We start from the raw sequence: 115,343 nt of genomic DNA on the forward strand, positions 1-115,343 counted from the left end.
TGCGTACAGACCTTGTTCAGGAAGTGACGGTCATGGGATACCACGATAACGGTGCCTTCGTAGTCCATAAGGAAATTCTCCAGCCAGCCGATGGATTCGAGATCCAAATGGTTGGTAGGCTCATCGAGCAGCAGGTTGTTCGGACGTCCGAACAGGGCTTGCGCAAGCAGTACCCGGACCTTCTCGTTGCCGCTGAGTTCGGCCATTTTTTTGTCATGCATTTCACGCATAATACCCAGTCCGATCAGCATGGCTGCTGCGTCCGGCTCGGCGTCCCAGCCGTTCAGCTCAGCGAATTCGCCTTCCAGCTCACCGGCACGAAGTCCGTCGGCTTCGGTGAAGTCGCTTTTTGCGTACAGGGCGTCCTTTTCCTTCATAATTTCATACAGGCGGGTATGGCCCATGATTACCGTTTCCAGTACCTGGAATTCATCATACTCGAAATGGTTCTGTTTGAGTACGGCTAGACGTTCACCGGGTGTGATATGCACATCGCCGATGTTCGCTTCGATCTCTCCGGACAGAATTTTCAAAAAGGTCGATTTGCCGGCGCCGTTCGCGCCAATCAGACCATAGCAGTTGCCGGGTGTGAATTTTATGTTTACATCCTCAAATAGTGCGCGTTTTCCGTAGCGGAGTGTTATACCGCTTGTGCTAATCATTAAGCATTACCATCCTTTTCACTTAGGTTCCGGCTCATTATAGCATAAAATCAAGGCAAATGGCCCGTAATTGTAGCCCTTTAAGGGGCATCTTTGCCCTTTTCCAGGCAAATATCTTATCAAGTGGAAACAACTTTGCCGTCCTTTTAAGGAAGGCACTGTTTCAGCGAGAAATAGAAGGATAAGTTATCGTGTGAAACATATAATTTCTTATATTTTTAAGTAGAAGGGTTATGCGGGACTTCTCCCGGTCAGCCGCCGGCAGTTATTGTCCAGGCGGGCGCTCTTCGGGATGCACCACCAGGGTCTCCCCATAACCTAATGTACGGATACGTTCCTCGCTGATCCCCTGCTGCACCCTCGCCTGCTCCATCCGGTCCAGCGCTTCCCGGGCGGTGTCATCAGCCAGCCTGAACGTTCCGAAATGCATGGGAATCATAAGCTCTGCGCCTACATCTATGAATGCCTGCACCGCTTCCTCGGGATTCACATGCTGCGAGTTCATGAACCATTCCGGTTCATAGGCCCCGATCGGCATCAGTGCGACATGCAGCTTGAAGCGGCTGCCGATCTCCTTGAAGCCCGGGAAGAAGCCGCTGTCCCCGGCAAAATACAGGTTCGGCGGAAGCTTGCGCTGTCCCTTGCCTTCTTCGCCCTCCGGATGCTTCTGCGGATCTGCCGGCTGAAGCACATAACCGCCCCAGTGAGAGGAATTGGTATCAAAGGGCGTCCGCCGGGTCCAGTGCTGGGTCGGGACGAATGTCAGTTTGACGGCACCGAGCGTAAGCTCCTGCCACCACTGCATCTCCAGGCAGTCCGGGAACCCTTTGCGGACCATTTTGCGCTTCAGTCCTTCCGGGACCACAAGGGTCGTCGTTCCTGCCCGGTACAACTGGCGGATGGAAGCGATGTGCAGGTGGTCATAATGGGAATGGGAGATCAGAATCAGATCAATGGGCGGAATCTCGCCAATGGGTATCCCCGGCAGACCGATCCGCTTCTCAAACCCCAGCCTCCGCGCCCAGATCGGATCGGTGATGATATTAAGACCTTCATATTGCAGAAAAAAAGTGGAGTGCCCGATCCACGTGATCGTTGTCTCCAGCCGGTTCCCGGCCAGATATTCCAGCCGCGGCGGATGATTCGGCACTTTATAGGTATAATCCTTCTTCTTCCGGCGGCGTTCCTCACGCCATTGGCGGAATTCCTTAAGCGTTTTATCGGTGCTGACATTGTCGATGTTGTTGTAACGTATTCTTGCCATAGTGGAACCACTCCTTAATTCACTTAACTTAACTATAGAGTTCCGCAATGTCATTTGCAAAAATCCCGAGGGGGTGCAGGCGCGTACCGATGTGTAATGCTACTACTTACAAATGTTACCCATTTCGCTCAGGAGGAAACGTATGCGGGAAACGAAAGCAGATTTATTATTTAGAATCCTGCCCATAATACAACATTCTCTTCCTGATCTTGGATCAAACCTTAGATTGATGCACGAAAAGCAGCATTGTTACACCTTCAATCGGCATAGCAGCGGAAAATGTTGTATTTCGTACAGGAAAGCTCCCGGATACCGAGATATCGGAAAGGTAAAGTTGCCATACGTGCAACAACAGTTCAAGCAGTCACCGGATTTCCACCGCTTAATGTGGTTCAAAATCAAGAAATTTGGGGCTGGGCAGCAGCCGGAGGTCCAAATGTTCACAGCAGTGACGATGAAGGTTCAAGTTTAAAGCTTAAGAGCGTCATATTTAAATATTTTAAATTTTAGCGGCTTCCAGCCCCTGCCCCTTTGTATTCACCTGCTCAAATGATGTAAAATGCGGGTAATGCGAACGGTATCTATGCTATTCATAAAAAGGAGCTGACGTATGAAGATTACATTTATTGAACCGACTCCGAGTCCAAATACAATGAAGCTTCATCTGGACGAGAGCCTTACGCCCGGCATCCGCCGGACTTATACCCCGGAAACCCTGCGCTCCGCCCCTTCCTGGGCGCAGGATATGCTGAACATTCCGGGTGTCACCAGTATTTATCATGCCGCCGACTTCGCCGCACTGGAGCGCAAGGGCAGTGCAGACTGGGCGGCGATTCTGCGCGAGGTGCAGAGCCGCTTCGGCGCGGATGGCCTAAGCGCGGAATACAGTCTCGGCGATGAGAATGACGGCGCCCACTTCGGGGAGGCCCAGGTATTCGTACAGATGTTCCGCGGCATCCCGATCCAGATCCGCGTGAAGACCGGCGCGAAGGAAGAGCGCATCGCCTTGTCCAGCCGCTTCACCCAGGCGGTGACCGATGTGGCCAGCGCCGTGATGATCAAGGAGCGCAAGCTCACCGATTACGGCGTACGCTACGGCGAGCCGCCGGAGATTGCCCGCGAGGTCGAGCAGGAGCTGGAGGCGGCGTATCCGCAGGAACGCCTCGACTCCCTCGTGCAGCAGGCCATCGCGCACGGGGCAGCCGGCGAGTTCGTCGAGCAGCGGCACAAGAAAGAGCAGGCCGAGCTGCTGCGGGACCTGCAGGACGAGGATTGGCGCGTGCGCTACGCCGCGCTGGAGGATCTGGCGCCGGGCGAGGAGCTCCTGCCGGAGCTGCGTACGGCGCTGCACGACCCCAAGCTGCAAATCCGCAGATTGGCTGTCGTGTACCTGGGCGACATCCGCACGCCCGGGGCGATGGAGCTGCTCTATGAGGCGATGCAGGATCGCGCCCCGGCTGTGCGGCGCACGGCCGGGGACACGCTCTCCGACATCGGCGACCCGGCGGCGACGCCGGTGATGACAGCGTCGCTGACGGACGCCAGCAAGCTGGTGCGCTGGCGGGCGGCACGCTTCCTGTATGAGGTCGGGACAGCCGAAGCGCAGGAAGCCCTTGCCCTTGTGGCGGAAGACCCTGAATTCGAGGTGGGGCTGCAGGCCAAGATGGCACTGGAGCGGATTCTGTCCGGCGAGGAAGCGGCGGGCACCGTCTGGCAGCAGATGTCGGAGCGCAGACGGACCTGAGCTAAGCCTGGTGTATTTTGTCATTGCCTGGATAGCCGGATTGCATTATACTGATTCCTGTTGTTCATATCGTTCAAAGATAGCCTCATCATACCTAGGATGAGGTAGAGGTCGCGGATAGGAAGAGTAAGCGCGTGGAGATGCCTAAGAGCCATCGGTGATACGTGCCCAAAGGAATATCCGCCGAAATCGTCACTGCAGCTCTTAGTGTAGCAGTAACGATTGGGGCCGTTAGCCGAAAGGCGCGGAACTGTCACTGTGCGTATTGCCTGTCAGGAGACTGCGGGAAACGCACGGTGTTGCGCTATCTTAACAGGGAGTATGATGCGGAGCCTATATTCAGGAAACCGCAGCTCATTCTGCGGTTTTTTTGCGTGCAGCTTGCCGGTTGGAAGATACTGGCCGATGCAGGCAGCGGCGCTCCCCGCTGTGAACAGAACCATCAATCTAAAGGGAGTGTCCTATTCATGCAGCAACAATCCAATTCTCCAGGCCTGCGTAAATCCTTCAAAGCAAGACATCTGACTATGATCGCCCTCGGCGGCTCGATCGGAACCGGACTGTTCCTGGCCAGCGGCGGCGCGATTGCTTCCTCGGGGCCGGGCGGAGCCCTGCTCGCCTATACCGCAGTCGGCATTATGGTCTATTTCCTGATGACCAGCCTCGGGGAGCTGGCGACCTATTTACCGGATTCCGGTTCCTTCAGCACGTATGGAACGCGGTTCGTCAGCCCCGCCTTCGGCTTCGCCATCGGCTGGAACTTCTGGTACAACTGGGCGGTTACCATTGCCGCCGAGCTGTCGGCAGCCACCGTCATTATTAAGTACTGGTTCCCGGACAGCCCCTCCATGCTCTGGAGTCTGCTGTTCCTGCTGCTCATGTTCGGCCTGAACTTCCTCTCCGCGCGCGGTTACGGCGAATCGGAATACTGGTTTGCCATTATCAAGATTATTACCGTTGTGGTCTTCCTCATCGTCGGAGTCCTTATGATCTTCGGAATTATGGGCGGCAAAGCGGTGGGATTCAGCAACTTCCAGCTGGGAGGCAGCTCGTTCCACGGGGGATTCTTCGCGTTCGTCGGGGTCTTCATGGCCGCAGGCTTCTCCTTCCAGGGCACGGAGCTGGTCGGTGTCGCAGCCGGCGAGAGCGAGAACCCGCGCAAGAATGTGCCGATAGCGATCCGCCAGGTGTTCTGGCGCATCCTGATCTTCTATATCTTCGCTATTCTCGTCATCGGCATGATCATCCCTTATACGAATCCCGATCTGCTCCGCGGCGGAATTGATGATATCGGCGTCAGCCCGTTCACCATCGTCTTCAACAAAGCAGGGCTGGCGATCGCCGCTTCCGTCATGAATGCGGTCATTCTCAGCTCCGTGCTGTCTGCCGGCAACTCCGGAATGTATGCCTCCACCCGCGTCCTGTACGCCATGGCTAAGGATGGAATGGCTCCGCGTGCCCTCGGCAAGCTGAACCGCAGAGGAGTTCCTGTAGGCGCGCTGCTCGTGACTACTGCTGTCGGCATGCTGGCCTTCCTCGCCTCCTTCTTCGGGGATGGCGCGGTATACAATTGGCTGCTGAACGCTTCCGGGATGTGCGGCTTCATCAACTGGCTGGGGATTGCCGTCTGCCATTACCGCTTCCGCCGTGCCTTTGTGAAGCAGGGACATTCGCTCGATGAGCTGCCCTACCGGGCCAGATGGTTCCCTTTCGGTCCGTTGTTTGCCTTCGCGCTGTGTATGGTGGCTGTATTCGGCCAGAACATGGGCGCCTTCACCGGCTCAAGCATCGACTGGTATGGCATTCTGGTCTCCTATATCAGTGTTCCTCTGTTCCTGCTGATCTGGCTCGGCTACGGCTGGTTCCGCAAGAGCAGCATTATCCCGCTGGATAAGTGCGACCTGAGTACACACGCAGACTAGTAGATCATGAGATTTTAACTAGTAAAACCGCTTTTGGAAAAGCGCTGGCTGAAGGGTTGTCGGGCAAGGGTGGGGAGTTGCGTAAGGCTTAATTGTACTTCGTACAACTAAATCGTCTGATTTCAAACCAATTATTCGTTTAGATGTATTTGGTACATTTAAAAATCCATTTTCCTCTGGTTCTCACCCTTCGGGCTGATTTAGTTGTACAGACTACAGGTATACGATGCTCGTATGCCTTTTCGCTGTTTTTAAGTGTACATTCTACAGTTATTGTTGAATTGGACCTTACTCCCAAGGGAGTACGCCCTAATCATCGGTTAGGGAGACCGTAAGGAGCACACTCATCATGCTGCCGGTTGAAGTGGTCTAACGGTTTGCAATAAAAAGACCGGCTGTGCCCCCTTCACGGAGGCTCAACCGGTCTTTTTGCACGCTATGGGATGTATTACAGTTGGGTTGCTTATTACGCCCAGGTGGTGATCGTATCGACCGGGAGGCGGTAGGACGGATAACCCTCTTTGGCGGCTTTGCCGATCGAGATCAGCATGACCGGCTGGAACCGTTCTTTATCCAGGCCAAAAGCTTCGGCAATGTGTTCCTTATCATATCCGGCCATCGGGTTGGTATCGTAACCGTGGGCACGGGCTACAAGCATTAGCTGCATGGAAACAAGCCCCGAATCAATCAGATTCACATCCCTGAGTTCGGATGCGGCAAGGTTCGCATAATAAGGCTTAATCTGCTGGAGCTGCATAGTCATGACGTCACGCGGCATGTACCCAAGCTCCACGGCTTTGCCGAAAATTTCCTCTATATACTCACTGTTGCTGGCATCATAAAACACGGCAATCACTGCCGAGGAGGTAAGCGCCTGGGTCTGGTTGAAGGAAGCCAGCGGTGCGAGCTTTGCTTTGCCTTCCGCGCTGTCAATGACAAGGAAACGCCACGGCTGCATGTTAATGGCAGAGGGGGCACGGGAAGCTTCCTCCAGCATCTCTGTCATTTCCTCCCGGCTGATTTTCACTTCAGGATCATAGACCTTAACGGAACGGCGCTCCAGGACGATTTCATTGAAATCGTTGGATTTATGGAATTTACGGGTGATTGTGCTCATGTGAATTTCTCTCCCTTGTATACTTGCTGGAATAGTGCTGATAATCGTATCATCACTACAAGAATTCTAAACTATGAAGTATACTTTATAGCAATAGGGACAAACGGAGGGATTCACATTGAAGATTAGTGAAGTAGCCAAAATAGTTGACTTACCCATATCCACCATCCGTTACTATGAGAAAATGGGCATTATTACAGATGAATATATCCTGCGGGAAGAGAACAACTACCGCAATTATGATGTAGGGATTATTCACCATCTGGGTGTGATCAAGAACTGTTTAGCTGTAGGCTTTTCGATTAATGATATCAAATCCATGATCACCGCAAACGGGATATCCAAAGAAGAGCAAACCCGCATTTTAAAAGATAAAATATCTGAGATTGAAGCTGCTCAAAAAAATCTGGAGAATTCCAAGCAATACCTTTATGACCTTCTTGAGCTGGAGATAACGTGCGAGGACGGGTTCGGAAAGGCTTCGCATGTCGCATGTCCCCCAGCCCAACGCAGCGAGAGACATCCCTAATTGCTGCTTCCCTAATGTATTTTTTATTTGTGGGGCATCCTATCCTGTATTCACAACCTAAGGAGGCACCTATGAAAAAACATTGGATGATTCCCCTGCTGATGCTAATACTCGTCATAAGCTGGCCGTTAAGCCGTGGCTCGGCCGCTCCTGACTATGCCCGTTGGGGAACCCTTGCCGTGAAAGAGGCGCAGCAGAAATACAACGCCGAGATTGTTGATTATAAGCATATTGGCCGCACCCAAATCAAACCTAAGCTGGCCGAAGAGAAATTCAAACTGCTGGTCCGCAGCAAAGCTGGACGAGAATTCGGAGTCATCGTCATGATCCGCTTCAACCCGTCCACCGACAAGCTTCAGAGTATTCAATTCCTGGAGACCAGGAGCTGAAGACTCCGCTCCGCTTATTTCCAGGCCACATATACCTTGAGATCCCCTGTATTCTCAAACGGCGAACTGTTGAAGGCCAGGTTATCCAGCCCCAGCTCATAGAGCACCTGGAGATCGCGCCTCAGCAGTTTGTCGCTCCCACGGTAGCGGAACAGCACCGATTGCTGTCCGGCTTCCGCCGCCTGCCGGGCAAGCTCCTTGAGCTGTGCCGCCGAAGAGATCACCTGATCCTCCTCATACAGCCGGTAACCCAGAACCTCCTGAAGCTGCTTGTATCCTTCCGTGCCCTGCCCTCCGCTGCTGACCAGCTGGGACAGCGTCTTCGCATAGCTGGTGGCAGCCGCCGGGTAAGACTTGGTCCAGCTGTGGTCAAGACGCATCTGGGCATCTGTCCTCATATAATACACCGTACTGATTCCGCCCTCCGGACTTGGGTCCGGGTCATCCCAGGTGGTATCCAGGTGGTACCATAGCCCGTTCAACTGCACGAGATTCCAGGCGTGCGACTGGGTCACACCGCCTGCAGCCCTTGCCGTCCCCTCCACAATCCTGTTCGGAATTCCCGCCCCCAGCAGCAGCTTGTAAGTCAAAAGGGTATAGCCCTGACATACCGCACTGCCTGTCGTAAGCCCCTCATAAGCGGTATATTTACGATGCGAGGTGTCATATTCCAGATTCAGCACGACCCAGTCGTGGATCGCTTGTATCCGCTGGTGATTGTTCATCCCCGGCGTAATGATCTGCTGCAGAATAACCTTCACCTGCTTGTTGACATACGCCGTCTGCTGCAGCGTCTCCCGGTACTCCACCTGAACCGTCACTTGAACAGACCGCGTGCTTCCGCGGTAAGAGAAGGCATAGCTGTCAATAATATAATAGAGGTACAGCTCGCTCCCCATCGCCTGATTAATCGCCTTCTCTATCTCACTCTTCAGCTTGGCAGTCTTCCCCTGATACGTGAAGGTAATGGTCTCTCTGCGGTTGCTCATCGCTCCGGCCAGCTTCTGCGTCATTCCTTCGTAGGAATGCACCACCGCCGAATCCGGCGCAGCATAGGCATACTCATATCCCCAGTAAGTCGCAGGCGGTATGGCTGCAAAAACGAGCATGATTCCAACCACAGTCTTCATCAGCGATCTATGTCTCTTCCCCATATTGTCCGAGTGCCTCCTGCAATCTATATAATGAATCATATGATTATCCATCCTCATAAATGTACCATAAAGGGCACACGGTAAAATACCCCCACAAAGCGGGGCTTTGGCCTCGAAGGTTACTCAGGTACTTTGCGGGGATCCCTAAATCTTATAAATTCTATAATGGTAAAAAGCCGCCGCTTCCCGGCTGATCTCCAGGAAGCGGCGGCATATGCTGCCTTCAATACAAGTCTGCGCTTACACCTCAGACCGTTACGAGATAAACCCCGCCAGCCGTAACATCAATCGCACCCTTAAGCGCCTGGGCGCTGCCGTCCGCAAGCTGCAGCGTCAGTCCATGCGTATAGCTCAGGTGCAGCCTTCCGTCCACCCCCGCCGTGATCCGTGCGGATACCAGGATTCCATCCTGCCATTCCATGTCAACCTCATAACCGCCGCGTGCCTTCAGGCCGCGGATTCGGCCGTTCCTCCAGGCTCCGGGCAGCGCCGGAAGCAGCGTAAGCCCGCCCAGATGACTCTGAAGCAGCATCTCTGCGATCCCGGCAGTCACACCGAAATTACCGTCAATCTGAAACGGCGGATGCGCGTCGAACAGATTGGGATACACGGAGCGGGTTAACAGCGTGCGGACAAAACCATAGGCCGACTCTCCGTCGGCAAGCCGGGCATAGAGGTTAATCAGCCAGGCACAGCTCCAGCCGGTATGTCCTCCGCCGGAGGCGATCCGCTTCTCCAGCGAGTACCGGCTGGCCTCCAGCAGCTCCGGGGTGTCCCGTCCGTTAATCCGGTTACCCGGATACAGACTGTACAGATGGGAGACATGACGGTGTCCCGGCTCCGATTCGGTGAACTCATAGATCCATTCCTGCAGCCGTCCATCACTGCCAATCTTCAGCGGAGACAGGCGGGTTAGCGTCTGCTCCAGCTCTTCCTGAAACGCAGCGTCCACACCCAGAATATGCGCAGCCTGGAGGCAATGCTGCATTAACTCAGCGATCAGGCTCATATCCATAGCCGACCCCATAGATACACTGCAGGCTCTGCCGTCCCCGGTTACGAACCGGTTCTCCGGCGAAGTGGACGGACTGGTGACAAGCATTCCCTCCGGCCCTTCCACCAGCCAGTCCAGGCTGAAGAGCGCTGCTCCCTTCATTAGCGGGTAAGCGGTCTCTTCCAGATAAGCAATATCCGGGGTGAATTCGTAATGCTCCCACAGATGGCGGGATAACCATACCCCGCCCATGGGCCAGAATGCCCAGCTGGCATCTCCGCCGGACGGGGTGGACGATCTCCACAGATCCACATTGTGATGCGCTACCCAGCCTCGTGCCCCATAGTGAATGGCAGCCGTTCTGGCTCCGGTCACGCTAAGCTCCCTGATCAGCTCAATCAGCGGCTCATGGCATTCACTGAGATTGCAGACCTCCGCCAGCCAATAGTTCATCTGTGTATTAATGTTGGTTGTATAATTGCTGTTCCAGGGCGGCTGAACATGCGGATTCCAGATCCCCTGCAAATTGGCTGCCTGTGTTCCGGGCCGCGAGCTGCCCATCAGCAGATAGCGGCCGTATTGGAACAGCAGCGCTTCCAGCGCCGGGTCCTCCCCTCCGTTCCTGTAAGCGGCCAGGCGTTCATCGGTTGGCTGCTTATCCGCGTCATGTCCGCCCAGATCCAGCTCCATCCGGCGGAATATAGCCCGGTGATCTGCGGCATGGCGTCCATACAGCTCCTCATAAGTCATACCGGCAGCAGAAGTTATTCTGCCTGCACACAGCTCGGCAGGGCTTGCTATAACTGCTGAATCCTGAGCCGCCGCCCCTGCTCTCCTATGGCTTGCTCTGGACCGCACCTCCTCATAGTCTGTGCCGGCTGCAAGCAGCAGCAGCACACGGTCTGCGCCGGTTATCACCAGCTTATCACCCGAATAATCAACGCTCCCTCCGGTCACCTGTGCCTGAAGATGCAGCTCAAATGCCACTCCGAGACCCTCCTCATAGAGGACCGCCAGCGGATGATCCTGGTGATAATTGTCGGCAATATGTGACGGGCAACGCCCCTGCAATACAAGCCCATTCCCTTGGCCTCGGCTGACCCGATGCTTAAGCGGGCTATCCAGAGCAAGCTCAAGATCAATGCCCCCGGATTGATCGCTTACAAGCTGAACGACCCCCACCTGATCTGGAGCGCTGATGAATACTTCACGGGTGAATGACCCCTGTTCCGTCCTATAGGTGACCCGGGTTATTCCGCTGTCCAGATCAAGCTCTCTTTCATAGGCCGTGTAGTTCTCTGCACCCGGCTGTGTAAGAATCAGGTCCCCGAGCGGCATATAAGCCTGGGCATTGACACCAAGCATATGGGCATTCACCATATCCTCCGCTTCGCCGTATTGACCGGCGGACAGCAGCTCCCTTGTCTTCTTCAGATAGCGCAACGCTTCATAGTTATTGGTATCCCGGGGAAATCCGGACCATAAGGTATCTTCATTCAGTTGAATCCGCTCCCTGGCGGTGCCGCCGAAGACCATAGCTCCCATATGCCCGTTCCCGAGCGGCAGCGCCTCTTCCCAGACAGCTGCGGGCTGGCGGTATCTAAGCTTCCACGGGCACGGGTACGCCTGCTCATTCTCCATGTTCTCCTCGCTCCTCATGATCTTAATGGAGTACAGCAAAAGGCCCTGACCAAAGTCGGGCCTTTTGCTGTATGGATCATTTCACATCCAATGATTGCTTACAGACTTTTACCTGTCCACAGGGATACTCTCTTTTTCACGAGCTCTGTGAATTCTTTTTCCATCTCCTGAGCGCCTGCTTTGTCCAGCTCGGCCAGGAAGGCGTCATACACTTTATCGAAGTCAGCCGGCTTGGAAAGGATAGCTTCAGGAATACGTTTGCGGATGATATCCTGCGTCTTGCTGAAGGTTACCTGATATTTGCCGTCAGTTGGAACAGGCATGTTGTATAGAGCGCCCGTTTCTTTGACCGGGAATTCATCTTCTTTCGGGAACAGATCTTTCCAGGTTGTAGCCTTATATCCGGCAAGGGATTCCTTCTCAGCTGCCGAGTAAGAAGCGACAATCTGATCCGGGAAGCTTGTAGTGTAGTAGTTGCCTGTGGGATCCTTCACACCATCACCATAACGTGCACCAAAGATCAGGTACTGGCCGATCCCTGTTTCCTTCTGGGTGTTCGCGGTATCATTGGCTAATCCGTCGCGGACTTCAGGATTCACTTCACGTTTACCGTCAGTTACAGTGTAATGTTTGCCTTCAATCCCCCAGGTTCTCAGAACCTGGCCTTCATCGGAAGACATCCAGTCCAGCCATTTGATAATACGGACCGGATCTTTGGCTGCCGTAGTAATGGCAAGACCATAGCCGTCGATACCAGTCTGCATGAAGGAGTGATCCTTATACTCATCAGACAAAGTCACCGGGAAGTGTGCATAAGTGTATTCATCTTTACCGGCTGCTTTCAGTGCATTCTCACCATCGGAGTATTCCCATTCCTGGGAGATCAGACCGAGTACACGGCCGCTGGCTACTTTAGCTTTGTATTGGTCATCTTTTTGGACAAAAGTATCTTTATCCAGCAGGCCTTGGGCATACATGCCGTTCAACCAGCGGAAGTATTCTTTCTCTTCGGGACGTTTGTAGTGAAGTTTGGCCTCGAAGGTCTCAGGATCAACATAGTATTCACCATCATCCGGCGCACCTGTTGCGATGAAGGCCGGGTTAGTCACTGTGATCATGATCTTCCAGTCATCCGCGTTCAGGGTAAGCGGAATGGTAGGCTGACCGTCAGTTTCCGGATGCAGCGCCACATAATCCTTCAGCACCTTCTCATAATCTGCCAGGGTCTTCACCTCAGGATAGCCAAGCTCCTTCAGCACACGGTGCTGAATCTCAAAGCCGCCTGTAGCGTCGAAGGACTGCTGGCCGACACCCATATTCGTAGGAATCTGATAGATGGCCTGGTCATCGAGGGAGTATTTCAGACGGTTCATGTTCTCGCCGTAGACTTTCTTAAGGTTCGGAGCATGTTTATCAATCAGTTCGGTCATATCGACAATCAGCCCGGCGTCCACCAGTTTACTCAGACTTCCCTTGGCGAAAATCAGATCAGGCACGTCGCCGCTGGCAGCCATCATGGCGATTTTTTGGTCGCCGCCGCCGCTGCCTACGTCAAATTCAGCTTCAAGGGTGACTCCGGTCTTTTCAGTAATGGCTTTACCTACGTCATCCTGCATCTTGTTCCAGTTCGGGCTGGCATCCGCACCGAAGAAGGAAATGGTGAACGGTGAAGTATCTAATGCGGTATCATCAGCAGAATTCGTGGCTTCGGGTGTATTTCCTGTGTTGTTAGGTGTCGTGTTGTTGGCAGCATTATTGCTATTTCCTCCACAACCGGCGATTAGCATCGAGCTGGCCAGCAGGAGTGTAAAAATCGTTTTGGTGCTCTTGCGATTCATTGTGTATCCCCCTTGTATATTAATTAACTTGCATTTATGCATATCAGGTTAGACCTGAATATACCATTGTGAACGCTTGCAAAACCACCATAAATATAAATTACCACATATTAACACTTCGCGTGAGCGGGAGGGCTGCCTGGCCCTGCACAGAACCCGGCAGTTTCTCCTTATCACTCTATGGCTTAGCTGAGGCTTACGCCTTAACGGCTCCCAGCGTCATCCCGCCGACAAAATACTTTTGCAGGAACGGATATACCACCAGAATCGGTACGGTTACAACAATGGTAATGGCCATCTTGATCGACTCCGGCGAGATCTGCGCCATCTGCCGGGCCATATCGTTCGCATTGACCATGCCGCTGCCCTGGTTGGTAGACGACAAGACCTTCATAAGCTCGAACTGCAGGGTCGTCAAATGCGGCTTGTTGCCGTTGTACAGATATGTGGTGAACCATTCATTCCATTGTCCTACCGCCAGGAACAGTGCGATCGTTGCCAGCACCGGCTTACAGAGCGGCAAGATGATTTTATAGAAAATCATAAAGTCATTGGCCCCGTCCAGCTTGGCGGATTCCTGCAGGGCAAAGGGCAGCCCGTCCATAAAGGAGCGGATAATGAAGACGTTGAAGGCGGAAACCATGCCTGGCAGAATATAGATCCAGAATGTTCCAATCAGATTCAAGTCCTTCATCAGAATGTACATCGGCACCATACCGCCGGAGAAATACATCGTCAGGGCCAGGAACACCGAGACAAACTTTCTGGCTCTGAATTCCGGACGGCTGAGCGTAAAGGCCAGCATCGACGCGCTGATCAGACCCAGCAGTGTACCTGAGAGGGTACGCAGAATAGAGATTTTGAAGCCTTGAATCAGGCCGGTATAGCTGAAGATCCGCTGGTAGTTCTCCAGGGTCCATTCCCGCGGGAAGATATAGATGCCGCCCCGGACGGTGTCTGTAGATTCATTGAAGGAAATCGCCAGCACGTTCAGAAAGGGATATAATGTCACAATCATAATCAATCCCAGCGCGATGTAGAGAAAGACATCGAATACACGTTCACCTTTTGACATTTGAAACGCTTTGCCACCCATTGATAATCCCCTCCTTACATAATGCTTTCTTTGGCGAATTTCTTCATTAGACCGTTAGCAGTGAACAACAGGATCACACTGACTACCGAGGTGAACATACTTATTGCCGTACCGTAAGAGAATCGCGAGATTTGAATCCCGTATTTAAGCGCATACAAATCCAGCACTTCCGAATAATCGGTTACGAGGTTGTTCTGAAGCTGGAACTGTTTCTCGAAGCCGATACCGACCAGATGGCCGATGTTCATAATGAGCAGGACCATTACAGTGGTACGGATACCCGGCAGCGTGATATTGAACATCTGCTTGACTCTGCCTGCGCCATCCACTTTTGCCGCTTCATACAGCTCTTTATCAATCCCTGTAATCGCTGCCAAATAGATGATTGCATTCCAGCCCGTTTCCTTCCAGATGTCGGCTGCAGTTAAGACTCCCCAGAAATATTTACCTTTGGACATGAACTGGATCGGCTCATCAATAACATTCATCCAGAGCAGCAGATCGTTCACAATCCCGCCGTCGATCGCGAGTGTCTTGTAGACAATCCCGCCTACCACAACCCAGGAGACAAAGTGAGGCAGGTAAGAGATCGTCTGAACCGTTCTCTTGAAGATGTTCCCGCGCAGCTCATTGAGCATCACCGCGAACAGGATGGGAACCACGAAGCCGAATATCAGTCCAAGCATACTCATGGCCAGTGTATTTCTTAATACAAGATAGAAGCGTTCATCCTGGAACAGCTCTTTGAAGTTATCCAGTCCGACCCATTTCTGTTCACTGAACGACTTGACCGGCTTATAATTCTGGAAGGCCATAAGCCATCCCCATATAGGCACATAGCTGAAAATAAATACCCAGATTACGAATGGAAGGGACATCAGGTATAAGTACTTTTGCTGCACTACGCTTTTCCAAAAGCCACTATTCCGTTTCGCAGGTGGGCGGGGGGTTACGCTTTCATTTGCTGTAACACCGTTTTCAGTGAGCGCTTTCACGATCATTATTCCCCCTTCGCTTTGATAGCTATATCTTATCTCAGCTCCGGGGGGAGAAATACCCAACAGATTTCACGTAAAAACCTATAGAAATTAGACATTCTAACGGCAAGCAGGCTACTTAAGACTTCAATTTGCTGTCCGTAGGGATCGAAAAGGTAATCCGGGTCCCCTCGCCTTCCCGGCTGGAGATTCTCAGCCCATGCTCCGCTCCGTAATACAAGGTCAGTCTCTGCTGCACATTGCGCAGACCAATCCGCCCCTGCTCCTCTTCCTCCGCTTTGGTGATTACCTCCATAATCTCAGACAGCCGTCCTTCCTTCATACCGATGCCGTCATCCATCACTACTACCTGAACCTCCTTGTTCTCGTCCAGGGTAATAGCGATGTTGACATGGACAGTGCCTTCCTTATTCTCCAGACCATGCACCACGGAGTTCTCTACCAGCGGCTGGATGATCAGCGGCGGGATCATAACTTCAGCGGCGGCGGGATCGAACTCAATCTCATACTCCAGCCTGTCCTCATACCGGAACTTCTGAATCTCCAGATAAGAGCGGATCATCTCTATCTCCTCCTTGATTGGCGCTCTTTCCCTGCCGACTTCAAGGTTCTTGCGCATCAGCTTGCCCAGCAGCCTGACAATGTTGGCGATTTCCTTCTCTCCCCGGAGATGGGCATTCATACGGATGGACTCCAGCGCATTGAACAGAAAATGCGGATGAATCTGGCTGGCCATCATCTTAAGCTTGATCTCCCGCTGGGCGATCTCCAGCGTACTGTTCTTCTCATTGCTCTCAATAACCTGATTAATCAGCTGGTTGATGCTGGCTACCATGTAATTGAACTGGCGCGACAGCTGGCCGATCTCATCCGTCCCGTCGATCCGCGAGACGACGTTCAGGTTACCCAGCGCTACCTGGTTGAGCTGCCGGCTCAGCCGCAGCAGACGGTTGGAAGTCAGCAGCGAGATGGTGTATACCAGCACAAGAGCCACAAGCAGCACTCCGCCGACAATGAACAGGCCAAGCTGGCTCACTTTATTGGCATCACTCAGAATGCTTTTCGTCTCAAATACCGAAATAATCTTCAGCTTGCTGATACTCAGCGCAGGGGTCATCTCATCAATAATGACGTAGGAATCCTGGTCCTTCACCTCCGCAGTGAACACACCTTTAGACTTCGACTGCACATCCATTCCCAGGTCAAAAGCATCCACCGTGCTGCCCACAAGCTGCGGATTCTTAGCCGCCACGATATACCCCTGCTCATCAATGATGATCGTGTCAAACGGCTCCTGATAGAGCATCTGATTCAGTTCATCCTGCACCACCTGCACCATTAATACTCCGGATTTGTTGTATTCAGGGTAAGGCACCTGGCGGACAAGGCTAAGCTTGTTGATGGTTCCTTTGGGACTGTTGATATAAGGCTCCTTGTCAGGGATATACATCCAGTAGATCTGACTGCTCTGCGTCGCCTTTTTATACCAGCTTCTCGCTTGGACCTCCGGCGTTAACGGCGCTATGGACATATCATCTACCAGCGTCGGGTTATCAATGAAAAAACGGATATTGGAGATCTCCCGGTACCGCAGCACATATTCCTTGAAATCCGTGTAGTTCAGATAAGCCTTGGTCAGCTCCAGAATACTGGGGTAATTCGTATTCACCAGCTGCTCCAGCTCTTCGTTGAAGTAGAGCAGGTTGGAGATATCCGTAGGGACCCGCAGCTTGCTGGATAACTGGCTTTTGATTTTCTCCACATTGTTGGTGGCCTGGTCAATCGCTCTGGTTAAAGCCCCGTCACGAAAATAATTGGTCAGAGTAAAGCCCACAATCAGCACAGGAATCATAACGACGATAATATAGAAAAAAATCAGCTTGTATTTCAGCTTCATATTGTTGACCATCCGCACCAGACGTTTGATAATAATCTCCCCTTTCCGATACACAAACAGGCTGCCCCCCTAGTCTTCTGCAAGATGGGGAGCAACCTGTATATCATAAGCTTCACGTTTCACCTTCTGCAAGCTTATCGCTTGTCTAATTCTCCTTGCGGAACGCACTTGGAGAGACTCCGACATATTTGCGGAATTTGGCATTGAAGTAATCGGCATTCATATACCCGACCTGCTCTGCCACTTCATAGACCTTCATGCCTTGGGTCAGGAGCTGCTTGGCCTTCTCGATCCGGACTTTATCCAGATACGTATTGAAATGCTCACCCACCTGATTCTTGAACATTTTGCCCAGATAGGCACTGTTGTAATTGAAAATCTCCGAAAGTGTGCCCAGCTTCAGGTTCTCCTTATATCGGCGCTGGATCAGATCGGTAATCCGCTTAATCTCATCTCCGCGCCCGCTCCCACTGCCCGTCAGCCTGGAGATCTGCTCCAAATAGCCTGATACCAGCCGCTCCACATCATGCAGATACCCGCTGCTGTAGACCTCGCTCATAGGCGAGGCCTGCCCGGCAATCAGCGGGCGGATCTCGGGATTCGCCGCCTCCAGGCGGGCCATCGTACTGCTGACAATCCGCAGCAGATTGTCCTTGATATAGGTCTCGTCCCGCCGGGTATGCACCAGCTGGCGGATAATCTGCCGGGTAAGCTCTCTGGCTACCTCACTGCTTCCCGCTTCCACAGCCAGCAGAAGCTGTACCTCGATATCACGCTCAGGGTCCTGCTCTTCCTCCAGGGCTCCCGGCCTGCTTACAGGCTCCTCCCATTGGTCCGGCATTCCGCTGAGCAGCGTATGCTTCTGCCCGAAGAAGGCATCCTCCAGCCGTGCGCTTGCAGCCGCTAAGGACTGGGAGGCCTCTTCCGGCCTGTCTGCAATCCCGCCGGCTGCTGCGATGAACTCCAGCCCCTCCTTGGATACAAGGTGATGCAGCTCCTGCCAGAGCCCGGCCCGGGCGCGTTCATCCCGGAGCGGCTCCTTCAGCAGAAGTCCCATATACGGGGGAAGAGTGAAGAATAAGCCGCGCTCCTCCTGGTCCTGCCAATGGCGCTCCAGCAGTCTTTTCACCTGCTCTTCCCGGAGATCCTCGCCTTTGTTAAGCCCTTTCAATTCCAGCAGAACCACTTCGCAGTTGCGGTCCGCGAGGCCCAGCTCAGCCACCGCTTCAGCCGGCTCCTTCGACTGCAGCAGCTCCCGCACCCGCACCTCGGTCGTCCTTGCCGGCTCCAGCGCCTGCCAGTCATTCATCCGTTCCTCCAGGCTGATCTTCTCCCGCAGCTCCTGCAGATAGCTGATCAATTCCTCCTCATCCACCGGTTTGAGCAAATACCCGTCAATATGGTAGGAGATGGCCTGCTTCGCATATTCGAAATCAGCATAACCGCTGAGAATCAGCACATGGCAGCCCGGACTCTCCTTCCGCAGCTCCGAGATCAGTTCCAGCCCGGTCATCCCGGGCATACGGATATCTGCAATCACAAGTCCAGGGGCCAGCTCATGGAATCTGTCCAGAGCTTCATAGCCGTTAGCGGCTGTCGCTACCACAGTATACCCCTGTTCCTCCCAGGGGATCAGTGTCCGCATTCCTTCTCTTAGCTTGGGCTCATCATCCACAATCAGTACTTTGATCAATTGCGCTCCTCCCTTCAAGGCGTTATTAACATTTGCTTTTATATAAGCGTACTTAATAAGCGTACTTAGTCTTAAACTTGAAGCTCCGTCGTCACTGCGGTGAAATTCGGACTTCCGGCCGCTGCCCGCCCCCAGATTTCTTGATTTGGAACCGCTGTTCGCAGGTGAAATCCGGTGACTGCTGATGCTTCCGAAGCAAGCTTTCCTGCGGAAAGCTTTCAGGCGTTCGCTGCTGCTCCTACAGTTCCAAATTCCCCCTCCGCTTCTTTTGCTTTTCTTTTATTTAGATATTATACCCTATGAAAACAAGCTGCCACCCTATACAGGATGGCAGATATTCCATGCTAATATTTTATTTACGATACTGAGCCAGCTTCTCATTCAGTTCACGGGTCTGGCTGTATACATCCTGGTACACAGCGAAGATACCATCGTAGATTGCAGCCTGCTCTGCATTAGGCGTGTAGGTTTCAGCCGGACGGATGAAGGCTTCCGCACACGCGCCCAGTGACTCAAACCAGCCTGCACCGTAAGCCGCCAGCATAGCCGCGCCCATCGCCGGACCCTGCTCACTCTCCAGCTTGATAATGGAGGCGCCGAAGATATCGGCCTGCATCTGCAGCCAGGCTTCGTTCTTAGCACCGCCGCCAATTGCGACAACCTCGGTAATCTCTTTGCCGGATTCACGAACAATCTCAATGGATTCACGGAGCGAGAACGTAATGCCTTCCAGCACAGCCCGGGTAAAGTGTGACAGGGTATGGCCGGAATCCATGCCGATGAAGCTGCCGCGGATATTCGCATCCGGGTGCGGTGTACGTTCTCCGCTGATGTACGGTGTGAACAGGAGGCCGCTGCTTCCAGCCGGAATAGCGTTAACGCCTTGCAGCAATTCGTCGAAGCTCTTCTCGGCTGCAAAAGTCTCCTTGAACCAGGTCAGGCTGTGCCCTGCCGCCAGGGTGACACCCATGATATAGAAGGCATCCTTCTCACTGTGATTGAAGAAATGGACTTTGCCTTCAAGGTTAAGATCCTTGTTGCTCTCGTAGGACAGCACCACACCGGAGGTTCCAATGCTGCACATCGTCCGGCCTTCACCCAGAATGCCGGCACCCAGCGCGCCGCAGGCATTGTCCGCACCACCGGCGAACACCTTGGTGGAAGCAAGCAGGCCGGAAGCTTCAGCAATCTCCGGCAGCAGGGTTCCGGTCTGCTCGAAGGATTCCACGAGTCTCGGACAGAGGGAGAGCGGCAGATTGAACGCTTCAGCAATCTCTGCGCTCCACTGCTTACCGCCTACGTCGAGCAGCAGGGTTCCGGCGGCGTCAGAGTAGTCCATGGCGTAGTCGCCCGTCAGGTGATACCGCACATAATCCTTCGGCAGCAGGAACAACTCAGCCTTCGCCAATACCTCTGGCTCATTCTCCTGTACCCAGAGAATTTTCGGAAGCGTGAAGCCTTCCAGCGCGCGGTTTCTGGCGATCTCGATTAGCTTGCTGCCAAGCTTCTTCTCAATCTTCCGGCACTCGGCCGTAGTACGCGTATCATTCCACAGAATCGCCGGACGCAGTGCCTTGCCTTCGCCGTCTACGAGTACAAGCCCGTGCATCTGGCCCGAGAAGCTGATGCCATCAATCTGTGAAGGCTCGGCACCCGATACTTCCATCAGACGCTTCAGGCTGGCGATGGTTCCCTTCACCCAATCCTCCGGGTTCTGCTCACTCCAGTTCGGCTGGGGTCTGCTGAGCGGATAGGCCTCCGAATGCTCGAAAGCTACTTTGCCCTGGGGATCTACTAATACAGTCTTTACCGCGCTGGTTCCCAGATCGACACCGATTACATATTTCATAGTTATCCTCCTAAAAGTTATATGAAGCATTACTTCTCTTGAAACATCTCCGCAATATAACTCGCTTCGTAAGCATAATCTTAAGTTTTGCGAGCTTCTGCTTCCTGTATTCACTTCAAGCAAAACTCGCTTCGTAAGCATCTAATTAATTATATGAAGCATTAACCCTATTACCGAAGCCTGTGCATAGCTGGTACGTAAGCCGTCTGAAAGAAGTACCCTCCACCCGGAGATACGGCGGCTGCCATTGTATTTCCTGCAATAGATTCCCCCTAAATCGGCCGAAAATCGCAAACTGTTGCACTTCGTACATTAGAATTCCTTGAAAAGGCTCCAGTGAACGTTATCCGCAAGAATCTGTTGTACCAAATGCAGCAGAATGGCATTTCCCAGCGAGAGCAGAGCATTCTATTGCACAAAATACATTCGCACAGCCATTCTCCGTCATTCTCTGCCATCCACATCTATTCTCCAGCAATAAAAGGGGGCTGCCGAAGAATGCTCTCTTCAGCAACCCCCGTTGCGTTTATCCTGTGATGAATCTGCGGCAGCTGCCGCAAATCCGGTGCAGTCTTACTCTACAGTCAGGATGTACTGGTTAAGTGTTGCTCTCAGCAATTCCTGGCGTCCGGACTTGTTCGGACGCGGGCTCTCATTGTTCAGCGCATAATCAGCAAGCGAAGCAAGTGTCGCTTTGCCGGATACGATGTCAGCGCCAATGCCTTCATTGAAGCTGCTGTAACGCTCAGCAATGAAGTTCTCGAATACGCCGTCTTCCAGCAGCTTCGCAGCTACCTTCAGGCCCTTAGCGTAGATGTCCATACCGGAGATATGTGCCAGGAACAGATCCTCAGGCTCGAAGGAAGGACGGCGTACTTTGGAGTCGAAGTTGATTCCGCCTTTGCCCAGACCATCGTTCTTCAGTACTTCATACAGAGTAAGGGTAGAATCGTAGATGCTTGCAGGGAATTCATCGGTATCCCAGCCGAGCAATGGATCGCCCTGGTTCGCATCAAGCGATCCCAGCATGCCGTTGATACGGGCTACATGCAGCTCATGCTCGAAAGTATGGCCGGCCAGTGTAGCATGGTTAGCTTCAAGGTTCAGCTTGAAGTGCTTATCCAGGTTGTACTTCTGCAGGAATGCGATACAGGTTGCTGCATCGAAGTCATATTGGTGTTTGGTAGGCTCCTTCGGCTTAGGCTCGATCAGGAACTGGCCTTCGAAGCCGATTTCCTTAGCATAATCAACAGCCATGCTGAACAGACGGGCAATGTTGTCTTGCTCAAGGCTCATATTAGTATTGAGCAGGGTTTCGTAGCCTTCACGGCCGCCCCAGAATACATAGTTGTCAGCGCCCAGACGTTTACCCACTTCCAGACCCTTCTTCACCTGTGCAGCAGCATGTGCGTATACGTCAGCGTTGCAAGTGGAGCCTGCACCGTGCATGTAGCGCGGGTTGGTGAACATATTGGCTGTGTTCCACAGCAGTTTTTTGCCGGAAGCCTTCATGCCTTGTTCAAGGATATCTACGATGGTGTCGATGTTGCTGTAGAATTCACGCAGGGACGCGCCTTCTGGAGCGATGTCCACATCGTGGAAGCAGTAGTACTGCAGATCCATCTTCTCCATGAACTCGAATGCTGCTTCTGCACGGGCCTTGGCTTTGTCAAGTGTGCTCAGTCTGTCCCAAGCGCGGACTGCTGTCTCAGCGCCGAACGGATCGGAACCGCCAGCGGTTAATGTATGCCAGTATGCCATTGCAAATTTCAGGTGTTCTTCCATAGTTTTGCCGGCTACGATTTCTTTGGGATTGTAGAATTTGAATGCGTAAGGGTTAGTGGAACGGCTTCCCTCGTAAGAGATCTTGCTCACTGTTTCAAAATAAGCCATTTGTAAAATCCTCCTCGATATTATGCTTCGCCCGCAAGCGTTTACAGCAACATCTTAACACATCTTTTTGACTTTGTATATTGGTTAAACAAAGTTTTTTAAACTTTTATTTTGACCTGTACCGCTGAGCGTAAAATGCCCCCGGACAGTTCCGTCTATACAGAAAACTGTAATTTCCTTACACCGTCCGCAGGTTAATCTAGTTGCATTTTTGCGCTCTTCATTCTAGACTAAGTGGCATACCTGCGCTGCGGATTACGGCTGCAAGACTACATCGATACCCGTATGCGCGTAACCCCGAAACCTCTCGGTTCTATCCTGAAACAACGGCTTTCCCCTTGTTATACGCCGCCGCTCAGCAGACCGGATAATCTTATATTTCAAAAAAGGAAGTGTGCTTCTTGAAAGTTACCGGTGATCAGGCGCTGGTCAAAAAAATAAACAAGTCGATTATTCTACATACCATCCGAATGCAATCCCCTCTCTCCCGGGCCAAGGTGTCCGAGATTACGGGCCTTAATAAAGCTACCGTCTCCAATCTGGTGGCCGAGCTATGCGGACAGGAGCTGGTGACCGAAGCCGGCCCCGGGGAATCCAGCGGCGGACGCAAGCCGCTGATGCTGCATTTCAACGAGATGGCCGGCAGTGTCATCGGAATCGAGCTGCGCGTGAAGCAGCTGAAGGCTGTACTCTGTAACCTTGGAGGCGGCATTCTTCATGAACGGGATTGTGTACTGGAAACCCACGACTTTCCTTATGTACTGGGGCAGATGCAACAGATGATCTCGGAGCTGATCGCCATTGCCCCCTCTTCTGCTTACGGACTTGTCGGCATTGGCGTAGGCGTACCGGGAATGGTCGATGAGCAGGGCGTCGTCCTGTTCGCACCCAACCTGGGCTGGGAAATGGTGGACCTGCGTTCGATCTTGGAAAGCGCCTTCTCCGTGCCCGTCACCATTGATAATGAAGCCAACGCCGGGGCCCAGGGAGAGCTGAACTTCGGCGCGGCGCGCGATGTGCGCCATCTGCTGTATATCAGTGCGGGCTCGGGGATCGGGTCCGGTATCATTATTGGAGGAGAACTGTATAAGGGGGCTCGGGGATACGCAGGGGAGACCGGACATATGACGATCGAGGCGGAAGGCAAGCCCTGCAGCTGCGGCAGCCGGGGCTGCTGGGAGCTATACGCCTCCGAGAAAACCTATGATAACCCCGGACTCTCCCTGCCCGCCCGCACGACGACCGGACTCGTCCGGTATGCGCTGGAGGGACAGCCGGATACCCTGCGCCACTTCGACTCCATCGGCGAGTATCTGGGGATCGGAGTTACCAATCTGATTAACAGCTTCAACCCGGAGCTGATCGTCATCGGGGGCGCCCTGTCCGAAGCGGAGCCGTGGCTTGGCGAACCGCTGCGCCGGGTAGTCGCTGAGCGTACACTGCCCTATCACAAGCAGCAGCTTGAGATCACCTTCTCCAAGCTCGGGAGCCGGGGAACTATGATTGGAGCAGGCTTTGCTGCCGTCATGCACTTTCTGGGCAATATCCGGGTAACCCTCTAGACTCATTCGCAAACGGGTGCCGTCCTTTTTTAGGATGGCACCCGTTTCTGCTAAGCTCTTACATTTCGGATAAGCTCTTATATTTCGTAAAATCGCCGCATTTTCAGCAATATTTTCTGCTCTAAAAGGGATAGCTTTCCTATATAATAAGGATACTTGTGTGACATTTATCACCATCCCCTTTTTCTGAAATGGAGAGAGAATCCATGACCTATGTTGATACGTCCGATATTTCGGCAAAGATGTTCATCGGTGTACTGCTGCTGCTGCTCATCATTGCTCCGCTCATCAGCCTCGGTGTCCTGCGCCTGTTCCAGTCGCGGAAGAAATCGGGACTTCTCCTTATTGCCAGCGGCATTGCCGTGTATGCTGTATTTCAGATTATCATGTCCTTGTCTTAGCGCCAGCATCATTGAAAAGCCGCCTCCCAAGGGAAGCGGCTCATTTACAATATTATTCCCGGCTATTTATTCAGCAGCAGCCAAAGCCTTGTCGAACTTGGTTTTGTTCATGCCAACGATCTTGACGTCGCCGATTACCGTAATAGGAACGGCTCTCATGCCCATATCCCATACCTGCTGGGCATAATCCTCATTCTGCTCGATATTGCGTTCTTCGTAGGCTACCCCTTTATCGCTCAGGAAGCTCTTCACCTGACGGCAATGCGGGCAATTCGTCGATGTATACACAATTACATTCTCCATAGTATGATTTCCTCCTCGTATATAAGTATTAGACTCTGAGAACTATTGTAGCACCGGAAGACTTGCTTTTCCAAATGCCTGCTTACATAATAACCGCGCTGTGCTCCAGACTCTCAATATATTTCTCCGCATCCATAGCTGCCATACAGCCGCTGCCCGCAGCCGTAATTGCTTGTCTGTAACGGGTATCCTGCACATCTCCGCAAGCAAATACGCCGGGAATGTTCGTCTCCGAGGTGCCGGGATTCGATACGATGTAGCCGTTCGCATCCGTAGTAATCTGTCCGCCAAGGAAGGCCGTATTGGGATGATGACCGACAGCCACGAATACCCCGCTGGCTTCAATGAACTCTTCTTCGCCGGTCTCATTGTTGATCACCTTCAGGCCTGTTACACCTTTGTCGCCGGCAATCACTTCCACAGGGGTACGGTTCAGTCCCCAGGTCACTTTGGCATTATCGCGGACACGGTCCTGCATAATCTTGGAGGCCCGCAGCTCTTCACGGCGGTGCACCAGGGTTACCTTGGAGGCAAAACGTGTCAGGAAGCCCGCTTCTTCAAGCGCGGAATCGCCGCCGCCGACCACCACGATCTCTTTGCCGCGGAAGAAAAATCCGTCACAGGTAGCACAAGTGCTGACCCCGCGTCCGATATTATCCTGCTCCCCGGGAATCCCGAGATACTTGGCTGTAGCACCTGTGGAAATAATCAGTGTATCTGTAATCAGCGTCCCCATGCCTTCCACGTTCAGCTTGAACGGACGGTCGCCGAGCTCCACGCTGTTCACCCAGCCGGTAACGAACTGTGCGCCGAAGCGTTCAGCCTGCTTGCGCATATTGTCCATGAGATCCGGGCCCAGAATGCCCTCCGGGAATCCCGGAAAGTTCTCGATCTCTGTTGTAGTCGTAAGCTGTCCGCCTGGCTGCGGACCTTCGATAACGAGCGGGTTCAGGTTCGCCCGGGCCAAATATATAGCAGCTGTCAATCCGGCCGGTCCAGTACCGACAATAATTGATTTGTACATGATGATATCCCCCTTGAGATGGACGGCAAAGTCGGCCATTCCTTATTTAAAATTATTATAATGTAGTATTTATTATGATCACCTCAAGGATAATTGTCAATATGCCAGACACGCTGTAAACGTTCCTATTTTGTGAACAATTCAATTTTAAGCAATTAAATATAGGCTTGGATAGATCATCTGCTGCTTCAGCCTGATTCAGCGCAAAAGACGCAGGCCGTTCAGGATGACAAGAATCGTACTTCCCTCATGCCCCACGACCCCGAACGGCAATGCAATCCCCTGAACAAAGTTGCCGATCATCAAGGCTGCAATCACCGTCACGGCAAAAATCATATTCTGCTTCACAATCCGCTGCGTCCGGCGCGCCAGCGCTATGGTCCCGGCAATCTCTTCAATATTGTCATTCATCAGCACCACATCGGCAATCTCCAGTGCGGCTCCGCTGCCCTTCATCCCCATGCCCATCCCAACGGTTGCTGTAGCCAGCGCAGGTGCATCATTCACCCCGTCGCCTACCATAATGACATGGCCGTATTGTTCACGAAGCGCCTTGATATGCGACACCTTATCTTCAGGTAAAAGTCCGGCGAATACGAGATCAACGCCGCTTTTTCCGGCAATCACCTGTGCTGTGGCCTCGCGGTCACCGGTAAGCATCGCTACCTTGATCCCAAGCTCCTGCAGTTTACGCACGGCATTCTCCGCCTGGGGACGCACGGTGTCCTGCAGCGCAATCATTCCGGCGATGGTGTCACCGTCAAGAATGAGCGATACGGTTTTGCCCTCCTGCTCCAGCCTGCTGCGCAGGGTGCTCCAATCGTCCGGGCCTGCCACAGCAGCCGTATCCTCCGCTTGATCCAGCAGATTCGACTTGCCAATCCGCCAGAGCCGGCCGTCTATGACACCCTCAATTCCCCAGCCGGTGACCGACTTGCTCTCTTCAATATCCCGCAGCTCTATCCGTTCCGCTTCAGCCAGCGCGACAATGGCCTCTGCCAGCGGATGCCCCGACAGCTTCTCGATAGAGGCGCTGACAGACAGCAGCTCTTCCCGCACATAACCTTCTCCGGCAATGAAATCCGTAACCTGCGGGACGCCTTCAGTCAGGGTACCGGTTTTGTCAAAAGCGACTACAGAAGTCCGTGCCATATTCTCCAGATGAACCCCGCCCTTGAAGAGGATACCTTTGCGGGCACTCTTGGAGATGGCCGACAGCATGGCGGGCATAATTGAGGATACAAGCGCACACGGAGAAGCCACGACCAGGAAAACCATTGCTTTGTAGAACGTATTACTCCAGCTCCAGTCCAGCAGAAACGGCGGCAAAGCGATCAGCAGGACGGTTGCAGCCACCACAACGCGGGCATATACAGATTCGAGCCGTTTGATGAAACGCTGTGAATCCGGCACTTCATTCCCGGCTTCCTCAACCATGCGGATGATCTTGGCGAACAGCGTATTCTCAGCAGTCTTCGTCACTTCTATATAGAGGGGGCCTTCCCCGTTGACCGTACCGGCGAACACTTCACTCCCGGCAGTCTTGTCTACGGGCAGCGATTCCCCCGTGATGGATGCCTGATTGACGGAGGATTCCCCGCGGCATACCTTGCCGTCTGCGGGAACGAGCTCACCGGGGCGGACCAGCAGCAGGTCTCCGATGGCGAGCTGATCAATGGTTACCTCACTCATGGCCCCCTGCTCGATGCGAACGGCAGTGGCAGGCTTGAGTGCCAGCAGAGCGGAGATATCCTTCTTGCTGCGCTCCATGGTGTAGCTCTCCAGCGCCCCGCTGAGGGCAAAGATGAAGATCAGCATCGCGCCTTCATTCCAGTACCCGATTGAGGCGGCACCGAGCGCAGCGGCAATCATCAGCAGATTGACATCCAGGTCACGCTCCTTGACCAGGGTCTCTACGCCTTCCTTGGCCTTCATCCAGCCGCCCAGGGTATAAGAGATCACGTAGAGAATGACGGACAAGACCTCCGACCAGCCGCTGGCAGCCCAGGCTGCCAGCATGATCAGCCCGCTTCCGAGTGCGGCCTGCATCTCGGAGTTGCTAATCATGGCCAGCGGATCGAAGCGGCGAGGCTCCGGCGTCCGGGGCTGCTGCGCACCTCCTTGGCGCGCGATGGATTTGGGTATTCGTTTCGAGGTTGCTTGCATCATAAATCACCTTCCTGATTGGTTTGAGTTAAGCGTCACACTTGAGAATGAGAGCCATTATTAGTGCCCCTAAAATGACACATGCTGCCCCGGCTCCGCCGGGACAGCATGTTAACTGAGAATGATAATCATTGTTGCAATAGCGCAACTATATTTCCTCAATGCAACTTATAGCTATACTATACCACGACCGGCGCAAAAGTAAACCCGGGAACAAGCCTGATTTTTGCGGAGGTGAAAAGCTTGTTAAAACTCATACCTCCAGATCCTCCGCATAATCTATGTATAGCTATCATTCCAAATTGCATCTCACAGAAACGGGGGAAACCTATGCAGCGGCCTTTTGACTATAAGGAATATTGGGAGCAAACGTATCAATCAGGCGAGACATCGGGTAGGGGCTCGTATGGCGTACTGGCTGAATTCAAAGCCGAGGTGGTCAACGGCCTGATTCAACGCGAGAATATTGCCAGCATCATTGAGTTTGGTTGCGGGGACGGCAATCAGTTACAGTATATGAACTACAGCAAGTATCTGGGAGTAGATGTGGCAGCGACCGCGGTGCGGCTCTGTGCCTCCAAGTATGCGGAGGATTCCTCCAAAAGCTTCATGCAGTATACGCCGGGCCTGTGGATTAACCGTGGCTTCCTGCAAGCCGATCTCACCGTATGCCTTGATGTGCTGTACCATATTACGGATGAAACTGATTTTCGCTCAACACTCTACGACATCCTGCACTCTTCAAAAGAGTGGGTGATTCTGTATACCCGGTTGAAAGAAGACGCGAATCCCCTGCTGAGTACGATCCAGGACCGTAATCTGTTTCATTATTTGTCCGGTTATCCCCAGTTCAAGGTGCAAGAGATCATTCCGCAGCGGTATCCTGATCAGTCCTCGGCGGACTTTGTTATCCTGAGGCGCACTCCTTCTCTCCGAACCTGATACAGGACATGAGTAAACAACAAATATCCCGTCACAGTTCTGCTCCATGCAGACGGCTGGCGGGATATTTGTCTAAGCTTGCTCTTATCTATTGCGCGGCACTAAAGTATGACCTCCACCTTCACCGAACTTCTGTCCGGATAAGCGGGGATGACTGTTCCTTCCAGCAGCTCACCATCCACACGGATTTCCTTGACGCCTGAGCAGACACGGCTGTCGTTCTTCACGGTAATCTCATACAGGCAGCCGCGGAATCTCCGGGCAACCGAGAAGCCTTCCCACGAGGACGGAATGCACGGGTTAACCGATAATCCGGCCAGCACAGGCTTAATGCCCATAATATACTGTGTAGCAGCTACATACATCCATGCCGCAGTCCCGGTCAGCCAGGATACATTCGCCAGGCCGAATCTGTCGGACTCCGGCCCGAACAGGTTCGAGGCATAGACATACGGTTCTGCTTTATAGCGCTGTATCCCCGCCTGCTCCATCGCTATGTTCGGAATCAGCTGACGGTAATATTTGTAGGCCTGGTCCCCTCTTCCCAGCATACATTCAGCAATGATCGCCCAGGTATTGGCATGGCAGAACACAGCACCGTTCTCTCCGGTTCCCTTATTGTAGTTCGTCAGGGGGTCTGCGGGATCAGGGAAGTTCGTAATGGACGGATGCAGCTTCTTAATGCCCAGCTCCGTATCCAGAATATCGCGCACACTATCCATGGCCTGCAGCCCTTTGTCAGACTCGGCCATCCCCGACAGGGTCGCCCAGGTCTGGGCATTGAGCCAAATCTGGGCTTCATCATGCTCAGCGGTGCCCAGATAACGCCCGTCATCCATGACCGCCCGCCGGAACCATTGCCCGTCCCAGCCCAGCGTGTTCACGAGCCGCTTCTGTTCCTCATACAGCCTTGCGTAGTCTGCTGTATGCTCAGGATGCCCGGCTGCCGCGGCCAGATCCTTCATCCGCAGCAGCACCGTTCCGAACTGCATCGCTGTCCAGATGCTCTCTCCTCTGCCTTCCCGGCATACCCGGAAGAGCTGGTCATTCCAGTCCGAGCGCAGCATCAGCGGGAAGCCGTTCGGCCCCAGCCTGGAGACGGTGAAGTCGATAGCCCGCTTCAAATGATCATACAGCGGGGCTTCACCCCCGTCATAGAAGGGTAGGCTCTCCTGCAGAAATCCGGCGTCCCCGGTCTCTGCGAGAATGTCCCATACAGCCAGCGCCGTCCACAGGTGATCATCCGAATGGATACTGGTGACCGGGTCCCACCCTTCATTCGGGAAAAAGTAATGATTCACATGCCCGTCCTGATATTGCTGTCCCAGGAGCAGCCGGACTTTATCCTTGGCCGCTTCCGGATCATACGGAACAACAGCCAGGATATCCTGGGCGGTATCCCGGTAGCCTACGCCCCGGAAGGTGCCGGTGGCATAGAACGAAATATTGCGCGAGAAAAGAAAGTTCCGCTGCGACTGGTACGGATTCCAGGTATTAAGCATCCGCTGCGCATCCCGGTCCGGAAGCTCACAGTTCCATGCGCCCAGATAGCTGTCCCAGTTCTCCTTAAGCGCCGCGAAGGAACGGGTAACGAAGTCCGCCTCCCGCGAATGGTCGATGGCCTGCTCAATCTCAGCCTCTGTCATTGCCGTTCCGAGGAAAAAGTTCACGGTACGGGTCTCGCCGGGCGCAAGCCTTACCTGGACCTGCAAGGCTCCGCAGGGGTCTCCCCCCAGAATACTTGAGCCAGTACAGCCCCCCTTCTCTATAGCTGCCGGATTGGATTCACTGCGGTAGCTGCCGATGAACTCTTCACGGTCCCCGTCATAGCCGGCCAGCGGCGCATCCGACATCATGTAGACGAGCGGTGTCTCATCCGGCTTGGGCTGATTTTCTACTCCATATTTATAGATAAGGGCTTCTTTGTCATGATACTGCACGGACACCTGATGTTTGTTGTAGCATTGCCATTGCAGCTCGCGCATGAATTCCATCATGCCAAACTCGGCATAGGCATACACGTTCAGCTCTTTGGCCTCTGTACTATGGTTGGTCAGTGTCAGATTCCAGATCAGCGAGTTCTCGTAAGGTCCGACAAAATAGACGGTCTTCGCCGATACTTCATCCTGTGCCGCTTCAAAGCGGGTATAGCCCATACCGTGGCTGCTCCGCCATTCCTGCGGCTTCTGGAAGGCCGGCTCATAAGTCGGACACCAGTAGCTGCCTGTTCCGGCATCCTGGAGGTAAATATAAGGGCCGGAGCGGTCAGTCGGCAGGTGAAAGAACCGGTAGCGTGTAATCCGCCAGATCTGCGGGGACTTATAAAAAGCCAACCCTCCGCCCGCTTGAGACAGCATGGTATGGAAGGTGCCGTTGGATAAATAGTTCAGCCACGGGGTAGGCATATCATGGCGCTTGAATTCTACTTCCTTCGCGTCGTCGCGGAAGGTGAAATACTGGTCCAGCTCTGCAGCGCGGGCAAGCGGACTCCCCACTGGCGCTGACCCGGCAGCCTGGTTACTCTGCACACGGCCGGAATGGCCTGCCGGATTCATGGTTCCCGGTTGCTCTGTCATTGGTCTGGCTCCTCTCTATTTAGCCTTGCTCATTGCTCACTTGGGCTCAACCTCATCCATCGTCAGGCGGAACTCCAGATCATTCATATACGTACCGTCCTTGTTCAGGAAAACCATGCCAAAAGCGATATCCTCCCGGCCTCCCCGGACGATGGCAATCAGGCGGTTGATCCCGCTTGTCAGCGTAATCTCCTGTTCCGGTTCGGCCACGAACCGGCCGTTCATGTAGATCTCATAATCACAGGCCGAGTTCACCCGCAGTCTACCAGTCCTTCCCCCGCCCGGATTCAAGCTGTCTGCGTCTGCCGTCTCCGGCAAGTGCACAAAGCAGCTCAGGAACAGGGGGCGGCCTTCCGGCGCAGGGATCAGCAGGGTTCCGTCTTCGCGCCGTTCTTTTTTCTTCATCCAGCCGTACAGGCCTTCGCCCAGATTGTTCAGAGAGAACGCCGGATCGGTATAGTAGTCCTTCATCGCCTGATAGTCGGTATACGGCGGACAGAACAGCGTCATTGCGGCTTCCACCGCCCACTCTGCATCTCCTTTGTCCTGGAGGAGCAGCTCATCTGTGAAGACGGCTCCGAGGTTGCCAAGGAGGCGGGTGTATAGCCTCAGGCTTTTGTCGCTGCCCGGGTCTGCCAACAGCTGCGAGCAGATAATGGCTCCCTCTCCGGCCGCCTGCCGGATCACAAAGGCTCCGGGGGCGGTGGCCTTGCGGCGGTTCAGCTCAACCAGAGCCAGCCTGCTGTATTCCGCCGTATGCTGCCCGGCGAAGTAATCCTTCCAGGCTGTGCCCTCGACGCTGGTGCACAGCACCTCAGCGCCTTGCACCTCCAGCCTGTGGCTGGCCAGCTCCCGGTTGACCACATCCCGGGGCGAGAGATGCACCTTGTCAAAGCCGAACAGGTCGACAGGGCTGATCCCGCAGACGGCGGCGTGCGTATAGTCCGCCGCCAGATGATAGGTCCCGTGCGGCGCAATATGCACGGGACGGTCCAGCAGCCGGGCCAGTGCCTCCTGCCCGCCGGGCACAGCCGGCAGCACCAGCACTGTGCTGCCGGCCAGGGCTGCCTGGCGCACGGCTTCCGCCGCGCCCGGCCCATGCAGCAGTCCGGCCTCCACGACGAGGAGGCCGGGGTTCAGGCTGGACAAGCCTGCGGCGCTGTCCAGCCTCTGGCCCTTCAGGCGGAGCTTGCCGAGCAAGGCTTCCGCCGCACTGCCGCTGCGGACCCATACCGCAGCGGACCTTGCCGCAGCGGGCGTCAGCGCTGCGGCGGGCGTGGCTGCGGTGGCGGGTCCTGCGGACCGCGGCGCAGCCGGGAGAGGGGCCGCGTGGACCGCGCGGCCCGCATACTGCAGCAGGCTGCGCAGCAGCAGGCAGGCCTGGGGAATCCGGTGGAGATGGTCCATAATCTCCAGCTGATTCGCCAGGAACATGCCCGTACCGCAGCTGCGGTACTCCAGCAGCGGCGACCACAGATCGCCGCCGTCTCCGAAATCACCCGCGCTACATTCCAGCAGCAGGGTGAAATCGCCGGTTACCGGCTTCTCGAATGCTGCCCGGATGATCGGCAGCGGTCCTTCCTCGCGCAGCTCCTCATGCCAATACATCAGGTCCTCCGCTTCCAGACCTTGAAGCACCGGATGCCCATAGTCGCCTGCATGGGCACGGATGAATTCCCTGCGTACCAGCGGAAGCCTGCCGGGGGAGAGGTGAAGCTGTTCCAGCAGCAGCAATCTGCCTCCCCGCTGCACAAATCCTCTCAGCTTCCGGTCCAGCGCCCCGTCCTTATCCTCCATGCGGCTGCCGACAATCAGCAAGGTCCCCCCGGCAAGCTGTTCTACCGCATCTGGTTCTGCCCGGACCAGCTCAGGCACCAGCGCGTGAATCGCCTGGTAATCCCGGTCAGAGCCTATATAAGCAGCGGGAAGTGCTACCTCTACCGGCTTGGTCTTATAACTACCGGACAGCAGACGGTAGCTTAGATTAAGCTCATGCATCAGCTCGCCGCCATGGAACAACCGGGCAGACAGCACGGCTTCTCCTTCACCTGCCAGTGCTTTTACTACTGCTGGTGCTTTTACTCCAGCTCCTACTTCTACTTCCGTCCCTTCTCCTACTCCAGCCCCTGCCTCCTCCCCTACACCTACACCTACTCCTATTCTTTCGCCATTAACCGGGTCCGGCATCCATTCCAGCCGGATCGTCCGGTGGGCAGCAGGCTCGTGGAGGAAACGGAAGGTCTGGCTATGAACCATACGCCCGGCTTGCCGGACTGTGCATTCGATCGTTACTTCCTGTTCCGCCAGCGTGTCGTTATAGACATCGAAGCTGCGCCGGATCAGGGAGTCATCGAAGAAGCAGCGGTTATATTCGGCGGCTATCAGCGTTACCGGCTTGAAGGCTGCGGCCATAATGGCCCAAGAAGGATTAGGCCTGAAGGCCGGATATTCCTCCGGCAGCAGCCCGTTGTTCAGCGAGAGCGAATAAGCCGGAATCACGGTGGGCTTAGGGCCTGGCGTAGTCAGGTCGGCAGGCGGCAGCTTGATCTCCTGCTCCGGCATCGCCCGCATGAAATAATGGGCAAAGTTAAAGGTAGAGATCCCGGAGACACCCTGCCGCCGCGCATATTCTACGAACAGCCGCTCTTTTTCAGCCAAGCCGACAGCACTGGCATCTGAGTCGCGGTATGCGTCCAGTCCGATATACATGCTGCTGTTCTGCGGACAGATATACCACCAGCCGCCATGCTCGCCAAAGGTCAGCGGAACCTCCCGGTCCCACTGCGCAATCGTGCCGTCAATGTTGTAATGGCGGCTCTCCACCTCTGTCTCTTGCTTGGTGACCAGCCGGTTATCCCCTTCCACCATAATCGGGCGGGTGGAATCAAGAGCCCTCATCAGCTCCATCAGACCCGGGATATGCTGTTTGTAGGTATCCCGGCCGTCCACCCAGCGCATCTCGTTCTGCACGCTCCACAGTATGACGGATGGATGGTTTTTGTCCCGCTGAACCAGCCGCTGCACATGCGCCCGGCAATTGCCGATGAAATCGGGATGTGCCGCATCCATAGTTTTGCCGGACCCGTAGATAGCCGTCTCATCGACAATCAGCATTCCTTCCTCATCGGCAATCCGCAGATAATCGGACGGGTACGGCTCAGCGTGCAGCCGGATGCTGTTAATACCCGCCTGTCTGCACAGGCGGTACCAATTGCGGATGTAATCCTCCGTCTGCTGCATCGCCCCCTGAAAATGCCAGGAATCCCCCCGCAGATTAACGGGAATTCCGTTCAGCATGAACTTCGGGCCTTCGCACCAGAACTCCCGGAAGCCGAAGATATCGGTCCGGCGGTCGAGAACCTCCCCCGCTGACTGTAGCGTAAGCTCCAGCTCATATAGGAAGGGGGTATCGGGGCTCCACAGCCGGGCATTCTGCCACGGCAGGGTAAACCTGGCTCCCTTCCATTCCCGGCTGCTGGTGTTCAGGCATAATTGCCGTCCTTCTCCTGCCTGCGCAGGCAAGGCTTCCGCTTCGGCCTCCGCCTCAAGTACCGGCAGCGGCTGAGTCCCCGGCGCAGGCGGGAACCCGGAGTTCCGCTCCCTGACTCTCAGGAACACCTGCAGCGATTCGGCTGGGGGACCGCCTTCTGCACTGCCTATAAGGGCATCCACTTCCAGCATGCCTTGCCGGACAGAGGTACGGATCGTAAGATCCTCCAGAGACACCTGCGGGTAGCCTTCGAGGAAGACATCCTGCCAGATTCCTCTGGCGATTCTGCCGAACCAGGAGCCGGCCAGTCCGGTGATTTTCTCCTCGCCGGAGGGAAGCACCATCTGGTCGAAGCTCCCGCAGACCACATGCAGGTGCTGCTCCCGGCCGGGTTTGATCAGCGGGGTGATATCCAGCCGCAGCGGCAGATACCCGTCCTCCCAGACGGCAATCCGCTCGCGGTCCAGGTACACCGCCGCTTTTTGCATAATTCCGTCCAACCGCAGCACAACCCGCTGTTCCAGCATCGCCTCCGGCACCTGAAACATGCGGTGAAGCACACCGGCCTCCGCCGCGTTCCATTCCTCCGGGTACCCGTATACAGCAAACGGCGTGTAATCATAGTCAGCGACTTCCCCGAACTTGCTCCCGGATGGTGTGGGATAGCTGTACCGCCAGCTCGATGGAACCTGTATTTTGCGGGCCTCGTACTGAAGTCTCTCCGGGAGAGCGCGGCTGCGCGGCTGGTCATAGAGCGGCATGAAATCCCACTCACCGTTCAGGCATATGGATGTACGTAACATGTTCATTCTCCTTTTCCTCTGTGGGGAAGCGGGATGCTTAGGACAAGCGTAAGTTTTTTCCAAATGGCTTGGTCTCGCGGCATATTCCCCCACTTATTGAAATGCGGTTCCATAACCTCGCCCCAATGCTCCGGCCGGAGATTCGTGGTGAGCTTGCCGGCATAGGGTGCAGCTTCAACAGTCGCGGGCAGCTCGGAATAAAAGAACAGCAGGTTCTCGTGAAGGCCGATGATTCCGTATTTGTCACCGTCTCCCGGGCGCTCCTCCTGATATTGATAATGGTAATAGATATAGCTTGAGACCTGCTCCGGCTTCAGCGCCGCCAACCTCCCATAGGGAATCCCCGCCCCCTGGTTGCGCTTCCAATGCTGCGCGGAGACCGGCTGCTGATAATGAAAAATATCCATCATTGGCACCCACAACCTGGGATGTTCTCCTCCCGGCCAGCTCTTGAGAATCTCCCCTGCCTCGGGGAACAACTGCTCCGGCTCCATCCGCTGACCGCTGCATTCATAATACAGAAACGACTGCCTGCCGCCCTGAAAAACACTGAGCCCGGAAACGCCCAGCCCGTCCATCCGTCCATTCAGCAACCCGTCCTGTGCGCTCCAAAAAGCTGACGGATCAACGCCCTCCCTGCACTCGGCCCGATATAAACAGCGCTGCATAATTCCCCTCCAACCTATGTCATCTACCTCTTTAGATTAACGCATCCGGCCGGCCGGTTCCTTGACGATCATGCCCTTCTTTAGCATAATAGCGACATGACGAAAGCTGCCTATTTGTGTAGGGGAAATGGGACGGGAGTTGGACGGTAGCCGGGACGGGGGACGGACAGGAATCGGGGCGGGCACTGGGATGGTATAGTTGGGACGGGGACGGTAGGTGGGGCGGTAATCGGCCTTACAGTTATTGCAACGTAGCAAGCCCGCCGATACTCCAGGAAGAGATTTAAGCTCGTGGAGTAGGAAAATGAAGAGTATAAATACACTTCATTCGGACGCTGACGGGGATTCTCAAGAAATGAAGGGTATAAGTACACCTCATTCGCTCCCTGGCGGGGATTCTCCCGGAATGAAAGGTATAAATACACCTCATTCGGACGCTGACGGGGATTCTCGGGAATTGAAGGGTATAAGTACACTTCATTCGAGCGCTGACGGGGATTCTTAGGGAATGAGAGGTATAAATACACTTCATTCGGGCGCTGGCGAGGATTTTCCTGGAATGAAGGGTATAAGTACACCTCATTCGCTCCCTGGCAGGGATTCTACGGAATTGAAAGGTATAAATACACCTCATTCGACCGTTGGTGGGGATTTTCCGGGAATGAGAGGTATAAGTACACTTCATTCCCTCGTTAGCGTGAATATTCAAGAAATGTGGGGGATTGCGCCTCCTTGAATCTTGAATAAGGACGACGAAGCTTCCGAGAGGAAAAAAAGAACAAGACGGCCAGGGAATCCCGGCCGTCTTGTCTAGGTGACTACTTTATCTCTTTCCTCCGAATGTTACCTCTGTTTCTTCTACCTCGCAAATACCTCTTACCTCGAGTACCTCTATTACCTAAGTTACCTAAGTACCTCTCATACATCCTTACCACCATAATCCTACCTACTTTTCCCTCCTAATTTCCCCTACCTTCCTACCTTCCCCACACCCTTATTTACTTATTTACTCACTCACACACTCATTTACTCAATTGCCCCCGGGCGGGGGGCCGCTCCGCGCTTTGCGGTATTCCCCCGGCGTCATGCCTTCGAGCTTCTTGAAGACGCGGATGAAGGACATCGGGTACAGATAGCCCACCCGTTCGGCGATATTCTGTATGGGCTCAGAGGTCTCGGTCAGCAGGCGTTTGGCTTCGTCCATCCGCAGCCGGGCCAGATAATCGACGAAGTTCTCGCCGATTTCCTCCTTGAAGATCCGGCTGAGTGATTTGGTATTCATCGCGAAGCTGTCGGCGGCATGGGTCAGGGAGAAATCGGGATCGGCGTAATGCCGGGCGATATATTCACGCACTTTGTTGGCCAGCGTATACTGCTCCCGGTTCATCCGCAGGCCATGCAGGGCCTCCTCCATCTCACCCAAGGAAGCCAGCAGCTCCCCGTGCAGCTCCTCGATCCATTCAAAGGATTCCGGGGACTGCGGAATGCCGCGCAGCCGCCCGCTGTTCCAGATTGCCTGCATCTCCGGCGGCAGCTCCTGCATCTCCCGGGAGATGCCCGTCTCCAGCAGCTGCAGCAGGCGGACGATATCCTCCTTGGAGTAATTGCCGCCGGCCAGCAGCCCGAAGATCCGCTCCATCAGCGGCCGCCACTCGGCGTTCCCGAGCCGGTACAGCTGGGGAACGGTACCGATAGCCTGCACCAGCACATCCATTCCCTCCGCCGGAGGCTGCGGTCTGCCTTCCGCCGTTGCAGCGTAGACGCGGTCGGGACCGCCGGTGATTTTGCGCTCCAGTGCGGCCGCAGCCTTGCGGTACGCATCCGATAAGCCGACGAGACCCGGTACTGGTCCGCTGAGGCCGAACGTTGCCGTGAATTTGAGATGCTGCTTCACCCAGGAGCGGGCACTTTCGGCGATGAGCTGCGGCTTCTCTGCATCGTCAGCCGTTGCTCCGGCGGCAGAACGCCGGAACAGCAGCCCAAGACGACCCGGTCCAATCCACTCCGTCCACAGGGCTTCCCCCTCCTTGTCGGCGATCTCCTGAATCACACTGCGGAGCGTGAATTTGAATAAGGCCTGATCACGGGCAGAGTACTCTGCAGCAAAAGCCTCATAGAAATCAATCTCGGCAATGCCCACAACTGCGCCCGCAAATTCACCGGCCATGCCAATCCGCTCCGACTCCCGGTTCCATATTTCCGCAGACACCTGCCCGCTGTTCTCCAGCAGCTCCTTGAATAGCTGATTCCGCCTGTGCAGGATGCCTTCTGCCTGCTGCTTCTCATAGCTGTTGGTCTGCTCAATCAGACTCTCCAGCGCATGGCCGATGAAAGAGAATTCATCCTCCTTGCTCTGCGGCTTCCAGCCGAGCGAACGGTCCTCTCCGAACCTGTAAATCCGGCTCATGACCTGCTCAATCGGCCGGTAATTCCGGTGGCTGATGTACGTCATGGCCGCAATGCCGCCAACGATAGCCGCAAAGCCCAGAATCGCCCAGACATTGGAGAAGGCCGACAGCAGCGAGAAGGCTTCAGCGCGAGCCATCCCCACCTTGATCGTCCAGCCGGTATAAGCGGACACGCGGCTCACCGCTTGGTTCTTAGCACTCTGCGGATCAGAGCAGCTTGCCGCACCTGCAAAAGCCCGCCCCCCGGCATCCTTCAGGCAGATCTCCGTATTGGCCATGTTCATATCCTGAATCAGCGCCTGCAGGGACTGCTTCCGTACGTTAATGACAATCAGTCCCTGCTCACCTGAGAAATAAGGGACCTGCTCCACCAGTGAAATGACCGACTTCGGCTGATCCTCACCGGAGAAAAGCTGCAAATCACGGATTCCGCTCCAGACAGGGCCGCCCGAATTCTTCATGGCAGACTCAATAAAGCTGCGGTCCCCGAAATCCGGCAGACGGGAGGAGAAATGCTGCATTAGCACTTTGCCGTCAGCCGCACGGTATAAATACACCGAGTCGATCATCGGCAGCGGGGACATGAAATCCAGCAGCACCTCCGTCACCCCGTAATCCTGATAGGGGTCAAGCTGCCCGGGGCGGTCGAAATAACTGCTCACCTGATCATCCAGCAGCAGGCTTTTGATCGTCGTCGTCTCCAGATTGCGCAGGGTGGTATCCACGATCTGCAGCACATTCTCTGCGTATACGCCGTTTGCCTTGGCCGTCTGTCTCTCCATCGCTTCATTCAAGGTCAGGAAGAACAGGATAATCAGGCAGAATACTACCGCAAACAGGATGGGCAGATAGGAAAGAATCAGTCGGTACAGCCATTTCTTATGCATCGGTGTCATCCCCTGTAAGTCCAGATGTTGGCTATCGCTTGAGTGATATTGACTACGGGGCCGGATTCATAAGTGTAGTCTGTTCAGTACCCCAGCTCTGTGCTTGCATTGCGCGAGATCAGCCCGAAGTACCCCGCTTCTCCAATCGCCCCTGCGGCGGTGTCCAAATAGTTAAAGATCTGCACCCCGTCAACCTTCAGGATCAGGCGCACACCCCCGGATTCTTGAAAAGCGCCAAGCTGAACGCGGCTCTGCTCCCCGAAGGTGATGGCGGTATTCGGAATGGCCGGCCCGCCCAGGCTGGTCAGGCCGTCAATTGTGCCATAAATCACGGTCCGCACCCCTTCGTTGAAGCGGTGCAGCTCAATACCCGATGTCCCTATAACGACCAGGTACATACTACCTGTACTATAGCTCAGCTCCTTGCTCTGGTTGTTAAGCATCGGGGCATACCAGTTGGACGAGGCCGCGCTGTCATTGATCTTCATATTGAAATCCAGCAGCTCATTCTGGTACTTGCGGTTCTGGTAAATGATATGGCCTCCGGGAGCGCGCAGGGTCAGTGTGTCTGCTCCGGTCTCCTTCAGCCCGTTGGCGGTGGCCGATACATACCAGCCGTCCGGGTCCTGCAATTCCGCCATCAGGGTATGGTCGTAGGTGCTGGTCTCATTCCATACCTTAACCTCATATTGCCCCTGCGTCACCGTGCCCAGATAACCAGCCGAGAGCGTCAGCGTGGCTGTTCCGGTCTGATGCGCCGTTAACAGGCCGTTACTGCTGACACTAACAATGGAAGGGTCACTGCTGGTATAAGTGACCTCCTCCAGCTCCTCGCGGTTGCCGAACAGCGTCTCACCATACGGCTCCAGCTGCATATCCGCACCTTCATGGACATACGCCACATTGCCGTCATGTCCTTCCAGACGGACAGCGGCCAAGGTGTCTCCCACGAATACATCCGCTTGGAGTGTCCGCAGAATGGAGCCGTTAAGGATGCTTACGATAAGCTTCGTCCGCCCCTGGCTGAGTCCGGTCACCTCGCCCCCGCTACTGACCGAAGCCACGGCAGGATCAAGGATACTGTAATAGAAGCTGCTGGTTGCCTGGCCCAGCGGTCTGTCTTTGCCGTCCATGGCCTGAATGGACACCTGCTCACTTCCTCCGGCTGCCAGCTTGACCAGTGCCAGTCTCCAGCGGCTGACCTGTCCTTCCGCTGCCCCGGCATATTCCGGCTGGAGCCCGGCCTGGTCAATGATCGTCATAGCCGCCTGAGGCCACTCTGCATCCGGCTGGACCGTATTGTTCTCGAACAGGACCTTGCGCCCGTTGTTGGTATACCCGTCGGTGGTGGTATAGTTGTTCACGAAATCCACATCATGGATCGTCGGCACATACGCCATCGCCCAGCGGAGTGGTGAATGCCACAGCGGCGTATCCTTCAGGTCGATCACATTATGCTCAAATTTCCAGTAGGCGGAGCCTTCATCCGTATATAAGGCGGAGTTCCCGTCCATCTGGTTGCGGATGTAATTGCCGGTGACCAGATTTTTCTCAGCCGCTGTGGCTCCGGTAGGTCCAAGACTGTAGATGGCTCCCCCGTCACGCAAGCCCATTCCCATGAGATCATAGATCAGGTTATTCTGAATCTTCACGTTCCGGGTAGCGGCATCGAACAGCTTATCCCAGCCATAGCCGATATGCGTTCCGCTGTAGGGCAGATTGTACATTTCATTATGGCTGATGTCCATATCTACCGGATACCCCGCAGATACGGCGGATGCCGATTTGTAGTCGATGCCAATATCATGAATCACATTGTTCAGCACATCATTATTCTTCATCAGCAGCCTGTGGTCTGCCGGATGGTAGATATTCCGGTCCGCAGAATTCGGCTGCCCCACGTTCAGCGCACTGCCTGAGATATCGTAGAAGCGGTTGCCTTCCATTAAGCTGTTCTGAACGCCGTTCTGCATCCGCACCGCTGTAATGCCGAGCTTGGTGAACTCATTATTGCGGAAATTCACGGTATTAGCCAGCTCCAGCATCACTGCGGCATCGGTCAGCTCATCAGGGATGGACGGATAACGCAGATGGTTATTCTGCGAATCAGAATGTCCTGCTGCCGTACCCGGGCGGTTCCAGGTGGTATACATAAACTTCAGGCCTTCAAAATTCAGATTGCGCACCGGCTCATCAGCCGATATCCCGTACACGGTAGCAAGCTGCTCCAGCACCGGAACTACAACTTCAGCCGTGGATAGATCCTCCCAGGCGCGGGGTTTGTAGTACAACATACCTTCTACCCGGTTGTAGTACCATTCTCCAGGCTCATCCAGCAGCTCAAAAGCATTCTCGTAATACACGGGTACCGTTGCCGAAGTTAATCCCCGGTTGAAGACTGCGCTCCGGCCCGGCTCCTGGAGGCCGATCTGCGCTTTGCCGCCGGATGAAGCTATAGACTCCACCTTGATCCGGGAATTCGTCCACAGCTCGTTGAATACCATTTCCATATCGGTAATATTGCCCCACCCGGCCAGCTCTGTATTATCGGAGGTATAGCCGGTTGCCGTCTTCACCGGATTCACGAGCCCTGCGGCGCTCCGCGCCCGGACCGCGCGGATGCCGTCCACGAACAGCTGGCGTGTCATAAGGCCGGTACCGGCATTCGCCCGGTAGATGCCCTTGGCGCTGTCAAACACCATCCAGCCAGTGACGGACCGTCCGCCGCTGATGGAAGCCTGCTCCCCGGGGTAGCTGCGGTAAGTGACAAAATACCCGTTCGTCCCTGAATCCTCCGGTGTGAATTCCAGCGGCTCTGTCAGAGTATAGGTCCCTTCCCGCAGATTGACGATGATATCAGAGTCCATATCCTCATTCAGCAGGCGGACCGCTTCCTGAGCCCGGGCAACCGTCCGGAAGGGTGCAGCCTCCGTGCCGTTATTGCTGTCGTCCCCGCCAGGGGAGACATACAGCTCTTGGCCGGTTGTACGCCCAGTCACCGTAACGGAAGTCTCAGCGCGCACGCTACCGGTCTCATCCGTGACGAACACGGTCGTTGTTCCGGCGCTTACACCCGTCAGCTCTCCGTAGCTGTCAATCACGGCAATGCTCTCATCCTCCGTTCCCCACTGGATACCAGTATCCGTATTGTCCTCTGGCGTTAACGAGGCCTGTAACAGCACACGGGAGCCTGCGGGCACCGTCCGCTCCAGCGGAGCCAGCACGATGGCAGTGATCGGATCTTCATACACGGCTACCGTAGCTGTTACCGCCGGAAGCCCCTCATTCGGCTGTGCCGTCACCGTAGTAGCTCCCTGACTGATGCCTGTCACAAGACCGTTGCCATCCACTGTTGCCACCTCTGCATTGCCTGTAGACCAGACAGCGCTCTGATCCGTAGCATCCGCAGGGGTGAACTGGAGCGGCAAGGGCAGCTTGGCGCCTCTGCGCAGCTCATAAGCCGCCTGGGAGAAGGCTGCACTTACCGCCTGCTTGTATCCGCTTACAACAAAATTGTCAAAGCCTATCTTGCCTATGCTATCCTTGTAAAACCCTGTGTAGAAGGAGGTTAACGCGCCTCCCTCCGCCATCGGCTCCTTCGTCAGCAGACGGCTGCCGTCAATGGACAGATCGAAGGTATGGCTGCTGCTGTCGAGGGCCAGGCGTACCTCGTACCATACGCCTGCCGAGATCGGCAGCACGGAGGTCCAGGAGCCGGCGCCTTTTTTCATATAGCTGATCGCGCCATTGTTAATGGCGAACTTCGCCAGCGGAACAGCGCCGCTCTGCGGGGTGGGCAGGTAGATCACAGCTCCCGTCTGCTCTGCCCGGAACGAATAACTTAACATGCTTCTGTACGTAACATCGGTAACGGATCTGCTTATATTGTAGCTGCTTGCTGTTTTGGCTGCCTGATGAAGCTCCAGCAGCTTGCCGGCATAACCTTCCCAGGCCTGCACAGCCACGCTCACCCCCTGCGGCGGCGTCTTTATCGTCCATCCGGCCGGCTTCGCACCGGGACTATAAGATTCAAAGGTCTCCTCCAGCTTATAATTACTATCCGCCCGGGCCACAGAACCAAGGTCTGCCGGGAGCAGACCCATTAACAGAGCCATAATGATAGCGCATACAAAATATGGTTTCCGACTTGATTTTCTCATAATAGCCACCTTTCCGTATGGAAGCAAGAATGATAGTTGTATTGTGTACATTTAAAAACAGTGAACAGGAAGGTTTGCCGCTCCTAACTGTATTCTGTGCAACTAAATCTGGCCCGAATGGGTGAGAAACCGGGTACAGGCGGCAGTATAATTGCACGAAATACAGCTAAACTGCGATTCGGCGGTATATCGGACAATTTAGTTGTACAGAGTGCAATTAAGCATACCACTTGCCCCATAATCGGGACACGGCAAACCTTCAAGCATGCGATTGGTTATAGCGCCATGCATGTAACAACAGTGAACAGGAATGCTCACCGCTTGAACTGCGTGGTTACGGTGCGTATGGATCAACGGTAAGCTGAACCGGAGGCTGATTGCCTGCCGCCAGCACAATGTTCCGCACCCGGGCCCAAGGCTCCCGCGGCACCTCACGGTCTTCTCTCTCGGAGTCCTCGATCTGCACCGTATCCAGCAGCCTGCGGACATCGCCCGCTTCGGCAGCTTCGTCCAGACAGATCACCGCCCAGCCCGCTTCCAGGCGGGGCAACGCCAGAACGGTGCTGTCCCCGGAATAGAGGACCTGGCGGAGCCTGATCCTCCCTTCCTCCCGCACCACCGTGACAGGCAGTCCGGCGCGCGTCTCCGCCCCGGCGCCAATCCCCCTCAGCGCTGTGACCGCCACTGCACAGCCCGGATAATGCAGCACCAGCCATTCCCGGTCTCCGGCTGTATTCATTACACGCGCTATCTCTCCGTCATAGCGGTGGATAACCCATTCATCTGCAAGCTCCGCTGCCCGGTTATGCAGCCGGGTCATGCTGCGGACCACCAGCAGGGCATTCCCCTGCTGGGCCGAACGTGTCTCCACCTCCGGGTACAGCGGCTCCGCAAACAGTGCAGGCATTAGATAGGCCGTGCGGTAATCCTCCGCCGGATGTGTGCGCACGGCTGCGGAATCATCCACGTACCAGCGGAGATAGGACACCTGCTGGTCCCTTACGCTGAAGCTGACCGGGAAGCTCTGCCAGCCCAGCCCCCAGGCGGGATGCTGGTAGCTTCCGGGCATGACCGGGAAGCGGTTGATGCTGCCCAGGCGGGTATGCCGTCCGATCCAGGTATAAGAACGGGCGGCATCGAAGATCCGCTCCTCAAGAACCCTAGGCACCGGCTGCGCAGACGGAAAGTCTTTTCCTTGAAGGAAATCTTCCTCGAACAGGAGCAGCGTCGCCGCATCATTAAGCGAGAATGTCTGCTCTGCCAGACGGCCCAGCCCTGTCACCCCCGCAATCGGCCACAGCAGACTCAGCCGCTTCGTCTCTCCCCGGAAGTTATAGCTGCGGATAGACGGAACCAGCTCCTCCCCGTCATGGAAGACAAGAATGTTCTTCAGTGTCTCCATCCGTTCTGACAGCCGTCCGGCCAGCTCCCGGTCATGCTGCTGAAGTACAGAACCGGCAATCCTCAGCGCGTTCATCATCACCCCTTGATAGACCAGGCTGATGTTCTCCCCCCAGCCCCAGCCCCGGCGGACCGTATATTCTTCCCATCTGCGGAAGTATCCGGTTGCGGTCTCCAGATACGCAGGCTCCTCCAGGAAGTGGGCGATGGCCAGCAGCATCGCGCCGTCGCTCATCGTCTTGTTCGGGTAGAACAGCTCCGGTGCCCGGCACTCCTTAGAGAACCAGGCCGCCGCATGGCTGAACATCCGCCGGATCACCTCTAGGTGACTTGCCGGCAATACACCGGGAGCACAGAGGCGTACAACGACAAGCGGCATGAGGATGAAGAATGCCGCATTGGAATCCTGAATCACGCTCTCCTCCCGGTACCAGAGGAACCCTCCGTAATCCTGGTGCTCGGGGTCAGTAAACTGCAGCCCGGCAATGGCTTCAAGCATCTCCAGCCCGGCCTGTTCATCCAGCCGGCCCAGCAATGTGCCGTAAGCATAATACCCCGCCGAGAACCGGGCTTCGTGGCAGTACGGCAGCTTGGAGACCTGCCGGGTATGACCCGGCCAGTCGTAGCGGACCAGCCCCTCCTCGACTACAATATCCTCCGAGGCAGCCGCATAGCTCTGCTCCAGAATCTCTCTGACCTGATTATTCAACTCCGCCCGCCCCCTATGCTGGAATTCACCAATTACTCAGCCGCGCTCAGCTGCTTGCCCATCTCATAAATATCCTTCAGCATGATAGCATCCGCTTTATTGTCCTGATACCAGGTTGCATAGAACTCATCGACCTTGGTTCCGCCGGCCTTCTCCCAGACTCTCTTGGCTTCCTCAATGAACTGGTCCACCGAAGCCGGATCGGGGCTGACGATGGCCTGCATGGCCCGGTCAAGGATCGTCTTATTCGCATTGGTGTTGATCTGGGTCAGATCCTGCGGCAGCAGCGGCAGGAAGGCTTTTTGCGTAATGCCGACAATCGGGCGGTCCGGGTTCATGTACAGCTTCTCGGCCATTTCATAGATTGCGATGAAATCCTGTTCAGCCGGTGTAGGGTTCACCTTGTTCTTCAGCCCGTAATTCTTGCCGATCAGCGGAGTGAGCATCCCCATATCACGGTTGTACTCCAGCTCCTTCTTGTTTTTCTCCGGATCAATCACCTCAGCCCGGCCGTCGGCGGTTTTGTTGTAATGCACGCCTTCAATACCGTTCTGAATCGTGGTGGTGTATTTCTCTGTAACCATGAAATCAATCATCTTCATCACGGATTCCGGGTCTTTGGCCGCTGCATTCACCATGCCGGTCATCTGGATCGGAGAGGTCAGCGTCGGGCTGAACTGGCCGAATGCTGTCGTCGGCAAGGCAATCGGAATCACCTCGGCCTCAGGGGAGTTCTTCTTCAGCGTCTCATAAGTACTGACATCGGCACCGTTGCCGCCGTAAATCCCCAGCTTGCCGGAGATCCAGTCCTGCTTCTGCTTCTCGCCGTTCTTATCCGTGACGAAATCCTTATCCACCACACCCGCTGCATACAGCTCCTTCTGGAAGGAGATTGCCGCCTTGATCCGGTCCCAGTCATGTACAACCTTGTCATTCTCCAGTACCCAAGGATATTGGTCTTCGCCGAACAGCGTAAATCCGGTGCCGAACATGTTGTTCAGAATAATTCCGGCTACAAAGCTGAGTCCGGTTCCCTGCGTATCCGCTTTGCCGTTGCCGTCCGGGTCCTGCTCAGTGAACGCTTTTGCCACCTTCAGCAGCTCCTCCGGGGTAGTGGGAACCTCTAAGTTCAACTTTTTGAGCCAGTCATTGCGGATAAACAGGTAATGCTGCGGGCCGAACTGGATCGGACGCCCCACCGTGTACAGCTTGCCGTCCGCCATCGTGCCTGCCTTGCGCAGCGCCGGATACTTCTCCAGCATCGCCTTATATTCCGTACTGCTGCCCGCAATCAGGTCATCCAGCGGAAGGAGCTGCTTCTGGTTGTAGAGCTGCCCCTGGTAAGCGGTATCAAATTCAAAGATCAGGTCAGGGGCAGACTTCGACGCGAACAGCACATTGAACTTTTGCAGGGATTCAAAACGCGGAACCGTAACGTATTTGACGTTCACCGGCCCGTTCTCATTGACCCATTTCGTCCAGCGGTTATCGCTCATCGTCCCCTCTTCAGCCGGTACCGTGCCGCGGTCATACAAAGAGACGGTGATGGACCCGCGTTTCCCGGAGGCTCCTTCCTTGTTCGACTCTCCGCCCGGGGAAGCAGCATGATTGCCGCCGCAGCCTGTGACAGCGATAACGAGCATCAGGGTGGCTGCTCCGGCAGCGGTTTTTTGGCTAAGCCATAGTGGTTTGGACATATGAATGTGACCCTCCTAGAATGATGTTCTTGTAGTTACGGATATGAGCAGCAAGGATCAGCCTTTGATGGCCCCGATGGTTACGCCTTTGACAAAATACCGCTGCAGCAGCGGATACACAACCAGCATCGGAATGACCATCACCATAATCCCGGCGGCCTTGATGCCCTCCGGTGTAATATTGACGGCCTCCTGCGAGTTCATCGTATTCAGCTCCTGCAGGACAGACTGGCTCTTAACCATCTGCTGGATGAGCACCGTCAGATTGATTTTCTCCGGACTGTTCATATAGATCATTACATTGAAGAACGAATTCCAGTAATACACGCCGTAAAAGAGTCCGATCGTCGCCAGCACAGGCAGGGACAACGGCAGAATAATTCCTGCCAGCAGCCGCCATTCGCCGGAGCCGTCAATTCTGGCCGCTTCCACCAGCTCCTCCGGTATGTTCTCGAAAAAAGACCGCATGATCATCATATTATAAGTGCTGACCAGAGCGGGCAGCCATAGTGCCGCGTAGGAATCCACCAGCCCGAGACTGCTGACCACAAGATAGGTCGGGATGAGGCCGCCTGTGAACAGCATCGTGAACACAATCGCCAGGGTCAGCGTGCGTCTTCCGTAGAAGTCACGGCGGGACAAGGGATAGGCGGCGAAGATCGTGAACAGCATGCTGGCCGCCACACCGACCAGAGTAATCAGGAGACTGTTGCCAAAAGCACGCACCACCGGCGTTCCCTCGAACAGCATGGTATACGAGCTGATGGTGAACTCCACCGGCCATAACGTGACAAAACCGGAGAGTACGGCATCCTTGCCGCTGAGGGACAGGGAGGCCAGATGGAGCAGCGGCAGCAGACACAGAATGCCTGCGAGCGTCAGCAGCAGATAATTGAAGCCGTAGAATACCTTTTCACCTTTTGTACTTTGCATAGTGTCCTCCTGTTACCACAAGCCTTTATTGAAGCGCCGGGCAATGGCGTTGGAGATCAGCACCAGAGTCAGCGCTACGAGGGAATCGAACATGCCCAGTGCAGCGGTCAGGCTGAACTGCCCTCCCTGTAGTCCTATCGCGTAGATGTACGTACTTATAACCTCCGAGATCCCCGATACAATCGAGTTCTGCAGCACGTATACATGGTCGAACCCTACCTCCATCACCCGTCCCATGGCGAGAATCAGCATGATGACGATGGTCGGACTGATCCCGGGCAAAGTGATGTTGCGGATCTGCTTCCATTTGCCCGCCCCGTCCATACTCGCCGCTTCATAGAGGCTGGGGTCAATGGACGTCAGTGCAGCCAGATAGATAATCGCATTGAAGCCCGCATCCTTCCAGATGCCCGAGCCGAGGAAGATGGATACCCAGGACCACTCCTCGAAGAGGAACGGAAACGGCTTGCCAAACAGCTTCTCCACCAGCACATTGGCGACCCCGGTCTGGGCAAAGATCGTCACCACCAGCCCTCCGACAATGACCCAGGAGAAGAAATACGGCAGGTACACTAACGTCTGAACGGATTTTTTGAAATATTTGTTACGGACTTCATTCAGCATAATCGCCAGGGCAATCGGGAACGGAAAGCTGACCAGCACTGACAATATACTAAGCACAAGCGTATTGCGGATAATCTCCACCGATTGTGCCTGGGTGAACAGATTGGTGAAATTGTCCATGCCGACCCACTGGCTGCCCCATACCCCCTCATAGAAGGTATAATTTTTGAAGGCAATGACCAGTCCCAGCATGGGCGTGTATTTGAAAATGATATAGAACGCGATAACCGGAACGAACATGACCCACAGCGGTAAATTGTTCTTGAACCGGCGGGTCTGCCAGAAGCGTTTACGTCTGCTGCCCGTCTGCCGGGGAGTGTCCATCCGCAGCACCGCTTCGCTGGCTGAATTCGCTTTCATCTCGGTGCCTCCTTTCGCTTGCCTGCCTTGCTTGTGATACCTGTTACTATTGATCTGAAATGGCCGTTTCATGTCCTCACCATAGCCGCTCCGGCCGGTTAGAGCAATATTCAGTTTACCTGTTAATCGCCGCAGAACCCTTATGCAGCCTGGGGTTAGAGGATTCTGCCCAGCTCCCGGGCCAGATTCTCCCCCATCCGGATATGTCCGTCATCCCCTGGATGAATCAGATCACAGGACAACCCGCTAAGGTCATCCAGCACCCGGTCTCCTTCAATCAGGTGCAGCTTGGGGTGGGACAGACGCTCTACATGGCTGCGCAGAATTTCGTTGAACCGGCTGTCCTTCTCCGCAATCCCGCTGCCGGGGAACATGGCAAAGTTGGGGTAGATCGTAATGACCGCCACCGGCTTCTCCGGATGCCCGCTTACCAGCCGGTCCAGCAGATAGCCGGTCCGCTCACGAAATTCATCCGCCGACAGGTGATCCCGCATATTTACGCCCAGCTCCAAGGTCATGAACGACCAGTCCTGCTGCGCCGCCAGATAATTGCTCATCTCCCGTTCACAGTGGCAGGAGCCGCTCATGCCCAGATTCAGCACATCGGCAGCCAGCCTTCTTGCCGCTTGGCCGATGTACGGCAGGCTGCTGTCCTCACCATAGGTGATGGAGGAGCCGTAAGCGATCCAGCGCTTCAGCGGGGTCTCCCCCTTCTGAGGCGGGCGGAGCGGATGGCCGAAGGTCTCGATGCCGCTGACCACGCAGGCATACCGTCCGAAGCAGATCCGCCATACCTCCGGCGCAAAGCCTGTGCCCATCAGCCGCTTGCGGTCAGCCATCGCCAGCCGCGGCGGCTCGCTTAACTGGAGCGTGCGGATCGTCCCCGCCTGAAGCTCATGCCTGGAATGGAACAGCCCGCCCTTGAACACGGTCACACAGCCATCCGTCTCCGGCAAAGACAGGGTTACCCGGATATTCGGGGCCGCTGTGACGAAACGAAGCTCGCAGCCGCCCGCTTCCCCGGCGATGAACCGGCCCCGCTCATTCAGATGCTCCCTGACGCTGCGGGGAACACGGCGCAGGTACACGCCATTCCCTGCAGCCGGCTCCAGCTCAGCGACGTTATGGAAGGTAATCCGGTCCAGGTCCGGCAGACCCTTGGTGCTGGTGGAATTGATGCTGGCGGAATTATACATGCTTCATCGCCTCCACCAGCAGCAGGAGGGTCATGGATTGCCCGTAGGGCATCGGGCAGACGGGGATCTCCCGGTAGTCCTGAAGCGTAGCGCCCATGCCCGTCCCGTAAGATACTCCCTGTACGATCCCTTCTTCGTCAATCTGCCCCAGCACATAGTGAAGAGCTGCCATGGCAGGCTGGCGGCAGCTCTCATCCAGCAGCCCCTGCCGCACCGCCTTCAACATGCCGTAAGCAAAAGCGGCGGTAGCCGAGGTCTCCAGATAGGAGCTGCTGTCGTCCAGCAGGGTATGCCACGCGCCCTCCGGCGCCTGGAGCTCCTTCAGCTTGCGCACCTGCCGCTCCAGTGAAGAGAGCAGGAAGCTGCTCACGCCCGGCGGCAGCTCCACCATCTCCAGATAATCCACCAGCCCCGCCGTATACCAGGAGTTGCCGCGCGCCCACAAGGCCCGGGCAAAGTGATGGCCCCCCTCGAAGGTCCATCCGTGGAAGAATAGTCCTGTGACAGGATCGGTAAGGTACTTGAGATGGACGAGAAACTGGCGGATACTCTCCTGGATGCACTCCTCCTCCTTCAGTACAATCCCCATCCGGGCTACGAACAGCACCGTCATATACAGGGTGTCGTCCCAGAGCTGCCCGGGATTCGGGCTGCCGGTAACCTCATGCTGAATGCCCGCTTCCTCTGTGCGGGGCATCTCATTCAGCACATAATCCAGCCATTCCCGGCACAGCTTCAGATAATCCGCGCGTCCGGTCTCCTCCGCCAGATAGCTCAAGGTCAGCATCGGGCACATCGTATTGACGTTTTTCACCGGAATACCCCCGTCAAGCTTGCTGTCGAACCAGCCGGTCAGGTAGTGCAGAATCTCCTGTTCCCCGGTTTCCCGGTAATAGCTGTATAAGGCAAATAATCCAACCCCCTGCGGCCATTCCCAGTTGTCCATCGAGATGATGCCAATGGGCGCCGTTTCCTGAATGGAGCCTCTCATATCCTTCATCCGCTCAATGACGCGGCCGATATGCCCTTCGAGTGCTGTTCGTGACACGGTCTTCATCATGTTCCCCCTTGTGAATGTCCTAACCAGGGCCTGTTGCTGCGCAGATACCCTGTTCGCCACCTCAGTGTAGTCAAGCGGCGCAATGCCGTCCATTAACAAGAATCTTGCTAATCGCTCTCTATTCTGGCATTGTTCTTGGTGGAGCCGTATTCAGTTGGAGGAGTACATGAGTAGAAGGAGTACATGCTCACGAACACTTTCTATATAGATTGGACCTGTAAATTTAATAATGGGAGAAGTGACTTAGAGGAGGCCGCAGACTGGCAGCGCCCGGAAGAGCAAGGCCTCTGCGGAGTCAGGAACAAATCCCGCATTATAAATTTCCAGTTCAATCTACATAAAGAGAAATCAGGGAGGGTAACAGGTAATGAGAATCAAGTTTGATCTTTTCCCCGGCGGTGTTGCTAAAGCGCTCACATTAAGCTGGGATGATGGAAGAATCCACGACAGACGTCTTGTGGAGATCCTTAACCGGCATGGGCTGAAGGGCTCCTTCCATTTGAATTCGGGGTTCTTCGGCAATGAAGGCTATATCACGGAAGACGAAGTGGCTGCGCTCTATGAGGGGCATGAGATTTCAGCACATACCAGCACTCATCCTTTCCTCTCCATGACTCCGCGTGAGGGCATCGCCGAAGAGATTCTGAAGGACCGCAGACATCTGGAGGCGATAGCGGGCTATCCCGTAAGGGGCATGTCCTATCCGTTCGGCAACTACAGTGATCAGGTGCTGAGCGTGCTTCCGGCGCTGGGGATTGAGTATTCACGCACAGTGAAGTCGCATGGCAGCTTCAGCCTGCCGGACAATCTGCTGGCTTGGCATCCTACCTGCCACCACAAGGAAATGCTGGACCTGGGCAAGAAGTTCCTGGAGGAGCAGCCCCGGTTCCCGCATATGCAGCTGCTGTATGTCTGGGGACACAGCTATGAATTCAACGACGATGACAACTGGGAGGAGCTGGAGCAGTTCGCCGCTATGATGGGCGGCCATGCAGAGATCTGGTATGCCACCAATATCGAGATCGTGGACTACCTGTCCGCTGTGCAAGGACTGCGCTTCTCGGCTTCGCAGGAGATGGTCTATAATCCGTCGGCAGTGGAGGTATGGATCTCCGTAGAGGGCGAAGCCTGCCGGATTCCCGGAGGGGCAACGGTACGGTTGGGTTAGAGAATGCTGGATTAGGGGACTGTTGGATTAGGAGGCTTGCTGGTCACGAAGGAGATTTGGTGCAGGATTTTGGCAACAGCAGCCAGTTAGTCTGAGGGCCTTAAGCAGGCATAATAAAACCCGATTCCGCCGCAGCCTGGATGGCTGGTCACGAAGAAGAAATGTTGTACTAATTGCAGCTTTGATTACCTACTCCCGGGCGTTTGAGTGGAATGTTGCACAAAATGCAGGAATTGGCTCGCTCCTCGGTTTGGGGGATGAGAAATGCTGCATTTCTTACAACAATCCTGAGTTAGAGCCGACTTAACGCGGGGAATGTTGTATTTAGTGCAGGATTTCGCTAGCAGCAGCCAGTTAGTCTGAAGGCCATAAGCAGGCACAATAAAACCCGATTCCGCCGCAGCCTAGATGGCTGGTGGAATCGGGTTATTGTTATAGTATAGGCGCGATGGGATCAGGGACAGCAGCCATCCTCTCCGGCAGCTACTGCCATCCTCCGGCGGCAGCGTCGGTATTGTCCTGCCGGGCGATCCAGGTCAGGCAGGCCGCCCGGAGCAGCGCTTCAGTCCGCAGGGCTGCGCTGCAAAAGATCCCGCTCATGCCGATCTCATACAGATCAGCCAGCGCGTACGCCGCCGGTGCCCCCGCGGCGAGCACTGCCGCCGCCGGCCGTGCCCGGCGCACGGCGGCCAGCACCTCAGCCGCCGCCGTGGCGAAGCCCTCGGCGGCGTTCTCCTCCGGCGCGGCTTCGCCGGCCGCGCCGTCCAGCACCAGGAAATCGGCGATGCGCGCGATTTCCCCCGCGGCAGCGCGCTCCACATCGGGGGCGAGAAGCGCCCCGATGCGGCACGCTGCCGCGTAAGCGTGGCCGAGGGTCTGCTCGGCCACGCCCTCGATGAATTCGCGCTGCGCCGCGAATTCGGCTCTGCTGGCGGGGTACGGCGCCAGCAGGTCTACGCGGCTGTCGCTGCCCAGCCGCTGGCTCTCCGCGACGGCGGCGAACAGCGCGTCAAGCTGCGCATCCTGCAGCGCGGCCAGCCTGGCCGGGGAGGCGGCGAGCTCCGGCGTATAGGGCAGAGCGACTGCGGCCCAGACGCCGTCCGCCGACTCCAGGAGGACGCCGGCGGCGGCCCGCAGCCGGTGATAGATCCGCTGCAGGATACGCTCAGCCTGCCCGTCTTCTGTGCATGACATCCAGCTCGAATAGAGCGCAGCAAGCTCCGGCTCCAGCAGCCATTCTTCTGCACGGATCAGACAAGGCCCGGCCGGGTAGATCCCCGGCTCCTCCCGGGGAGTTGAGCGTTCGCCCCTGCCATCGCGCAGCACCAAAAAAGGCTGGCGTTCCCCCGGACGGCGGAAATAAGTCCGGCTCATGTTCCCGTTACTCTTACGCTGATCCCTCTCGGCAAGAAATTCCGCGGCGGCGGAAGCTACAGATGCGGACTGGCTCATCTCCATGCCAATGGTCCGGTCGCCGGTACTATACTTGAACAGGCGCTCCTCTTGGTTTGGATCATCATTCTGCTGGCGTTCACCCTTCATCATCGCACCCACCTTTTTAACTTTGGATTACTGCCGCTGCGCTCCCCCGGAGGAGATGCTACCAGCATTTTACGAGGCTTCAATCTATAAATACTGGCAAAGGAGCTGAAATATGCAAACGGTATCAAATGAATATTACGGGTAACTGACAGCTACCTTGGTATTTACTTGTATGCAGTTAGTTGCTCAGTTTTGTCCGGTCAATGCACTTTCTGCAATAGATTCCGTAATATTCTGCGTTAAAATCCGTTCTGATGTATTCCATACAATAGATATTCTGCATACGGCCAAAAAACAGCGAGTCCCCTCAATTCTGATGTACGAACTGCAACAGATTCCATTTCGCGCCTGATTTAGAGTGTATCTGCTGTACGAAATACAATAGAACACCAACAGTCTAAGACCAACAATCCTAAACCAACAAACATAGACTACCTATGCGAAGCCTGAGGGCTTTATTTTGCAAAAAAGATACCTTTGTTGCTCGCCTGAGGGCTTTATTTTGCAAAAAAGATACCTTTGTTGCTCGCCTGCGGACTTAGTGGCCGTTATGGAGTCATGTGGAGTTGAAAATGGTGCAGAATGGGTTAGTTAAAAGCGCCAGAGTGCGAACGGCTGGCGGGAAGAGCACCTGGCTGAATGAACAACTCTCCAGTCCGCATGGATCACTGCAGTAGGGATAATGTGTGATTATGGGCGCAAACTTGGCGGCTTATGTGGATTTCTATGTATAAAGCGGAAACGGCTTTGCTGTCCTTTTAGGGACGGCACCGTTTCCGCGAGAAATAGAAGGAAGAATTATGGTGTGAAACCTATAAATGCTTATATTCAGCAAAAAACCACCGTATCATGCAGCAAAACTCTGCATAACACAGTGGCCGGTAATTTCACATCCTATGCTGCCAGAAGCAGGCTTCCGTGATGTGGTCGGTAATTTTTTCTCATCCTATGCTGTCAGGAGCTAGGTTTCCGGGATATGAGCTTAGCGGCATAGCCCGCTTCTGCTCTTCCCCTTAAGACTGCTGGCTGGCAGCGATTGCCTGCTCCAGATCATAGAGGATATCGTCAATGGATTCCGTACCGATGGACAAGCGCAGCAGTTCCGGATTAACACCGGCTGTCGCCTGCTCCTCCTCCGACAGCTGCTGGTGGGTCGTGCTGGCCGGATGGATGATCAGCGACTTGGAGTCACCGACGTTAGCCAGATGGGAGAACAGCTTCACATTCTCGATCAGCTTCACCCCTGCTGCTGCCCCGCCTTTGATGCCGAAGGTCAGGATTGCCCCTTGGCCCTTAGGCAGATATTTCTGCGCCAGCTCATAGGATGGATGACTCTGCAGTCCGGCATAACTTACCCACTCCACAGAATCATGCGCCTCCAGGTACTGGGCGACCTTGAGTGCATTCTGGCTATGGCGCTCCATACGCAAATGCAGCGTTTCGAGTCCCTGTAGCAGCATCCAGGAGTTGAACGGGGAGATGGCCGCGCCGAGGTCGCGAAGCAGTTGTACCCGTGCTTTGATGATATAGGCGATAGGGCCTACAGCTTCAGTGTAGACTACCCCGTGGTAGCTCGGGTCCGGTTCGGTAAGTCCGGGGAACCTTCCGCTGGCCTTCCAGTCGAACTTGCCGCCGTCCACAATGATCCCGCCGATGGAAGTGCCGTGGCCGCCGATGAATTTGGTTGCCGAATGCACTACAATGTCCGCACCATGTTCAATCGGACGCAGCAGATACGGGCTTGGGAAGGTATTATCCACAATCAGCGGAATTCCATGCTCATGGGCGATAGCCGCCACTGCTTCGATATCCAGTACATTCCCTTGCGGGTTGCCAATGGTCTCGGCGTACAGCGCTTTGGTCTTGTCCGTAATCGCTGCACGGAAGTTCTCCGGATTATCGGAATCCACAAACTTCACCTGAATCCCCAGCTTGGGCAACGTTGTAGAGAACAGATTATAAGTTCCGCCGTACAGACTTGCGGAGGATACAACCTCATCCCCAGCTCCGGCAATATTCAGAATAGAGAAGGAAATGGCCGCCATTCCGGAAGCCGTAGCCAGTGCCCCGGCCCCGCCCTCCAGCGCGGCAAGACGCTGCTCAAACACATCGGTGGTCGGATTCATCAGCCGGGTATAGATGTTGCCGAACTCCTTGAGCGCGAACAGATTAGCAGCATGCTCCGCATCCCGGAAACCGTAGGATGAAGTCTGATACAGCGGCACGGCACGGGCTAAAGTAGTTGGGTCAATCTCCTGGCCTGCATGAACGGCTAGGGTCTCAAATGACAGCTTGCGCTCTTCTGACATGGGTATTTCCTCCTCTAAAATCAATAATGGCAAACGTTAACAATAAAGAATTGTACCTATTCTCTCACAAACCATGTCATTTGAAAAGATAAAATTCTTATTAATTCACTGTGTTTTATTAAGTATAGTGAAGGCAAAAACCCCGCTGCAAGCAGCGGGGCTAAGTGCGAGGATATCCCTCTAACCTCTCTTGTGGTTGGTACATCTGTCCAAAGAAACCACAGCTTCAGGTGTCGTAGTTGACCAGATAATGATGAAGCTCTGTGTTATAGCAGCCGATGCTGTGTTCAATCAGCCTGCCTTCCCCGTCGTAGGAGTTGCGCAGGCGCACCAGTACATGCGTGCCCGGCGGCAGCGCCAGCAGCAGGCAAACTTCGGGAGGTGCCTGCTCTACGAAGAACCGGTCCTTGAAGTTCTCCAGTACAATGTTCTTCTCCTCCAGGGAGTCATACAGCGACTGAATGTCTGCACCTATCTCCGCCGTACCTCCACCGGGCAGGGCAGCAGCAGTCAAGAAATGGGTCAGATGAATATAAGGCTGTCCATCCAGTATATATAGCCGCTCAATCCGCTGGCAATACGGCCCGTAACGGCTGTATTCCTCCGTCCCGGGAACATTGGTAACCAGCTTGGAGTCCAGCAGTTTTTTTTCCAGCTTATGCCCCGCTTCTACCAGCAGCTCTGTGAACCGTTTGCCCTTGGAGAGCTTCTGGTAGGAGGTATTACGCATCACAATCGTGCCGACACCGCTTTTCTTCTGCACGTAACCTTCCTGCGACAGCTCCTGAACCGCGCCGCGGACCGTCATTTTGCTGACGCCGAATTCTCTCTCCAGCTGCGGCTCGGAGGGGATAATGCTCCCCAGGGGGTATACCCCGTGCAGAATCCGGTCTTTGAGGATCTTTTGGATCTGCTGATATAAGGGACCTTGCTTGCGTTTCAGAGACACGCTCTCATTCACTACCTTTCAACATCTAAGCTACGGTCTGACAACGCCCGGAGTACCTCGCTCTCGGTGAACAGCGCTGTATCGCCCGGGATGGTGTGGGCCAGCATTGCCGCTGCCGCTGCCATGTCTACCGTCTGCTGCTGCGGGTACTGCTGCAATTCACCATGGATGATGGCGCTGGCGAATGCATCTCCGGCACCGATCCGGTCATAGACCGGGAAGGTCAGCTTACGCGAGAACCGGAACGTTCCCTGATGATAAATATACCCTGTCAGGGAATGCGTATTATCAGCGTTGATCTCACGGTGGGTGCCCGCTGCCGTCCTGATTCCGAAGCGCTCCGCCACTGCGGGAATCGCTTGCTTCAACTGTGTTATTCTATCATATTCTCCGGCCACGGCACCAAGAATGTACTGGGCATCCTTCTCGTTCATCAGCACCAGATCCGCCAGACCAAGCAGCTCCTCCACATGCGGGCGGGCCTTGGCATAGCCATCCTCGCCCCATAACGCCGGACGGTAATTGCAGTCAAAAACCACCATGCCCCCGGCACTCTTCACCTCCGCAGCAAGCCGCTTCATCTGCTGGCGCACCCCATCATTCATAGCCAGCGTAATGCCGCATAAATGAACGACATCCACACCGGAGGCCAGCGCCGCCATATCATAATTCTCTGCATCTGCGGTATTGAAGCTGCTGCCCAGCCGGTCTGTATACGTGACTCTTCCGGGGCGGGCGCCGAATCCATTCTCCAGAAAATACATCCCCAGCTGCTTACCGCCCCGGCGGATCAGCGAGGTATCCACCCCAAGCTTGCGCAGATAAGCCATCGCCGCTTCACCCACCGGAGTCTCCGGCAAAGTGGTGATCAGCGCACCGTTATGGCCGTATCTGGAGAGCGCCGCCGTTACATTCACACCGCTGCCGGAAAAAGAGTACTCCAGCCTGCTGCCCTGGGCCAGCGTCTCGTAGCCCGGAACCTGCAGCCGCATCATCACTTCGCCAAAGGCAGCAACTCTAGGCATAGCGGTCCACCAGCAGCTTCATGATACCAAGCAGTGTACGGACATCCTGCACGTTCGTGCTGCCCGTCTCCGGGTCTATAATTGAGGAATAGACATGCGGGATCACCTGCGGCACGCCTGCCTGAAGCGCAATCTCCAGAATAGGCCCGAAGTTATCCAGGTCGATTCCGCCCGTTGGCTCCAGCGCAAACCCGGCCTCGCCGCAGGCCTTAACCACCGCACGGTACTCCTCCTCCAGCTTCAGCCCCTGCATCGGATAATATTTGAGCGCATTCCCGCCCATGTCACGAACCAGGGCAATGGCGGCCTGCACCGGCACAATTGCTTGCTGCCCCATTCCCGCACTTATGGGACCAGTCGATATATTGACATAACCCGGCTGTCCGCAGGGAGAGACCAGGCTGTTAATCCAGCTATCCTTCACTCCCAGGTTGGCACGGGTGGCTCCCACTGCCGGAAAAACCTGGTTGATATGGCTTCCCGCATAGCTGGAAGCAATCTCTGCCACAACCGCCGCCTGGCGGTTATCTCCCGCTCCTAGTCCGATGGATACGGCATCCTCGATAGACCGGCCATATTCGGTCATGGCTGCGGCGGCTTCCCCGGCGGTGGCATAGTTTTTGGAGAGTACGCCTACCAGAACATGCCCTTCCGCAGCCTCATAGATATCCTTGGCGTTCCCGATACTGCCGGCCAGTACATTAAGTGCCGCTCTATTCTTATAGAACCGCTGCTGAATATTGCTCATTCTTGTATGCCTCCTAAGATTTCATTGATTCTGCTGACGATCACCTGAAGATCATCCCCTTGCAGCGGCCTTGGATCAATATCGAAAAAGCCCTGCTTCACGCCATAGTCCCGGGTATACACGGCAATCTCACCTTCACGCAGCAGGTCATTGACCTCCCTTGCGTCCATTCCCGCAGCAGCGGCTTCAATCTGGATACGTCCGCGATAAATGGCCCGGCCCGCTTCATCCTGTACGATGCGGACTGTAACTCCAGGAAGTCTGCCGAGCGGCTGAAGCGCCTCCAGCGCCTGCTTCTCCCGTTCACTGTTGTCAGCCTTGTGCTGATATTCGTCCAAGGCCTGGAGCAGTCCGAAGGTGGTCTCCTTGCCGACCTTCATGCTGCGGCCAATCCCGTGCAGCTGAACCTTCAGCCACTCGATGTATTTCTTCCTGCCCGCTACAATACCCGAGGTTGGACCTTCCACAGCCTTCGAGCCGCTGTAAATGGCCAGATCGGAATAGCGGACATATTTGTGCAGATCCTCTTCCGCTGCCGCATCCACAATCAGCGGCACCCCTCTCTTCTGTGCAACCTCCCAAGCCTCTTCCACAGAGATCATATTCTTCTGGACGGCATGATGGGATTTGACATAGAGAATCGCTGCTGTATGTTCACCGATGGCCTGTTCAATATGCTCTTTCCGGCCTTCGTTCGCGTATCCGGCTTCGACCACCCGGCCGCCGCCGAGGAATACCATCGTCTCAACCGGCGCTCCATACTGCACATTATGGCCCTTCAGCATAACAACCTCATTCTTCAGCACCGGCTCCTGGTGCAGGCGCAGGCTGAGCCGCGGATCCCCGGCGGTCACGACGGCTGCTACCGACAGCGCAATGCCGCTGGAAGCAGAGTTCACGACAACCGCCGCTTCGCAGCCCAGCAGACGGGCAATATAGTCCCCGGATTTGTCCACCAGATCGGCAATCTCTACGTATTGCTGCCCGCCCTGCTTCATCGCCTCCATGACCGAATCCGTTGGGGAGGAGACGCCCAGGATGCTCATTCTTCCGCTGGCATTAATCACACGCTTCAATCCATATTTAGCCTGTAATGAGTGATCCATTGATAAAAACTCCTTTAGCTTCAATATAATGGTGCGTCGTCCGGACATCGCCTTCCGAATCTGTGAGCGGCTTCTCGCCTGATTCCAGGGCGAACAAGGTCAGGTTCGCCTGCTGCCCGGCCCTGATCTGCCCAAGCTCCGGCTTGCCGAGCCAAGCTGCTGCGCTGCCGGTGACCGCCCGGATGACCTCTTCCAGACTGTAGCCGAGATACAGGAATTTCGTCAGCACATCCGACATACTGTACACCGGACCGTTCAGACGGTTGCCCCGGTAGATATCTGTGCTGATTGTATTCAGCGCAATGCCTGCCGCCTTCGCCTGCTCAGCCACCCGGAAGGAGAAGCTTGCCGTGCCATGTCCGACATCCAGATGAACGCCCCGGGCCACTGCATCCAGCAGGCCTAGCAGCGGTGTGCCGTCCGCCTGGAACAGATTATTGGATTTGCCGTTGAGATAGTGGGTGATCACATCGCCCGGCCGCAGCAGCTCCAGCACTTCAGCGATAGCCGGCGGAGCGGAGCCGATATGGACCATGAGCGGAAGCTTCGTGTCTTCCGACAATGCACGTGCCAGCTTAAGCGGCTCGATGCCGGAGCTTTTGACGACACTCTGGCTGATGCGGGCCTTCAGGCCGACAATAAATTCAGGATACGCAGCTGCCGCCGCAAGCGCCCTGGTCCGGTCAATCCACTCCAGCTGTGACAGCTCGTCGGTCCGTTCAAGCCCGATTCTCGATATATTCAGCAGAGCGAACACCCGTGTGGCCGCCCTCAGACTCCTGGCATAGAAATCTCCGATCCGGTCTGCCCCGCAGCTCCCGGCATCCACCAGAGTGGTCACGCCCTGCTTCACCCCAATCTCGTCGATCTCATCGCCATAGGGATCAAGCTCCGGCACAGCATGCACATGCAGATCAATCCATCCGCTGGAACCATATAATCCGGAGCAGTCCAGTCCGTCCCTGCCTTCAGCCTGGCCTGGCGGTGTAATCGCGGTGATGATCCCGTCCTGAATGGAAATATCCACTACCCGGCCGTCCACAAGCTGCAAATTGCGCAGCACATTCTCTGTGCCCACTTATCCCATCTCCTTCGTCAATCCATGCGATTTAAAAGAAATACAAAAAAATGATTAATGACATGAACCCTTAACATCCTTATATTTAATAAGCAGAAACGAGTTTGCCGTCCTTTAAGTTCTTATTGTCCACTCCAAAGATTATAATGTTATAATGTTTATAGTAGCACAAGTGTGATCCAGAAGAGAACTGCGATTTACGATCAACGATTGCTCATCCCAATCATTCTAATCCGAATATCTTAATACTGGAGGGACTGCTTCATGGCAAATCCGGCACTCAAGCCATCCTTGCTGAGCCGGTTCCGGCTGAGCTGGAACCATTTCAAATCAAGGCTGCTGCTGAAATATGCATTTTCCTATATCCTCATGTTCCTTATCCCGCTGACCGGTGTTACCATCTTCGTCTATGAAAACGCCGTCAAAGGCCTGCGGGTCGAAATTGAACAATCCAATGTCAATCAGCTTAATCAGGTGAAGAGCACCATAGACGACCGTATGAATGAGCTTCAGGAAGTCGCGGGCAGAATCGCCTATGACAAGCATCTGACCCCCTATATGGTCCGGCATCCCTACTACAGCCTGGAGGCCATTCAGGCGCTGGCGAATTACAAGGCCAGCAGCAGCATTGCCGAGGATCTGTTCCTCTATTTCCATGGTGATTCCAATATCTATTCTTACCGCGGTCTGGCGGATCTTCATGTTACCTTCGATACCCTTTATCAGTTCGAGCACTGGACGACCGGGGACCTTCGGCGGGACTTGAATGAGACCCGGCAGCCGCTGGTGCGCCCTGCTGAGAATGTGACTGTCAATTCCCGTGTCGAGCCGATGCTCGCCATGCTCGTCCCCGTGAAACCGAATGACCCCTTCCCTTACGGGACAGTCGTCTATCTGATGAAGGAATCCAATCTGACCGGAGTCATGGACTCCATTCTGAGCGATTTCTCGGGGAGCAGCTATATCTTCGGCCCCTCCGGCGAGGTGCTGACTGCGAACAGCCATGGCGTCAGCCTCCCCGGGGACGAGCTTAAAACGATATCCGTCCTGGAACCGGGCATTCACAATCTGGAGCTGGACGGGGAACAATACTCCGTTGTGTCCGTCAAGTCGGAAGAGAATGGCTGGACCTATGTAACCACCATGCCAAGCTTCCAGTTCTTCAGCCGTGTCGCCCAGGTCCAGACTCTGATCCTGATCGTCTTCTGCATCACGGTCATTACCGGCATCGCCGCCGCCCTGCTGCTGGCCAAACGGCAATACCATCCGATCCGGGATCTGATGGAATTCGCCAAGCTGAAGGGCAGCGGCAATGAGGCCTCCAAGCTCCGCAACGAATGGGAGTCAATCCGCCAGACGCTGCATGATTACAGTGCCAGAATTGATCTTCAGGAGCCCTTTGTCCGCAACCAGTGTATGCTGCTCCTGCTCAAGCACGGCAAGCCGGATGATCCCGAGATTGAACAGATGATCCTGAGCGCAGGCTTCCGGCATCCGCAGGAGCAGGGCCTGTATTTCTCGGCAATCCTGTCCTGGGATGATGCGGCTCCGGGCGGGCAGTCCTGGCAGGAACGCCATCTGCTGCAGGAGATGCTCAGCAATATCTGCCTGCCCGGTCCGGATGCACAGATCTTCGGGATTGAATTCTCGGTCAAAGACCAGTTTGCCCTGATTATTTCACTCCCCGGCGAAGGGGCGCTGCCGGTTCAGGGCCGGATGGAGCAGGTTATTGAAGCCATTCAAGCGGTGATCCGCGAACACTCGCAGCTCTCTCTGAGTATCGGTGTCGGCACGGCCTACAGAGACTTGGCCCGGCTTAACCAATCCTTCATTGAAGCAGCCGCAGCCCTGGAGCACCGGATGATCCGGCGCAGCGGCCAGGTCACCTACTTCGAGCAGCTGGCAGAGCTGAACCCGGCCGCTGGCGAGAGCTTCTGGATTCCCCGCAAATCCATGCTGAAGCTGGAGCAGAGTCTGAAGCAGGGCAACGAATCGGTTGCGGCCCAGATGATCGCCGACACGATTGATACGATCAAGGATGAGCCGCTGCAGGTCCATCTGCTGCGCTGCATCTGCTTCGATCTGCTGAACGCTTTTCTGCGCACCGCCTCCGAGCTTGGTATGGATGAGGTGTTCACCAATGTGCCGGAGCTGACCTCCTTCGAGACACTGGAGGAGCTGGAGAGCCGGCTGCTCTCGCTGGCTGCTGCCATTTGCGCGCAGGTTGAGCGGAACACGGAAACCAGCGAGTCCTCTCTCATGGACGACATTCTGGCTTACGTGGACCAGCAGTTCGCCGACTACACCCTCAGCCTGGAGCATGTGGCACTGAAGTTTGCCATTTCAACCTCTTATTTAAGCCGGAGCTTCAAGGAGAAGACCGGCAGCAATTTCTCCCAATATATCTGGCAGCGGCGGGTGGATGAGGTGATCCGGCTGCTGGAGAACACCAGTGCCCCGCTCAAGGAAATTATCGAGCAGGTCGGTTATCTCGATGCGCCGAACTTCATTCGCAAGTTCAAAAAAGAAACCGGTCTGACGCCTGGGCAATACCGCAAGGAACATGCCTTGAAGGGGACCGCTGCGAAAAGACCGGTATAAGGCGGGCGGAGCTTCCGTCCGACCTGTCTGAATAGGCTAAGCTTAAGGATTGTGGCATACAGCCAATCCTTCAAACTGTGAATAGTTGGACTTCCGGGCAGAGCTTCCTTCAACCTTGTGAACAGCGGACTTCCGGGCAGGGCATCTTTTAACCCTCTGAATAGCGGACTTCCGGGCAGCGGCTGTTGCGCTGGAATTCCCTGGTGTCATCCACTTTTCGGGGCAGGAATCTGGTAACTTTGTATAAAATCCTGCCTGAAATGCAACATTGCCCTCATCCTATCCACCCGAACCCGGAATTGTTGCACAAAAGGCAGGATTGTGCCTACCGTAGGCATTTTAACTAGCGTATTCTTGTATTCTGTGCAACAATCCGCCCGTACACCTGACTATCTATGAAGCAAAGCTGCAAAACGTGCAACATTTAGGTCTGCAAAGCCTATGATGTCTATGCCGCTTATGAAGAGTTCCATTCTGCCGGGAACGAGTCAAACGCCGCTTCGCGCCAGCACATTGTGTTCGGTTTTCCGCATACATTGGCCCACACACCGCCGCGCTGGGCGAATTGTGTTCGGTTTTCCGCATACATTGCCCCACACACCGCCGCGCTGGCGAATTGTGTTCGGTTTTCCGCATACATTGCCCCACACACCGCCGCGCTGGCGAATTGTGTTCGGTTTTCCGTGTACATTACCTTCGCGCCAGCACATTGTGTTCGGTTTTTCGCGTACATCTGGCCCAATGACTTCACTCTTCTAGTCCTTCAGGTCTCATCGCGCCCATTCCACTTTTTTAAATCTGACGCTGAACAGTTATTCCGCTTCCTTAAGAATATGCTCTACCAGCTCATCCAGCGGCACGGTGGCAAGCGCAATCGCTGTGTCCGTTACCCCGTAATAGATATAGAGCAGCCCGTCTTTGACTACATTACCTGTCGGGAAAATAACATTCGGAATCTGGAACCCGAATTTCTCGTAATAGGTCTCCGGCTCCATAATGAAATTATGGGTCCGGGCAATGATTTTCTCCGGCTGCTCCAGATCCAGCAGCATGGCCCCCACACGGTAGACAATCTCCTCATCTACGCCGTGATAGAGCACCAGCCAGCCCTTGTCTGTGCGGATGGGAGGCGTGGAGCCTCCGATCTTGCGTGATTCCCAGGAGAGGTTCCCGGCGGTGGCAAGCAGCTTGGGCTCCTCCCAATTCACCAGATCCTCGGAATACGTAATCCACATGGCCGCCTTCTCTGTTCCGTAGGCTTCGCCCACATATTCCTCGGGACGGCGGAGGAGTACAAATTTGCCGTTTATTTTCTCAGGAAAAAGAATGTTGTCCCGGTCATTGATGTCCAGCGGTGTCGTGTCCGCAACAAACTCCCAGTCCAGCAGATTGTCCGACTTCAGGATGGAGGAACGGGTCAGCCAGTGGCCCTCCTCTTCTCCCCATCCATCCGGGTAGGTTGGAATAGAACGCTCAGGGACGCCTGCCCCGGTAGGGTAATAACTCATGGCACAGGGGCGCAGGGCGTAATTCAGGTAGAAGGTTCCGTCGATTTTGACAATCCGCGGGTCCTGCACACTGCCGTATGGGAATCCCAGCATATCGGGCGTGACAATCGGCTCATCCTTCACATGAGTGAAGTTCACGCCGTCCTCGCTCTCCAGCAGACCCAGATAGTTCTTGCACGGGGTCAGGGAGCCGGCGGTGCGCTCGATCATATAGAATTTGCCGTTATCAATGATAACTGCAGGGTTGAAGACGGTAACCTTGCGCCATTCATAGCCGCCCGGGACGACAATCGGATTATTGGGATGTCTTGTGATTTGCATGTCTATTCCTCCTGCGAATGATGTTCGTGATATATAGGAAGCACTTAAGTTTTGCACTTGAAGCTTCATCGTCACTGCGGTGAACATTTGGACTTCCGGCCGCTGTTGTCACCAGATTTCTTGATTTTGAACCGCTACTCGCGGGTGAAATCCGGTGACAGCTTATGCTTACGAGGTAGCTTTCCTTCGGAAAGCTTTCGGGCGGTCGCTACCGCTCCTACAGTTCCAAATTTCCCCTTCGCTTCTTTTGCTTTTTGTTAATTTTTTTCGTGCTTCTTATACAGTTTGAGCGTCTGGACCTCATAGGGCCGGAAGGAGAGCGGGATCACGCCGCCGGAAACTTCAGCAGAGCCTGTACTGCTCTCCAGCAGATTGACCCGGCAGGCGCGGATCTCCTTGTCCTTCCAATCCAGCGCAGCCGTCTCTCTGCTGCCTGCGGACTCATATAGGCGGACAATAATTCCGCTGCCGTCCTCTGCCTGCTTGATCGTATCGAGCATTACGTGACTGCTCTGGAAGTCAAGCCAGGAATGGGTGCCGGGATAACGGCCGGAATGCGAGGCTTCGCTGACTGCCAGCAGAGGCTCATTCAGCGCTGCCGCCTCCCGCACCACACCGGCTTGCCGCCAATCTCCGCTGTGCGGATACAGGGAATAGGTGAATTCATGCTCCCCCTGGTCCGCATAGCGGTCAGGCCAGCGAGGGGAGCGCAGCAGCGACAGGCGCAGCACCCCGTCATGAATGTCATAGCCGTATTTGCAGTCGTTCAGCAGGCTGACACCATAGCCGCCTTCGGACAGATCCGCCCAGCGGTGTCCGCAGACCTCGAATTGCGCCTGCTCCCAGCTGGTGTTGCGGTGGGTCGGACGCTCCAGCGCCCCGAAGGGAATCTCATACGTCGCCTTCGCGGCCACAATGTCCACCGGAAAAGCGACCTTCAGCAGCTTATGCTTCTCCCTCCAGCTGACCCGGGTCCGGAAGTCTACCCTGCGGCTGTGCCGGGGCAGCACGATCTCCTGCTCAATCAGGGATTCGCCCAGCTGCCAGCGGAATTTCAGCACCGTCTGCACAGGGCCGCTTGTGACCACCTGCCGGTCCAGCAGCTTCGCCTTGCCCGCAGGCTGCTGCTCATAACGCGGGTCCAGATCCCAGGCATCCCACAGCGGCGGGGTGTCATGATAGAACTGCAGCTGATTACCGGTCTGGCCGGGCTGAAGCAGCTCGCGTCCGGCGCTTTTGTCAACCCAGCGGCTGATTTCACCGTCTTCGTTAAAGGCAAGAATGTAATGGTCCGTCTCCCATAACTCCGGGAAACCGCCTCCGGCGGCAGGAGCTGCCTGCGGCTCAGGCCACACTACGGCTCGTTCCGCAGCCTCTGCCTCCTGCCCATACCGCTCGCCGACAGCATACGCCTGCCGATCAGGGCGTACGCCCGCAGCCTCAGCCTCCCGCAGCCAGAAGGTGCGGCAGCCGAAGGCAGGCACCTTGCGCACCCGGATGGCCAGCGTATAGCTGTCTCCGTCTCCAGCCGTACTCCAGCATTCGCTCTCCAGCAGGCCCTCTTCATCGAAGGCCTGAAGCGTGGTCAGACTGGAGTCTCCCTCCAGCCGGATCAGCTCTGTCCGCTCCCAGCCCAGGCTGTTGAAGACTACATAAGGGCGGCCCGCACCTGTAGTATTCACTTCGCCGGCCAAGGCACGGAGTGAGGTGTCCAGCACCTTCCGGCCCAGACGAAAAATCTCCGCGTATTCCTCCCGCGAGGTGATGTACACCTCGGGAATGGAAGTGCCGGGAATGATGTCATGGAACTGGTTCAGCAGCAGCAGCTTCCAGCCTTCAGCCAGCTCCTCCTGAGCCTTCAGCCACAGCTCTGTCTCCGACTGTGCAGGCTCCGGCTGTACAAGCCCCGACTGAGCAAGCTCCAACTGCACAGGCTCTGGCTGCGCAAACCCCGGAAGCCCCATAAGCCCGCTCGTCTGCGCGAGTACGCTCCAGATCTCCGCTTGCCGGTATAAGACCTCCGCCTTGCGGTTGCTGCGCTTATTGAAGGCATGGGTCGTGAAGGTGCCCCGGTGAAGCTCCAGATAGAGATCGCCATGCCATGCCGGAAGCTCCGGCTGGCGTGAGCCGATCTCCGAGAAGAAGGCTTCTGCCGTAGAGAAGCAGCTAACCGGCTGGCCCGGCGCGAGATCGGTGCGGGCTACATATTCCAGCATCTCGTGAGTGACTCCGCCTCCGCCGTCTCCGTGGCCGTAGAGCAGCATAAGTTCATCGTGCTCTTCCTTCTGGGCGTAGGCCTGCCAATGCTCCTGCACATCCTTCGGGTGAGTATGCTCATTCACTCCATGGTTCTGATAAGCCACGATCTTCGTCCCGTCAATGCCGACCCAGTGGAACAGCGTATGCGGGAAGGGGTTGGTATCATTCCAGCCGAGCTTCGTTGTCATGAAATAATCAATTCCCGCCTGCTTCAAGAGCTGCGGCAGAGACGCGCAATAGCCGAACGTATCCGGCAGCCATTCAATCGTGGACCGCTTGCCGAACTCATCCATATAGAACCCCTGGCCGTACAGCATCTGCCGTACCAGCGATTCCCCGCCGGGAATGTTCAGATCCGGCTCTACCCACATGCCGCCGACCAGCTCCCACCGGCCCTCGGCAATCCGCTGCTTGATCCGCTCGTATAGCTGCGGATAATGCGCCTTGGCGAAGGCATACAGCTGGGGCTGGCTCTGGGAGTACCGGAACTCCGGGTACTTATCCATCAAGGCACAGACCGTGGAGAAGGTCCGGCTGACCTTGCGTACCGTCTCGCGGACCGGCCACAGCCAGGCTATATCAATATGCGACTGGCCCACCATGTGCATCGTCCCCGGATGCAGTCCCTCAGACCGTTCTGCCGCCGCTTCTGCCCGCAGCTGCTGTTCAGCCGCAGTGACGGCATCGCCGTCCAGGAGCAGCTCCTCCTTCAGATAGAGCGTGTCCATCACCCGCTCCAGTGCCTTCAGGCTGCGGATACGGCGCATATCTCCCTCCGGCAGCAGCAGGGCCGCTTCATGCACGATCTTCACCATATGCAGGAGGCTGTATACCGCCGGATTCACACGCACCAGCGTGATTTCTACTCCCGTAAGCGGCGGCTTGATCACCGCCTGGCGGTTCAGCGGGTCCTCCGGCTCAGGCACCGGATCATACAGCTCGATGTCCAGCTGAAGGACTTCTCCCGCTATGCCGGGCGGCAGCGGAATGAACCAGTGATTACTGTCCAGGCCATGATAGGGCGCTCCGCCCAGCTTCAGCAGGCCTTCCCCGCGTCCCAGATAGAGCAGCGCCGGCTCTTCCGGCCCCCACTCTCCCGGAACTGAGATCTCCCGCTGAAGGAAATACGTGGTTCCATAACCGCCATCCAGCCGTGCAATCCCGTAATTCAGGTGAAGCTCCTCTTCATGCTCATAACAGCCGGGAGAGAGATAACGGGACTTGCGCATACTCCACTCCGCAAGCTCTATCTTCTCTGCCCACTGCCGCTTGGCGAGCCAGCCGATGAACCGGTTCATACGCTTCATGGCTTAGCCCTCCTCCCTGACTTCAAGCGGCGCCGTCAAATACTCTGCGGAGTGCGGACCTATCATCACCGCGAACGCTCCCGGCTCCACAATCCGCGTCAGATCCGCAGATACATACTCCAGCTCTTCCCGGCCGACGCTGAACGTCACCGTCTGCGTGTCTCCCGGCTGAAGGCTGATTTTGCGGAAGCCCTTGAGCTGCTTCTCGGGACGGGTAATGGAAGAGGCCAGATCGGAAATATACAGCTGAACCACCTCGCTGCCCGCCCGGTCACCCCTATTAGTCACATCCACGGAGACAAGCACCTGTCCATCCGCCGTAATAACGGGGGGTTCTACCTTCAGATTGCTGTACGAGAATTCGCTGTAGCTGAGGCCGTAGCCAAACGGATACTGCGCCTGGAAGTCCGTCTCCAGATACCGCTTGCCGCGCGTCCGCCGCTTGTAGTAATAGACCGGAAGCTGGCCGACATGCTTCGGAATGCTGATCGTCAGCCGCCCGGAAGGGTTCACCCCGCCGAACAGAATATCGGCAACCGCATGTCCGCCTTCCTGCCCAGGGTACCAGGCCTCCAAGATAGCGTCGGCATGCTCCACAATCCACGGCTCGGCAATCGGACGGCCGTTGATGTAGACCACAATCAGCGGCTTGCCCAGCTTATGAATCTCCTGCGCCAGCTCAAGCTGCACGCCCGTCAGATTCAGCGTAGCCCGGTCGATACCCTCGCCGCATTCCATATCGCTCCAGGAATGCTCAGTCACAACGGAAGCTCCAGTGAGCAGATCAATCGTTCCTTCCCCGAAGTCTCTGGCACTTGAGCCGCCAATCGCCAGCACAACGGCATCCGCTTCGGCTGCACAAGCGAGCGCATGGGCGAAGCCTTCCCGCGAATCACCTTTGATCCGGCAGCCGGGTGCATACAGCACATTGTCCGCACTGCCGCCCAGCGCCTGCCGGATTCCCTCCAGCACCGTGACAATGGCGCCCTTGGGCTGCGGCGAGGTGTAGTCACCAAGCTGGTTATACGGTGCATCCGCATTGGGTCCAATCACCGCGAGCTTCGGAATCTGCTTGCTCAGCGGCAGGGTTCCGTGCTCATTCTTCAGCATAATAATGCTCTCACCGGCTATCCGCCGCGCCAGCTCCCGGTGCTCCGGCTTCCCTATTGTCTGCTCAGCCTGCTGGGGATCGGCATAGGGACGGTCGAACAGTCCCAGCTTGAACTTCAGCTCCAGAATCCTGGCGGCTGCGCGGTCCAGGTCGGACTCCTGCAGCCGTCCATGCTCGATAGCAGCCGCGATATGTTGCTCGAACATCTCGCCTGACATCTCCATGTCGATACCGGCCAATAGCGCCTGCGCGACCGCCGCCTCCCCGCTATCTGCGGTGTTATGACCATTCGTCAGCATCCCCAGCGCTCCGCAATCCGTGATCACGAAGCCCTCGAAGCCCCACTGCTCCCGCAATACATCCTGCAAAAGATAACGGTTCGTCGTGCACGGTACGCCATCAATCTCATTGTATGCCGTCATAATGGACAGCGCTCCGGCCTCCACCGCCTTACGGAAAGGCAGCAGATCCACCTCATGCAGCTCGCGGAGTCCCATATGCACAGGCGCAGAGTTCCGCCCGCCTTCCGAGCTGCCATAAGCGGCGAAGTGCTTCAGCGTAGCCAGCACGGAATCCTCTGCGTCCAGTCGTTCGCCCTGCAAGCCTTTTACCGCCTCTACGCCCATCGTGGCAATCAGGAACGGATCTTCGCCGAAGGTCTCCTCCGTCCGCCCCCAGCGCGGATCACGCACCACATCCAGGACCGGCGAGTAGGTTGCCGCACCACCCTGGCTGCGGGTCTCCAGGGCAACTGCGCGGCACATCTCCCGGTACAGCTCCGGATTCCACATGCTGCCCAGCGCGAGCGGAACCGGAAATACAGTGGCGCCTATCGCCATGTGTCCGTGCGAGCATTCTTCCCCGAACAGAATAGGAATACCGAGCCGGCTCTCCTTCATGGCATAGGCCTGAATGGCATTGACTGCCTCCGCCCCCTGCTTCGGGGACAGGCCGGTCTCCAGCGTGACGCCGGTCCAGGGGTCTGCACGCAGCGTCCCATAGAGGGAGCCGACGCCTCCGGCGGCCACCTGGCGCTTGAAGGCTTCCGTCATACCGGTCGTTCCGTCCGGGTGCTTCTCATAACACTGCCAGCCGAAAGGCTGGACTAATTGTCCAGCCTTCTCCCCAAGGGTCATGCGCTGCAGCAGGTCCTGTACCCGATCCGCCACAGGCCGCGTTTTATCCTTATAGATCATTTTTACAGCACCTTTCTGCACTTAGACATTCATGCCGCTCTAGTTACTTTTCCAGCGGTCATAGGCAGCCTGGTTAATCTCGGCCACACGCTCTCCGCCCATCTTCTTGACTGTCGCCACATAATTGTCCCAGCCCGTAAGCGGCTCGGCACCGGTGATGAACTTCGCTTCCATCTGCTTCACATACGTGCTGAGGTCCGAATTCAGACTGCTGATCTCGGTCTGCTCCTCCACCGTGAGGAACAGGGCCGGGAACGGAATCCGCGCGCCTTTATCCAGCAGCTTCTGCTTGGTCTCCTGCTCGACCCAGAGGTCAAAGTCCGTCTTCAGCCCCTTGTTGATATCATCCATGGACAGGGTTGGCGCAGGAATACCGTAGTTCGGCGTCAAGGTAGCCCGGAAATCTTCCATTTCCTTGCCGTCCGGTACAGGCAGGTATTGCTTCACGCGGTTGTCTTTATCGGTGTACTCCCAGAGCGTTCCCTCTGGCCCTTTGTTGAAGAACATGGCGCCTTCATAGGAATAGAGATAATCGACCCAGCGCAGCGAGGCTTCCGGTGCCGGATTGCTGTTCGTGATGGCGAATGCGCCGGTTGTAATCCCTCTGTTCTTGGCAATCGCCGGAGCGGCGACCGATTCACTGCGTACCGGGGCGAACATCGGATCTGCTGTGGACGGCTCCCCGCCCTTAGTCATATAAGCGTGCCAGTCGGAGAAAAGAGCGACGCGGTTATTATTCGCCTTGGCCTTCTTCTGCTCCGCCGTCTGCGAGAAGCTCTCATGATCCAGCAGCTCCTCGGACCACAGGCGGTTCATATAGGTCAAATACTCCTTATAGCCTTCTTCCAGCGGGGTATAATGCACCTTATCCGCATCGTCTACATAGATTTCTTCTTCATAGATGCCGAAAGCGCCCAGCAGCCAGGTGCGGATATCGCGCAGATTCGCAGCGGTGGTGGTCACCGAGGAGATCGGAATTTCATCGGCTTGGCCGTTGCCGTTCGGGTCTTCCTCCTTCACCCGCTTCAGGTAGGTGTATAGCTCCTCCGTCGTTTCCGGCAGCTTGTCGATATTCAGCGCCTTCAGGAAGTCGCCGTTATACCACATCGGATTGCGGTACCAGTGCTGGCTCATTTCCACAACCGGCAGGGAGTAGATATGACCGTCCGGGGCTGTAATCGACTTGCGGACATCCGGGTTCTCCTCCAGCAGCGCCTTGAAGTTCGGGGCGTATTCCTCGATCAGATCCTCCAGAGGGATCAGTATCCCCTGTTCGCCGTAATTCATCTGCTCGGCAGTTGTCAGACCGGCCGCATAGAAGATATCCGGGTAATCGCCGCTGGCGAACACCAGATTCTTTTTAGTTTCGAAGCTGTCCTTCGGCGCGTTTTTGAATTCCATCGTAATCCCGGTCTTCTCCTTCATCTGCTGAAGCACCGGCATGTTCTCCCAGTTCTGAATCCCCACATCCGGCGCCATCATGCTCAGGGTAACGGGCTCACTCACAATCGGGAAGCCCTCCTTGTTCACCGTGGCCTCTCCGGTACTCTTATCCGCCGTGCCTTCATTTGCGTTGCCGCAGCCTGCCAGCAGAGTAAGGATGAGCGCCGAAGACAACAGAAGCTTCCATGGTTTACGTGTGGTCTGCATTTGATGATTCCTCCCTTATATTCATTACATTCTAACCGTTTAGCCTTTCACAGAGCCAATCATGACCCCTTGGACAAAATAACGCTGCAGGAACGGGTAGACCGCCACAATAGGCAGTGTCGAGACGACGATGACTCCATATTTGACCAGCGATGCCGTTTCTGCCTTATTATTCATGGCCATAGCCACCTCGCCGTTAATCGCAGCACCTGTGGTCTCCGCCGACATTTCCTGAAGGACCAGGATCTGGCGCAGCACCATCTGCAGCGGATACTTGGCTTCATCATTCAAGTAGATCAGGGACGGGAAATAGCTGTTCCAATGGCCTACCCCGTAGAACAGGGCCATCACGGCTATAATCGGTGCGGACAGCGGAAGAATAATGCGGATGAACAGCTTCAGATTCGTACAGCCGTCAATATGCGCCGCTTCCTGCAGCTCCTTGGGAATGGTGCTCTGAAAAAAGGTGCGGGCAACCACGATATTCCAGACGGAAGCCGCCACAGGCAGAATCAAAGCCCCCATGCTGTTGATCAGGCCAAGGTTCTTGACCAGCAGATACGTCGGCACAAGTCCGCCGCTGAAGAACATCGTGAACAGGATGAGGCCCATGAACAGCTGGCGTCCGACAAAATCAGACCGGCTGAGCGCATATGCAGCAGGCAGTGTCACAGCGAGATTAAGCAGCGTGCCCGCCGCCGTGTAGATGATGGTATTGAGATACCCGTTCCATATCTTCGGGTTCTCAAAAACAAGCTTGTAGCCGTCCAGCGTCACATTCTTCGGAAACAGCCACATGGCTCCCGAATTAACATCCTGCGGTGAACTGATGGAGGCGCTGAGGATATAGATCAGCGGATAGAGTACAACTACCAGCGCAAGGCACAGATAAATGTAGGTGCTGATCAGAAACAGCTTATCTCCCTTGGATTCTTTCATGGCAGTAACCAAAGACTTCAACTCCTTTCTACCAGAGGCTGTTCTCACTGGTGCGTTTGGCAATCCGGTTAACGGTAACCAGCAGAATTACGTTGACCACCGAGTTGAACAATCCGACAGCCGTCGAGAAGCTGTATTGGGCGTTCACCAGACCGGCGCGGTATACATAGGTGGATATGACATCGGAGGCTTCCATATTGAGCGAATTCTGCAGCAGCAGGATTTTCTCGAAGCCAAGGCCTAGAATATTACCCATATTCAGGATCAGCATGATCGTGATCGTGGGTATGATGGTCGGCAGGTTGATATGCAGCACCCGTTTGATCCGGCTTGCTCCATCCACTATGGCCGCCTCATGCAGCTGGGGATCTACGCCTGACAGAGCCGCGAGATAGATAATCGTTCCCCACCCGGTGCTCTGCCAGACGCCCGAGAAGACATACACGGTCTTGAACCAGGCCGGATCGGTCAGGAACTGCGCGGGCTGGAAGCCCAGGAATTCGATGACCCGGACAATCATTCCGCTGGAGGGCGACAGGAAGGTGATGATCATCCCCGCCATGACTACTACTGAAATGAAATGCGGTGCGTAGGTGACGGTCTGGACTGATTTTTTGAACGGACCGTTGCGGACTTCATTGAAGGCCAGTGCCAGAATGATCGGCAGCGGAAACCCGATGGCCAGTTCATAGAAGCTGATGCTGAACGTGTTCCACAGCAGATCCCAGAAGAAATAGGAATTGAAGAACCGTTCAAAATGGTCAAAGCCTACCCACTCGCTGCCCGTAATTCCTTTGGAGGGTACGAAATTCTTGAAGGCAATCTGAATACCGTACATCGGACCATAATGAAATACGAGGAAATACAATAATGCGGGAAGCATGAACAGATAGAGCTCCCAATTTTGCCAGATTCTTTTGCCCAGGGACTTGTTCCCCTTCATTCTCCCACTCCTCTCTATGTTAGTTTTCATTACACAAAATCCTGTATCCGCTTCGCATTCTTGTGAAGGCCCTTCCTGCTAACGCTTACAACCCAAATTGTAGTGAAACTTAGCTGACATCGTAAATATGTAGGTTGTGCATTGTCATGTTAAAGGCGTGTAAAACCGCGCTGCTGCGGGACTTCCAGCCTTATTAGCCTGTATGGACGAATGCTGTACGGCTGCCGGAAATGTGTGAATTATGAACCTCCCCGCACGCTGCAAAAGTTACATATTGTGATCACCGGGCAGGTATGCAAACATTTGCTACGAATGCCAACGCTACAACACCCGACTGATGATATAGGAGGTTTCTGTCATGACCCGTACAACCGCACACCTCATCTCCCACACTCATTGGGACCGTGAATGGTACATGCCTTACGAGCGACATCATGTCCTGCTGGCGAAGCTGATGAATGAACTTCTGGATACGCTGGAAAAGGATGAGCGCTACCGTTATTTCCACCTGGACGGACAGACCATTATTATTGAAGATTATCTCCAGATTCATCCTGAGCGGAGAGAGCAGCTGGAGCAGTTCATCCGGGATGGCCGCATTATCATCGGACCCTGGTATGTGCTCCAGGATGAATTCCTGACCAGCTCCGAAGCCAACGTCCGCAATCTGCTGATCGGCCATCAGGATGCGGCGAAATACGGCGTCATCTCCAAGCTGGGTTATTTCCCGGATTCCTTCGGCAATATGGGCCAGGCCCCGCAGCTGCTCCGGCAGGCTGACATTGAGACTGCGGTGTTCGGCCGCGGTGTGAAGCCGACGGGCTTCGATAATATGGTGGGCGAGCTGAACAGCACCAGCTATGAATCGCCTTATTCGGAGATGTACTGGGAATCCCCCGACGGCTCCAGCGTCCTTGGACTACTCTTCGCGAACTGGTACAGCAACGGCAACGAAGTGCCGGTGGATGCAGGCGAAGCCAAGGTCTTCTGGGAACGGAAAATCGCCGATGCCGGCAAATATGCCTCCACCCCGGAGCTGCTGTTCATGAACGGCTGTGACCATCAGCCGGTACAGCGAGATCTGGCCGATGCGCTGGAGACCGCCCGGGAGCTGTACCCGGACATGGATTTCGTCCATTCCAGCTTCGAGCAGTATTTGAAGGCGCTGGGTCCTTCGCTGCCCGAGGATCTCGTCACTGTACACGGCGAGCTGCGCAGCCAGCACACGGACGGCTGGGGAACGCTGGTCAATACCGCTTCCGCACGTGTCTATCTGAAGCAGATGAACCAGCGCGGGCAGACCCTGCTGGAGAAGGGCGCCGAGCCGCTGGCAACACTGGCTTATCTGGTCAGCGGCCAGGCTTATCCCCATGCCCTGCTGACCTACGCCTGGAAGACGCTGATGCAGAATCACCCGCATGACAGCATCTGCGGGTGCAGCGTGGATGAGGTTCACCGCGAGATGATTACACGCTTCGAGAAGAGCAGACAGGTTGGCGAGGCTATTGTGGAGGAGAGCCTGAAGGCAATCTGTGGTCAGATCGGAACCAAGAACGTTGAGGCTTGGGGAGAATTAGCCATTCCCGTAACCGTCTTCAATACCACCGGCTGGGAACGCAGCGGGACGGTTAGCGTGGAGGTGGCGGTTGCCAAACGATACTTCAAGGAAGGCCCTAATCCTGCGGCGATTGCCGATGCGCTGGATCAGCTACCGCTTGAGCTTGCTCGCGGGCGGCTGCTGGATGTTGACGGACGGGCCATCGCCTGCAAGGCAGAGGATCTCGGCACCCGGTTCGGCTATGAGCTGCCGGACGACCAGTTCCGCAAGCCTTATATGGCGCGGATGGTCCGGCTGACCTTCGAAGCCCCGCAGGTGCCGCCGCTTGGTTACAGCACCTTCGCCTGGGCAGAGTCGCCGGGCGGCGCATCCGCTGAAGCGGCCGGGGCTCCTGCTGAGGGTCCGCTTAAGCTGCTCGAGCGCGGGATGGAGAATGACTTCCTGGTCATCCAGATCCGGGAGAACGGCTCTTATGATGTAACCGATAAGCGGACCGGCAGAGTCTTCGCAGGACTCGGTGTCTATGAGAACTGCGGTGATATCGGCAATGAATATGTGTTCCGCCAGCCGGAAGATGATATTACCCTGACAACCAGGGGACTTGATGCCCGCGTTACCCTAGCCGAGCAAGAGCCTTACCGCATCACCTATGAAATCGTGCATGAATGGGCCATTCCGGCTTCCGCCGATGCTTCGTTTGAGGAGGAGAAGCGCCGGATGGTTCCGTTCCGGCAGCGTAAGGCCGGGCGCTCCGCTGAGCAGGTACCGCTGCGGATCGTGACCCGGATTAGCCTGGAGGCTAACGGGACCGGCATTCAGGTCTCTGCCTCGTTCAATAATCAGGCCAAGGACCACCGGCTGCGTGTTCTTGTCCCTACGGCTCTTGCGGCCTCCACTCTTCTGGCTGATTCCATCTTCGAAGCCGCTGAGCGCGGGATTGAGCCGGTAGCGGACTGGATCAATCCAAGCAATGCCCAGCACCAGCAGGCTTATGTCAGCGTGTCAGACGGCAGCGCCGGACTGCTGGTAGCCAACCAAGGGCTGAATGAATATGAGGTGCTGCGAGACGGCAGCAATACCATTGCTGTCACCCTGCTGCGCAGCGTGTCGGAGCTGGGAGACTGGGGCGTATTCCCTACACCGGAAGCCCAGTGCCTCGGTGAGCAGACCGTGGAATTCGCGGTCCGTCCTTATGCCGGAGATGCCGGCTGGCCGGAAGTCTTCGCCTGGGCCTACCAGTATCAGGTGCCCTGGTTCACTGTCCAGACGGGCCGGCAGCAAGGCCCTCTGCCTGCTCAGTATCAGCCGCTGGAGTGGCAAGGCCGCACCCTGGCGCTCTCGGCCTTCAAAATATCAGAAGCCCATGAAGATATTATTCTGCGGTGGTACAATCTGGCAGGCGCGCCGCAGGACCTCGCGCTTACGCCGCATTTTTCCGTAGAGGCTGTACATGCCAGTGATATCCTGGAACGGCGGAAACACAGGGAAGCTCTAGATGAAGGAAGACTCCGCAGCTCCATCGGCAAAGCCCAAATTGTCACCTATGCCCTGCAAATAGCACAACCCTAAATCCACTATGTCTGAGGAGGAATTACACTATGAACCTGCCCGCTTCCATTGCCACCTATCTGAATGAGGCCGATGAACGGCTCGCGCACCACCCGAAACTCCGGCAGTTGTTCCGCAACTGCTTCCCGCATACACTGGAGACAACCACGAAGCTGCTGGAAGACGGCACTACCTTCGTGTTCACCGGCGATATCCCGGCCATGTGGCTGCGTGATTCTACGGAGCAGGTGCGCCACTATATTCCTTTTGCCAAAAACGACCCTGAACTGCAGCGGATTCTCCGCGGCCTGATCGCCCGGCAGATGTTCTATGTCAATATTGATCCATACACGAATGCCTTCAACGAAACGGCCAGCGACAAGCATTACCGGGATACCGACGACTGCAATCTGAACCCGTGGATGTGGGAGCGCAAATATGAGCTGGACTCCCTGTGCTTCGTCGTTCAACTGGCTTATATGTACTGGAAGGAAGCGGAGCAGAGTGATATCTTCGATGCCGCCTGTTATCAGGCGCTGACCTCCATCGTGAACACGATCGAGACCGAGCAGCATCACGGGGAGAAATCTCCATACCATTTCATCCGGCAGACGCTTCAGGATACAGAAACTTTGCACAATAACGGACGCGGGATGCCAGTCAACTACACCGGTATGAGCTGGTCCGGCTTCCGTCCAAGCGATGACAGCTGTGAATTCGGCTACAATATTCCCTCCAATATGTTCGCGGTAGTTATTCTGGGATATATCCGCGAGATGGCAAGCGAGGTCTATGGGGATGAACGGCTGGCGGCGCGGGCGGCGAAGCTGCGTAAGGAGATCGACTTCGGCATCCGCACCTACGGCATCGTGAACCATCCGAAATACGGCAGAATTTACGCCTACGAGACGGACGGCTACGGCAATTATTCCCTGATGGACGATGCCGGTACGCCGGGACTAATGTCCATTCCTTATATTGGTTATGTGGGCGTAGAGGATGAGATTTATCAGAACACCCGCCGGTTCGCCCTCAGCTTCGACAATCCGTTCTACTTCGAGGGCAAGCACGCCAAGGGCATCGGCAGTCCGCATACGCCGGGCGGTTATGTGTGGCATATGGCGCTGTCCATGCAGGCGCTGACGGCAGATAACGATGAGGAGATCAAGGAGCTGATCGACATGCTGATCCGGACCGACGCCGATACCGGGTACATGCACGAGGGCTTCCACCCGGATGACCCCGCCGATTTCTCGCGCGAGTGGTTCGCCTGGTCCAATAGCCTGTTTGCCACGCTAATCGGCAAAGCGATGGATAAAGGGCTGGTCTAGTCCAGGGAAGCCTATTCAGCTCATTTTCCAGACAACTCATATAATTTACTGATACAAAAACGGCTACGGCCTCCTTGATTTCAAGGGGCCGTAGCCGTTTTTTTGATAAAGCTGGCAATTTAGCCCGTGTCCGGCGGGTTGAAGTGCATTAATACCCTTCATTCTCACATTTGGCCCGCGTCCAGCGGATTGAGGTGCATTAATACCCTTCATTCTCACATTTAGCCCGCGTCTGGCGGATTGAGGTGCATTAATACCCTTCATTCTCACATTTAGCCCGCATCTGGCGGATTGAGGTGCACTAATACCCTTCATTTCCACTTTTAGCCCGCGTGCGCGGAATTCAGGTGTACTAATACCCTTCATTCTCACATTTGGCCCGCATCCGGCGGATTGAGGTGTACTAATACCCTTCATTTTCACTTTTGGCCCCCGTCCGGCGATATCAGGTGCATTAATACCCCTCATTTCCACTTTTAGCCCGCGTCCAGGGGATTGAGGTGTACTAATACCCTTCATTTCCACTTTTAGCTCACGTCCGGCGAATTGAGGTGCATTAATACCCTTCATTCTCATATTTAGCCAGCTTCTGGCGAATTCAAAGGGATTTATCCCTTTGGTTTCCACATTTAGCCCACTTTCGGCGAATTCAAAGGGATTTATCCCTTTGGTTTCCACACTTAGCCAACTTCCGGCGAATTCAGAGGGATTTATCCCCCTGAATCTCCACTCAGCCCACCTCCAGCAGCCCATCCTCATCCTTAGCTTACCCACGCCAGACAGTTCCCCTATTCCCTCTATCCAAACAAACGGCTGCGGCCTCCTTGAACTCAAGGAAGCCGCAGCCGTCTACAGGTTAGCCAATCTTCTATTTAGTAGCCGCTCTGGCTCTGTTCGCCTTTGGCAATCGCCACACCACCGCTTGTCCCGATCCGGCTTGCACCTGCGCCGATCATTACGAGGGCATCTTCCGCGCTGCGGACACCGCCGGAGGCCTTCACGCCAATCTCAGGGCCAACAGTCGCCCGCATCAGCGCGATATCTTCCTTGGTTGCCCCGCCGGTTGAGAATCCGGTTGAGGTCTTCACGAAGTCTGCTCCCGCTTCTACAGCAAGCTTGCAGGCGCGGATCTTCTCTTCTTCGGTCAGCAGGCAGGCTTCAATGATGACCTTGGTCAGCGCCTTGCCGCGTGCGGCTTCGACTACTGCAACCATATCGCGCTTCACCAATTCATCATTTCCGTCTTTCAGTGCGCCGATGTTGATGACCATGTCCACTTCACCGGCACCGTTCGCAATCGCATCAGCCGTTTCAAAAGCCTTGACCTCCGGTGTCGATGCTCCCAGCGGGAACCCGATTACCGTACACACCTTCACTTCCGGAGTATCCTTCAGCACGGCATGGGCCGTGGCTACCCAGGCGGGGTTCACGCAGACAGAGGCGAATTTGTACGCCTTGGCTTCCTCTGCCAGCTTGATAATATCGTCTTTACGGGCATCCGCCTTCAGCAGCGTATGATCAATAATCCCGGATATTGTAGTCTCACTCATTGTTCTATTCCTCCATGTAATCGGTATTAGATGTTCACATACCTTGTAATCATACCAATAGTCGGATACTTTTGAAAGCTGGAGGCCAACATCTGTTCAATAACGATACCGGGGGACATGACAGATCAGGCAGCCGAAGGAGGTACCTCTGACTCAGACCTTCACCTGCCGGATGGCTTCCCGTAAGCTGCCCGTATTCGCGCTGATGGTCATCGAAGCCTCGTAGACTTCTTTGATCTTTTCCAATTGCAGGCCGGTCAGCTCACGGATCTGCCGTGTCTGCTCCGAGACATCTCCGGCAATATCAGCCATACTGCCTACAGTGGCTGCTACCTCCTCCGAACCTGCGGATAGCTGCTCTGCGGTCGCCGACACATCAATAATCTGTCCGGCCACCTCACGAAAAGCGGCTGAAGCCTCCAGCAGAGAAGCCTCCGCTTCGGCGGATATCCGCACCCCTTCCTCCACTTCACCGGATGCTTGCGTCATTTGCGCACTGATGTTGGCCGAAGCCTTGCTGATATGAATCAGCAGGTCGGCAACCCGCTCCACGGAGACAGCGGAGCCTTCCGCCAGCTTGCGTACTTCACCGGCTACGACCGTGAAGCCTCTGCCATGCTCCCCCGCACGCGCTGCCTCAATAGAGGCGTTCAGGGCAAGCAGCTTCGTCTGGTCCGCGAACTGCTTTATCGCCGCCAGCGCGCCTTCAATCTCCCCGGCATAACCTTGCAGCAGCAGCACGATATCCAGGGTATCCCCAGTGGAGACGGAGATCGACTTCATCTGCTGATTCGTATGGTTCATGGCAGTCTGGGACGACTGGACAATATCCAGCGCCTTGAGCGCGAATTCCGAAACCGTAGCCGAAGCCTCCGAGATGCGCGTGATCCCCTGTGCCATCTCATCCATCGCCACAGCGCTGCTCTGCGCCCCTTCGGTCTGTGAATGCGCACCGGCGTAGATGTCGCTTATTCTGCCGTTGACAGCCTCACTCATCTTCAGCACATCGTCGGCGTTCCGGGCGAAGGTCTCGGAGGAACCGTAGAGACTGTCAGACGCAGTAGACACATTGGATACCATCCCCCGCACTCTCGTATTCAGATCTCCTGACATCTGAAGCATCGCCTGATAGGCTGTTCCAATCTCGTCCCTGGAGGTAACCGGACGGGTATGCAGTATCCGGCCTGCCTCAGCCAGGTCGCCTCTGGCCATGGTCTCCGCACTCTTCGTGATCGTCCCCAGCGGACGCAAAGACCTGGATACGAACCAGGCCAGGACTGCCAAGGCAGCCAACGATAAGGCCAGAATAATGCTATAGAGCGGCAGACTTTGCATCAGGACATCACGGGTCAGCGTACTGAGGACAGCCACATCGGTATCAATGCCCAGCGCTCCAATCAGTGCCCCGCCAGCATCTGTCATAGGCACAAAGGCCGAGATATAATCCCCATATTCAGGGTTTCGGATCAGCGGCGTGCTGGCCTTCTCTCCGGCAAGCACTGCCTCAACGGCAGCAGCCGGCATATCCGTACTTTCGTTGATCTGTGAAGCCAGCGGGTCCCCCTCCGGTCTGCCGTCAATCATCAGCATCGGCTGACGCGCTTCATCAATTCGCACAAAATATACATAACGGGCACCCATCGACTTCCGGAACTGATCCAATTCATTGCGGAGTGACCAATACAGGTCCGTCTCCTGCGGATCGGCCAGGAACTCGCGGTAGCGTCCGGCATCAATCTGTGTAACATAATGGCTGGCAATACTCATGTTGTAGCTGCTGATCGTCCCTTTGACTGCTGACCCGGTGTTCCCCCATTGAATGGCGACATTCCCTGCCGTAATACATAGAATCACTGCGGTCATAACACATAGGATACGGGCAATCAGTCTTGTCCGGATAAAAGAAAACATAGAGGCCTTCCCTTTCGCGCATTACAATTGCGTTATTAAAGTAGGGCCATCTCCGAAATGCAATGACAAATGTCCCTCTACCGGAAAATTTCGACAAACTTTTCAAAAATCCTTTTTCCTGCTTCAAGATACTTTAGGACTGCACCGATTCAGCGGGAAACAGAAGACTGGTGGATGGAGCGAACCTTAGACATCCTTATCTCGTTAAAAAAGGCTGCTTCCGGAGCATACAACGCTCCAAAAGCAGCCTTTCCTCTTAGCTTTATGATTTATCCATGGCCGCCGGAGGGCGACAATCCGACCCGCTGTACCAGCCGGGCGCTTTCTTCATTTAAGCCGGTTATCGTTACTTTTTTGCCCAGCGCAGCGTACTTGTCCATCGACCTCGCAATCGCCCCCACCGCTGACTGATCCCATACATGGGAACGGCTGAAGTCGATAACGACCTGCTCCGGGTCACTCTCATACATGAATTCATTCACGAAATGACTGGTTGTCCCGAAGAATAGCTGACCCGATACTTTATAAGTAGTTACAGAGGCCGTAGTATGAACGCTCAGCTGTATGGAAGCTATCTTCCAGGCAAAAGACAAGGCGCTCAGCAGGACACCGAACAATACGCCGATCGACAGGTTATCGGTAGCCACTACCGTTACCACCGTGACGACCATGACCAGGGCGTCGCTTAACGGAATTCTCCGCAAGGAGGTCAGGGACTTCCATTCAAAGGTGCTGATGCAGACCATAATCATTACACCGACCAGTGCGCCCATCGGAATCTGCTTGACCACATTGCCCAGAACAAGTATCAGGAACAAGAGAAACAGCCCGGATACAAAAGTTGACAAGCGCGTCCGTCCGCCCGATTTCATATTGACCATCGACTGGCCGATCATCGCACAGCCTGCCATACCCCCGAAGAAGCCCGTCACGATGTTGGCAAGACCCTGACCCTTCGCTTCCCGGTTCTTGTCGCTGCCTGTGCCGGTGATATCATCAATCAGCGTGGCCGTCATCAGGGATTCCAGTAATCCGACTACAGCGAGCGACAGCGAATACGGCAGAATAATCATCAGCGTATCCAGCGTGAACGGAAGATTCGGCAGATGGAACACCGGCAGCGCTGAAGTAATTGTCCCCATATCACCCACGGTTCTTACATCCAGATCAAGCACAATGCTGAGTACCGAGACTGCAACAATGGCGACCAGCGCCGAAGGCACAGCCTTGGTGATCCGCGGAACCGTATAGATAATGACCAGGGTAAGGGCCACCAGTGCGTACATAATCCAGCCCTGTCCTTCAAAATGCACCAGCTGAGCCATAAAGATCAGGATCGCAAGCGCGTTGACAAAACCGGTCATGACCGGCTGCGGCAGAAAGGTGATGAATCTGCCCAGCTTCAGCATCCCCATTACAATCTGAAGGATGCCCGCCAGCACCGTCGCTGCGAACAGGTACTCAATGCCGTGCGAGAGCACGAGGCTGCCGACCAGCAGCGCCATCGCTCCTGTCGCTGCCGAGATCATGCCCGGTCTTCCGCCGGCGAAGGCTGTGACAATAGCGATACAGAACGAGGCGTACAATCCAACCATAGGGCTTACACCGGCGAGGATGGAGAAAGCAATCGCTTCAGGAATTAAGGCAATAGCCACGGTCATGCCCGATAGAACATCACTCCGTGTGTTGGAGAACCAACCGTTGTTGTATGAGACAGATTGCTTCAAATTTTCAGTTCCTCCTGTGTTTTGTGATAAGGTGATAGGCTTTGCCATAAAGCCCCGGTCCGGTGCACCGCCAATGCTATTTATTGTACCTGACCCGCCTTACACTCCACAAAAGTGAATCTTATTCTTGTAAGCGCTAATTCCTTTTATTTTCTCCCGGATACTGCTATTATCGCCCGAATTCTAGATATTGAAATTAACGGTATAATCCCGAAGCCTTCACTTCATTGAAGAAGGTGTTGAACTCCTCAATGTTAAGCTGCTGAGCCGCATCGGACAATGCCGTGGCCGGATCAGGATGCACCTCCACCATAATACCGTCAGCTCCGGCGGCAAGCGCAGCCTTGGCACAAGGAATCAGAATATCCTTGCGTCCCGTCGAATGGGTCACATCGACCAGCACCGGCAGATGGCATTCCTGCTTGAGAATCGGCACCGCCGAGATATCCAGCGTATTGCGCGTCGACTTCTCATAAGTACGGATGCCGCGTTCAATCAGCATAATCTCCATATTGCCGCGGGACATAATATATTCTGCCGCATGAACGAATTCATCCAGCGTCGCGGATAATCCGCGCTTCAGCAATACCGGCTTATTCACTTCCCCTACGGCCTTGAGCAGCTCGAAGTTATGCATATTCCGTGCGCCGACCTGTATGACATCCACATAATCCATTGCTTCATCAATATGGCGGGGGTCCACAATCTCACTGATGGTCAGCAGCCCGTATTCGTCCGCCGCTTCACGCAGAATTCTCAGTCCGTCCATCCCCAGCCCCTGGAAGTCATAAGGTGAGGTACGGGGCTTGAAGGCTCCGCCGCGCATGACCTTCACGCCCGCCTTCTGCAAGGCCGCAGCAACCGTACGGGTCTGCAGCTCACTCTCCACGGAGCAGGGCCCTGCCACCATCAGTGAGGATAAGCCGCCGACGGTAACATTCCCTGGAAGAACGATAACGGTGTCCTCCGCATGATTTTTACGCGCTACCAGCAGGGATTTCTTATGCTCTGTACTCTGCAGGTCAAGTGAAGCAGAGAAAATCTGCTTGAACAAAGTGCGGATGGTTCCGCTGGTGAACGGCCCCTTATTGCTCGCTACCAGCTTCTCCAGCATAGCCTTCTCCCGTTCAGGATCGAACTTCGGCACACCCTGCTTCTCTTTGAGCACTCCAATCTCCTGAACGATTCCGGCACGCTCCGAGATCAGCTCCAGCAATTGACTGTTAATCTCATCCAATCTTCCTCTTAGACCATCCAATTCCACATTACTCATTCCGGGCACTCCCTTTGTATAGTTAATAGTTAAGTCTGTGAATCAACGCAAAAAGACCCCCCGCCGCAAGGGACGAGGAGCCGTGGTACCACCCTTATTTAGAGCTGAATCCTGCTGACGCATCAGCACCCGGGTAGGGAGTAAATTTCCCGGCCCTGAATCAACTCTGTCTTACATCCGTTAACGCAGGAAGCGGGCCGTCCTACTCAGTCCTGCTGCAGCAGGAACCTTCAGGGGCCGACTCGGAAGTGAACTTCGGCACTAAACGTCGCATGAGGGTGCTCTCAGTCTCCGGCACACCTTCCCTGTTAAGCTCCGCTATGAAGTGCTTACTCTCTTCGTCATTGTCATTACATGGTATATCGGTGCGTCTTATGCACCGGTTTCTGCTATCTTAATCAAAAAGGCTTCCACATGCAAGACTTCACAGCGCTGCCTTACAGCTTTAACACAGCATTGTGATTAAATTGTGAATAGAGAACATGCCCCGCTGCTCAGAAAAAGGTATGGATCACAGTCATAATAGCTTCGCTTCTCAGCGGCTTGCTGATGTACTCATCCATTCCTGCTTCAAGACATAACTCCCGGTCGCCTTTAAGCGCGTTGGCGGTCACTGCGATGATTACGGGCTGCAAGTCTGCGGGCTGCTCTGCCCGGATTCTTGCCGTTGCCTCCAGGCCGTTCATGCCTGGCATCTGCACATCCATGAAGATCAGATCATAGCTGCGCCGGCCGGTCATCTCTATGGCCTGACGCCCATCTTCGGCAACATCTACGGCGAACCCCTGCTTTTCCAGGATTTTGCGCAGCACAATCTGATTGATCACGTTGTCTTCAGCTACCAGAATCCGTAACGGGCGGCCCAATACCCCCTGCTCGAGCAGGTCTCCACCCGGCCCTTCAGCCGGAAGCGCCTGTACTTCGGTCCGGAGTACCACGGTGAACACAAAGGTTGCCCCCTGCTCAGCCGTGGGGTCCAGATATATTCTGCCGCCCATCCGCTCCACCAGCTGCTTGCTGATCGCCAGCCCCAGACCGGTTCCTTCAGCCTTGCGGCCCATGAACTGATCCGTCTGGTAGAACGGCTCGAACAAGCGGCCGCGGGCAGCTTCCGGAATACCGCTCCCCGTATCGGCCACAGTGAATTGCAGTGTTACGCCTGCCGGACTTCCGGCAATACGCTGCACGCCCACTTTAATTCCGCCCGTACTGGTGAATTTCACTGCATTGCCGACCAGATTAAGCAGAACCTGCTTCAGCCGTTCCCCATCTCCGATCAGCTGCTGCGGCACATCCGGCCCCACCTCTACCCCGATATCCAGACCTTTACGCTCCGCCTTCAGCTTCAGCAGCTCAAGAGCGGAATCCATGCAGTGCTGCAGGATGAACGGCTCATCCTGCAGTGTGATTTTGCCTGCCTCAATCTTGGAGAGATCGAGAATATCGTTAATGATATTCAGCAGGGATTCCCCGCTCTGGCGGATAATCTCCAGGAACTCCCTCTGCTGTGAGTCCGGCTCACTCATCTCCAGCAGCAGGTCGGTCATCCCGATCACCCCGTTCATCGGGGTGCGGATTTCGTGGCTCATCATGGCCAGGAATTCACTTTTGGCACGGTTGGTATGCTCTGCCGTTTCTTTGGCAATCAGCAGCTTCTTCTGCTCGGTAATATCCTTGACGATAATATAAAAGCCAACGGTAGAATTGTTGATAATAATCGGGGCAAGGGTTGTCAGAACCTCTACGGAATGCCCGTCCTTATGCCAGATCAGGTTGATGTCCTGTTCCATGGTCCGGCTCTTGTGACCCAGGCCGATTACATTCTGAAGGTGATGTTCGCCAACGATCCGGCCGACACTCATGCCCACCAGTTCGGGTATGGTATAACCTGTCAGGCGTACCGCCTGTTCATTCCCGTTGATGATATGACCCTCCAGGTCCAGAGAGATGATGGCGTCATGATTATACTTCTTCAGCGACGTATAACGTTCGACAGACTCCTGCAGCTTCTGCTCCATAATCTTGCGCTGGGTCACATCGCGGCCTACCGCAAGCACGCCCCGCTCCCCGCCATATTCGACCATTCTCATTGTGAACTCGATCCAGAGATATTCCCCTGAGGCATGAAGAATCCGCAACTGGACGCTAGGAGATTCAGCGACCTGCTGCTCACTCATGAATTCCATATCCTCAGGGTGAACCAGTCTGCTGATATCACGGCCGACCAGCTCCTGCGGCTTGTACCCGAGCACATCCTCAACCGAAGGGGAGCAATACTGGCAGAAGGAGCCCGGCGAAGCATAATACACAATGTCCCTGATATTCTCTGCAATCAGCCGGTACAACCCGTCTGGAGGCTCAGAGCGTTCCTTCCGGGGTTCCCGGAGCGGCAAGCCCGCCAGATGAATAAGGTAATACAGCCCTGCTCCCGTTGAGGGCTCGTTAACCCTGGCAACATGCAGCAGCACCGGAACCGCAGTGCCGTCCGCATGGCGCATATTCAGTTCCGCTTCCCAAAAAGGGGCTTCTCCCGCGCTCAAAGTACCCATTCTATGCTTATGTAACTGCTGGGAATCTTCATACACAAACTCTGCGAAGGGATGTCCCAGCAGCTCTTCTTCGGTATATCCGAGCAGAAGGGTAACTGCCGGGTTCACATTTGTCCATACTTCAGAAATGGAGAGAAAGGCTGCTCCGGCAGTTCCAGTTTTAAATGCCTGTTCCAATGGAGAAGAAGCCTGCGCATGCTGTCCTAGCATAAAATCCACCGCCCGTTTGTGGAGTAATAAATGCAATTCTTTTATATTAAATCCGTAATATAAATATCTTGCATAATCAGGCGAAAGTCAAATCATGTTGTCGAAATATAGACTGCCCCATATTGAGTTAAGTTATCGTGTGAATCCTGTACTTTTTATTAATGAATACAATAGCCTGTGAACCGGCCGCCAGACAGAGTTCTCCCCAGTTCTCCACCTTTGATTATTTCTTTGTTATCTTCAGCCGATCTTCTATCATTCTTCGCTGCAAAGCAGTCTTTTCACGGTCTCGGTGAACGCTTTGACCTGAAATGGCTTGGTAATATATGCGGCAAAGCCCTTCTTCCGGGCCTTCTCAATATCCGATTTTTGAGCGAACGCGCTGGTCGCCAGTACCGGAATATGACTAGTCGCCGTATCCTGCTGCAATATTTCCAGAGCTTCATATCCGTTGAGTCCGGGAAGCCCTATATCCAGGATGATCAGATCCGGCAGAGCTTCCCGGGCCATGCTTAAACCGAGTTCTGCCGTCTCAGCCTTCAGCAGCAATACGGAGGGCAGGTTTCTTTTGAAGATATGGTACACCAAAGCCATGTTGAGCTGATTATCTTCCACGTATAGTACTGTCCACTTGTACTCCTCCATCCAGCATATCCTCCTAAAAAATCTCAGCACCACCAATACCTGCTGCGGACAGGCAGAAAATAAAAAAGCCGAAGAAAGGGACCATTCCCCCTTCTTCGGCTCATGTTCGGCTCATTTGCATGTCCGACTCATTTCCGCCATATATATGGTTAGACTTTAGTGAAAAGTATAGGCTATCACACTGGTATCTTTATCGAGATCCCAGTCCACATAAATATCCGACAGCTCCTTGCCAAGCATCGGGGCAATGGAAGTCTCCTCCAAATATCGCTTCTCCATCTTGCGTTTGGTGGTCTTAAGCGTATTCTCATAGCCGAGGTCAATCAATTCCTTCTCCAAAGGGATCAGAATGCCCTCGCGCTTAATAATCAGAATCCGGGGGCCCAGCCACCAGGAATCCGTATATACTGGTTCCTTCTGGACCTTCCGGCTCACTTCGTTAATCTGGGAATGGACTTCTTCGCGTCCGGCATAATCATCAATGGGTATATCGTCATTCTTGATCAGTGCGACGATCATCCCCGATGCGTTATGTATGCCCCAATCATAAAAAAGCTCGCCGACCTCAATAGCCATGTTCTCCTTCAGGTAAGCTGCAAGCTCGGGAAGCAGGGACTTCATCAGAAGCTCCCGTGTATAACGAAATGCCTGTTCTTCTTCCTTATTTAACAAAAACCTCTCCACAGGCCCGATGAAATTACGGATATGCAGGGCAATACACTGCTTCCCGATGGAGGCATGTATGGATTCAGGCCCTTTCCCGAAGCGTTCGCGCAGTAGTCTTCCTGTGTAACTGGATAGTTGGCTAGTAAGTTCTGTAATGCTCATTCAATTTCCTCCAGCATAATATTCTAGTGTCTGTGGTACGTATGGGGAGACGCTCCGCCTGCTGAAGAAACGGTTCGTTCAATTTAGTATAATCTCAACCGCCGAGTTCGTATATACCCATTATTCCAAAGTTACCGCTACATTATAATTACAAGCGGAAACGGCTTTGCCGTCCTTTTAGGGACGGCACCGTTTCAGCGAGAAATAGAAGGATGAATTATGGTGTGAAACATATCAACCCTTATCATTTAAAAAGACGCCCCATTGCCGGAAATGGCATTGGAGCGCCTTCGGATGCCTGGATCACCTGCTCTTTAGCGGAGCTGCCAATCGCTGATATTGAAATCCTGCTTGGCCAGCTTCTCTTCCACGAGGAAATTCTTGGTCCCTTCCAGCAGCTTCGTCCCTTCCTCGGTGAAGGCCGTATCCTTAATATCACTGATCGGATTCACCTGCTTCGCAAGCTCGGGGGTGGTATCCCCGATCTCCGCCAGGAATTCATAATATTCCTCTTCATGCTGCTTCAGATCAGCGAATGCCTTCTCCCGTGCCGCATTCCAGACCTTGGGGAAATCCGGGAATTTCGCAAGATACTCCTCCGACACTACCGTAGCACTGCTTCCGAGCAGATCCGGGTGGGCCGAAGCATCATCCAGATGGGTGTACCCCTGCTCGATCTGTTTAAGCGCCGCTACACCGTTATTGGTGGTCGCGTCCACATCTCCACGGGCAAGTGCCGCAGTCGCATCCGGAATCAGCATGTGAACCAGCTTATAGCCGGTTACACCCTCCTGCTTCAGCAGGTCGGCCACGTAGCGGTGCATGAACGACCCTTTCTGGATTGCAATGGTCTTGCCCTTCAGATCCTGCACGGTCTTCGGTCCGTCCTTCTTGCCGATCAGATACCCGACCGTATGCGCTGAAGTCTGGGCGATTAACCGGGTCTTGGCGCCTGACGCGTACGCGATTATCGCCGGGGTATCCCCGAGACTGCCGAAATCAAGTCTGCCGCTGATTAAGGATTCTGTCTGATCCGGCCCGTTCGGGAAGCCGGTCAGCTTCACTTCGGTAATTCCGTATTTCTTCAGCTCCTCCTGAATAATGCCTTTGTATAATCCCCAGCCTTCCGCACCGCCGGGCACATTCAGCTTATTGGAGCCGATGTAGCCGAAATTCAGCACAGCCGGAGCCTGGCTTCCCGTTCCGCTGCCCGCCGCTTCGGCGGTATCCGAGCCAGCACTGCTGCCTGCCGGGCCGCTGCCCCCAGAACCTGCCTGATTGCCGCAAGCCTGCAGGACCAGCATCATCATTACCACCCCTGCAATCAGTGCGAGGCGCCTTCTTTTGCTCCCTCTCCCTGCGTTCTCTCTGTAGCTTCTGTTCATCGCTCTCTTCATTGTTCTTATTCTCCCCTCTGTCTCTCACCGGATGCTGTAACGCCGCGCAACATCAGAACCCTGCTCTGGCCGCCAGCTTAACCATGAACTCATGACTGGCTACAGGCTGTCTGCCCTTGCCCCAGCCCACCTTCTCACGGTAACCGCCAAGCAGCTCCTGCTCCTCCAGCTCCGCCTCAGTGATTCCGGTAAGCTGTTCGGAATCCGGAGCGACATACAGGGCATCCACCGGGCAATACAGCTCACACATGAAGCAGGTCTGGCAGTCGCTCTGCCGGGCGATAACAGGGATTCCATCCTCTACCCGGTCGAAGACATTGGTCGGGCAGACGGATACACATTGATTGCAGGCTACACATCTGTCAGCGCTGATGATTTCAATCACAACAGAACACTCTCCTTCGCTACTTCTTCTGTCTTGACCCAGACCTGGTCCAGTCCGCCGCTGATCAGGCGGTGATGCTGAGCGTCGTCGCTTCCCTGAAAGTCCTCCCGTTTGTGCATGCCCCGGGTTTCAGTGCGGGCCAGGGCTGAGTTATACATCCAGCGTGCCGTTGCCGTCATCGCCTGGGCTTCACGCGCCTTCACACCTTCCGGGGTAAGCCGGATTTCCCGGCCGCGCTGCTCTGTCCATAGTCCGTCCAGACGCCCCAGGGAGGAAGTCAGCCCCTGTTCCGTACGGAACAGATTAATGTCATACGGTTTGACTTCGGCTTGTACAGCCTCCACATATTCCGCAGTTCTGGCCGCTGCGCCCGCCTTCACTTCCCCGTGAACCAGCGGGGAAGAAGACAACCCTACAGGGGCACGGTGGTATGAATGGCGGCCAAGCCTTGCTGCATAGGCGGCTGCACCTTCTCCGGCGAAGGAGCCGGAGGACATTGCCCAGGCCGCATTATGGCTTCCCCCGCCGGTAAATCCGCCGCAGATCAGCTCGCGGGTGGCCGCATCCCCTGCCGCGTACAGGCCGGGAACCCCTGTACCGCAGCTCTCATCGGTTATCCGGATGCCACCCGTCCCCCGGACGGTCCCTTCCAGCCGCAGCGTGACCGGAAACACATCCTTGAAGGGATTAATCCCCCGCCGGTCGAACGGCAGGAAGAAATTCGTCTGCGCCGTCCGCAGCAAGGGCTGCAGCTCCGCGTCAGCCCCGTCAAGCTTCGCAAATACCTGGCGTCCGGCCAGCAGATTCCTGGCGATGACAGAGCGGCCCCTCTTGGAGCCCGCCCCCAGGGCGACACTGCCATCCTCATAGTAGAAGCTGGCATAGCTGTAATAAGCCGTCTTCGTCACGGAAGAGAAGGTCGGGCAGATTGCATAGGCATTGGAGAATTCCATGCCCGACAGGCTGGCCCCCGCCTCAGCGGCGAATAAGTACCCGTCGCCTGTCAGCACATTGCAGCCCAGCGCCTTGCTGAGGAAGGCGCAGCCCCCGGTAGCAATGACCACCGCTCCGGCCTGCACACTCCAGGCTTCCCCGCTCTGGGTCCGCACTCCGGCAGCCCCGGCTACCCCGTGTTCATCGGCAAGCAGCTCCAGCACCGGGCTGTGGTCCAGTATGGTCACCCCTGCCTTCTTAACCAGCTTGCGCATCAGGCGCATATATTCAGGACCTTGCAGGCCCCGGCGGTATGGAATGCCCGCCTCATCTACCGGGAACGGATAGCCGCTAACGCCCAGTCTGTTCATATTCTCATAGGTACGGTCCAGCACCCGGTCCATCCAGCGGTGTTCCGCCAGTTTACCGCCCATGGCGTAGCGGCTGGCCTTCGCTGCCTCACGCAGCTCAGCCTCCGGCTTCACATACCAGACTCCGGTGCCTGACGGGGCCGTTGCGCCGCTGGAGCCGCAGTAGCCCTTATCAGCCAGAATCACCTTCGCTCCCTTAGCTGCGGCTGTAAGTGCCGCCCATGTTCCTGCCGGACCTCCGCCGATTACCAGTACATCCGCCGTCCATTTCAATCCTTCCTTCAGTGCCGGTTGGTTCATGTTCTTGCCCCCTTGGTTGGTGTGTGGATTAGCGCTTCATCAGCCTTGATAGCTGTCACGCCAGTACAGGAATCTGCGCTCGATAACTCGGAATAGAGAATCAATCAGCTTGCCGACCACGGCGAATATAATAATGCCTACAAAAACAACCTCCGTATTGGAATTCTGCTTCGCTTCATTAATCAGGAATCCAACCCCTGACTGCGAGCCGATCAGCTCCGCCACTACCAGGCCGATCCAAGCCACAGCCATCGACAGGCGCAGTCCCAGCAGAATGCCGGGCAGCGCAGCTGGCAGGATCAGCCGCCGCAGCTTCTGCAGCGGGCTGAACCCCAGCACCCGGGCTACTTCAAACAGCTTGTTATCGACTCCCCGGATACCCAGAAATGTATTAATATAGAGCGGGAAGAAGGAGCCGCTCATAATAATAACGACCTTCGAAATCTCCCCGAAGCCGAACCACAGAATAATCAGCGGGGCAATCGCCAGATGGGGAACCAGCCGCAGAATCTGAACGCTCGGGTCCAGCAGATAGGCCGCGCTGCGGAACAGGCCGGTCAGTGCCCCCAGCAGCAGGCCGAGTATCCCTCCAATCAGGAACCCGGTCCCCGCCCGGCCGATACTGACGCCCAGATGCTGGATCAGCTCCCCGCTCACGGCCAGCTCCGCCAATGCCACGAGAATCGTGAGCGGTGCCGGCAGAAATTCCGGCGAGATCCAGCCCGCACTCCCGGCAAGCTGCCATACGGCAATGACTGCTACAGGAATTGCTGCCCCTGCCCCCCAGTCGTGCACAAGAGATTTCCAGAACACAGACGTTAATCTTCTCCTGTTGTTATGCGTAGTCAATGAAGCAGTTCCGCTATAATCACGGGCTTCCCTTACACCCTTGGCTGTCTTAATTATGGCTTCTATCCCTTCACTCATGGTGCTCTTCCCCTCCTACCCTTGATAGCTGTCCTGCCACCGCAGCAGACGCCGTTCCACCAGCCGGACCATCGTGTCCGTAAGCAGTCCGGCAGCGGCAAATACAATAATCCCAACGAACACTACAGGCGTATCGGCAAACTGGCGGGCATCCGACATCATGTAGCCGATTCCCGAAGTGGAGGCGATCAGCTCTGCGACCACCAGTCCCAGCCAGGCCAGCCCCAGCGACAAGCGTACGCCGAGCATGATGCTGGGCACTGCCGCCGGCAGCACCAGCCGCAGAATCTGCTGTCTTCTGCTGAAGCCCAGCACACGGGCTACTTCAAACAGCTTGTTATCCGTCCCGCGTATACCCATGAAGGTATGGATATAGAGCGGGAAAAAGGCACTTTTGGCAATCAGCAGCACCTTGGATTCTTCCCCGATGCCGAACCAGAGAATGAATAGCGGCACTACGGCCAGGCTGGGGATCATCCGGATCATCTGCAGCGACGGATTCAGCAGCTTCTCCGAGCGGCGGAACAATCCGACCACAATGCCTAGCAGCAGGCCAAGCCCGCCGCCAAGCAGGAATCCCGAAAGTGTCCGCAAGGCACTGACCCGCAGATTGATCCACAGCTCCCCGCTGGATGCCAGTGTAATGAAGGACTGTGCAATCGTATAGGGTGCGGGGAACAGCATTGCCGAGATCATTCCGTAATGACTCAGCATCTGCCACAGGATCAATACGCCCCCCGGCAGCAGCAGTCCCAGCCCGGCAATGGCAACTTTCCCGGGACCTTCCGGCCTTCTGATCCTTCCAGCTCTACCGGCTCTTCCGGCACTTCCGGCACTTCCGGCACTTCCGGCACTTCCGGCATTCCCTGACGCTACAGCCTGTTCAGCCATGATCGTTCCTCCCTCCGTAGTCATATATTCGCATCGTTTAAGTCGGATATTAGTCAGCATTTACTCTTGCTTCAGATCCCCGCCCCATCCTTCAGCTCCAGCTCATCCACCTTCTCGAAGTAGTTCAGCACCTTTAGCCTCAGCTCCTGAAAGGAGGTTGTGGTTTTTTTGCGCGGATACGGCAGGTCTATCGGTACAATCCTGCGAATCTTGCCGGGACGGGGCTCCAGAATCACCACCCGGTTCCCCAGAAACACCGCTTCATCAATATCATGTGTCACAAAAATCATCGTAGTCCGGTTCCGCCGCCAAATGTCGAGCAGCACCGTCTGCATATGCGCCCGGGTAAAAGCATCCAGTGCGCCAAAGGGCTCGTCAAGCAGCAGAACCTTGGGACTGCGCAGCAGCGCACGGGCAATCGCTACCCGCTGGGCCATCCCTCCCGACAGCTCACGGGGGTAAGCGGTCTCGAAGCCGCCAAGCTTCACCAGCTCAATCAGCTCATCCACCTGTTGCCGGATATCAGGCCTGCCCAGCGGCAGATCCGAGGCGATATTCTTCTCCACCGTAAGCCAGGGAAACAAGCGGTGCTCCTGAAAAATAAACCCCTTATCTATTCCCGGCCCGCCTATAGCCTCCCCCTCCAAGGTAACACTGCCGGTGTAGCCGGTATCCAGACCGGCAATGATGCGCAGCAGGGTGCTTTTGCCGCAGCCGCTGGGGCCGATCACCGTGATGAATTCTCCCTCCTCCACCTCCAGCTCCACATCCTCCAGCGCCTGCACCTGTCCGCCTGCGGTATCGAAGCGTTTATTCAGTTGTCTGATCGACAATAATGCCTCTCCCATCTCTGCTCCTCCTTCTGGCTGTATACAAAAAAAACAGAGGACCTCGCGCAGTAATCACGCTGGCACCTCTGTCTGTACAGTCGGCAATATTCAATTCAAAGTAAGCCAATTGGAATTCGTAAATTTAAAATATCACCCATTCTCCCATCTGTCAATAAAAATACACAATTTCCGCCCGGATTAATTCGTTTTAATACTGACTTTCTGCTGAAAGTATGAATTATCTTTTTCAGGAAACATTGCAAACTTCCACTCATATACTTACATTTTGTAAGTAATTATGCTATACTGGGCTATATCCTTTCACTAACGGACATGCTTACTGTTATAACGCTATTCAATATTCTGGATTATAAGGAGTCTGTACCATGAACAACCAAGGGAATGCTCAAGCGAACGAAGCAACCGTACCGGAGTTTGAATTCGGTATTTATACACTGGGAGATATCGTAACCGACTGCCATACGGGCCAGCGGATCAGTCCCCGCCAGCGCCTGAATGAAGTGATTGCAGCCGCCAAGCTGGCCGATGAAGCCGGGCTGGATGTATTCGGCGTCGGGGAGCATCACCGGCTGGATTTCGTTATCTCCTCGGTGCCGGTTGTCCTGGCGGCCATTGCCCAGGTCACCCGGCGGATTAAGCTTACCAGTGCCACGACCGTGCTAAGCACCATTGATCCGGTCCGTGTCTTCGAGGATTTCGCCACCTTGGACCTGCTGTCGGACGGGCGGGCCGAGATCATCGCCGGGCGCGGCGCTTTCCTGGAGTCGTTCCCGCTCTTCGGCTACGAGCTGGAGGACTACAAGCAGCTGTTCAGCGAGAATCTGGATCTGCTGCTCACGCTGAACCAGCATGAGGTCATGAACTGGCAGGGCAAGTTCCGCTCCCCGCTGCATAACGCCGAGATTGCTCCGCGTCCGCTCCAGCAGCAGCTTCCGCTCTGGGTCGGCATCGGCGGTTCGGCCGAAAGCGCCAAGAAGGCCGGGGCACTTGGCATTGGCATGGCGATCGCTATTCTGAGCGGCAGCCCGGAGCCTTTTCAGAACCTGGCCGGTACCTACCGCCGCTCCGGCGCAGCCGCCGGCCACGCGCCCGAGGACCTGAAGATCGCCATCACCAGCCACGGTTACATAGCGAAGACCTCACAGCAGGCACTGGATGACTATTACCCTTATTACTACAGCTACCGCAATGCGATCAGCCCGAAGCCCGGTCAGGAATACCGGGTCTCCCGCAGTGAATTCGGCCGGTTCACTTCGCCGGACAATACGCTGGCAGTAGGCAGCCCGCAGCAGATTATTGAGAAAATCCTCTATCAGCACGAGCTGTTCGGCCATCACCGCTTCATGACCCAGCTGGATATCGGCGGCCTCCCTTACGCCAAGGTCGCCGCAGCTATTGAGCTGCTCGCCACCGAGGTCGCGCCGGTCGTCCGGCGCGAGCTTGCGAAGAAGCCGGGCGGAATCTCCTCGGCGCAATAAATCAAGACTCGAAAAGATGCCGCCCGGTTATAGGGCGGCATCTTTTTGTGCGAAGTTGTACCGGACACACCCCTCTCCCGGTACATCGCCTGGAATAGCTTCTGTCTCAGATAATACCCGGCAGATGCTTCCGGCATACCTGCTACTGCAAGGCCTCTTAGCTGTCTCGAACTCCAGCTACCGGCGGTTATTCAGGTAGTTAATCATGATTAGCAAGTGGATAAACGTATCTTAATTTGGATGTTTCGGAGCGTCTGAGGATATTAGTTGGAGAAACGTATCTTAATTTCACGCCTTTCCTCTGCTCTGACTGAATTGCGGCTGATTAAGTGCTATTTTTCCAACTGCTGTCCGCTAAAGGCTCCTCTATTCATGAGCAAGTGGAGAAAATCCAATTATTTCCCCCGCCAACAAACAGACGCCTCAGCTGCCCGCATGCTACATAACAAGCCCTACCGACCCTAGCTCATCCTGTTTCTCCAGCTCCTGAAGCTGCTTCTTCAGAGTTACGCCCGTCACAGGTCATACTAAATAAGGGGTAAGCTCCGCTTACCCCAAAACATATAAATTCTTATCCGACAAAAAAAGCCCCCGGCGCTGCCGGGGACCTGCTTAATATTCATAAATTAGATTAGCGATTATTATGCGAAAGATGGCTTGTTATTGTCAACCTTGCCGCTGACCAGCTTCTTATACTCGTCATCTCCGCCCTCCAGGGAAGGTGCGAGATACACGTTGAGAGGCGAGGGTGTCAGCTTGGGGCCGGATTTGCGTCTGGAACGGCCTTTGCCTCCCGCGCTGTTGCCGTCACCGCTTGCAGACCGGCGGACAGTACTGGATATACTAACTGCATTCTTCATATTCTTCATCCTGTTAGTCCCCTCCTACTAAATAATTGACGGTACGGAACAAATCCCGGTTATAGGCAACGACTGCTGTAAGATCCTCTGCCGATAATCCCTGAATGCCTGAGAAATGCACCGACAGAACATGGTTCTTACCTAAAGGATAGCATAGGATATATACCTCCGCAACTTCCGTACGCTGTAAAAAGGTCCATTCCTTGGCCAGAAAAGCATCCAGCACTCCCGGCTTTCTGCCTTCGTCATCCGAGGCCGAGAACGGATAAATATGCCCGCGTCCCACATTGCCGCCTACCTGCTTCAGCCCTTCCCCCGCTTCCGCCCGCCACATGGCGGCTCCGATCACCCGGCAATCCTCCGGGGGCACGAAGGAATTCCTGACAGCTTCGCTAAGTGCCTGATATTTCTCGGCAGCCTGGGGAGTCGTTACATTATTATTATATTGCCAAAAGAAGTGAAGGATACTTTCTTTTCGCCTAAGCTCTGATCTAAGCTGCAGCAGCTCCACAGCCGGATCATGATACATCCCCTGGCCCTGAATACTGTCGATGATCTTGCCGCAGCTGACATCCACTGCCGCTGTAGCATTCTCATGCTGCCACTCGTATTCCAGCGGTGTCAGTCCGGACAGATCCGACAGCAGATGGTACTCCTCGACATTCTCCCCCGGAATCAGATCACTGCGGGCGGGCACCTGGTCCGGCAGCAGGCAGAAGACCCGGCCCCGCCGGAGTCTCGCCCAGAACAGCCCCATTTCAAACTGGGTGTTGTCCCGGGTGACATAATAATATTTACCCCTAATCCGCGCCACATCATCCGGTGAGAACACGAATACGGCAAAATCGCTGATATCCAGATTCCGCTCCAGCGCTTCCATCGTGTATTCATTAGGCCGGAACGCAGCAGCATACCAAGGATGAACCTCGGCGGTCCGCTTCAGCTGTTCATGAATAGCTCTGGCATAGCGGATCGATTCTCTGGAGGAACCAATGAATAATTTAGGTCTGATCACGGCGGCACTCCTTTGTCTGTTTCCCCAATATGTAATAATTATACAGACATTTCCCGCCAAGGAATAGGGTTAACAATTATATTAGTCAGCTCAGGAGCAATCGTTTAAATGGCGGTGTTATCAGAATACAGGGACAAAACTTCTCTTTAATTTTAAATTTTCTGTATTCTCCGGCCGATGAAACGGGTAATAGAATGTTATCTCTCCGGGAAATGAGGCTTTATTTGTCATGAGAAAAAAAATACATACCGCAGTACTGGCAGCCTGCTTATTGACTTCATCCCTGCTGCCTGTTCTTCCGTCTTCCCCAGCTTATGCTGCATCCGGCTACACGGCCAAAGTATACGCCAACTCTCTGAACGTACGCAGTGAACCTGCTGCCAGTGCAACCATAACAGGTACTCTGGCGGGCGGAGCCCTGGTTACCGTCACTGAAGATCAGCATGGCTGGCTTAAGGTCCGGGCCGGTTCTGTCTCTGGGTGGGTAGCCGGTTATTATCTGAAACGCACCAGCGGAAGCTCCTCGGCCAGCACTTCCGGTTCCGCCAGCGCCAAAGCACCCGTCAGGACCTCTGCCGTCTCCAGCGGAACGGCTGTTGTAACCGCCTCTTCCCTCCGCATGCGTGGAGGAGCGGGAACCGGATATGAGGTCGTAGGCTCCCTGCAATCCGGCAACAAGGTGACCATTCTGTCCCGGCAGGGGGAATGGACCCGGGTCCGCGCAGCCGGAGGAACGGTCGGCTGGGTAGCGTCCCAATATCTGTCGGGCGGAACCGCCCGTAACCTAAACACAGCGGCTTCTAATACCCAGAAGGTGAGTGTCGTACGCAAATCCGGCAGCATCCGCGGCAAGCTGATTATTGTCGATCCCGGCCATGGCGGGTTGGACCCCGGCATGCTCGGCACGACCTACAACACGATGGAGAAGGATCTGACGCTGCAGACCTCCCTGTATCTGCGGGATTATCTGAGCGCCAAGGGAGCGAGGGTGGAGATGACCCGCACCCGGGGCGACCAGAAGCCCTCCTTCTCCCGGCGGGTGCAGCTCGGGCAGCAGCTCGGCGCGGACGCTTTTGTCAGCATCCATTATAATTCCTCCCCGAAGAATGTCTCCGGCACGCTGACCTTCTTCTATTCGGAGCAGAATGATATACGGCTGGCCCGGGCAATTGAGACCCGGCTTGGCCAGGGAATCGGCCTGCGCAGCAATGGTCTCTCCTTCGGGAACTACCATATTCTGCGGGAGAATCCGCTTCCATCCACCTTGGTAGAACTAGGGTTCCTCAGCAACCCGTACGACGAGTCGATTGTACGCAAAGCCGCTTATCAGCGGAAGGCGGCCCAGGCTGTCGCCGACGGGGTGGCAGATTATTTCAACAATTAGAGAAGGCATCATTCATCTTATACACTGATTATAAACTGATCTCGCGGATGTTAAGCTCCGTTCTTTTACTGAGGTCAATGTATTCATCATCAATGCGGATCAGCGGAGTCTCGATGTCATGCGGGTTCAAATAGACAATCTCACCGACCCGGCCATCGGTTAAGACCACCTCGCGGCCAACGGTCCGCTTCACAATATTCTCCAGGAACACCGAAACAATATGCGGGTCCAGCGCGCCGAAGCTGCCTCTTCGCATCTGATCGACAATCTTATGAAACGGCGTCGGCTCATGATAAGGGCGCTTGCTGGACATCGCATGAAAAATATCGGCAACGGCGACAATCTTGCTGTAAGGATCAATCTGCCCATCCTTCAGCCCCAGCGGGTATCCCATACCGTCATTCCTCTCATGATGCTGCAGCGCCGCCAGGGCAATACGCGAATTGGCCCCGGTGGTCTCTTTGAGGATTTCGTAGCCGTATACCGTATGCTTCTTAACCTGGCTGAATTCCTCGTCCGTCAGTTTGCCTGGCTTGTTCAGCAGCTCTGAGGGAATCTTCAGCTTACCGATGTCATGCAGAGTGGCAGCCAGGGAGAGCACCGACAGCTCGGCTTCGCTCATCTCCAGCCATCTGCCGATCAGGGTAGCCAGGACCCCAACTCCGATATTGTGCTGATATGTATAATCATCTTTGCCCTGAACCGAATGGAACAGCGCAAAGATATCCGGGTTACGGGAGATGTCCTGGATCACAGGAATCACATCCTTGCGGATATCCGCCAGCGGGATTTTGCGGGAGATTCTATAGGATTCAAAGAGTTCCTTCGAACTGTTCACTACTCCGTTTACCATCTTCTGATAGGAGGGCGCCTGGTCAGCCTCATCTGCAAAGATAATATCATTCACATCTATTTTTTGTTTGCGGATGAGCTCCAAATGTTCAGCATTCAATCTGCTTTTCGCGGGAATTACGGTAACTCCGTAGGTATTGATCAGATCATTCTTAATCGTTCTTCCCAGTAAATTGTTCATACTATCCAGCCCTCCCATATAACCGCAGGCTATGAATTAATTGCCCCTATAGCTATTATCGGTATTAGGCCGGAAAATGTTGAAAGGCAGGTATGAAGCTGATGCTCCAGGCTCAGGTTTCTTCTTCATGCTTGCGGTACTCTCTGGGAGAGACTCCGGCGGTTTTTTTGAAGACACGGCTGAAGTACTTCTCATCCTCATAGCCCACCAGCTCCGCGATCTGCGACAGCCGCAGATTCGTATTCTGCAGCAGCGTCTTCGCCTTATCCACTCGTAGACTGGTCAGATAATCCGACAGATTCTCTCCGGTAATCTGCTTGAACTTGCGTGATACATTCTCCCTGCTGATGAAAAAGCGTTCCGCAATATGCTGAAGTGTCATCTCCTGCGCATAATTCTGGTTCAGATATTCCCGGATCTCCTGCACAAGTCTGCTGTCCGGGGTCTGAGAGTTGCCCTTGAACAACCGGCGCAGCAGCGATTTCAGCCCGCCTTGCCAGTTCTCTACCGAGAACAGCCCCTCTGCATCATAACAGGGCTCCAGGCTAATCTCCTCCTCCGGCCGCCAGCGCTTCAGAACCGTAAGTATCTCCGCCTGCTGCTGCAGGAGGCCGCTCTCCGTAAGCAGCGGCAGCCCCGCCAGATGCCCGGCCCACTCTTCCACCACCCGCTCCATCCGCCCCAGATCACCGGACAATACGGCGATTCTAAGCTTGTCCAGCCGCTCCTCCAGGGCGTAGTCTTCTACAGGTCTACTCCGGTCTGCCCGCTCTCTAAAAGGATGGATACGCCCTTCCCGCTGCAGGAGGTTCCGCTCCTCCAGCGCCTGCCCTGCCTGTTTGAACGCATGCTGCAGCCCCTCCGGCAAAGGGTTCAGCGGACTAAGTCCGATATCTACCTGAACGCCAAAGGCCTGGCGGATGGCTTCGTTCATACGGTTAAGTACGGTCTCCGCCTGCATTACAGCACTCCACAGCAGAACTACAAGCTCGCCTCCGCCCTGCCAGCTGCGGAAGGCGTAACCGCTCTGGTCCGCCGCCATCACTTCATTGCAGACGTTGGCCAGCACGAAGGCGGTCAACGCCACATCGCCGTGAAATCTCTGCAGCAGGCGGCAGTCCGCGCCTTGCAGCGAGATTACAGCAATTCGGCAGTCGTGTGCCCCAATCGGCATCCCCAGCTCCTCGCAGAGCGGCAGCTTCAGCTCATGGAAGGAGGCCTGGCCACCCACAAGATCGGATAACATCTTGTCCCAGTAGAGCGGACGCAGAGCGTTCAGCTGCATATTCTGGCGCTGCCGCCGCTTCCGCTCCGCCTCTTCCTCCATCCACAGCCGGAAGGCATGCTCCGCCGAGGCAATCAGCTGCTTGCTGTTCAGCGGCTTCAGCAGATAATCGGTCCCGCCGTACACAATGGCCGGCTTCACGTAATTGAAATCCTGATACCCGCTGATCACAATCGTCTTCGTATTCGGATAATGGCGGTGCAGCCATTCCAGCAGCTCCGCCCCGTCCATCAGCGGCATCCGCATATCGGTGAAGACGATGGCCGGCTGGTGTTCCCGCATCACCAGAGTCGCTTCCTGTCCGTTGGTCGCCTCATAAATAGCGGAGATATTATAGCTGTCCCACGGAACAAAATAACGGATGGCCTCCCGCACATGCTTCTCATCATCCACAATCAGCACCTTCATCTCTGCTGCCCCTTTCGCGCTTATGTCTGCCCGTCCAGCGGAATCCTCAGGGTTACCGTAACCCCTTGGCCCTCTTCATTATTCACGATCTGCATCTCCGCCCCGCTGCCGAATTGCAGCCGCAGGCGGGCCAGCACATTATACAGGCCGATCTCCTCATTCCCGGATTGGCCGCTGCTTGTGAGTCCGGCTGTAATCTCCGCAAGCCGCTCCGGGAGAATGCCTTTGCCGTTATCCTTGACAGCAAGCACCAGACCCATCTGCCCTTCCAGCGTGCAGTCTATCCGGATCACACCTTCGCGGATTCCGTCCGCGAAGGCGTGCTTGAAGATATTCTCTACAATCGGCTGTAAGATCATCTTCGGCAGAATAAGCTCCAGAGTCTCAGGTTCCGCCTCGATCTCCAGCCGCAGATTCTCTTCGCCGAACCGCTCTGTCTGCAGAATCACATAATTCTGCACATGCTCGATTTCATCACGCAGCGGTACCTGCGTCCGCTCCGTATTCATGGAATAACGCATCATGCTGCCCAGGGAATAGATGAGATCATACACCTTCGGCGCATTATAGCGCAAGGACAGGCTGGCAATAGATTGCAGCGCATTGTATAGAAAGTGAGGATTCACCTGGGCCTGGAGTGCCTTCAGCTCTGTCGTCTTGTTCGCCAGCTCCAGCCGGTATTCCTTCACGATCAGGTCATTGATCGTGCGGGTCATGCCGGTGATTTTACGGGTCAGGAGACCGAACTCATCCTCCCGCTCGGCCACCATATGCGCATCCAGCTGGCCGATCTGCACCTTCTGCGTGAAGTGGATCAGCTTCTTGATCGGCCGGGTGAAGCCGATGGAGATCAGCACGGCACTGATGCCCCCGATCAGGAGGAACAGCAGCCCAATGCCCATGTTGAACCGGGTGATAACCCTTGCATCCCCATAGAGATCTTCATAGGGCACCAGCTTGATAATGCTCCCGCTGAACAGCGGGTCCTTAATCCGCTTGTACATCACAATCCCCTGGAAGCCGTCCTTCTTCCAAGTGAAATGGCCGCTGTCACTGTCTGCGGGAAGACGGCTCCAGCCGGTCTCTACCTGCTTCCCGACCCATCCCGGATCGGATGCGAACAAGGCCTGTCCCTCCGCATTCAACACATACAGACGTTCCGTGTCCGAGTTGTACATCGACTCCACGATCCCCTCCAGCTCACCGAGAGTATAGTCGATCGACAAATCTGCCAGCACGCTGTCACTGGGGGTACGGTAGATTGGGAAATGGGCGGTAAACACGGGAACAGTGCCGGGCTTCAGATTGGGGAAGCCGGACTTCACGCCGTATTGATGATCCATATGCGTGACTTCAAGGTACGGCCGGTACGTGCCTTCAGGATCTTCTGCACCGGCATTCTCCCCGTTCTCCCGGCGGAACCATCCTCCATGCAGAAGATTGGACTGCCTGGCAGCCCTCACATACAGGTGGATCTGAAAAGTGTTCCGGTCCGAGAGGAACAGGTTGTACAGCTGGGTGGAGATCACTGCACGGGTATCCGGCAGTACTGTGCCTGCGGGCACCTGCTCATTGCTTTTGGCGGTAAGCAGGGTGGTGTAGAAGGAGCCGGGAACATTAATCCCGCTGTATAGGGACATTGCCTGCTGGTTCATGCCGCTGAAATAACTGCTGAGATTCGCTTCTCCCAGGGTCAGCAGCTTCGTGTTCTGCTTCACAGACTGCTCCGTAACCGACTGCTTCGTGTAGAGATAGGAGAAGGTAACGGAGATACCTGACGGAATCACTGACGCGAGCAGCACTAAGGCCATCAGCCGTGTCCGGATGCTGTTTTTGAACATGGTAGTCCCTCTTCCCTGCAATATAATCCACTTTTCTGAGCATCAAATTGAGTGTTGGCGGTGGCCCTCGCTTTTTATAATCAAGCTGTGAACCCGTAGTAAACTTACACAAAGGAGATTCCCTATGAGAAAAACTCTGCGCATGCAACGTGGCTGGGGACAGCAAATCGTATTTCTCGGCCCCTGTCTGCTCTTCTTCCTGACCATTGTGGTCACCCCGTTCTTCCTTGGCTTCTACTATTCTTCCACCGACTGGAACGGGCTCGATCTGGACAAAGCAGTCTGGACAGGCTCGGCTAACTGGAGACGGATTTTTACGAATGACGATAAGTTCTGGGAGTCCCTGGTCTTCACCCTCCGCTTCACCGTGGTCTCGGTTGTAGCTGCCAATGTTCTGGCGCTGCTGCTTGCCTTCATTCTGATGACGACGCTGAAGACCAAGAAGCTGCTCCGCACCGTATTTTTCATGCCCAATGTAATCGGCGGCATCCTGCTCGGCTACATCTGGCAGTTCATCTTCACCAAGGGCTTCGCCACGATCGGCGAGCTTACCGGAATCTCGTTCTTCCAGCTGCCTTGGCTGGGGACTCCCGGCACAGGATTCTGGGGTCTGGTCATCGTGTTCGTCTGGCAGACTGCCGGATACATGATGGTCATCTATATCGCGGCGCTGGCCGGTATTCCGAAGGATCTGATCGAAGCGGCCAAAATTGACGGCGCCCGTGCCCCGCAGCTGTTCAAGAGCGTCTATGTCCCGCTGATTATGCCGGCGATCACGATCTGCCTGTTCCTGACGACCTCCAATGCGTTCAAGATGTTCGACCTTAACCTGTCGCTGACCAAAGGCGGGCCGGGCACCTCGACCCAGTCCCTGGCTTATAACATTTATGCGGAGGCGCTGATCAACAACCGTTATGGACTCGGCACGGCCAAAGCACTGCTCTTCTTCGCCGCCGTTTCCCTGATCACGGTCACACAGGTCTGGCTTACCAAAAGAAAAGAGGTGTCCGCCTAATGAACAGCAGCAGATACCGTCCCAGAAACTTCGTTCTCGAAATTGCCGCCATTCTGCTGGCTATTGTGTTCCTGTCGCCTTTTTACCTCGTCTTAAGCAATTCTGTGAAGGGGCTGAAGGACATCCTGACCGACGCCGCTTCCTGGCCGCAGGTGTTCCACTGGGATAATTATTCCAAGGTCTGGAAGGCGATCGACTTCCCGCAGGCTTTCCTGAATTCTCTGCAAATCACGATCCTGAGCGTCATCTTCATTGTCCTGTTCAGCTCGATGGCCGCCTATCAGATTGTGCGTAAGCCTACGCGCTTCAATTCCTTCGTGTTCCTGCTGCTGGTCTCGGCGATGATCATTCCGTTCCAGTCGCTGATGCTGCAATTGGTCCGGGTGACCAGTATTCTGGAGCTTCGCGGAGAATTGTACGGTATTGTGGCCTGTTATCTCGGCTTCGGGATGCCGCTGTCCGTCTTCCTGTTCCACGGATTCATCAAGACCGTGCCTCTGGAGCTGGAGGAAGCGGCTCGGGTGGACGGCTCCAATCCGTACGGCGTCTTCTTCCGGATTGTGTTCCCGCTGCTGATGCCGATTATTGTAACGGTCATCATCCTGAATACCCTGTGGATCTGGAATGACTACCTGCTGCCCGTACTTGTTATCGGGGGAAACAAGGACCTGACTACCCTTCCGGTAGCTGTAACCAAGTTCTTCGGACAATATACCAAGAAGTGGGACCTGGCCCTCGCGGGTCTCGTTATGGCAATCACGCCAATCCTCTTGTTCTTCCTGTCGCTCCAGCGGTATATTGTTGAAGGCGTAACTTCAGGCTCTATTAAGGGATGATCCCGTTTCATAACATGGAAAGACCGCCACTACAGGATGTTGCAAGGGTCGCCCCTTGCAACAATATCCACCTTTTCGAGCAAAATATGAAGTGTAAGTCCACTCTCATTTGCCTTACGATCTAGTTGCAGGAACCACAGACCAGGGAGGTTATTCTATGACAAGAAAGTTCGCGTTCATTATGGCAACCGTTTGCACCCTCATTATCGCAGGTTGCGGGAACAGCGGCAATACGAATTCCGCAGGCAATGGAAACGCTGATAAGGCTCCTAACGCGTCAACCGAAACGACAGCACCGGATGCAGGCAAAGCCCCTGCCAAGGATGTTACGATCAAGATGTTCCAGTTCAAGGTGGAAATTGCCGAGCAGCTGAATGCACTCGCCGAAGAATATGAGAAAGAGACCGGAGTGAAGGTCGAAGTAGAAACGCATGGCGGCGGTGAAGATTACGGTGCGCTGCTCAAAGCCGAGATTGCTTCCGGCTCTGAGCCTGAAATTTTCAATAACGGAGGTTATATTGCCCTCGCCCCTTATATGGACCGTGCCACCGATCTGAGCAATGAGCCTTGGGTCAAGGACCTGATCCCCACAGCCAAAACACCGGCAACGGTGGACGGCAAGCTCTATGGTATGCCTATGAACGTAGAAGGCTACGGGCTGATCTACAACAAGGATCTGTTCGCCAAAGCCGGTATTACGGAAGAACCTAAGACCCTCCCGCAGCTAAAGGACGCCGTAGCCAAGCTAAAGACCGCCGGTATTACTCCGTTCGAAGCCACCAATGAATGGTGGTCGATGGGGATTCACTTGGTCAACGTAGGGATGGCGCATCAGCCTGATCCGAAGCAGTTCATCGACGATGTGAAGGCGGGTAAACAGACGATCAAAGGCAACGCAGTGTTCAAGCAGTGGCTTGATCTCGTGGATGTCATCTTCGACAATGCCCAGGACAATAAGATGACTACCGATTATGCCACCCAGGTGGCTGAATTCGCCTCCGGGAAGGCCGCAATGATGCTGCAGGGCAACTGGACGCAAGGCGATATCGACAAAATCGATCCTGCGCTGAACCTGGGCCTTCTCCCGCTTCCGATCAGCGGTGAAGAAGGCACCATCCTGGTAGGCGTGCCAAACAACTATATCGTGAACAGTAAGTCCGCCCATCCGGAAGAAGCCAAAGCCTTCCTGAACTGGCTGGTAAGTTCGGAAACCGGCCAGAAGTATCTGACCAAGGAGTTCAAGTTCATCCCGGCTGAAACCAACATCACCACTGACGCGGCCGACATCGGGCAGGTTGCCGTTGCCGTGCAGGAGAAATCCGCTACCGCTCTCGGCTGGAACTGGGATATGTTCCCTGACGGAGTCACTCAGGGCTTCGGCGCCGCGATGCAGGAATACCTGGGCGGCCAGCTGAGCCATGATCAGCTCCTGGAGAAGCTGGATAAAGCGGTGCAGGATATTGTGAAGCAATAGGAGTTAGTTGTTTCGTTTGAAATTCAGGGGTGTCTTCAACGGCCATAATTGGCTGGGAGGCTCCCTGTTTGTTTATTGAGTGTAGGGGCTGCGTTACATCGACGCTCGGTGAGCACGCTACGCAAACGGAACGTTGTTCCAATCGCTGTTGTGTCCAGATTTTTTTATTTTTTACCTTAGCGGTGAAAATCCGGACACAAAGGCGAACGCTCCGCTTTTCCACAATCCTTCCGTCCGCTCCGCTGATTGAGAGGGGGAGTAACGAAAATATACACCTAAACCTACATCTAAACCTACATCTACACCTATATCTAACCTACCCCCACCTGATCCTGATTCAGCCTCAGGTGGGGGTGCACTTTTGCTCCTCCTTCTCGCCTGCCGCCCAGTTTCGGCGCATTCAGGTGCACTTTTGCTCCTCCTTCTCGCCTGCCGCCCACTTCCAGCGCATTCAGGTGCACTATTGCTCCTCCTTCACGCTCGCTGTCCACTTTCGGCGCATTCAGGTGCACTTTTGCTCCTCCTTCTCGCTCGCTGTCCACTTCCGGCAGATTCAGGTGCACTATTGCTCCTCCTTCTCGCTCGCCGCCCACTTCCAGCGCATTCAGGTGCACTTTTGCTCCTCCTTCACGCTCGATGTCCACTTTCGGCGCATTCAGGTGCACTTTTGCTCCTCCTTCACACTCGCTGCCCGCTTCCGGCGGATTCAGAGGGATTTATCCCTCTGGCTTGCTCTATCCGCCTACCTTCGGCGGATTCAGAGGGATTTATCCCTCTGACTTGCTCGATCCGCCCGCTTCCGGCGGATTCAGAGGGATTTATCCCTCTGAGTTGCACGCTCCGCCTACTTTCGGCGGATTCAGCTACTACACAGAAATGATTAGTTAGTTTAAGAACAGCGCCCACACCCCACGCAACGTTCGCTCACTCTCCATCCAACCTACCGCCCAATCTACCATCTACCATCTACCATCTACCATCTACCATCTACCATCTACCCTCTACCATCTAACCTACCGCCACCCTAAGAAATAGAGGGCTATCCCCATCAGCCTTTTTTCATGGCCAATATCGGGACAGCCCCCCAAGTGGAACAGGGATTAGGCTCTTCTATTCATAGCAGCGAACTTCATATACAGCCGCCGAAGGGTCGCCGTTGGTAGCTTCAATCACAATCCGCAGCTTCTGGGTCCGAATGGAGCCGGGCAGCTTGTGGCGTACATGGCGCTGGTAATTATTCACGGCATGAATGACATCGTTCCACGCTCCGCCCGTCCAGGACTGGATACGGTAATCCTTGACACACTGCGGATCATGGTAAAACGGGCCATAGGCATGATACTCCCGGAACAAATGACCGGCAAAGGTAATCTCTACTGTACCTATTTCTTGTTCGCTCTCCCAAGTTAGCTGAATCCACTGCGGCAACGGCTGCACGGGGTCGGAGCGCCAGAGGTTGGTGTACCGGTAAGGCCGGTTGACCCCGCTGACAATATTGCCTGCCCCGAACGGCTGCTGCGGCGGAGCGATACGGTAGCTCATCGTCATGCCCTTCTCGAAGCGCCGCATTCTGCCGCCGCCCATCTCGAAGGCGCTGATATGGCCGGGGATAATCGCGCCCGCCGCATGCCAGATAACCTGGGGATTCGCGGCCAGATCCAGCCGGACATACCTGCCCGGCTTCAGCCCCTCTGCGGCTCCGGCCGGGCTGGCCCATTCGATCCAGTGCCTTCCCCCCGGGGGAACGGTCAGTGTACAGGAGGCCAGCCGACCCTCCTCCGGCTCCGAGCGGTAATCCCAGATATGGTCCACCTGGAGCAGCACCGCGTCCACCTCCTGGGGCTGATCCGTGAGGTTGCTCAGGCAGACCGCCAGGCTGTCGAGCTGCGGAGAGGACACTGCGATCCACTGGCCGCGTCTTCTGAGCAGCCGTTCATCCTCCCCGCTCCAATCCTTGCGGTCATTCCATTCGCTCAGCTTCGGCAGGGAAGTCCCGGTCTCCGGCCCAGCGCCGTAGACCAGCACCTCGCTGCTGGCCGTGACCGCAGCCTGCCGGGCCAGATCACCCGCATCGCGGTTCTCCACATTCGGCAGGAAGCAGCCGTCGCGCAGCAGCGTCTGCTGCAATTCCTGCATCGCATCAGTGGTAACCGCCTTGATGCCTATTCCTGTCCTCAAGGCAATGGCCGCCGCTGTTCCCGCAGCCTGGCCCATCAGTGCGCATGTGGCCATGACGCGCACAGTCCCCAGCGCGGCATGCGTCACGCTGACATTGCGGCCGGCCATCATCAGATTATCCACATCCCGGGCCAGCATGATCCGGAAGGGGATGCCATACGGGCCGCAGTAGCTTTTGATTGCATATTCTGAAGTCTCGTTATAGCCCTCTGAGCTGGCATGTTCACTGGTGGCGGCCAGCAGGCCGCCCGGAGTGTGCAGATCCAGGAACCAGCCGCCGTAGGCGATCTCGTCCTCGAACACCTTGCGGTTCACCGGATCATGCTCGGTCATGAAATATTCGCCCATAATCCGCCGGCTCTCCCGCTTGCCCGGCACCTGCCCGATCCAGTCCAGCGCGTAGTTCGCTGCAAGCTCCTTCGTCTTGGGATCACGGTTCTTGATCCAGTCCCAGATGCCCAGCGTATGCTTGGTCAGCTCATGCCGGATATCCTCGGCCTCTGTAATCGTATGCCAGGGCACTCCGATCTCGATCCACCAGTATCCGCTGCGGACATCGTAGGGTATCCGCCCCTGGTCATAGAAATAAGCCGCATCCTCATATGAAGTCGCCCAAGCCGGAGCGGTAAAAGGAACCGGCCGCCCCATATCCTTGGCCTTGAAATGAATCGAGTTCCCCATCGTGTCCCCGCTCGCCAGCCCGGGCGCATGAGGCTCATTGAACTCCTCCCGCCCTTCTGTGCCCATTCTCCACTCACAGCCTGCGAGATCGGCAATCACGCCATCGCCGGTACAATCAATGAACAGATCAGCCGCGATCTCTATATTCGTCTCTGCATTGGCGACCCGCGCCAGGATAGATTGAATCGCCCTGTCCTCCTTCATCACTACCTCATGAACCGAGGTATTCAGATGAAAGGACAGATTCGGTGTATTCACGGCCATATCGTACATCGTCATATCCCAGACACTGTTCGTCCAGCCGTTCTCGGTAATCTCCTCATGATTGCGCGCCCGTTCTTCAATAAACAGCTCGGAGATAATCCCGGTCTCCTTCGCATACGTATGAAAGGCCGCTGCCCCGTGCAGCGTCACCCGGATCTCTGACGAACTGTTGCCCCCGAACACCGGCCGGTCCTGGATCAGGCAGGTCCGTGCCCCGTGCCGGGCGGCGGCAACGGCTGCACAGAATCCGGCCATCCCTCCGCCGATTACTACGAACTCATACTGCTCCTTAGTGTGAATCATAACGTCATCCCCTCCGTGTCTGTAATTACAGCTCTTTAGCTCTCCAGCTCTCCAACTCTCCAGCTCTCCAACTCTCCAGCTCTCCAACTCTCCAGCTCTCCAGCTCTCCGGCTCTCCAACTCTCCAACCCTCCAGCTCTCCAGCTCTCCAGCTCTCCGGCTCTCCGGCTCTCCAGCTCCTCAGCTCTCCAGACTCTCTACCTCTTCACCCCTCAACCCTTAAGCCCCGTACTGGCAATCCCCTCCACGAACCAGCGCTGAAAAATGGTAACCACAAGCACCAGCGGTGCCAAGGCCGACACGGAAGCCGCCATAATGAGCGGATAATCCGTACCGTTCTCATCCGTGAAGGTAGTCAGGCCAAGCGGGATGGTGAACAAATCGCGGTCCCGCAGCAGGATCAGCGGGTTCTCATATTCATTCCAGTGCCAGGTGAACGTCAGGATCAGCAGGGTGACCAGCGCCGGCTTGGTCAGCGGAAGGCAGATTTGCCAGAACATTCGCCAGTATCCGACTCCGTCTACCTTAGCCGCCTCCAGCAGCTCACCAGGCAGCGTACTGAAGAATTGCCGCATGATGAAGGTGCCCAGCACGGTGAACATCCCCGGCAGAATAATCGCCAGATGGGTATTGACCAGGCCCAGGCTGTCGAATAAGATAAACCGCGGGACAAAGAACACCTGGGCGGGAATAATCATGGTTGCCAGATAGAGCAGGAAGATAGTCTCCTTGCCGCGGAACCGCAGCTTGGCGAAGGCATAACCGGCCATGGAGCTGGTAATCAGCGAGCCGAGCACCTGGAAGAAGGTAATCTTGACCGAGTTCTTGTAATACACGCTGAACGAGACGGCCCCGTTCCAGACCTTCTCATAATTCGCGGTGTTCAGCGTATCCGGAATCCATTCGATCGGATAGCGGAACAGCTCCGAGGTGTTCTTGAAGGATGCCGAGAGCATCCAGAGGAACGGCAGCAGCATCAGTATTCCGATCAGAAGGAATACCGCTGTCATTGATATTTTGGCGGCCAACTTGTAAGCACTGCGCTTGTACAACTACCTCACCCTTCCTCCTAGAATTGATCCTGCCAGCTTCGCTGAGAACGCCACTGCACCAGCGTCACGACGAATATGAAGAGGAACAGCAGCCAGGACACCGTAGCCCCGTAGCTCATATTCCGCAGCTCAAAGGCCTGCTCATAGATATACAGCGCAAGCACGCTGGAGGACCGCATCGGCCCGCCGTTCGTCATCACCTGCACCGAGGCAAATACCTGGAAGGATGAAATAATCAGCGTAACCGCTGTCAAAAAAGTAGTCGGCTTCAGCATCGGCACAGTAATGTGCAGAAAGCTTTTCAGCCCGCTGGCCCCGTCAATCTCTGACGCTTCGTACAAATCCTTGGAAATCCCCTGAATACCGGCCATATACAGAATCATCGCATAGCCGATATACGTCCAGATGGTCATGAGGATGATGCCCGCCAGCGACCAGTCCGGACTGGACAGCCAGCCCGGCGGATGGTCTACACCCAGCGCCTTCAGCACCGAGTTAACCGGTCCCTGTGAAGGATTGTAGAGGACTCTCCAGACCACAGAAATAGCTACAATGCTGCTCATATAAGGCAGAAAAATCATGGTACGGATCGCAGTCTTCAAATATACGAACCTGTTCAATATCACGGCCAGCAGCAGGCCAAGCCCCAGCGCCACCGGTACACTGGTCAAGGAGAAGACCACGTTATGCAGCAGGGATCTCCAGACTATAGGGTCTTCCCCAAGCTTGACGATGTTGCCGAGACCGGCAAAGCTGAAGCCGCTCATCCCCTTCAGATAGTCCCAGTCCGTGAAGATAAGGACGAAGCTGAACACCATAGGGAAGAGGATGAAGGCGGCGAAGCCCAGCAGATTCGGAAGGATAAACAGGTAACCGGCCACATTCTCCCTCGTTTTGTCTCTCATATACTCAACTCCTTATATCCGTATTATAGAGGCGGTACGCTGCTCCCTGAATGTCTTAAACTGTGCTTAAACCGTGATATTCTGTGGTGTTCACTGCTGCTGATTCAGCGGGAAATTCTTAGGTTTGCAAAAAAAACCGCTCCCGGAAATTCCGGGAACGGCCATGTATCGTATTCATCTGTCTCAGGAGCTGCAGCCAGAACTACTTCGCAGCAGCAATCGCTTCGTCGGCCCGTTGCTTGATCGTCTCTACCGTAGTGTCCAGATCCTGGGCATCCATGAAGTACTTCTCGGCTTCTTCCATGAAGGCTTTACGCATTTCGGTCAGACCCGCAGT

The 115,343-nt window shown here is 55.2% G+C and carries 80 protein-coding genes and 1 riboswitch (2 of these 81 running past the window's edge); of the genes, 17 read left to right on the forward strand and 63 right to left on the reverse strand.

The features are described 5' to 3' along the window. Both KDC22_RS28730 and KDC22_RS28735 read right to left on the reverse strand, forming a co-directional pair. A protein-coding gene (locus KDC22_RS28730) for an ABC-F family ATP-binding cassette domain-containing protein (protein WP_211721169.1) crosses the window boundary here: on the reverse strand, nt 1-662 show its 5' end (the start). It extends 964 nt beyond the left edge of the window; only the first 662 of its 1,626 coding nucleotides appear in the window; its start codon is at nt 660-662; the stop codon falls past the left edge of the window. 265 nt (nt 663-927) lie between these two features. Further along, nucleotides 928-1,926, reverse strand: a complete 999-nt coding sequence (locus KDC22_RS28735; RefSeq protein ID WP_173139741.1) for an MBL fold metallo-hydrolase — start codon at nt 1,924-1,926, stop codon at nt 928-930. A 142-nt stretch (nt 1,927-2,068) separates the two neighbouring features. On the opposite strand from KDC22_RS28735, the gene KDC22_RS28740 reads away from it, so the two are divergent. The 3 genes from KDC22_RS28740 (at nt 2,069) to KDC22_RS28750 (ending at nt 5,592) form a co-directional block, all read left to right on the forward strand. Next, nucleotides 2,069-2,398, forward strand: coding sequence for a hypothetical protein (locus tag KDC22_RS28740; RefSeq protein ID WP_211721170.1), 330 nt, complete (start codon nt 2,069-2,071; stop codon nt 2,396-2,398). Nucleotides 2,399-2,536: 138 nt separating this feature from the next. After that, entirely contained in the window at nt 2,537-3,670 is a 1,134-nt protein-coding gene (locus KDC22_RS28745; protein WP_211721171.1) for a conserved virulence factor C family protein, read from the forward strand. Between the two features lie 97 nt (nt 3,671-3,767). Further along, a riboswitch (Lysine riboswitch) is annotated at nt 3,768-3,985 on the forward strand. 152 nt (nt 3,986-4,137) lie between these two features. After that, entirely contained in the window at nt 4,138-5,592 is a 1,455-nt protein-coding gene (locus KDC22_RS28750) for an amino acid permease (protein ID WP_173139746.1), read from the forward strand. A 466-nt stretch (nt 5,593-6,058) separates the two neighbouring features. Here KDC22_RS28750 and KDC22_RS28755 read toward each other — a convergent pair whose 3' ends face one another. Continuing rightward, the gene (locus tag KDC22_RS28755) at nt 6,059-6,709 is read right to left on the reverse strand and encodes a nitroreductase family protein (RefSeq protein ID WP_173139747.1); all 651 of its coding nucleotides are present in this window, start codon (nt 6,707-6,709) and stop codon (nt 6,059-6,061) included. A 118-nt stretch (nt 6,710-6,827) separates the two neighbouring features. On the opposite strand from KDC22_RS28755, the gene KDC22_RS28760 reads away from it, so the two are divergent. Next, nucleotides 6,828-7,238, forward strand: a complete 411-nt coding sequence (locus KDC22_RS28760; protein ID WP_211721172.1) for a MerR family transcriptional regulator — start codon at nt 6,828-6,830, stop codon at nt 7,236-7,238. A 71-nt stretch (nt 7,239-7,309) separates the two neighbouring features. Beyond that, on the forward strand, nt 7,310-7,627 hold the full coding sequence (locus KDC22_RS28765; RefSeq protein ID WP_246553079.1) for a DUF3889 domain-containing protein: 318 nt from the start codon (nt 7,310-7,312) through the stop codon (nt 7,625-7,627). A gap of 14 nt (nt 7,628-7,641) precedes the next feature. On the opposite strand, the gene KDC22_RS28770 is transcribed toward KDC22_RS28765, so the two are convergent. The 9 genes from KDC22_RS28770 to xylA form a co-directional block, all read right to left on the reverse strand. Further along, nucleotides 7,642-8,781: a transglutaminase domain-containing protein gene (locus KDC22_RS28770; RefSeq protein ID WP_211721173.1), complete on the reverse strand. Its 1,140-nt coding sequence runs from the start codon at nt 8,779-8,781 to the stop codon at nt 7,642-7,644. A 247-nt stretch (nt 8,782-9,028) separates the two neighbouring features. Then, nucleotides 9,029-11,416, reverse strand: a complete 2,388-nt coding sequence (locus tag KDC22_RS28775; protein WP_211721174.1) for a glycoside hydrolase family 95 protein — start codon at nt 11,414-11,416, stop codon at nt 9,029-9,031. A 98-nt stretch (nt 11,417-11,514) separates the two neighbouring features. Beyond that, the gene (locus KDC22_RS28780) at nt 11,515-13,254 is read right to left on the reverse strand and encodes an ABC transporter substrate-binding protein (RefSeq protein ID WP_211721175.1); all 1,740 of its coding nucleotides are present in this window, start codon (nt 13,252-13,254) and stop codon (nt 11,515-11,517) included. A 196-nt stretch (nt 13,255-13,450) separates the two neighbouring features. Continuing rightward, a complete protein-coding gene (locus tag KDC22_RS28785) occupies nt 13,451-14,350 on the reverse strand; it encodes a carbohydrate ABC transporter permease (protein ID WP_173139752.1) in 900 nt (299 codons plus the stop codon). A 14-nt stretch (nt 14,351-14,364) separates the two neighbouring features. Beyond that, on the reverse strand, nt 14,365-15,351 hold the full coding sequence (locus KDC22_RS28790) for an ABC transporter permease (RefSeq protein WP_173139754.1): 987 nt from the start codon (nt 15,349-15,351) through the stop codon (nt 14,365-14,367). 115 nt (nt 15,352-15,466) lie between these two features. Further along, nucleotides 15,467-17,299, reverse strand: coding sequence for a sensor histidine kinase (locus tag KDC22_RS28795; protein ID WP_425516973.1), 1,833 nt, complete (start codon nt 17,297-17,299; stop codon nt 15,467-15,469). A gap of 91 nt (nt 17,300-17,390) precedes the next feature. Continuing rightward, the gene (locus KDC22_RS28800; RefSeq protein ID WP_211721176.1) at nt 17,391-18,938 is read right to left on the reverse strand and encodes a response regulator transcription factor; all 1,548 of its coding nucleotides are present in this window, start codon (nt 18,936-18,938) and stop codon (nt 17,391-17,393) included. A gap of 352 nt (nt 18,939-19,290) precedes the next feature. Next, a complete protein-coding gene (xylB, locus tag KDC22_RS28805) occupies nt 19,291-20,787 on the reverse strand; it encodes a xylulokinase (RefSeq protein WP_173139758.1) in 1,497 nt (498 codons plus the stop codon). 573 nt (nt 20,788-21,360) lie between these two features. Then, a complete protein-coding gene (gene xylA, locus KDC22_RS28810; protein WP_173139760.1) occupies nt 21,361-22,680 on the reverse strand; it encodes a xylose isomerase in 1,320 nt (439 codons plus the stop codon). A gap of 401 nt (nt 22,681-23,081) precedes the next feature. Here xylA and KDC22_RS28815 point away from each other — a divergent pair, with 401 nt between their 5' ends. Further along, nucleotides 23,082-24,242, forward strand: a complete 1,161-nt coding sequence (locus tag KDC22_RS28815; RefSeq protein WP_173139762.1) for an ROK family transcriptional regulator — start codon at nt 23,082-23,084, stop codon at nt 24,240-24,242. A gap of 206 nt (nt 24,243-24,448) precedes the next feature. Continuing rightward, a complete protein-coding gene (locus tag KDC22_RS28820; RefSeq protein WP_173139764.1) occupies nt 24,449-24,643 on the forward strand; it encodes a hypothetical protein in 195 nt (64 codons plus the stop codon). Nucleotides 24,644-24,709: 66 nt separating this feature from the next. On the opposite strand, the gene KDC22_RS28825 is transcribed toward KDC22_RS28820, so the two are convergent. The 3 genes from KDC22_RS28825 to KDC22_RS28835 form a co-directional block, all read right to left on the reverse strand. Next, nucleotides 24,710-24,946, reverse strand: a complete 237-nt coding sequence (locus KDC22_RS28825) for a glutaredoxin family protein (RefSeq protein ID WP_173139766.1) — start codon at nt 24,944-24,946, stop codon at nt 24,710-24,712. An 82-nt stretch (nt 24,947-25,028) separates the two neighbouring features. After that, nucleotides 25,029-25,970 carry a thioredoxin-disulfide reductase gene (trxB, locus tag KDC22_RS28830; RefSeq protein WP_036694921.1) on the reverse strand — a complete coding sequence of 314 codons (942 nt, stop codon included), beginning with the start codon at nt 25,968-25,970 and terminating at the stop codon, nt 25,029-25,031. Between the two features lie 198 nt (nt 25,971-26,168). Further along, the gene (locus tag KDC22_RS28835; protein ID WP_211724226.1) at nt 26,169-28,136 is read right to left on the reverse strand and encodes a heavy metal translocating P-type ATPase; all 1,968 of its coding nucleotides are present in this window, start codon (nt 28,134-28,136) and stop codon (nt 26,169-26,171) included. Nucleotides 28,137-28,466: 330 nt separating this feature from the next. Here KDC22_RS28835 and KDC22_RS28840 point away from each other — a divergent pair, with 330 nt between their 5' ends. Continuing rightward, entirely contained in the window at nt 28,467-29,078 is a 612-nt protein-coding gene (locus KDC22_RS28840; protein ID WP_173139771.1) for a methyltransferase, read from the forward strand. A gap of 101 nt (nt 29,079-29,179) precedes the next feature. Here the strand turns inward: KDC22_RS28840 and KDC22_RS28845 are convergent, their stop codons facing one another. The 11 genes from KDC22_RS28845 to bglB form a co-directional block, all read right to left on the reverse strand. Further along, on the reverse strand, nt 29,180-31,654 hold the full coding sequence (locus tag KDC22_RS28845) for a GH36-type glycosyl hydrolase domain-containing protein (protein ID WP_211721177.1): 2,475 nt from the start codon (nt 31,652-31,654) through the stop codon (nt 29,180-29,182). Nucleotides 31,655-31,690: 36 nt separating this feature from the next. Further along, a complete protein-coding gene (locus KDC22_RS28850; RefSeq protein ID WP_211721178.1) occupies nt 31,691-35,947 on the reverse strand; it encodes a glycoside hydrolase family 2 protein in 4,257 nt (1,418 codons plus the stop codon). A gap of 2 nt (nt 35,948-35,949) precedes the next feature. Further along, nucleotides 35,950-36,615, reverse strand: a complete 666-nt coding sequence (locus KDC22_RS28855) for a hypothetical protein (RefSeq protein ID WP_246553082.1) — start codon at nt 36,613-36,615, stop codon at nt 35,950-35,952. Nucleotides 36,616-37,645: 1,030 nt separating this feature from the next. Further along, the gene (locus KDC22_RS28860) at nt 37,646-39,910 is read right to left on the reverse strand and encodes a helix-turn-helix domain-containing protein (protein WP_211721179.1); all 2,265 of its coding nucleotides are present in this window, start codon (nt 39,908-39,910) and stop codon (nt 37,646-37,648) included. Between the two features lie 83 nt (nt 39,911-39,993). Further along, nucleotides 39,994-44,070 (reverse strand): Ig-like domain-containing protein, encoded by a 4,077-nt coding sequence (locus KDC22_RS28865; RefSeq protein ID WP_211721180.1) that lies wholly within the window; start codon nt 44,068-44,070, stop codon nt 39,994-39,996. A gap of 334 nt (nt 44,071-44,404) precedes the next feature. Next, nucleotides 44,405-46,180 carry a hypothetical protein gene (locus KDC22_RS28870; protein WP_211721181.1) on the reverse strand — a complete coding sequence of 592 codons (1,776 nt, stop codon included), beginning with the start codon at nt 46,178-46,180 and terminating at the stop codon, nt 44,405-44,407. 32 nt (nt 46,181-46,212) lie between these two features. Then, nucleotides 46,213-47,877 carry an extracellular solute-binding protein gene (locus tag KDC22_RS28875; RefSeq protein ID WP_211721182.1) on the reverse strand — a complete coding sequence of 555 codons (1,665 nt, stop codon included), beginning with the start codon at nt 47,875-47,877 and terminating at the stop codon, nt 46,213-46,215. A gap of 57 nt (nt 47,878-47,934) precedes the next feature. Continuing rightward, on the reverse strand, nt 47,935-48,810 hold the full coding sequence (locus tag KDC22_RS28880) for a carbohydrate ABC transporter permease (protein WP_173138750.1): 876 nt from the start codon (nt 48,808-48,810) through the stop codon (nt 47,935-47,937). Nucleotides 48,811-48,822: 12 nt separating this feature from the next. Then, complete coding sequence (locus KDC22_RS28885) at nt 48,823-49,794, reverse strand: ABC transporter permease (protein WP_211721183.1); 972 nt, start codon at nt 49,792-49,794, stop codon at nt 48,823-48,825. Between the two features lie 155 nt (nt 49,795-49,949). Next, on the reverse strand, nt 49,950-50,990 hold the full coding sequence (locus tag KDC22_RS28890) for an SGNH/GDSL hydrolase family protein (RefSeq protein ID WP_211721184.1): 1,041 nt from the start codon (nt 50,988-50,990) through the stop codon (nt 49,950-49,952). Beyond that, the gene (gene bglB / locus KDC22_RS28895; RefSeq protein WP_246553085.1) at nt 50,983-52,050 is read right to left on the reverse strand and encodes a beta-galactosidase BglB; all 1,068 of its coding nucleotides are present in this window, start codon (nt 52,048-52,050) and stop codon (nt 50,983-50,985) included. Before bglB ends, KDC22_RS28890 begins: the two co-directional genes overlap by 8 nt. A 367-nt stretch (nt 52,051-52,417) precedes the next feature. Between bglB and KDC22_RS28900 the strand changes: the two genes are divergently transcribed. After that, complete coding sequence (locus KDC22_RS28900) at nt 52,418-53,218, forward strand: polysaccharide deacetylase family protein (protein ID WP_211721185.1); 801 nt, start codon at nt 52,418-52,420, stop codon at nt 53,216-53,218. Between the two features lie 483 nt (nt 53,219-53,701). Here KDC22_RS28900 and KDC22_RS28905 read toward each other — a convergent pair whose 3' ends face one another. From KDC22_RS28905 to KDC22_RS28935, 7 genes are all read right to left on the reverse strand, one after another. Further along, nucleotides 53,702-54,763: a hypothetical protein gene (locus KDC22_RS28905; protein ID WP_211721186.1), complete on the reverse strand. Its 1,062-nt coding sequence runs from the start codon at nt 54,761-54,763 to the stop codon at nt 53,702-53,704. Nucleotides 54,764-55,773: 1,010 nt separating this feature from the next. Then, a complete protein-coding gene (locus tag KDC22_RS28910; protein ID WP_211721187.1) occupies nt 55,774-57,069 on the reverse strand; it encodes a homocysteine synthase in 1,296 nt (431 codons plus the stop codon). A gap of 226 nt (nt 57,070-57,295) precedes the next feature. Next, nucleotides 57,296-58,030: a GntR family transcriptional regulator gene (locus KDC22_RS28915; protein WP_211721188.1), complete on the reverse strand. Its 735-nt coding sequence runs from the start codon at nt 58,028-58,030 to the stop codon at nt 57,296-57,298. Next, nucleotides 58,030-59,043 carry a sugar kinase gene (locus tag KDC22_RS28920; protein ID WP_211721189.1) on the reverse strand — a complete coding sequence of 338 codons (1,014 nt, stop codon included), beginning with the start codon at nt 59,041-59,043 and terminating at the stop codon, nt 58,030-58,032. Before KDC22_RS28920 ends, KDC22_RS28915 begins: the two co-directional genes overlap by 1 nt. Next, on the reverse strand, nt 59,036-59,791 hold the full coding sequence (gene dagF / locus KDC22_RS28925) for a 2-dehydro-3-deoxy-phosphogluconate aldolase (protein WP_211721190.1): 756 nt from the start codon (nt 59,789-59,791) through the stop codon (nt 59,036-59,038). The genes KDC22_RS28920 and dagF overlap by 8 nt, the downstream gene beginning before the upstream one ends. Beyond that, nucleotides 59,788-60,897, reverse strand: a complete 1,110-nt coding sequence (locus tag KDC22_RS28930) for a DgaE family pyridoxal phosphate-dependent ammonia lyase (RefSeq protein ID WP_211721191.1) — start codon at nt 60,895-60,897, stop codon at nt 59,788-59,790. Before KDC22_RS28930 ends, dagF begins: the two co-directional genes overlap by 4 nt. After that, nucleotides 60,875-61,975, reverse strand: a complete 1,101-nt coding sequence (locus KDC22_RS28935; RefSeq protein WP_211721192.1) for an amidohydrolase/deacetylase family metallohydrolase — start codon at nt 61,973-61,975, stop codon at nt 60,875-60,877. The genes KDC22_RS28930 and KDC22_RS28935 overlap by 23 nt, the downstream gene beginning before the upstream one ends. A gap of 264 nt (nt 61,976-62,239) precedes the next feature. Between KDC22_RS28935 and KDC22_RS28940 the strand changes: the two genes are divergently transcribed. Then, nucleotides 62,240-64,576: a helix-turn-helix domain-containing protein gene (locus KDC22_RS28940; RefSeq protein ID WP_211721193.1), complete on the forward strand. Its 2,337-nt coding sequence runs from the start codon at nt 62,240-62,242 to the stop codon at nt 64,574-64,576. A gap of 812 nt (nt 64,577-65,388) precedes the next feature. On the opposite strand, the gene KDC22_RS28945 is transcribed toward KDC22_RS28940, so the two are convergent. From KDC22_RS28945 to KDC22_RS28970, 6 genes are all read right to left on the reverse strand, one after another. Continuing rightward, a complete protein-coding gene (locus KDC22_RS28945; RefSeq protein WP_173138776.1) occupies nt 65,389-66,405 on the reverse strand; it encodes a glycoside hydrolase family 130 protein in 1,017 nt (338 codons plus the stop codon). Between the two features lie 257 nt (nt 66,406-66,662). Next, entirely contained in the window at nt 66,663-69,971 is a 3,309-nt protein-coding gene (locus KDC22_RS28950) for an alpha-mannosidase (protein ID WP_211721194.1), read from the reverse strand. A 3-nt stretch (nt 69,972-69,974) separates the two neighbouring features. Beyond that, nucleotides 69,975-72,278, reverse strand: a complete 2,304-nt coding sequence (locus KDC22_RS28955) for a glycoside hydrolase family 3 N-terminal domain-containing protein (protein WP_211721195.1) — start codon at nt 72,276-72,278, stop codon at nt 69,975-69,977. A gap of 39 nt (nt 72,279-72,317) precedes the next feature. Further along, nucleotides 72,318-73,928: an extracellular solute-binding protein gene (locus tag KDC22_RS28960; protein WP_211721196.1), complete on the reverse strand. Its 1,611-nt coding sequence runs from the start codon at nt 73,926-73,928 to the stop codon at nt 72,318-72,320. Between the two features lie 39 nt (nt 73,929-73,967). Beyond that, nucleotides 73,968-74,879 carry a carbohydrate ABC transporter permease gene (locus tag KDC22_RS28965; protein WP_173138784.1) on the reverse strand — a complete coding sequence of 304 codons (912 nt, stop codon included), beginning with the start codon at nt 74,877-74,879 and terminating at the stop codon, nt 73,968-73,970. Nucleotides 74,880-74,895: 16 nt separating this feature from the next. After that, entirely contained in the window at nt 74,896-75,810 is a 915-nt protein-coding gene (locus KDC22_RS28970; protein WP_246553088.1) for an ABC transporter permease, read from the reverse strand. A 358-nt stretch (nt 75,811-76,168) separates the two neighbouring features. Between KDC22_RS28970 and KDC22_RS28975 the strand changes: the two genes are divergently transcribed. Beyond that, complete coding sequence (locus tag KDC22_RS28975; RefSeq protein ID WP_211721197.1) at nt 76,169-78,937, forward strand: alpha-mannosidase; 2,769 nt, start codon at nt 76,169-76,171, stop codon at nt 78,935-78,937. Nucleotides 78,938-78,966: 29 nt separating this feature from the next. After that, on the forward strand, nt 78,967-80,247 hold the full coding sequence (locus KDC22_RS28980; RefSeq protein WP_211721198.1) for a glycoside hydrolase family 125 protein: 1,281 nt from the start codon (nt 78,967-78,969) through the stop codon (nt 80,245-80,247). A gap of 63 nt (nt 80,248-80,310) precedes the next feature. Here the strand turns inward: KDC22_RS28980 and KDC22_RS28985 are convergent, their stop codons facing one another. The 14 genes from KDC22_RS28985 to KDC22_RS29050 all read right to left on the reverse strand — a co-directional run bounded on the left by KDC22_RS28985 (nt 80,311) and on the right by KDC22_RS29050 (nt 96,992). After that, on the reverse strand, nt 80,311-80,925 hold the full coding sequence (locus KDC22_RS28985) for a hypothetical protein (RefSeq protein ID WP_211721199.1): 615 nt from the start codon (nt 80,923-80,925) through the stop codon (nt 80,311-80,313). Between the two features lie 194 nt (nt 80,926-81,119). Continuing rightward, nucleotides 81,120-81,797: a deoxyribose-phosphate aldolase gene (deoC, locus tag KDC22_RS28990; RefSeq protein WP_211721200.1), complete on the reverse strand. Its 678-nt coding sequence runs from the start codon at nt 81,795-81,797 to the stop codon at nt 81,120-81,122. Between the two features lie 153 nt (nt 81,798-81,950). Further along, nucleotides 81,951-83,660 (reverse strand): methyl-accepting chemotaxis protein, encoded by a 1,710-nt coding sequence (locus KDC22_RS28995; RefSeq protein WP_246553090.1) that lies wholly within the window; start codon nt 83,658-83,660, stop codon nt 81,951-81,953. Between the two features lie 317 nt (nt 83,661-83,977). Beyond that, nucleotides 83,978-85,435: a SulP family inorganic anion transporter gene (locus tag KDC22_RS29000; RefSeq protein WP_343221832.1), complete on the reverse strand. Its 1,458-nt coding sequence runs from the start codon at nt 85,433-85,435 to the stop codon at nt 83,978-83,980. Between the two features lie 196 nt (nt 85,436-85,631). Continuing rightward, nucleotides 85,632-86,708, reverse strand: coding sequence for a bifunctional 3-deoxy-7-phosphoheptulonate synthase/chorismate mutase (locus KDC22_RS29005; RefSeq protein WP_211721203.1), 1,077 nt, complete (start codon nt 86,706-86,708; stop codon nt 85,632-85,634). A 494-nt stretch (nt 86,709-87,202) separates the two neighbouring features. Next, entirely contained in the window at nt 87,203-89,467 is a 2,265-nt protein-coding gene (locus tag KDC22_RS29010) for a PAS domain-containing sensor histidine kinase (protein WP_211721204.1), read from the reverse strand. 255 nt (nt 89,468-89,722) lie between these two features. Next, complete coding sequence (locus KDC22_RS29015) at nt 89,723-90,112, reverse strand: response regulator (RefSeq protein ID WP_211721205.1); 390 nt, start codon at nt 90,110-90,112, stop codon at nt 89,723-89,725. Between the two features lie 156 nt (nt 90,113-90,268). Further along, nucleotides 90,269-90,940, reverse strand: a complete 672-nt coding sequence (locus KDC22_RS29020; protein ID WP_173138810.1) for a Na-translocating system protein MpsC family protein — start codon at nt 90,938-90,940, stop codon at nt 90,269-90,271. Nucleotides 90,941-91,254: 314 nt separating this feature from the next. Beyond that, the gene (locus KDC22_RS29025; RefSeq protein ID WP_246553093.1) at nt 91,255-92,337 is read right to left on the reverse strand and encodes an ABC transporter substrate-binding protein; all 1,083 of its coding nucleotides are present in this window, start codon (nt 92,335-92,337) and stop codon (nt 91,255-91,257) included. A gap of 52 nt (nt 92,338-92,389) precedes the next feature. Continuing rightward, nucleotides 92,390-92,722 (reverse strand): 4Fe-4S dicluster domain-containing protein, encoded by a 333-nt coding sequence (locus KDC22_RS29030; protein ID WP_173138812.1) that lies wholly within the window; start codon nt 92,720-92,722, stop codon nt 92,390-92,392. Next, a complete protein-coding gene (locus KDC22_RS29035; protein ID WP_211721206.1) occupies nt 92,719-94,326 on the reverse strand; it encodes an FAD-dependent oxidoreductase in 1,608 nt (535 codons plus the stop codon). The genes KDC22_RS29030 and KDC22_RS29035 overlap by 4 nt, the downstream gene beginning before the upstream one ends. A 39-nt stretch (nt 94,327-94,365) precedes the next feature. Further along, nucleotides 94,366-95,253: an ABC transporter permease gene (locus KDC22_RS29040; RefSeq protein WP_211721207.1), complete on the reverse strand. Its 888-nt coding sequence runs from the start codon at nt 95,251-95,253 to the stop codon at nt 94,366-94,368. A 15-nt stretch (nt 95,254-95,268) separates the two neighbouring features. Further along, nucleotides 95,269-96,168 carry an ABC transporter permease gene (locus tag KDC22_RS29045; RefSeq protein ID WP_246553096.1) on the reverse strand — a complete coding sequence of 300 codons (900 nt, stop codon included), beginning with the start codon at nt 96,166-96,168 and terminating at the stop codon, nt 95,269-95,271. Between the two features lie 47 nt (nt 96,169-96,215). Beyond that, nucleotides 96,216-96,992 (reverse strand): ABC transporter ATP-binding protein, encoded by a 777-nt coding sequence (locus KDC22_RS29050; RefSeq protein WP_211721208.1) that lies wholly within the window; start codon nt 96,990-96,992, stop codon nt 96,216-96,218. 368 nt (nt 96,993-97,360) lie between these two features. On the opposite strand from KDC22_RS29050, the gene KDC22_RS29055 reads away from it, so the two are divergent. Continuing rightward, entirely contained in the window at nt 97,361-98,473 is a 1,113-nt protein-coding gene (locus KDC22_RS29055) for an LLM class flavin-dependent oxidoreductase (RefSeq protein WP_211721209.1), read from the forward strand. 641 nt (nt 98,474-99,114) lie between these two features. On the opposite strand, the gene KDC22_RS29060 is transcribed toward KDC22_RS29055, so the two are convergent. Together KDC22_RS29060 and KDC22_RS29065 are read right to left on the reverse strand one after the other, a co-directional pair. Continuing rightward, nucleotides 99,115-99,342, reverse strand: coding sequence for a hypothetical protein (locus KDC22_RS29060; protein ID WP_211721210.1), 228 nt, complete (start codon nt 99,340-99,342; stop codon nt 99,115-99,117). A gap of 4 nt (nt 99,343-99,346) precedes the next feature. Then, nucleotides 99,347-100,348 carry a TIR domain-containing protein gene (locus tag KDC22_RS29065; protein ID WP_173138827.1) on the reverse strand — a complete coding sequence of 334 codons (1,002 nt, stop codon included), beginning with the start codon at nt 100,346-100,348 and terminating at the stop codon, nt 99,347-99,349. A 229-nt stretch (nt 100,349-100,577) separates the two neighbouring features. Here KDC22_RS29065 and KDC22_RS29070 point away from each other — a divergent pair, with 229 nt between their 5' ends. Beyond that, the gene (locus tag KDC22_RS29070) at nt 100,578-101,732 is read left to right on the forward strand and encodes an N-acetylmuramoyl-L-alanine amidase family protein (protein WP_173138829.1); all 1,155 of its coding nucleotides are present in this window, start codon (nt 100,578-100,580) and stop codon (nt 101,730-101,732) included. A 28-nt stretch (nt 101,733-101,760) separates the two neighbouring features. On the opposite strand, the gene KDC22_RS29075 is transcribed toward KDC22_RS29070, so the two are convergent. The 3 genes from KDC22_RS29075 to KDC22_RS29085 form a co-directional block, all read right to left on the reverse strand. Beyond that, a complete protein-coding gene (locus tag KDC22_RS29075; protein WP_211721211.1) occupies nt 101,761-102,765 on the reverse strand; it encodes an HD-GYP domain-containing protein in 1,005 nt (334 codons plus the stop codon). A gap of 112 nt (nt 102,766-102,877) precedes the next feature. Next, nucleotides 102,878-104,458 carry a response regulator gene (locus tag KDC22_RS29080; protein ID WP_211721212.1) on the reverse strand — a complete coding sequence of 527 codons (1,581 nt, stop codon included), beginning with the start codon at nt 104,456-104,458 and terminating at the stop codon, nt 102,878-102,880. Nucleotides 104,459-104,478: 20 nt separating this feature from the next. Further along, the gene (locus KDC22_RS29085) at nt 104,479-106,299 is read right to left on the reverse strand and encodes a sensor histidine kinase (RefSeq protein ID WP_211721213.1); all 1,821 of its coding nucleotides are present in this window, start codon (nt 106,297-106,299) and stop codon (nt 104,479-104,481) included. Between the two features lie 124 nt (nt 106,300-106,423). Here KDC22_RS29085 and KDC22_RS29090 point away from each other — a divergent pair, with 124 nt between their 5' ends. From KDC22_RS29090 to KDC22_RS29100, 3 genes are all read left to right on the forward strand, one after another. Further along, the gene (locus KDC22_RS29090; protein WP_211721214.1) at nt 106,424-107,314 is read left to right on the forward strand and encodes a carbohydrate ABC transporter permease; all 891 of its coding nucleotides are present in this window, start codon (nt 106,424-106,426) and stop codon (nt 107,312-107,314) included. Continuing rightward, nucleotides 107,314-108,150, forward strand: a complete 837-nt coding sequence (locus tag KDC22_RS29095; RefSeq protein ID WP_173138839.1) for a carbohydrate ABC transporter permease — start codon at nt 107,314-107,316, stop codon at nt 108,148-108,150. The genes KDC22_RS29090 and KDC22_RS29095 overlap by 1 nt, the downstream gene beginning before the upstream one ends. 157 nt (nt 108,151-108,307) lie before the next feature. Beyond that, entirely contained in the window at nt 108,308-109,624 is a 1,317-nt protein-coding gene (locus KDC22_RS29100) for an ABC transporter substrate-binding protein (protein WP_211721215.1), read from the forward strand. Nucleotides 109,625-109,935: 311 nt separating this feature from the next. Here the strand turns inward: KDC22_RS29100 and KDC22_RS29105 are convergent, their stop codons facing one another. The 5 genes from KDC22_RS29105 to KDC22_RS29125 all read right to left on the reverse strand — a co-directional run. Next, entirely contained in the window at nt 109,936-110,289 is a 354-nt protein-coding gene (locus KDC22_RS29105; protein WP_211721216.1) for a hypothetical protein, read from the reverse strand. Between the two features lie 445 nt (nt 110,290-110,734). Beyond that, nucleotides 110,735-113,050 (reverse strand): FAD-dependent oxidoreductase, encoded by a 2,316-nt coding sequence (locus tag KDC22_RS29110; RefSeq protein ID WP_211721217.1) that lies wholly within the window; start codon nt 113,048-113,050, stop codon nt 110,735-110,737. A gap of 211 nt (nt 113,051-113,261) precedes the next feature. Next, nucleotides 113,262-114,059, reverse strand: a complete 798-nt coding sequence (locus KDC22_RS29115; protein ID WP_173138843.1) for a carbohydrate ABC transporter permease — start codon at nt 114,057-114,059, stop codon at nt 113,262-113,264. Nucleotides 114,060-114,118: 59 nt separating this feature from the next. Next, on the reverse strand, nt 114,119-115,006 hold the full coding sequence (locus KDC22_RS29120) for a carbohydrate ABC transporter permease (RefSeq protein ID WP_173138845.1): 888 nt from the start codon (nt 115,004-115,006) through the stop codon (nt 114,119-114,121). A gap of 202 nt (nt 115,007-115,208) precedes the next feature. Continuing rightward, nucleotides 115,209-115,343 carry the 3' portion of an ABC transporter substrate-binding protein gene (locus KDC22_RS29125; protein ID WP_211721218.1) on the reverse strand. It continues 1,221 nt past the right edge of the window, so the window shows 135 of its 1,356 coding nt (coding positions 1,222-1,356); its start codon lies off the right edge, out of view; its stop codon occupies nt 115,209-115,211.

The sequence above is a fragment of the Paenibacillus tritici genome (genome assembly GCF_018207515.1).
GTDB classification, from domain to species: Bacteria; Bacillota; Bacilli; order Paenibacillales; family Paenibacillaceae; genus Paenibacillus_AQ; species Paenibacillus_AQ tritici.

What these genes read in the sequence shown, in the direction of transcription:
- trxB (WP_036694921.1), bottom strand. Translation starts at nt 25,970, where the DNA reads ATGTACAAATCAATTATTGTCGGTACTGGACCGGCCGGATTGACAGCT.
- KDC22_RS28910 (WP_211721187.1), bottom strand. Translation starts at nt 57,069, where the DNA reads ATGTCAGAAGAGCGCAAGCTGTCATTTGAGACCCTAGCCGTTCATGCA.
- KDC22_RS28765 (WP_246553079.1), top strand. Translation starts at nt 7,310, where the DNA reads ATGAAAAAACATTGGATGATTCCCCTGCTGATGCTAATACTCGTCATA.
- KDC22_RS28880 (WP_173138750.1), bottom strand. Translation starts at nt 48,810, where the DNA reads ATGCAAAGTACAAAAGGTGAAAAGGTATTCTACGGCTTCAATTATCTG.
- KDC22_RS29025 (WP_246553093.1), bottom strand. Translation starts at nt 92,337, where the DNA reads ATGAAGAGAGCGATGAACAGAAGCTACAGAGAGAACGCAGGGAGAGGG.
- KDC22_RS28885 (WP_211721183.1), bottom strand. Translation starts at nt 49,794, where the DNA reads ATGAAAGCGAATTCAGCCAGCGAAGCGGTGCTGCGGATGGACACTCCC.
- KDC22_RS28980 (WP_211721198.1), top strand. Translation starts at nt 78,967, where the DNA reads ATGAACCTGCCCGCTTCCATTGCCACCTATCTGAATGAGGCCGATGAA.
- KDC22_RS28735 (WP_173139741.1), bottom strand. Translation starts at nt 1,926, where the DNA reads ATGGCAAGAATACGTTACAACAACATCGACAATGTCAGCACCGATAAA.
- KDC22_RS28920 (WP_211721189.1), bottom strand. Translation starts at nt 59,043, where the DNA reads ATGCCTAGAGTTGCTGCCTTTGGCGAAGTGATGATGCGGCTGCAGGTT.
- KDC22_RS28955 (WP_211721195.1), bottom strand. Translation starts at nt 72,278, where the DNA reads ATGATCTATAAGGATAAAACGCGGCCTGTGGCGGATCGGGTACAGGAC.
- KDC22_RS28820 (WP_173139764.1), top strand. Translation starts at nt 24,449, where the DNA reads ATGACCTATGTTGATACGTCCGATATTTCGGCAAAGATGTTCATCGGT.
- KDC22_RS28850 (WP_211721178.1), bottom strand. Translation starts at nt 35,947, where the DNA reads ATGTTACGTACATCCATATGCCTGAACGGTGAGTGGGATTTCATGCCG.
- KDC22_RS28770 (WP_211721173.1), bottom strand. Translation starts at nt 8,781, where the DNA reads ATGGGGAAGAGACATAGATCGCTGATGAAGACTGTGGTTGGAATCATG.
- KDC22_RS28780 (WP_211721175.1), bottom strand. Translation starts at nt 13,254, where the DNA reads ATGAATCGCAAGAGCACCAAAACGATTTTTACACTCCTGCTGGCCAGC.
- KDC22_RS28900 (WP_211721185.1), top strand. Translation starts at nt 52,418, where the DNA reads ATGAGAATCAAGTTTGATCTTTTCCCCGGCGGTGTTGCTAAAGCGCTC.
- KDC22_RS28865 (WP_211721180.1), bottom strand. Translation starts at nt 44,070, where the DNA reads ATGAGAAAATCAAGTCGGAAACCATATTTTGTATGCGCTATCATTATG.
- KDC22_RS28960 (WP_211721196.1), bottom strand. Translation starts at nt 73,928, where the DNA reads ATGCAGACCACACGTAAACCATGGAAGCTTCTGTTGTCTTCGGCGCTC.
- KDC22_RS28785 (WP_173139752.1), bottom strand. Translation starts at nt 14,350, where the DNA reads ATGGGTGGCAAAGCGTTTCAAATGTCAAAAGGTGAACGTGTATTCGAT.
- KDC22_RS29110 (WP_211721217.1), bottom strand. Translation starts at nt 113,050, where the DNA reads ATGATTCACACTAAGGAGCAGTATGAGTTCGTAGTAATCGGCGGAGGG.
- KDC22_RS28855 (WP_246553082.1), bottom strand. Translation starts at nt 36,615, where the DNA reads ATGCAGCGCTGTTTATATCGGGCCGAGTGCAGGGAGGGCGTTGATCCG.
- KDC22_RS29005 (WP_211721203.1), bottom strand. Translation starts at nt 86,708, where the DNA reads ATGAGTAATGTGGAATTGGATGGTCTAAGAGGAAGATTGGATGAGATT.
- KDC22_RS28750 (WP_173139746.1), top strand. Translation starts at nt 4,138, where the DNA reads ATGCAGCAACAATCCAATTCTCCAGGCCTGCGTAAATCCTTCAAAGCA.
- KDC22_RS29085 (WP_211721213.1), bottom strand. Translation starts at nt 106,299, where the DNA reads ATGTTCAAAAACAGCATCCGGACACGGCTGATGGCCTTAGTGCTGCTC.
- KDC22_RS28755 (WP_173139747.1), bottom strand. Translation starts at nt 6,709, where the DNA reads ATGAGCACAATCACCCGTAAATTCCATAAATCCAACGATTTCAATGAA.
- KDC22_RS29020 (WP_173138810.1), bottom strand. Translation starts at nt 90,940, where the DNA reads ATGAGCATTACAGAACTTACTAGCCAACTATCCAGTTACACAGGAAGA.
- KDC22_RS29115 (WP_173138843.1), bottom strand. Translation starts at nt 114,059, where the DNA reads ATGACAGCGGTATTCCTTCTGATCGGAATACTGATGCTGCTGCCGTTC.
- KDC22_RS29090 (WP_211721214.1), top strand. Translation starts at nt 106,424, where the DNA reads ATGAGAAAAACTCTGCGCATGCAACGTGGCTGGGGACAGCAAATCGTA.
- KDC22_RS28840 (WP_173139771.1), top strand. Translation starts at nt 28,467, where the DNA reads ATGCAGCGGCCTTTTGACTATAAGGAATATTGGGAGCAAACGTATCAA.
- KDC22_RS29100 (WP_211721215.1), top strand. Translation starts at nt 108,308, where the DNA reads ATGACAAGAAAGTTCGCGTTCATTATGGCAACCGTTTGCACCCTCATT.
- KDC22_RS28740 (WP_211721170.1), top strand. Translation starts at nt 2,069, where the DNA reads ATGCGGGAAACGAAAGCAGATTTATTATTTAGAATCCTGCCCATAATA.
- KDC22_RS28860 (WP_211721179.1), bottom strand. Translation starts at nt 39,910, where the DNA reads ATGCATAAGAAATGGCTGTACCGACTGATTCTTTCCTATCTGCCCATC.
- KDC22_RS29015 (WP_211721205.1), bottom strand. Translation starts at nt 90,112, where the DNA reads ATGGAGGAGTACAAGTGGACAGTACTATACGTGGAAGATAATCAGCTC.
- KDC22_RS29075 (WP_211721211.1), bottom strand. Translation starts at nt 102,765, where the DNA reads ATGAACAATTTACTGGGAAGAACGATTAAGAATGATCTGATCAATACC.
- deoC (WP_211721200.1), bottom strand. Translation starts at nt 81,797, where the DNA reads ATGAGTGAGACTACAATATCCGGGATTATTGATCATACGCTGCTGAAG.
- KDC22_RS28745 (WP_211721171.1), top strand. Translation starts at nt 2,537, where the DNA reads ATGAAGATTACATTTATTGAACCGACTCCGAGTCCAAATACAATGAAG.
- KDC22_RS28890 (WP_211721184.1), bottom strand. Translation starts at nt 50,990, where the DNA reads ATGTATAATTCCGCCAGCATCAATTCCACCAGCACCAAGGGTCTGCCG.
- xylA (WP_173139760.1), bottom strand. Translation starts at nt 22,680, where the DNA reads ATGGCTTATTTTGAAACAGTGAGCAAGATCTCTTACGAGGGAAGCCGT.
- KDC22_RS28950 (WP_211721194.1), bottom strand. Translation starts at nt 69,971, where the DNA reads ATGAAGCGTATGAACCGGTTCATCGGCTGGCTCGCCAAGCGGCAGTGG.
- xylB (WP_173139758.1), bottom strand. Translation starts at nt 20,787, where the DNA reads ATGAAATATGTAATCGGTGTCGATCTGGGAACCAGCGCGGTAAAGACT.
- KDC22_RS28875 (WP_211721182.1), bottom strand. Translation starts at nt 47,877, where the DNA reads ATGTCCAAACCACTATGGCTTAGCCAAAAAACCGCTGCCGGAGCAGCC.
- KDC22_RS28930 (WP_211721191.1), bottom strand. Translation starts at nt 60,897, where the DNA reads ATGGATCACTCATTACAGGCTAAATATGGATTGAAGCGTGTGATTAAT.
- KDC22_RS28775 (WP_211721174.1), bottom strand. Translation starts at nt 11,416, where the DNA reads ATGGAGAATGAGCAGGCGTACCCGTGCCCGTGGAAGCTTAGATACCGC.
- KDC22_RS29010 (WP_211721204.1), bottom strand. Translation starts at nt 89,467, where the DNA reads ATGCTAGGACAGCATGCGCAGGCTTCTTCTCCATTGGAACAGGCATTT.
- KDC22_RS28845 (WP_211721177.1), bottom strand. Translation starts at nt 31,654, where the DNA reads ATGACAGAGCAACCGGGAACCATGAATCCGGCAGGCCATTCCGGCCGT.
- KDC22_RS28975 (WP_211721197.1), top strand. Translation starts at nt 76,169, where the DNA reads ATGACCCGTACAACCGCACACCTCATCTCCCACACTCATTGGGACCGT.
- bglB (WP_246553085.1), bottom strand. Translation starts at nt 52,050, where the DNA reads ATGATGAAGACCGTGTCACGAACAGCACTCGAAGGGCATATCGGCCGC.
- KDC22_RS29080 (WP_211721212.1), bottom strand. Translation starts at nt 104,458, where the DNA reads ATGAAGGTGCTGATTGTGGATGATGAGAAGCATGTGCGGGAGGCCATC.
- KDC22_RS28940 (WP_211721193.1), top strand. Translation starts at nt 62,240, where the DNA reads ATGGCAAATCCGGCACTCAAGCCATCCTTGCTGAGCCGGTTCCGGCTG.
- KDC22_RS28835 (WP_211724226.1), bottom strand. Translation starts at nt 28,136, where the DNA reads ATGCAAGCAACCTCGAAACGAATACCCAAATCCATCGCGCGCCAAGGA.
- KDC22_RS29095 (WP_173138839.1), top strand. Translation starts at nt 107,314, where the DNA reads ATGAACAGCAGCAGATACCGTCCCAGAAACTTCGTTCTCGAAATTGCC.
- KDC22_RS28790 (WP_173139754.1), bottom strand. Translation starts at nt 15,351, where the DNA reads ATGATCGTGAAAGCGCTCACTGAAAACGGTGTTACAGCAAATGAAAGC.
- KDC22_RS29045 (WP_246553096.1), bottom strand. Translation starts at nt 96,168, where the DNA reads ATGACTACGGAGGGAGGAACGATCATGGCTGAACAGGCTGTAGCGTCA.
- KDC22_RS28825 (WP_173139766.1), bottom strand. Translation starts at nt 24,946, where the DNA reads ATGGAGAATGTAATTGTGTATACATCGACGAATTGCCCGCATTGCCGT.
- KDC22_RS29035 (WP_211721206.1), bottom strand. Translation starts at nt 94,326, where the DNA reads ATGAACCAACCGGCACTGAAGGAAGGATTGAAATGGACGGCGGATGTA.
- KDC22_RS29050 (WP_211721208.1), bottom strand. Translation starts at nt 96,992, where the DNA reads ATGGGAGAGGCATTATTGTCGATCAGACAACTGAATAAACGCTTCGAT.
- KDC22_RS29060 (WP_211721210.1), bottom strand. Translation starts at nt 99,342, where the DNA reads ATGAAGAATATGAAGAATGCAGTTAGTATATCCAGTACTGTCCGCCGG.
- KDC22_RS29055 (WP_211721209.1), top strand. Translation starts at nt 97,361, where the DNA reads ATGAACAACCAAGGGAATGCTCAAGCGAACGAAGCAACCGTACCGGAG.
- KDC22_RS29120 (WP_173138845.1), bottom strand. Translation starts at nt 115,006, where the DNA reads ATGAGAGACAAAACGAGGGAGAATGTGGCCGGTTACCTGTTTATCCTT.
- KDC22_RS29070 (WP_173138829.1), top strand. Translation starts at nt 100,578, where the DNA reads ATGAGAAAAAAAATACATACCGCAGTACTGGCAGCCTGCTTATTGACT.
- dagF (WP_211721190.1), bottom strand. Translation starts at nt 59,791, where the DNA reads ATGAGCAATATTCAGCAGCGGTTCTATAAGAATAGAGCGGCACTTAAT.
- KDC22_RS29040 (WP_211721207.1), bottom strand. Translation starts at nt 95,253, where the DNA reads ATGAGTGAAGGGATAGAAGCCATAATTAAGACAGCCAAGGGTGTAAGG.
- KDC22_RS28970 (WP_246553088.1), bottom strand. Translation starts at nt 75,810, where the DNA reads ATGAAGGGGAACAAGTCCCTGGGCAAAAGAATCTGGCAAAATTGGGAG.
- KDC22_RS28995 (WP_246553090.1), bottom strand. Translation starts at nt 83,660, where the DNA reads ATGACCGCAGTGATTCTATGTATTACGGCAGGGAATGTCGCCATTCAA.
- KDC22_RS28945 (WP_173138776.1), bottom strand. Translation starts at nt 66,405, where the DNA reads ATGCAAATCACAAGACATCCCAATAATCCGATTGTCGTCCCGGGCGGC.
- KDC22_RS28905 (WP_211721186.1), bottom strand. Translation starts at nt 54,763, where the DNA reads ATGATGAAGGGTGAACGCCAGCAGAATGATGATCCAAACCAAGAGGAG.